This is a genomic window from Rhizobiales bacterium NRL2 (assembly GCA_001664005.1).
GTDB lineage: Bacteria > Pseudomonadota > Alphaproteobacteria > Minwuiales > Minwuiaceae > Minwuia.
In genome coordinates, this window is the sequence record CP016093.1 from 2,057,413 (window position 1) to 2,171,069 (window position 113,657).

The following is a 113,657-nucleotide window of genomic DNA, read 5'->3' on the forward strand; positions in this document are numbered from 1 at the left end:
AGGTCGACGTCGCGGGTCCAGTGCCAGTAGTCCACCAGCCGGAATGGCGTGACCGAATAGACCCGGCCCGCCTTGTTCCGGTAGTAGGTGGTCATGCCCGGATGGGTCCAGATCATCTGTTCATGCTCGGCGTCGACCTTGGCGCACCAGTCCTCCTGGGCCTCCTCGGTCGGCTCCAGAGCCTCGATGTCCTTTTCCATCATCGTCTTCAGGGCCTCGGCAATGTAGTTCGCCTGGCACTCGGCCTGGAAGATGGCGCTGCCGCCATGGCCGAGGCCGGTGTTCGGGCCCTGCATGACGAACAGGTTGGGGAAGTGCGGCACCGTGATGCCGAGATAGGCGCGCGGGTCGTCGTCGGCCCAGTTCTCCTCCAGCTTCCGACCGCCGGCGCCGGTCAGATTGAGCCGGGCCGCCATCAGCGAGACCTTGAAGCCGGTCGCCATGATGACGACGTCGACCTCCCGCAGTCGGCCGTCCCCCGCGACGACGCCGTTCTCCGCGATGCGCTCGACCCGGTCCGCGATCAGCTCGACGTTCGGCTTCTTGATCGCCTGGTACCAGCCATTGTCCAGCAGGATGCGCTTGCCGTAGGGCGGGTAGGTCGGCATGCACTTACCGATCAGGTCGGGGCGGTCCTCCAGTTCCTTCTCGATATGCGCCGCCATCTCCTGGCGGTGGCGTTCGTTGGCGCGGTTCAGCGAGCGGTCCGGATGCTCCCACTCCGGGTCCTTGCGCAGCGTCGGCAGCAGACCGTCACCATAGCGCCACAGCATGGTGAGACGGAACCACGCGGCATAGAAGGGCACGTTCTCCAGCAGCCACTGGGCGCCCTCGCCGATGGGATCATGATAACGCGGAATGGGGCGCGCCCACTGGGCGCTGCGCTGATAGACGTGCAGTTCGGCGACCTCGTCGACGATCGACGGCACCACCTGCATGGACGAGGCGCCGGTGCCGATGACGGCGACCCGCTTGCCCTTCAGATCCAGACCCTCCGGCCACTCCGCGGTGTGGAACAGCGGCCCCTTGAAGCTGTCCAGCCCGTCGATCTCGGGCAGGGTCGGCAGGCTGAGCTGGCCGATGGCGCTGACCAGCGCCTGGGTCTCCAGCGTTTCGGTCGAACCGTCGGGATTGCGCAGTTCGACGCGCCAGAAATGGCCGTCTTCGTCCCATTCGCCTTTCACCACCTCGGTGCGGAAGCTGATTCTGTCCTTGAGACCGAATTCGTCGACCGAACGCTCCAGGTATTCGTGGAGCTGGTCGCGGGTCGAGAAATACCGGTGCCAGCGATAGGGCCGGGCATTGGAAAACGAATAGGCGTGGTTCGGGGTGTCGACGCCGCAGCCGGGATAGATGTTCTCGTACCAGGTGCCGCCGACACGGTCGTTGCGCTCGACGATGCGGAAGGGGACGCCGAGGTCCTTCAGCCGGGAGCCGAGGGCGATGCCGCTGGCGCCGGCGCCGACGATCAGCACCGGCCGCTCGTCGACGGGCGTCGTCTCCTGCGGCCGCTGCCAGGCGTTGTGCTGTGACGCCAGGCCGACCTGCTCGCGCATCATGGGCGCGTACTCGGGCGGGATTCGCTCGCCCAGGCAGGTGTTCATCAACTCGACCATCACTTCGTCGCCGGGGTCGCGCACCGCCGGCTCCAGGCCGGGCCGCGAGAGAATCTCGACCGCGGCGCGGCGCAGTTCGGCGCGCGCTTCCTCGGAGAGGCCGGCGGTTTCGTCGGCGATCAGGCGCACGTCGCGGGCGGGCCGGAACGGCTCCTCCAGCCACTTGCGGTCGCCGGTCATGTGATAGAGGACCATCGGCAGCACGCGATAGTCGGCCTCGGCGAGCGCCACCTCCAGCTTGTCCTTCGGCAGATCGTGAATCTCGATCTTCATTGGCTTGCTCCTCCCCACGGCCAAACTGTCAGCTTCGATGCAATCCGTGAAGCCTACCGATCAGATGTAAATCATACCAATGAGTATCAAGGTGATGCCGGAAACGCAAAAGGGGCCGCGTCGCCGCGGCCCCTTCGCCTGGATTCCGAACTGCCGGCGGAAGCCTACTTGATCTTGGCTTCCTTGAACTCGACGTGCTTGCGCGCGACCGGGTCGTACTTCTTCAGCGACATCTTCTCGGTCAGGTTGCGCGGATTTTTCTTGGTCACGTAGTAGTAGCCCGTGCCGGCGGTGCTCACGAGCTTGATCTTCTGAACAACTGGCTTGGCCATGGCGTGTCTCGTCTCAGTCTGAATTCCGGAGCGCGGAAGATAATCCCGCGGGCGCGGATGTCAATGGAAAGTGGGCCTATTCCTCGACGTCGTCAACGTCGGCCTGGCCGGAAATGCGCCGGCGCACATGACTCCAGCTGACGCCGACGCCCATGATCGTCGCGACCACGACCAGGATGATCCAGATCAGGGCGTCGCGGTTGGTCGGATCCAGCATCTGCTGGTCCACCAGGATCCAGATGATCACGCCGAAGATCGCGGCGATCAGCACGATTCCGAAGATGCCGATGGAGCGGAAGGTCGCGCGCAGGAAGATGACGTAGCCGACGACGAGGATGAGGCCCACCAGCAGCTTGTAGGGCAGGTCGACCTGCAGCTCGTCGAAGGTCCAACTGAGATAGTTGAAGGCGGTCGGGTTGTAGGTCACCAGCACCAGCACGAGGGCAATGAGCCAGCGCTTGAAGAAGCCCGCGAAATCCATCTGCATGTTGTCGTCTTCCCCCTCAGTGCGGCGCCCTCAGGCCGCTTCGACCGCCACCGCCGTGTCGTGGAACAGGCCGCCGCCGACCGGCGCGCCGGGCTCGGCGCTGGTCAGCGCGTTGATACCCAGCCCGTCGACGAAGGCGGCGTTGGGCCAGACCGATTCGACGATGATCACGCCGGAGCGGAGGCCGTCGAAGACCTCCGCATGCAGGCGCACGGTCCCGCGCTCGTTGGAAAGCCTGACGAGTTGCCCGTCCGCGATGCCCAGCTTCCCGGCATCGGCCGCGCCGATCTTCACGGTCGGGCGGTTCTCCCGCTTCTTCGAGGTCGGCGTCTCGGTGAAGGAGGAGTTGAGGAAGTTCCTGGCCGGGCTGGTGCTCATCCGGAAGGGCTTCTCCGGCGTCGCCCGGTCCTCGCGGCCCCAGTAGTCGGGGAAGGCGGGCATGTCGCCGGGCGTGCCGTCCGGTCCGAAACCCTTCGGCGCGCATTCCGACCAGTCGGGGCGGAAGCGGAACCTGCCGTCCGGATGGCCGAACCCGTTCAGATAGTGCGCGGTCTCGAAATCGGGCTGCACGTCGAACCAGCGCTTGCTCCGCAGTTCGTCGATTCCCGGCCAGCCCGAGTTCTTCAGGGTCTCGTCGATGATTTCTTCCGGGCTCATGCCGAAACCCCGATGCTCGGCGCCCAGCCGTTCGGCCAGGGCGCAGATGACGTCGTGGTTGCTGCGGCAGCCTTCGGGCGGCTCGACCGCCTTCGGCCCCAGCAGGATGTGCTGGTGGCCGCCGCCCTGGTAGAGGTCGGTGTGTTCCAGGAACATGGTCGCGGGCAGCACCACGTCGGCGAACTTCGCCGTCTCCGTCAGGAACTGTTCGTGGACGCAGGTGAACAGGTCTTCGCGGGCCAGCCCGGCGTGGACCTTGTTCAGTTCCGGAGCGACCATGGCCGGGTTGGTGTTCTGCGTGAACAGACCCATGATCGGCGGGCCGTCGCCCAGGTCGCGGCGGTCGCCCGTCAGCACCGGGCCGATGCGCGACTGGTCGAGAATGCGCGTGTGCCGCCCCTGGATGTCCAGCCCTTCGATCAGACCCCGGTCCCAGTGGTAGATGGCGCCGTTGTTGTGGAAGGCGCCGCCGCCCTCGTGCCGCCAGGAGCCCAGGACCGCGGGCACGGAAAGCGCGGCGTGCATGTTCACCGAGCCGTTGCGCCCCCGTGTGAAACCGTAGCCCAACCGGAAGAAGGTCCGGGGCGTCTCCCCCACCAGCTTCGCGAAGGCTTCGATCTCCTCGACACCGAGGCCGGTGATCTCCGCTGCCCATTCCGGGGTCTTGTCGGCCAGATGCGCCTCCAGACCCGCCGGATCGTCGGTGTACTTCGCCATGTAGTCGCGGTCGGCATGGCCGTCGCGGAAAGCGATGTGCATCACCGCACAGGCCAGCGCGCCGTCGGTGCCCGGCTTCAGGATCAGGCCCATGTCGGCCTGGTCGATAGTGCCGTTGCGGTAGACGTCGATGGCGACGATCTTCGCCCCGCGTTCCTTGCGCGCCTTGATGGCGTGGGTCATGACGTTGACCTGGGTGTTCACCGGATTGGTGCCCCAGATCACGACGCAGTCGGACTTGGCCATCTCTCGCGGGTCGACGCCGGCCAGCAGGCCGGTGCCGGCGATATAGCCGGTGAAGGCCATGGTCGTGCAGAAGGTGCCATGCATCCGGCTGTAGCCCTTGGCGTGGCGCAGGCGGTTGATGCCGTCGCGCATCACCAGGCCCATGGTCCCGGCGTAGTAATATGGCCAGATCGCCTCGGCGCCGTGTTCGGCCTCGATGGCGAGGAACTTCTCCGCCACCAGGTCCAGCGCCTCGTCCCAGGACGCCTCGCGGAACTGGTCGGACCCCTTGGGTCCGGTGCGGATCATCGGCTTCGTCAGCCGGTCAGGATGGTGGATGCGTTCGGCGTAGCGGGCGACCTTGGCGCAGATCACGCCGTCGGTGTAGCTGTTGTCCTTCGATCCGCGCACGCGGCCGATCCGGTCCGGCGCCAGTACGTCCACCTCCAGCGCACAGGTCGAGGGGCAGTCGTGCGGGCAGGCGGAATAGGCGACGGTGACGGGCGCGTTCATGGCGGACTCCCAGATTCCCAACGGAAGTACACCTAACGTCCGCCCGACGCCGCGGCAAGCGGATCAGGCGTCGGCGCGCTGGGCGAAATAGCGTTCCTGGTTGGTGCGCCGGTCGTCCAGACGCCACGGCTCGTCGGGCCGCCAGTTCATCATGCGCAGGAAATAGCGAGCCAGCCGGCCGTCGGCGACGTCGAGGTCGATGATGTTGAGGCAGGCCGTGTCCTGTTCGAACCGGGCCAGCCCGTGCAGGCCGGCATGGGTGAGCCAGGAGAAGACGACCCGGTTCACGCCGCCATGGGCGACGATCAGCATGGTGCGCCAGTCGTCCTCGATCAGCAGTTCGTGGATGGTCGCAGTCACGCGCTCATAGAAGGCGTCGAACGCCTCGCCCCGGGCGAAGCGCATGCCGGGCTCGTGGGCGCGTTCGAAGGCGTAGACCATTTCGGACAGCGACTCGGAGCGGTTCATCAGCGCGGCGGCGCCGGACCTGATCTCCCGCAGTCCGCCGATGATCTCGAGCTTCGGATCGGGGCGCCCGCCCAGCGCACCTTCCGCCGTCTGCACCGTGCGCAGCAGGCCCGAGCAGACGGCGCGGTCGAAATGAACCTCGCGCAGCGCCTCGCCCATGGCCGCCGCCTGTTCGTGGCCGAGATCGGTCAGCGGCACCTTGTCCGGCTCGGCGACGCGGACGCCGTTCTCGTCGTAGTAGTTCACGTCGCCATGGCGCATCAGATAGACGCGCCGCCGGTCGGCGGCCAGGTCGGTCATGCTCGTCCCCTCCAAGGTCCGGCCGGCATGTTCGCGCCGCCGGATGACAGTTCAGCGACGCCGTCGGCCCCGGTGCTTCTCCCGCGGCGGCCGGCCGCCGGCGGGGCGCTTCCGACCGGGACCCGGCCGGGTCTTCGCCCTGGCGTCCTTCTTCTCGCTCGCCACGATTTCCAGCACCAGCCCGCCGGTCACCGGCACCGCGTCCTGCAGCTTCACGGTCACCGGGTCGCCCAGCCGCCAGAGTCGGCCCGTGCGCCGTCCCACCAGCATGCGCGCCGGTTCGTCGAAATCGTAATAGTCGTCGCCCAGGGTACGCATGGGCACGATGCCGGAGGCGCCGGTCTCGGCCAGGGTGACGAACAGTCCGGCCCGGGTCACGCCCGACACCCGGCCCGCGAACATGCCGCCCACCTGGTCCTTCAGGTAGATCGCCGTGAAGCGGTCCATGGCGTCGCGCTCGGCCAGCATGGCGCGGCGCTCGAACTCGGATGTCTGTTCGGCCAGTTTCTCCACCGTCGCCTTGTCCATGTCGCGCAGGCCGTCATTGCCCGCGCGCATGGCGTCGACCAGGGCACGGTGCACCAGCAGGTCGGCGTAGCGGCGGATCGGCGAGGTGAAGTGAGCGTAGCGCTTCAGCGAGAGGCCGAAATGGCCCATGTTGTCGGTGCTGTAATAGGCCTGCGTCTGGGCTCGCAGCACCGCCTCGTTGACCATGGCTTCCTCGTCGGTGCCCGAGGCCCGGTCCAGCACCTTGTTGAACTGTTTCGGCCGCATCACTTCGCCGATCGTGAAGTCGATCTCCAGGGTCCCGAGGAACTCCTTCAGCGATTTGAGCCGCTCCGGGTCGGGCGGTTCGTGGACGCGATAGACGCAGATCTTCTTGCGTTTCTCCAGCGTTTCGGCGGCGCAGACATTGGCCAGGATCATCATTTCCTCGATGACCTTGTGCGCCTCCAGGCGTTCGCGCGGCCGGATCGCGGCGATGTAGCCGTCCTCGCCGATCTCCGCCTTGCGTTCCGGCAGTTCGATGTGCAGCGGCTGGCGGCGGTCCCTGGCCTTGGCCAGCAGCCGGTAGGCGCCGAAAAGCGGCTTCAGGACGTTGTCCAGCAGCGGTTCGATTTCCGGCCGTGGCGCGCCGTCGATCGCCGCCTGCACATCCTCGTAGGCGATGTTGGCGGCCGAGCGCATCAGCGCGCGCCGGAAGCGGTGGCGAAGCTTCCGGCCCTTGGCGTCGATCACGATCTCGACCGCCAGAACGGGCCGGACCTCGCCGGGCATCAGCGAGCAGAGGTCGGCGGACAGGGTTTCCGGCAGCATGGGCGCGACCCGGTCGGGGAAATAGCAGGAGACGCCGCGTTCCTGAGCCGCCTTGTCGAGGGCGCTGCCGGATCTGACGTAATGGGCCACGTCGGCGATGGCGACGATGATGCGAAAACCGCCTTCGTTCTCCGGGTCGTCATCGGCCGCCGCCCATACTGCGTCGTCGTGGTCGCGCGCGTCAGAGGGATCGATGGTGACCAGCGGCACGTCGCGCAGATCCTCGCGGCCGTGCAGTTCCGTCACCGGCAGTGCTTCCGCCGCCTCGCCCAGAGCCTCCGCGGTGAAGTCCTTCGGGATGCCATGGGTCTGGATCGACATCAGCGAGATGGCGCGGGGATTGTCGAAGGAGCCCAGCACGTCGACGACCTTCGCGTGCCGCGGTCCCAGCGCACGGCCGGGCAGGGCCTCGATCTCCACCAGGTCGCCGGACTGGGCGCCCTTGAGGTCGCCGGCGCGCACGATCATCTCGTCGCGCAGCTTGCGGTCGGCAGGGCGGACGCGGCCCTCGGTACCGACCATCTGCAGCACGCCCAGGATGCGCCGCGGAGTGATCTGCAGCCGCCGGATCGCGCGGGCCTCGTAGCCCTGGCTGTGCCGGGACAGACGGGCAAGGAACTGGTCGCCCGGCTTCGGCGCCGGGCCGCGGACCGTGTCCGGATCCAGCACGATGCGCGGGCTTTCCGCTTCCGATTCCCACTTGGCGGGCCGGCACAGCACGTCGTCGTCCTCGCCGATGGCGGTGACGTCCAGCACCATGACCGGCGGCAGGCGGCCGGGCGGGCGGCCCTTTTCCTGGGTCTCGGCAGTGCGTTCCGCGGCGACTTCCTTGAGCACGCGTTTCAGCCAGATGCGGTCCTGGCCCTTGATGCCGAAGGCGCGCGCCACCTCCCGCTTGCCGGCGGTCCCGCCGGATTCGTCGATGAAATCCCGGATTTCCTTCTTGGTCGGCAGATTGCCGTCGGTCACGCCTACTTCGCTTTCGACTTCGGCTGGGCCTTCTTCGTCGATGTCTTCGCCGTGCGCCCGGCCGTCGTCTTCGATTTCGTGTTCTTCTTGCCCTTGCCGGCCTTCGCCGCACGTTCGGCGATCAACCTCACCGCCTCGTCCATGGTGATGGACTGCGGATCGACGTCCTTCGGGATCGTCGCGTTGACATTGCCGTGCTTTACATAGGGACCGTAGCGGCCGTCGAGAACCTGTACCTCGCCGCCTTCTTCCGGATGCTCGCCGAGGGACTTCAGCGCTTTCGGCTGCGCCCGTCCGCCGCTCTTCTTTTCCGCCAGCACGGTGACGGCGCGGTTGATGCCGACGTCGAGCACCTCGCGCCAGTCGGGCAGATTGGCGTATTTCTTCTCATGTTCGACGAACGGACCGTAGCGGCCGATGCCCGCCGTGATCGGGCTGCCGGTCTCCGGGTGCTCGCCGACATGACGCGGCAGGGCGATCAGCCGGATGGCCAGTTCCAGATCGACGTCGTTCGGCTCCAGCCCCTTGGGCAGGGAGACGCGTTTGGGCTTCTCGCCCGGGGCGCCTTCGCCGAGTTGCAGATAGGGGCCGTAGGGGCCGATCTTGAGCCAGATGGTCTCGCCCGTGGCAGGGTCGACGCCCATCTCCCGGTCGCCTTCCATCTCGGCCTTCTTCTGATCGTCGTCGCCGCCCAGGCGGCGGGTGAACTTGCAGTCCGGATAGTTGGAACAGCCCAGGAACGCGCCGAACTTGCCGAGGCGCAGGCTGAGGCGCCCCTCGGCGCAGTTCGGGCACAGGCGCGGGTCGGAGCCGTCTTCCTTTTCCGGGAACAGCGAGGGCGCCAGGAAATCGTTCAGCGCCTCCAGCACCTCCCCGATCCGCAGTTCCTTCGTCTCGTCGACCGCCGCCGAGAAGTCCTTCCAGAAGCGCCGCAGCACCTCCTTCCAGTCTTCCTTGGCCGCAGAGATGTCGTCCAGTTCCTCCTCCAGCGAGGCGGTGAAGTCGTATTCGACATAACGGCTGAAGAAGTTGATCAGGAATGCGGTGACGACGCGGCCCTTGTCCTGGGGCACGAAGCGCTTCTTCTCCAGGGTGACGTAGTCGCGGTCCTGCAGCACCGAGAGGATCGAGGCATAGGTGGAGGGCCGGCCGATGCCCAGTTCCTCCAGCTTCTTCACCAGCGTCGCTTCGGTGTAGCGCGGCGGCGGCTGGGTGAAGTGCTGGTCCGGCTGCACGTCGCGGCGGTCGAGGCCCTCGCCTTCGGTCAGCTTCGGTAGGCGGCGGTCGTCATCGTCGTCGGAGGTGTCGTCGCGCCCCTCCTCGTAGACCTTCAGGAAGCCCGGAAACTCGACCACCGTGCCGGTGGCGCGGAAGACGATGCCGCCCGCCGCGTCCGGGATGTCCACGCCGGTCTGGGCGAGGCGTGCATCGGCCATCTGGCTGGCCACCGTGCGTTTCCAGATCAGGTCGTAGAGCCTGGACTGCTCGGCGGAGAGATAGCGCTTCATCTGCTCCGGCGTGCGGGTGACGTCGGTCGGGCGGATCGCCTCGTGCGCTTCCTGGGCGTTCTTTGCCTTGGTCGCCCAGTGACGTGGCTTGGAGGGCACGTAGGGCCGGCCGTATTCCTCGCCGATGGTCGCCCGGATGGCGTCGATGGCCTCGGAGGCGAGCTGGACGCCGTCGGTCCGCATATAGGTGATCAGGCCGATGGTCTCGCCGCCGATGTCCACGCCCTCGTAGAGCTTCTGCGCCACCTGCATGGTCTGGCGCGCGCTGAAGCCGAGCTTCCGCGAGGCCTCCATCTGCAGGGTCGAGGTGATGAAGGGCGGCCAGGGCCGGCGGCTGGTCTGGCGGGTCTCGATCTCGCCCACGGTGAAGCTGCCCGCCTCGGCGCGGCGGGCCAGTTCCATCGCTTCCGCCTCGGTCTTGATGTCCAGGCGGTCCAGCTTGCGTCCGTCGACCTGCGTCAGGCGTGCGGTGACATCCTCCCCCGCGGCGGTGCGGAAGACGGCCTTGATCGACCAGTATTCCTGCGGCCTGAACTTTTCGATATCCAGTTCACGCTCGACGATCAGCCGGAGCGCGACGGACTGCACCCGTCCCGCGGAGCGCGCGCCCGGCAGCTTGCGCCAGAGCACCGGGCTCAGCGTGAACCCGACCAGATAGTCCAGCGCCCGGCGCGCCTGCTGGGCGTTGACGAGGTCCATGTCGATCGCCCGGGGGTGCTTCATCGCCTCGGTGATCGCGCCCTTGGTGATCTCGTTGAAGACGACGCGCTCCACCTCGACTGATTTCTTCAGCGCCCGGCGGGACTTCAGCGCCTCCAGCACGTGCCAGGAAATGGCCTCGCCCTCGCGGTCGGGGTCGGTCGCCAGCACCAGCCGGTCCGCATCCTTCACCGCGTCGGCGATGGCCTTCAGGTGTTTGGCCGATTTCGGGTCGGCCTGGTAGGTCATGGAGAAATCTTCCTCCGGCAGGACCGAACCGTCCTTGGAGGGCAGGTCGCGCACATGACCGAAGGATGCCAGGACCGTGTAGTTGGACCCCAGATACTTGTTGATGGTCTTGGCCTTGGCCGGGCTCTCGACGACAACGACGTCCATGGCACCTCAGCGCGTTGGGGGAGGGGACCTTAGGCCCGATCAGTGAGCGGCGAAAATGGGGGCTGGCCCATAGGCTGTCAACGGCCCTCGCGGCCGGGACGTGTTACCCGTCATGATTGAGGGCGTAACGGTTGCCGGCATGACGCTGCACCCGGCCAGCGATCTCCAGCTCCACGATGAGCGCGTTGAAATCGGACGGACCGAGGCCGCTGGCCCGCATCAGCACGTCGGCCTCTGCCGGTTCCGGCGACAGGGCCTCGATCAGGGCGCTGCGCGCCTCGTCGCCCGGATCGAGAGCGAATCCGGCATCCTCCGCCGGGCCCTCGAAGCGCGCCGGCACGGGCTGGAACAGGCTGGTGCGGCCCGAGGCAAGCTCCTCGAGAATGTCGTCGGCGCTTTCCACCAGGCGCGCGCCCTCGCGGATCAGGCGATTGGCGCCGCGGGCCCTGGGGTCCAACGGCGAACCCGGCACGGCGAAGACGTCGCGGCCCTGCTCGCCGGCGTAGCGCGCCGTGATCAGCGTGCCGGAGCGCAATGCCGCCTCCACCACCAGAACGCCCAGCGAGAGCCCGGAGATCACCCGGTTGCGGCGGGGAAAATGCCGCGCCTTGGGTTCCGCGCCCAGGGGCTGTTCGGCCAGGACGACGCCGCGTTCGGCGATTTCCTTCTGCAGGGCTTCGTTCTCCGGCGGATAGAAGATGTCGACGCCTCCGGCGACGACGGCTGCGGTTCCGGTATCGAGGCTGGCGCGATGGGCCTCGGCATCGATGCCGCGGGCGAGGCCGGAGATCACGACATGGCCCTGGGCGCCCAGTTCGCCGACGATGCGGCGGCAGAGCGTGCGGCCGTTGGCGGAGCAGTTGCGGGCGCCGACGACGGCCACCGTCGGCCGTTCCAGCAGCCCGGCGTCACCCAGCACGGAAATCACCGGCGGCGCGCCTTCCGCCTGCGCCAGCCGGGCCGGGTAGTCGGGGTCGCCGGCCATGATCAGCCGTCCGCCGATGCGGCGAAGACCTTCGACTTCCCTTTCCGCCTGCTGGACGGACGCCACCCGCAGCCTGCGGCGGCCATTGCGGCGCGCAATATCGGGCAGCGCCTCCAGCGCCGCCTCGGCGTCGCCGAGCCGCGCCAGCAGGCGCATGAAATTCACGGGGCCGACGTTCTCGCTGCGGATCAGCCGCAGCCGGGCCAGTCGTTCGCCATCGGTGTCCGCCGGTTTCATGGCCGGCAGCATGCACCGGTTGCGCGTCCGGTACAAACGAACAACCCCCGCCGGCGGGCGGCGGGGGCTGCAGGACAGCCGCCGGTCATCGGGGTCAGGCGGCGCGCACACGCTCCAGGAAGCCGTTGATCTCGGCGTTGAGGGCGTTGGCCTGATGCGCGAGATCGCCGGCCGAAGCGAGAACCTGGGCGGCTGCGGAACTGGACTGGCTCGCCGCCTCAGTGACGCCGGAGATGTTGACCGAGACATCCTGCGTGCCAGAAGCGGCCTGCTGCACGTTCTGGGAGATGTCCTGGGTGACTGCGGTCTGCTCTTCCACTGCGGCGGCGATCGTCGAAGCGATGCCGGACAGTTCCTTGACCGCGCCGGTCACCCGGGAGATCGCGGCGGCCGAACTGCCGGTCGCCGCCTGGATGGCCTGGATCTGCTCGGCGATGTCCGTGGTCGCCTTGGCGGTCTGATTGGCGAGCGTCTTGACCTCGGATGCGACGACCGCAAAGCCCTTGCCGGCGTCGCCGGCGCGGGCGGCCTCGATGGTGGCGTTGAGCGCCAGCAGGTTGGTCTGCTCGGCGATTTCCTTGATCAGGGCCACGACCTCGCCGATCTTCTCCGCCGTGTCGGCAAGCTGCTGCACGGTGACGACCGTCTCGTCGGCTTCCCTTTCGGCGGTGCCGGCGCGTGTCGAGGATTCGGACGCCTGGCGGCCGATCTCGCGGATCGAGTTCGACATTTCCTGCGTCGCCGAGGCCACGGTCTGGACGTTCACCGATGCCTGCTCGGAGGCGCTGGCGACGGCGGCGGAGCGGTTGTTGGTTTCGTCCACGGTGGCCGTCATGGCCTGGGCCGCGGCCTGCAACTCGGTGGCGGCGCTGGAGACGGCCTTAACGATGTTGCCCACCGCATGCTCGAATTCGCCCGCGAGTTCCTGCATCGCTGCCCTGCGTTCCGCTTCGGCGCGGGTCTCCGTTTCGCGTTCACGCGACTCCAGTTCGGCCTTCTCGACGGCGTTCCGCTTGAACACCTCGATGGACTTCGCCATCGCCCCGATCTCGTCGCGGCGGTCCAGATAGGGGACCGCGACCCCGGTGTCGCCGGCCGCCAGGGCCTGCATGCGGCGGTTCATGCGCAGGATGGGGTAGGAAACCATGCGCGATATCATGAAGACGATGCCGGCCAGCAGCGCGGCGGCGATCGCGCCGGCGATCACCAGCGCCTCCAGCGCGCCCGACAGGATCTCGGCGTCGGCGCGGCCGAAGTCCCAGACCATGGCGAGGGCGCCGACCACGTCATTGTTCGGGCCGAAGCGGATCGGCGTGACGACGACCTGTTGACCGCCGGCCATCGCGTTGAACGGCTCGCCGGTCTCGGCGGACTGCGTCACCGCGGCCTCGATCGCCGCTTCGTCCGCGGCGGCCAGAGCTTCCGAATTGTATTCGACGATGGCGCCGGCGTCGGCCTTCATGACGCGGATGGCGGCCACGGCCGCACCTTCGCCGGCTGTCAGGGGCTGGTAGGCGTCGCGGATGTGTTCGACCTTGCCGAAGCGTACGGCGCCGCCGACCTGGGCGGCCAGAAGCCGGGTCTGCTCCAGATTGCCGGCCGCGACGAATTCCCGGACGCGCTCGCGCTCCGCGGTGAACTGAAGCGCGATGATGGCGGTGAACCCGGCGACGACGCCGAGCAGCACCACGGCGATGAGCCGCGCCCCTAGGCCGCGGAAGCGGCGGATGTCGCCCTTCCGCTTCGGGGCGGGCGCGGACTGGGTCTGTTCGGTCATGACCGGGTTCTCCGTCGGCTCAGAGAGAGGAGACGTCGACGCCGAACGTCGCCGCGCCGATCACGGCGCCGCTGGCGGGATCGACGATCGGAACGCTGACCTGGCTCTGATAGGTCTGGGTCGACTCGTCCAGCTCGACATCGCTGATGTGAATCGAGTCCGCGCCGGCCAGGAAGGTTTCCTTCCACTTGGCTTCGTCGCCCTGCCAGTAGTCGGAGGTGACGTCGGACTGGCCCACGTTGAGGCCCTTGCCGTCCATGACGAAGATTTCGGTGAACTGGCCGCCTGCGGCTTCCTTGCGGGTCTTCAGATAGCCGGAGAGGTTGTTGGCGAGGACTTCGGAGATCAGTTCGCCACCGCCGCCGTCGACCTCGGCGCGCCACTTCTTGTCGAGATCGTCGATATCGGTCTGGCCCAGTCCGGCAGTCTTCTGGTTCTGCGCGTTGATGGCGGCGACGACCGTGGCGTCGTTGACGATGTTGCGGATCTCGCCCCGGGCGAGCTGTTCCAGCGGGGCGCGGAACTCGTTCGCTGCCGCCGGCAGGACCGCGAGGGCGAGAGCGGCGGCGAGGGCCGTCCGGACGAAGTTGTTCATGGCGTTCCTCCTGGGGGTTGTTCGAAGCCGATCATTTCGAAGTGGTAATGGGAGGAGCTTTCGTTTTGGTTAAACCGGCAAGGACAGTTCGTCTGTATCGCGCCGCCGCCCGGCGATGTGGGGGGGGAAGGTTGCGAACCGGGCGCAACGAAAAATCCCCGCCGGGGGCCCGGCGGGGATTTCCTTGACGCTGCGTTGTCGATGCGGGTCAGGCGGCCTTCGCGTAGCGCTTGCGCACGACGTCGATCATGTGGTCGGCGCTCGAGATCTCGAAGGGATCGCCCTCGACGTCATCTCCCTTGCCGGGCTCCTCGAAGAGTTCGACGATCTCGCCGTCCTCGACCAGCATGGAATAGCGCCAGCTGCGATAGCCGAAGCCGAGATTGTCCTTCTTCACCAGCATGCCGATCTTGGAGGTGAACTCGCCCGAACCGTCGGGCAGCAGGGTCACCTTCTCGATGCCCTGGTGACGGCCCCACTGGAACATCACGAAGGCGTCGTTGACCGACAGGCAGACGATCTCGTCGACGCCCTGCTCGATGAACAGGTCGTGGAGCTCCTCGAAGCGGGGCAGGTGGGTCGAGCTGCAGGTCGGGGTAAAGGCGCCCGGCAGACCGAAGACGATGACCTTGCGGCCCTTGAAGATCTCGTCGGATGTCCGGTCCTGCCAGCGGAACTTGTTCGGCCCCTCGACGGATTCGTCGCGGACGCGGGTCTTGAAGGTTACGGATGGGACGCGCATGAAAAATCTCCTTTGCCCGTGTGTTGTTCGATGATCCCGATTTAGGCGTCGGGGACGGGCACGTCAATACGAATTAGAATGATTTTAATATAAAGATGATCGCCCGGCAGCGTGGCACGGAGGTGGAAGCCTCCGCCGCCGGAGCGGCGAAGGCTTCCTTTCCGGCTCGCGGCGCGGCCGGACGCTACGCAATGTGCGGGCCGCGGGCCGAACCGGTAACAGGGGTGAGCGGACAGCAGGCGGTGGCCCTGCGCCGCGGGGGAGGACCCGGCCGAGGGGGTGGCCGGGTCCTCCGAGGCGCGAGCGCCGCATCCGCTCCATGGGCATGGAAGATGCGGTTCCGCGCCGTTCCCTTGGTGCGTCGGGCGATCCGGCTACCGCGCCCGACTGTCCTCAATCTGGTATCGCTCCGGCACAACGCCAGCAGGATCACGGAAGGGCATCGCGTTGGTCACAACGCGGTCACGGAATACCGCGATCCTCGCCGGAACGGAGATGCCGGCGCGGATGCAATCGGTGGCGCGGGCTGTCCCTTGCCACTGCTCAGGCAAATGGGGCTTCCAACGTTTCTGACAATGCCAAATGGAATTATTCCATCTCTTGAATGACCGATGTCACAGCCCGCCGTGCCTGGGCCGGCGGATCGCCGGTCCCGATCCGTTCAAAGGCGCTCCCGCCGGCCGGCGGTGATCGGTGCGCATCGGCTTGCGCCGTCGGAGCGCTGGCTGTAGGTCCGTCGCAGGGTGGATCCGAGGGAGGCAAGCTGTGAAGGTTCTGGGCGACATTCTTCGTCATCATGCGGCCGAACGAGGCGGCAAGACGGCGCTGAAGTTCGGCGGCCGCGAACACAGCTATGCGGATCTCGATCGATCGACCAACCGGGTCGCCAACGCGCTTCGCGCCGCGGGCCTGGGCAAGGGCGCGCGCATCGCGCTGCTGGCCGCCAATACCGACCGCTTCTTCGAACTTCAGTTCGGCGCCGCCAAGGCAGGCGTCGTTCTGGTGCCGGTCAATTTCCGTCTGGCGCCGCCGGAGGTCGCCTTCGTCGTCAACGACGCAGGGGCCGAGATATTCTTCGTCGATGCCGCCCATGCCGCCCTGGTGCGCCGGATCGCGGGCGACCTGCCGACGGTGAAGCGGATCGTCGCCGTCGACTTTGCCGACGACGAATGGACGGACTATCTGGCCTGGCGCGACCGGGGCGGCGACCATGAATGCGGCGTCGAGGTGCTGGAGACGGACACGGCCTGCCAGATGTACACCTCCGGCACCACGGGGCACCCCAAGGGCGTCGAACTGATGCACTGCAACCTGATGTCCCTGATGCCGGCGGCGACACGGCGCTGGGCCAACTGGAATGCGGATGACGTCAACCTGATCTGCATGCCGCTGTTCCACATTGCCGGCGGCGGCTGGGGCATCGTCGGTCTCTACTCGGGCTGCACCAACATCCTGCACGCCGACGTCGATCCGGGCCTGATCCTGGAGACCATCGAGACCGAACGGGTCTCGATCGTGCTGTTCGTGCCGGCGGTGATCCTGTTCCTGACCCAGCATCCGAAGGTGAAGGACACGGATTTCTCCTCGTTGCGGCTGGTGATCTACGGCGCCTCGCCGATCCCGCTGGACCTGCTGCAGCGCGCCGTCGGCCTGTTCGGCTGCGACTTCGCCCAGGTCTACGGCCTGACCGAGACGTCAGGCGCCATCACCTATCTGCCGCCCGAGGAACACCGTCCGGAGGGCGGCCCGCGCATGAAGTCCTGCGGCAAGGCCCACGAGGCGGTCGAGATCCGCATCGTCGACGACGAGGGCCGGGAGATGCCGGCCGGCGAGGTCGGCGAGATCATCTGCCGTACGCCGCAGAACATGAAGGGCTACTGGAAGCGCCCCGAGGCGACCGCGGCGGTGCTGCGCGAGGGCTGGTTCCGCACCGGCGATGCCGGCTATCTGGACGCGGACGGCTATCTCTACATCCACGACCGCATCAAGGACATGATCGTCTCCGGCGGCGAGAACATCTATCCGGCCGAGGTGGAGAGCGCGCTGTTCGGCCACCCCGCGATCGCTGACATCGCGGTGATCGGCGTGCCCGACGCGAAGTGGGGCGAGGCGGTCAAGGCCGTGGTCGTGCTGAAGGAAGGCGCGCGCCTGACCGAGGACGAGCTGGTCGCCTACGCCCGGGAGCGCATTGCCGGGTACAAGGCCCCGAAGTCGGTGGATTTCGTCGCCGAGCTGCCGCGCAACCCGTCGGGCAAGATCCTGAAGCGGGAACTGCGTGCGCCCTACTGGGAAGGCCGGGACCGGCAGGTGAACTGACTGCCTGCCGGGTGCTGCGAATGACGGTCCGGCGAAGTTCGCGCTTGCGGGCCGCGCCGCTTCCGCGCCAGATCGCGCGATGAACTCGTCGGCCGACAATCTCCGGGGCGCGCTGCTGATGTCGGTCTGCATGGCCGGCTATGGCATCAACGACGCCATGATGAAGCTCGCCTCGGCGGACGTGGGGTTCTTCCAGGCCCTGCTGGTGCGCGGGCTGTTCGCCACGACCATGCTGGCGCTCATCGCCTGGCGGCGCGGCGCCCTGATGGTCTCCGTCCCGCGCGGCGACCGGACGATCCTCGCCTGGCGCATCGTCGGCGAGGTCGGCGGCACCTACTGCTTCCTGCAGGCGCTGTTCAACATGCCCATCGCCAACGCCACGGCGATCCTGCAGTCCATGCCGCTGGCGGTGACGCTGGCGGGGGCGCTGTTCCTGCGGGAGCCGGTGGGCTGGCGGCGCTACAGCGCCATTCTGGTCGGCTTCGCGGGCGTCCTCATCATCGTCCGGCCCGGCTCGGAGGGCTTCAACGCCTATTCGCTCTGGGCGCTGGCCGCGGTCTGCTTCATCGTGCTCAGGGACATCATGACCCGGCGGCTGACGGCGTCGATTCCGTCCGCCTTCGTCGCCCTGCTGACCGCCTTCTTCATCACGCTGATGGGCGCGGTCTTCGCGCCGACGCAGGAATGGCGGCCCATCGGCGGCTACGAGATCGCCCTGCTGGGCGGCGCGGCCTGTTTCCTGATCACCGGCTACACGTCATCGGTGGCGGCGATGCGGGTGGGCGATATCGGCTTCATCTCGCCCTTCCGCTACACCATCCTGATCTGGGCGATCCTCTCCGGCATCGTCGTCTTCGGCCACTGGCCCGACCGCTGGACCCTGATCGGGTCGGCCATTGTCGTGGTCACCGGCATCTATACATTTTACCGCGAACGCCGCCTGGCCGGGCGTTGAGGCGGAAACCGGGGAATCCCGGCATAAGCATGCGCTTATGCGGGGCATTGTAAGCGCCGGGTCGATACCGGACCCCGGGTCCGTGCGCCATTGAAAGGGGGCGGCTGCGACGCCGCGAACCGGAGATGGAGATGTCCGATGAAGGCCATGATCATGCTTGCCCTGACCGCGCCACTTCTGATCGCCTCACCTGTAATGGCGTCCGATCGCCAGGGCGACGACCGTGGCGTCCGCGCCGAATATGGCGACCATGAGCGACGCGAATACCGGCAGCGCGACCGTGAGCACGAAACGCGCGGCGACCGGGACGATGAAGGCCGGAAAAGTCGGGAAGGTCACGACGAAGGATATCGCCGCGGCGAAGCCGAAGCCCGGGCGATCGATGACGATATTGTCCGCCAACTGACGGACGAAGGCTACCGCATCGTGCGGATGGAGCGCGAGCATGGCCGGGTCGAGATAAAGGCGATCCGCGACGGGCGGGTCTACGAGATCGATGTCGATGGCGCGGACGGCCGCGTTCTCCGCGTCCGGGAAGACGACTGATGGCCTCCGAAGCAGGTCAAGCGCCGGACCGCATATGGGATCCCCTGGTCCGTCTCACCCACTGGGGCGTGGCGGCAGCGGTGCTGCTCAACGGTCTGGTGATCGATGAACACGCGCTGGCCCACATCTGGATCGGCTACGTAGCGCTCGGACTGCTGGCGCTGCGGGTCATGTGGGGGGTCGTGGGCACCGCGCCGGCCCGGTTCTCGGCCTTCCCGCCGAGCCTCTCGGCTGCGCTGGGGCACATTGGCGACTTGATGACCGGCCGTCACCGGCGGCATGATTCCCACAATCCGCTTGGGGCCCTGATGGTTTATGCCCTCTGGGGTTCCCTGGCGCTGGTTTCCGTGACCGGCGTGATGATGGAAAGTTCGCCCTTTCCGGCCGCTTCCGACGCTCAGGTGGAGCGTTACGAAACCCACGATGAGGACGGGCACGACGACGAGGGGGAAGAGGTTCTGGAAGAGGTGCACGAGGTCTTCGCCAACCTGCTCCTGCTGCTTGCCGCGCTGCATGTCGGCGGCGTGATCCTTGAGAGCCGTCTGTCCGGGGTGAACCTGGCGCGGCAGATGGTGACGGGCCGGCGGGAGACGCCGCGTTCCCGGCGCGAATGACCGCCAGGCAGAAAGATCCGGGACACGGCGCCGGCGACCGGCGGGCGGCCATCCTGGCCGTCCTGCTGGCCGTCCAGGCGCTCTGTGCTGTCTTCTTCGTCGGCGATGTGATCACCGATTTCGGCCGTGTCGGTCTCGATCTGCACACGGCCTTCGAAGCGCTGGTCGCCCTGATGCTGGTGGCGGGCGTCGTCCTTGGCGGGCTCGAGATGCGCCGCACGCTGGAACGGAACCAGCGCGCCGAAGCCGCGCTGTCGGTGGCATCCGGCGCCTTCGTCGAACTGATCGACAGCTATTTCGCCAGATGGAAACTGACTCCGGCGGAGTCGGATGTGGCGATGCTGGCGTTGAAGGGCTTCGACGTGGCCGAGATCGCCGGCTTCCGCAGCGCCGCGCAGGGTACCGTCCGGGCCCAGCTCGCCCGTGTCTACGCCAAGGCCGGCGTTTCCAACCGCACCCAGCTCGTCGGCCTGTTCGTCGAGGAACTCATGGGCGGCGGGGTCCACAACGCGGTCTGAGCGTCACACCCCGCCAATCAATCGCCGCTGCAGTTCCGGGTCGGGCAGGGCGCAGAGTTCGGCCCGGCCGAAGAGAGCATAGCGGTTGCGCGCGATGCGGCGGTAGAGCCAGTTCTGCGCCGGGCGGGGGAGGACCCTGAAGGCGCCGAGCAGGCGTCCGGCGCCGCCCAGCCGCGCGCCGGCGGCGATCACGGCTTCCAGCGAGGTCCGGACCTGTCCCCGTTCGATGTAGAGCCAGCTTTCGGGGTCGTCCGGGTCGAGGCCCAGTCCGGCCAGAAGCCGACGCCCCAGCGGACTGGCCGCCGTGGCGATACGGAACTCGCCGCGTCTGTCGTGGCGGGCGATCCAGCGTGCGGCGCCGGAGCACAGCGCGCAATCGCCGTCCATGATCAGCAGGTGCTCGGGCAGGTCGCCGCCGTCACCGGTCACGGGCCTCTCCCGCCCTATTCCAGCAGGGTCAGGACATTGCCGGCCGGGTCGCGGAAATGCGCGAGCGTGCCGCCCCATTCCTGCTTTTCCGGCGGGCCCTCGAAGCGCACGCCCCGGCCGCTGAGGGTCTCGTAGGCGGCGCCGATGTTGTCGATGGTCATCGAGATGCCGACGAACCGGCCGACCAGGCCCTTGTCGGCCGCCTTCGCCTCCTCGACGATCAGCTCCGCATTCTCCAGGCCGTAGCCGGCGGCCCGCATCCCGTCGGCCCGCCAGTTGGTCGGCAGGGCCAGCAGGTCGGAATAGAATTCGTGCGCCTTGTCGAAGTCGTCGACGAAGATGCGTACGCCATACAGTTTCATTGTCGGCCTCCCGGGGTTCCGTTTCCCCGCATATGGGCCTCGGGTCTGCGATTGCAGCGGGGCCGGGGGTCGGTCCTCCGCCGCCCCCCGGACGCCGCGCTATTGCAGCATCAGCCTGGGCAGCCAGAGGGTGACCTGCGGGAACAGGATGACGACGCCGAGACCGATCACCTGCAGCGTCACGAACGGGATGATGCCCCGGTAGATCGACTGCATCTTCACCTCAGGCGGCGCCACGCCCTTCATGTAGAACAGCGCGAAGCCGAATGGTGGTGTCAGGAACGATGTCTGCAGATTCACGGCCACCAGGATCGCGAACCAGTAGATCACCTGTTCCTGGATCTGCTGGAAGGGCAGGCCCTCGACGCCCAGATGGCTTGCGAACTCGGGCGAGAAGGCCTGGATGACGGGCGCGAAGACCGGCAGGATGATCAGGGTGATCTCCAGGAAGTCGAAGAAGAAACCCATCAGGAAGACCGAGAACATCAGCAGGAACAGCAGCGGCCATGCGCCCAGGTCGAGGACTTCGATCAGCTCGATGATCAGATCCTCGCCATAGACGTTGCGGAAGATGGTGGAGAACGCCGTCGCGCCGACGAAGATGAAGAAGATCATCGCCGTGGTCAGCCCCGTACGGTGGCAGACTTCCCGCACGACCTCCTTCGTCAGCGTGCGGTTGAAGGCGGCCAGTATCATCGAGCCGAAGGCGCCGATGCCCGCGGCCTCGGTCGGGGTGGCCCAGCCGGCGAAGATCGACCCCAGCACCATGATGATCAGGAAGATCGGCGGCACGAAGCCCTTCAGGATGCCGCCGAAGATGGTGTTGCCCTCCTTGCGGCCCATCATCATCGAATAGGTGAAGATGGCGAGGAAGCCGATCAGCGACCAGTTCACCCAGTCGATGCCCAGTCGCGAGAGGACGTAGACGGCGATCACGATGGCCACGGTGACCGAGAAATAGACGGCGACGTTCCGGAAGTTCGTCGGATCGACGTGAATCATGTCTTCGGGCAGGGGCGGGGCGACGCTCGGGTTAATCGTCGCCCGGGTCATGATGTAGATGAAGTAGAGGCCCGAAAGCACCAGACCCGGCAGCACCGCGCCGATGAACAGGTTGCCGACCGACACCGCCAGCAGGTTGGCCATCAGCACCAGCATGATCGAGGGCGGGATCAGGATGCCCAGCGTCGCGCTGGCGGCGATGGTGCCGGTGGCCAGCGAATGCTGGTAGCCGCGCCGGAGCATGGTCGGCAGCGCCAGCAGGGTCATCATCACGACCGAGGCGCCGATGATGCCGGTGGTCGCGGCCATGATGGTGCCCATGACGGTGATCGAGAGCGCGAGGCCGCCGGGAACGCGGCGCAGCATGATCTGCAGAATGTGCAGCAGGTCGGCGGCGACGCGGCTGCGCTCCAGCATGGTGCCCATGAACACGAAACAGGGGATCGCCACCAGGATCGGGTTCTGCACCGCTCCCGAGGCGCCGTCGCCGCCCCAGATGCGGTTGATGACCTGATAGAAGATGGCGTAGTCCAGCACGCCGATGGCAATGCCCAGCAGGCCGAAGATCAGCGAGATGCCGCCAAGCGCGAAAGCGACCGGCAGGCCCGTGAACAGGGCCATGGCCAGCGCCAGGAACATGTAGCCGCCGATGTAGTCGTAGAGGTGATCGTCAATCAGCCATTCGAAGAATTCCATCGTCAGCGCTCTCCCTCGACCGAAAGGACTTCCGGCCCGTCGTCCAGGGAGACCTTCGGCAGCACGTCGATATCGGTGAAGAAGGGGATGTCCTGTTCGGCGCGGACCCGCGCGTCCGGCGATCCCCAGAGATAGGCCGCGACGCGTATGGTCATGGCGAAGGCGGCGATCAGCATGACGAAGAAGCCGATCGGCATCGCCGACTTGATGACGTAGCGCCAGGGAATCCCGACCATCGATTCCGACCCCTCACCCTGATGGTAGGAAAGGGCCACCATGTCGATGGACTTGGCCAGCATGAAGCACAGGAACGGCATGGCGAACAGGATCAGGCCGATGAATTCGATCCAGCACTGGGTTCGCCGAGAGCCCATTTCGCGGAAGATGTCGACGCGGACATGGGCGTTCATCAGATAGGCGAAGCCGAAACTCAGCATCAGCAGCACGCCGTGGATGTGCCACTGCAGATCCTGCAGGATGAAGGAGACGGAATAGCCGTAGTGGATCGTGATCTCTGCGGACCATTCCTTGATGATGTCGATCTTCCGCGTGATCACGTCGAACATGATGATCATGATCAGCGGCAGGATCAGCCAGCTCGCCCCCTTCCCGATGGAGCGGGAGAAACGGTCGGCCGCGTCGGCGAGTTTGAGCATCTTGTCTGGAGTCCCGTCTTCCTGGGCGTTCGCGGACCCGGATCTGACGCTGCTGGGGCCCGTGCCGTTGGCAAGAATCGACCGGCGCGGGTACTCACGCCGGTCGTTGCAAAACCGGGTGCGGCGGCGGCCGCTGGCGGCCGCCGCCGCGTCACGCCGGACTACTTCAGATAGCCGCGCTCACCCCAGATCTTGTACTCCTCGTGGAAGGCGGTGTAGCTGTCCCAGAGGCGCTTGACGTCCGGATTGGCCGCAAGCTCCTCCTGGAGCACCTCCCCCCAGGCGCCGCGGAGCTGGTCGAGGATCTCCGGCGACCAGTCGACATTCTCCACGCCGTCCTTCTCGTTGGCGATCATCGCCGCGGACTGAAGGGCTTCACCCTCGGCCAGTTCCACGCCGATATTGGCCGTGCAGGCCATCTCGAAGATCGCCTTCTTCTGGTCGTCCAGCTCGTTCCACTTGTCGCGGTTCACCAGGAACTCGTTGGTCGTGGACTGCTGATGCCAGCCGGGGAAGTAGTTGTACTTGGCGATCTGGTAGAAGCCGAGCGTACGGTCGATGGCGGGCATCGAGAACTCGGTGGCGTCGATGGTGCCGAGTTCCAGCGCCGGATAGATATCGCCGCCGGCGAGCTGCTGGGTGGCCACGCCGAACTTCTGCATCACCTTCGCGCCGATGCCGAAGAAGCGCATCTTCAGGCCCTTCAGCTCGTCGAGGCTGGTGATCTTGTTGCGGAACCAGCCGGAGGTCTCCGGCGGGATCATGCCGCAGTAGAAGTATTCGATGTTGTCGCGCCCGTAGAACTCCTTGCCGAGCTCGACACCGCCGCCGTACTGCAGCCAGGCGTTGAACTCCAGCGCGCCCGGGCCGAACGGCCAGGTCGAAAGGAAGGCGAAGACCGAGTTCTTGCCCTGGTTGGCGCCCGGCGTGCCGTAGGCCGCCTCGAACGCGCCCTGGCTGATCGGGTCGTAATAGGCGTAACCGCCGGCCAGCGCGCCGGGCTCGAACACCTTGATGTCGAAATCGCCGGCGGAAGCCTTGTCGACCCAGCCGGTGATCCGCGGCCCGACCGGCCCCAGAACCGCCACGTTCGTGCCGAAGGCGGAATGCAGCTTCCAGCGGACCTTCTTCGCGTCGGCTTCCGATGCCGACATGGCGAGCGTCACGCTCGCCGCAAGCGCTACCGCGCCCAACGTCTTGATGAGATTCATGATCTACCTCCCTTTGCGGACCACCGGTCCCTTTTTCCTCCGGCGTTTCGCCGGGTCCCTGCAGTTGGACGCAGGTAAAGCGGGCGCTTCTTCTGACGCCTCGTTGCGGCCATTTAGCCTCGCCTGCGCGCATGACGCAATGGCCGCAATCAGAAAAGAACAGAGCCGAGGTGTTTTTTTACTGATCGGTATCAAAAACTATACTCATGAGTATTTGCCCTTCGACGGCATGGCGCCGATCGATCGAGGATGACCTCGCGTCAGCCGTCCGGTGCGTTGGAAAAGAGTCAATTCGGCAACGCTTTGGCCCCTTCAGCGGAAAAAGCACATGAAGGCGGCGCAATCCGTTTGACCGGGCGAATCGGTTCTGATTCGATTCGCCGATGACCCTTTCGCCCGCCGGATCGAGACACCTGCTGAAGTTCGCGCCCCCGCTCATCGGCGCGGCCCTGGTGTTCTATTTCGGATTCCACGCCGCCTATGGCGAGCGGGGCCTGGTCGCGCTCAGGAAACTGGAGGCCGAGGCCGGGCATCAGCAGGAAAGACTTGAGGACCTGCAGGCGCGCGAAGAGCGGCTCCGACGCCGGGTGGAACTGATCCGCGGCCCCGAGATTGATGGCGACATCCTGGAGGAGCAGGCGCGGCGCATCCTCGGATGGAGCCGCCCCGACGAGGTTGTCATCCTGCACCCCGGGCCTTCCGCGGCAGGGCGGTAACCGATTCCGGGTTAACGCGGAGTTTCGCCGTGCAGAGGGTGAAAATCTGTGCGTTACTGTCCGCCGTGTCCCGTCGCCAGGTGAGTGGCCCGAACAGGGCCGGGGAGGAAGCATGGCCAAGTCCACCAGCAGCCGTTCCAGCCGGGCGCCCCGCGCGCGCAGCCGCGCCGGCGCCGCCAAGGCGGAGGCCGCGCCGCCGGAGACGAGCAAGGACGAACTGATGTCCTTCTACCGCGAAATGCTGCTGATCCGGCGCTTCGAGGAGAAGGCGGGCCAGATGTACGGCATGGGTCTGATCGGCGGTTTCTGTCACCTCTACATCGGTCAGGAGGCGGTCGTCGTCGGCATCCAGGCGGCGCTGACGCCGGACGACAAGGTGATCACGTCCTACCGCGATCACGGCCACATGCTGGCCTGCGGCATGGAATCGAGCGGGGTGATGGCCGAACTTACCGGCCGCGCCGGGGGCTATTCCAGGGGCAAGGGCGGCTCCATGCACATGTTCAGCCGGGAGAAGAACTTCTACGGCGGACACGGCATCGTCGGCGCCCAGGTGCCGCTCGGCACGGGTCTCGCGATGGCGGAGAAGTACAAGGGAACGGGCGCGCTGAGCGTGACCTATTTCGGCGACGGCTCCGCCAACCAGGGTCAGGTCTACGAGGCCTTCAACATGGCGGCGCTGTGGAAGCTGCCGGTGATCTACGTGATCGAGAACAACCAGTACGCCATGGGCACCTCGGTCGCCCGGTCCTCGGCGCAGGTCGAACTCGCCAAGCGCGGCGAGAGCTTCGGCATCCCGGGGCGGCAGGTCGACGGCATGGATGTGCTGGCCGTCAAGGCCGCCGCCGAGGAGGCGGTCAAGCACGTGCGCGAGGGCAACGGGCCGATCATCCTGGAGATGAAGACCTATCGCTATCGCGGCCATTCCATGTCGGATCCGGCCAAGTACCGCTCCAAGGAGGAAGTGGCCAAGATGCGCCAGGAGAAGGATCCGATCGAACGGGTCCGCGCGCGGCTGCTGGAGGAGTTCGAGGCCGGCGAGGACGAGTTGAAGACGATCGACCGCGAGGTGAAGGGTATCGTCTCCGACGCGGCCGAGTTCGCCCAGCAGAGCCCGGAGCCGGATCCGTCCGAACTCTATACCGACATCCTGCGCGAGGCCTGAGGGGAGAGCCTGAGCGATGCCGATCACAATTACGATGCCCGCCCTTTCGCCGACCATGGAGGAGGGCACGCTGGCCAAGTGGCTGGTCAAGGAGGGTGACGAGGTCGCCCCCGGCGATGTGCTGTGCGAAATCGAGACCGACAAGGCGACCATGGAGGTCGAGGCGGTCGACGAGGGCGCCATCGGCCGGCTGCTGGTCGAGGAAGGCACGGAGGGCGTGAAGGTGAATGCGCCCATCGCCGTGCTGCTGGGCGAGGGCGAGGACAAGTCCGATCTGGAGGGCTACGAGCCCAGGGGCGGGCCGTCGCCCGACCGTGAAGGCGACGCCCATGTCGACGAGGCGCCCGCCACGCCGGCGCCGAAAGCGGAAGCACAGCCGCGCTCCGCGCAGCCGGTTGCGGTCGACGACGAGGAGGAGCCCGAGATCCCGGCAGGGACCGAGATGGTCGAGCAGACCGTCCGCGAGGCGCTGCGCGACGCCATGGCCGAGGAAATGGAGCGCGACGAGACCGTCTTCCTGATGGGCGAGGAGGTGGCCGAGTACCAGGGCGCCTACAAGGTCTCCCAGGGCCTGCTGGACCGCTTCGGGCCGAAGCGGGTGATCGACACGCCGATCACCGAGCACGGCTTCGCCGGCGTCGGCGTCGGCGCGGCGTTCGGCGGGCTGAGGCCCATCGTCGAGTTCATGACCTTCAACTTCGCCATGCAGGCGATCGACCAGATCATCAATTCCGCGGCCAAGACCCTTTACATGTCGGGCGGCCAGATGGGCTGTCCCATCGTCTTCCGCGGCCCCAACGGCGCGGCGGCCCGCGTCGGCGCACAGCACAGCCAGGACTACGGCGCCTGGTACGCGCAGATTCCGGGGCTGAAGGTGGTGTCGCCCTGGTCGGCGGCTGACGCCAAGGGCCTGATGAAGGCGGCGATCCGGGATCCGAACCCGGTGATCTTCCTCGAGAACGAGATTCTCTACGGCCGTACCGGCGAGGTGCCGAAGGACGACGGCTTCGTCCTGCCCATCGGCAAGGCCAAGGTGGTCCGCAAGGGCGCGGACGTGACCCTGGTCGGCTACTCCATCATGATCGAGAAGGCGCTCAAGGCGGCCGAGATTCTGGCGGAACAGGGGATCGACGCGGAGATCGTCGACCTGCGCTCGCTCCGTCCGCTGGACACCGCGACCGTGATCCGGTCGGTGAAGAAGACCAACCGTCTGGTGACGCTGGAGGAGGGCTTCCCGACCTGCGGCATCGGGGCGGAGCTTTCGGCCCGGGTGATGGAGGAGGCTTTCGACTGGCTCGACGCGCCGGTGAAGCGCGTCACCGGCGAGGATGTGCCCATGCCCTACGCGGCGAACCTCGAGAAGCTGGCTCTGCCACAGCCCGAGACCATCGTCGAGGCGGCCCGGGCCGTCTGCTACGCCGACTGAGGGGGGACGCGAGATGCCGATCACCATCACCATGCCTGCGCTGTCGCCCACCATGGAGGAAGGCACGCTGGCCAGCTGGCAGGTCAAGGCGGGCGATACGGTCGCCGCCGGCGACGTGCTCTGCGAGATCGAGACCGACAAGGCGACCATGGAGGTCGAGGCCGTTGACGAGGGCACGATCGGGAAGCTGCTGGTCGAGGCGGGGACCGAGGGCGTGAAGGTCAATGCGCCCATCGCCATCCTGCTGGAAGAGGGCGAGGACGAGAGCGCACTGGAGGGCTACGAGCCCGAGGGCGGGGCCGCGCCCCCGCCGGCGGAAACGGCCGAACCGGAACCGGAAGCGCCGCGGCCGGCGAAACAGCCCGCCGGATCGGTGGCCGACGACGCCCGCGCGCCTGCACCGAAGCCGGCATCCGGCGGCGGCGGGGGACGCATCTTCGCCAGCCCGCTGGCGAAGCGCATGGCGGAGCAGGCCGGGCTCGATCTGGCGGCTATCGAGGGCTCCGGTCCGAAGGGCCGCGTCGTCAAGCGCGACATCGAGGCCGCCGTGAAGGCGGGGACGGGGAAGAAGGCGGCTCCGCAGGCCGCTGCCACCGCCGCGGCAGCGCCGGCGCCGAAGCCGCTGGCCGTGGCCGGCGACTATCCGCCGGCGACGGACGACTACGAGGAGATCAAACTCAATTCGATGCGGAAGACGATCGCGCGCCGCCTCACCGAGTCGAAGCAGACGATCCCGCATTTCTATCTCACGATGGACATCGAACTCGACCGCCTGCTGGCCATGCGGAAGGATCTCAACGGCCGCTCCGACGCCTACAGGATCTCGGTCAACGACTTCATCATCCGTGCTACGGCGCTCGCGCTGCACCGCCACCCGGAGATCAACGCCCAGTTCACCGGCGAGGCGATCCTGCAGCATCGCAAGGTCGACGTCTCGGTCGCCGTGGCGATCGAGGGCGGACTGATCACGCCGGTGATCCGCGATGCCGACCGCAAGGGCCTGGTGGAGATCGCCAACCAGGCCAAGGACCTGGCCGGCCGCGCCCGCGACGGCAAGCTGAAGCCGGAGGAGTACCAGGGCGGCACCTGTACGGTTTCCAACCTGGGCATGTTCGGCATCGACCAGTTCGTGGCCGTCATCAACCCGCCGCAGTCGACCATCCTGGCGGTGGGCTCGGGCAAGCAGAAGCCGGTAGTCAAGGATGGCGCGCTGGCCGTCGCCACCGTCATGACCGCGACGCTGTCATGCGATCACCGCGTCTATGGCGGGGCCGAGGGCGCGCGCTTCCTGGAGACCCTGAAGGGCTTCCTGGAAGACCCGGTCACCATGCTGCTCTGATCCAGGGGGACGACTGAAATGGCGAAGGAATTCGATCTGGTCGTCGTCGGCGGCGGCCCCGGCGGCTATGTCGCCGCGATCCGGGCGGCGCAGCTGAAAATGAACGTGGCGCTGGTCGAGCGGGAGCACCTGGGCGGCATCTGCCTCAACTGGGGCTGCATCCCGACCAAGGCGCTGCTGCGCTCGGCCGAGGTCTACCACCTGATGCAGCACGCCGGGGATTTCGGGTTCAAAATCGACGGCAAGATCGAGATCGACGCCGCGGCGGTGGTCAAGCGCTCGCGCAAGGTGGCGGGCCAGCTCTCCGGCGGCGTCAAGCACCTGCTGAAGAAGAACAAGGTCACCGTCTTCGACGGCCACGGCGCGCTGGGCGGCAAGGGCGTCGTCAAGGTCACGAAGGACGGCAAGGCGGTCGACGAGATCAGGGCGAAGCACATCGTGCTCGCCACCGGGGCGCGGGCGCGGACGCTGCCCGGTCTGGAGCCCGACGGGGACCGCATCTGGACCTACAAGGAGGCAATGGTCCCCGAAAGCCTGCCGAAATCGCTGCTGGTCGTCGGCTCCGGCGCCATCGGCATCGAATTCGCCAGCTTCTACCGCACGCTGGGCGCCGAGGTGACGGTAGTCGAGGTGCTTGACCGTGTTCTCCCCGTGGAGGATGAGGAAATCTCCGCCTTTGCCGAGAAGGCCTTCACCAAACAGGGCATGAAGATCATGACCGGCGCGACGGTGGAGAAGCTGGACAAGACGAAGGACGGCGTCACCGCAACGGTGAAGAAGAAGGACGGCAAGACCGAGAAGATCACGGTCGAGCGCGTCATCCTGGCCGTCGGCATCGTCGGCAATGTCGAGAACATCGGCCTGGAGAACACGAAGGTCGAGGTCGACCGCGCGCACGTGAAGATCGACGGCTACTGCCGCACGGGCGAGCCCGGCGTCTACGCCATCGGCGACCTCTGCGGTCCGCCCTGGCTGGCCCACAAGGCGAGCCATGAGGGCGTCATCTGCGTCGAGAAGATCGCCGGGATGGACGTCCACCCGCTCGAGGTCACCAACATTCCCGGCTGCACCTACTGCCAGCCGCAGGTCGCCAGCGTCGGCCTGACCGAGGCCGCGGCAAAAGCGAAGGGCCACGAGGTCAACGTCGGCCGCTTCCCCTTCATGGGCAACGGCAAGGCCATCGCGCTGGGCGACCCCGAAGGCATGGTCAAGACGGTCTTCGACAGGAAGACCGGCGAGCTGCTCGGCGCGCACATGATCGGCGCGGAAGTGACCGAGCTGATCCAGGGCTACGGCATCGCCAAGACGCTGGAGACGACCGAGGCGGAACTGATGCACACGGTGTTCCCGCATCCGACGCTGTCGGAGATGATGCACGAGTCCGTGCTTGACGCCTATGGTCGGGCCATCCATTTCTGATCCGAGTTCCGTGGAAGTCCTGAGGTCTGCATGACCGACATCGTCAAAGCCGCGCCGCGCCATCCCGAGAAGGCCCACAGGCCCGACCAGCCGGTGTGGAAGAAGAAGCCGGCCTGGATCCGGGTGAAGGCGCCGACGTCGCCCGCCTACCAGGAAACCCGGGCGATCATGCGCGAGCACAAGCTGCACACGGTCTGCGAGGAAGCGGCCTGTCCGAACATCGGCGAGTGCTGGGCCAAGGGCCACGCCACCATGATGATCATGGGCGACACCTGCACCCGCGCCTGCACCTTCTGCAACGTCAAGACGGGCCGGCCCGGCCAGCTCGATCCCTTCGAGCCGGAGAGCGTCGCCCAGTCGGTGAAGAAGCTGGGGCTGAACCATGTCGTGGTGACCTCGGTGGACCGCGACGACCTCGACGACGGCGGCGCCGACCACATGGCGCAGACCATCCTGCGCATCCGCGAGGCCAGCCCCGGCACCACCATCGAGGTGCTGACCCCGGATTTCCAGAAGAAGCCCGGCGCGCTGGAGAAGGTCGTCGAGGCCCGGCCCGACGTCTTCAACCACAATCTGGAGACCGTGCCGCGGCTGTACGGCGAGGTCCGCCCCGGCGCGCGCTATTTCCATTCGCTGCGCATCCTGTCACGGGTGAAGGAGATCGACCCGTCCATGTTCACCAAGTCGGGCATCATGGTCGGCCTGGGCGAGGGACGGGAAGAAGTGCTGCAGGTCATGGACGATCTGCGCTCCGCCGAGGTCGATTTCATGACCATCGGCCAGTACCTGCAGCCCAGCCGCAAGCATCACGCGGTCGACCGCTTCGTCACGCCGGACGAATTCGCGAGCCTGGAGCGGAGCGCCTATGGCAAGGGCTTCCTGATGGTTTCGGCGACGCCGCTGACACGGTCGTCCTATCACGCCGGCGACGATTTCGAGCGGCTGCGCGCAGCGCGGGAACGGCGCCTGAAGGCGGCATCCTGACCGGCTGATGCCGAAACACTCCGAAAATCGCGTGCTGCCCTACACGCCCGAACAGATGTACGCGCTGGTCGCGGACGTGGAGAAGTATCCGCAGTTCCTGCCCTGGTGCGTCGGTGTTCGCATCGTCTCCCATGGCGCCGAACAGATCACCGCCGACCTGCTGATCGGGTTCAAGATGTTCCGCGAACGGTTCCGTTCGAAAGTGGATCTGGAGCCGCAAACCCCGCGCATCGATGTGGCCTATATCGAGGGGCCGATGCGATATCTCGAGAACCACTGGGTCTTCCGCGATCACGAGAAGGGCTGCGAGGTCGACTTCATGGTCGATTTCGAGTTCCGCTCCCGGTTGTTGCGCAGGGCGGTGGAGCCCCTGTTCAACGAAGCCGTGCGGCGCATGGTGACGGCGTTCGAGAGACGCGCCGACGCGCTCTACGGCGAAACGGCGGCACAAAGAAAATGAGCAGCCACCTTTTCAGGTGACTGCTCGACTTTCGGCCCCTGGCCCTTCCCGGGTCTTGTTATTGTACTGACCGATCCCGGTTCACTGTGCCTGTGGGGCCGAATTCAGGCGTTGCAGAGGATGTGCGGTCGCTCGCCGGTCCGCCGCTCAGGGAACCAGACTGGCGAGTTCGGGCTGCGGCGCTTCTGTCGGCGCGATTTCGGTCAGCCCTGAATTGGTTTCGTTCGGTGTCGAAGCGGGCAGGGGCTCCGTCGCCATGGCGGCCATGGCGCCCACCAGTATCGTTGCAATCGCGATCAGGCGTCCTGCAGCACGGTCACTGATCATCTTGCCCTCCTGTCTACTCTACGCGTTGACTCATCGGGTCCGGTTGATCCGGACGTCTACTCCAGACTGTCCTCTACCGCTTCGCCGGTTTCCTCGGCGTCCTGACCGACGCCGCGAATGGTGTTCTCGCAGGCGACCAGCGCGCCGCCAAAAGCGAGGATGGCGATGTAGGCGAGGATGCGTTCGCGGATACTCATCTTGTTGTACTCCGTTCTTCCAGAGCCTTGACCATGTCCCGGCCTTCCTTGGCCGTCCGGCGCGCGGTGCGGGCTTTTCCGTCCGTCTTGAGTGCGCCCCGGACATCGGGATCCCTCACCTCCCCGGGACCCCTGGTGACATCGTCGAGGATGTCTTCGGTGACCACGATCGAAAGCAGCAAGGGCATGTCGGCTCCTTCTTGTCGTTGATGGCGTTGTTGCCATGCCCCTGAACCTAGAAACCGAAGCGAAGCGGATCAAATATTTTCGTATGATCTACTTGCTACATTTCATCCATGTAGGGGAGTCCACTCAAATGGTGATGTCACATGCATTGATGACATGATGGAAAGATGGGTTTTTCAATCATGTATGGAGTATCATGAACCCATGCAGGTAGCGCAGGTGACATAACCTGTGGTAAATAAGCAGTTGGAGTAAGTGACTCATGTGCCTAGGATGTGCGTCCCATCATGTTTGGTTGGAGAGTTGAGTAGCATGGTTGAGGCGCATCCGCCGAAGAGGACCGAGAAGCTCCAGTTGATGCTGGACGATCTCGAGATGGAAGCGATCGACGACTGGCGGTTCCGCAACCGGATGCCGTCGCGGGCGGCCGCCATTCGCGAGTTGATCCGGCGGGGGCTGCTTTCGCCAGCCGATGTGCCCGAGGATCTGAGCGACCGGACATCCACGGATTTCCGTATTGTTGATCCCGACGAAGCCCGGGAGCAGAAGGACTGACCGGCTAGGCCGCGCGTTCCTTGGAGCATGGGACGGTTCTGACCTGTCCTTGACGCATGGCTTCCGATTATCCAGCAATTCCGCGAAGTTGCGTGTTCCGTTGGATGTCACGGTCCGGGCATGCTGTGCGTGCGTGGGGAATATTTCCTGCGGCAGCACTGGCCGGAGCGGTCGTTGGCGTGTTGTAATGACACCCTGCATTGAGGTGAGTCACCACGCAGCGAGGAAGGGCGGTCAGTGATGAGTAGCATATCGAAGACGCATCCGCCGAAGCGAACCGAAAAGCTCCAGCTCATGCTGGACGATCATGAGCTGGGAACCGTCGACGACTGGCGGTTCCGCAACCGGATGCCGACCCGCGCGGCGGCGATCCGTGAGTTGATCCGGCGCGGTCTGGAAGTCAGGGACGAGGAGCTTGGCGAGACGGGCGAGGAAAGAGCCTCGAGCGAGTTCCGCATCGTCGACCCTCAGGAAGCCCGCAGGGCCTGAACCTGCGCCGCCGGCCGGTTTCGGCGGCAATCGGGAAATGCAATGAACGTGGAGCCGTGCGTCCTTCGGGCCGTGCGGCTCAGTCTTGCGCGCGCAGCATGCGGTGCACGAGCCGGAAGGCCTGCGCCACGGTCTCGCGGCGGATGAAGGCGCGCCCGCGGTCGGCGAACAGGTGACGTTCGTGCAGCGTCGTGCCGCCCGTGGCGGCGCAGGCGAAATGCACCAGTCCGACCGGCTTCTCGTCGCTGCCGCCGCCCGGCCCCGCGACGCCGGTCACGGCGATCGCGATTTGCGCGCGGCAGGCCTGCAGCCCGCCCTCGGCCATGGCGACGGCGACCGGCTCCGAAACCGCGCCGTGCCGTTCGATCAGTGCCATCGGCACCCCCGCCAGATCGTGCTTGGCCTCGTTGGAATAGGTCACCAGGCCCCCGGCGACGGCGGCGGACGAGCCCGCGATATCGGTCAGCGCCGCGGCGATCATGCCGCCGGTGCAGCTTTCCACCGTACAGATCATCGCCTCCCGCGCCTTCAGCGCCTCCAGAAGATCGATCGCCGCCTGATGCAGCGCCCCGCTGTCGGTGGTCATGCCCATTGCTCCATCATCCAGTAGCCGCCGCCGAGCAGCAGCGCGGCCAGCATCCCGGCCATCAGGTCGTCCACCATCACGCCCAGCGAACCCTTCAGCCGTCTGTCGGCCCAGCCGATGGGCCCGGGCTTCCAGATGTCGATCACGCGGAACAGCACCAGCCCCGCGAGGCAGCCGGCCCAGCCGGCGTCCGGCAGTGCCAGATAGCCGATCCACAGGCCCGCCGCCTCGTCGATCACGATCTCCTGCGGATCGTCGCGGCGGTCGCGTACGCGCATGTGGCGGCTGGCCGCCCACCAGCCCAGCAGCGAGGCGATCAGGACGCCGGTCAGCAGCGCCGGCTTGCCGCCGAATTCCAGCATCGCCCAGCCGACCGGCGCCGCCGCGATCGAGCCCATGGTGCCGGGCGCCCAGCGGGCGTTGCCGACCCAGAAGAAGGTGGCGACCATGGTCGCGAAGCGGTCGATCATTCGGTGGTTCCGGCGGGGAGCGCCACTGTCGCCGTGGCCTGGGCGGCCATGCCTTCGCTGCGGCCCGTGAAGCCGAGTTTCTCGGTGGTCGTGGCCTTCACGCTGACCCGGTCCGTCGGGATGGCGGCGATGGAGGCGATGCACGCGCGCATCGCCTCGCGGTGCGGCTTCATCTTCGGCGTCTCGCAGACCAGGGTGACGTCCACGGCGACGATCTCGCCGCCCCGCTGCCGCACACGCTCGGCGGCGAAGCGGAGAAACCGGTCGGACGACGCGCCGCGCCACTGCGGATCGCCTGGCGGAAAATGGTCGCCGATATCGCCGTCGGCGATGGCGCCGAGGACGGCGTCGGTGATGGCGTGCAGGCCGACATCGGCGTCGGAATGGCCGGCGAGGCCCCGGTCATGTGGGATCTCGACCCCGCAGACGATCATCGGCCGGCCGGCCGCATAGCGATGCACGTCGAAGCCGTTGCCGGTCCGGTAGACGCGGGAACTGCGCGACGCGGCTGCGCGCCCGGCGAGCAGGCCCCGCGCGCGGGCGAGGTCGTCGGAAGTGGTGATCTTGAAGTTGTCTTCCTCGCCCTGGACGGTGACCACGTCGATGCCGTGCATGCGGGCGACGGCCACGTCGTCGGTCAGGGCCTGGCCGGCCGCCGCCTCGTGGGCGGCGAGGATGGCGTCGAAGCGGAAGCCCTGGGGCGTCTGCGCCCGCACCAGCCCTGCGCGGTCCACATCCGCCGCGATCGCCTCGCCCGAGAGGCGTTTCAGACTGTCGCTGACGGCCAGCGCCGGCAGCGCACCATCGGCGCCGTCCAGTCCGGCCAGCACGGCGTCGATCAGTTTCCGGGAGACGAAAGGGCGCGCGGCATCGTGGATCAGAACCCTTTCGGGGGCGACGGCGCGCAGCGCCTGCAGGCCGAGGCGGACGGAGTCCTGCCGTTCCGCGCCGCCGGTCACCGGGGCCCCCAGTCCGAGGTCGCCTGCCGCCGATTCGTAGAGGGCATGGTCCTCGGCGCCGATGACGACCAGGACGGCGCCGATTTCCGGATGACCCAGAAATGCCTTTACGGTATGCCGCAGCAGCGCGCCCTCGCCGAGCGGCAGGTACTGCTTCGGCAGGGTACCGCCCAGCCTGCGGCCTCTGCCTGCGGCGACGATGAGGGCGGCGCAGTTCATGGCCGGAAGCTACTACAGCGTTTCGCCGCTTCGCCATAGCTCGATGGTCCGCTTGCCATCCGGGCGACAATGCGCCATGTTTGGCTATGAATTAATCAGCGTTCTCAGTTGATCAAATTATGAGCATTGAAATCGGCGACATCCAGTTGGACGGGCAGGTGCTCATGGCTCCGATGTCGGGCATCACAGACCCGCCGTTCCGCCGCGCCGTGAAGCGCTTCGGCGTCGCGCTCGCCTTCTCGGAGATGGTGGCCGGCCGCCAGGCGCTGACCGGCCAGGACCGGGCGCGGCGCATGATGGCGCCGGACGGCGTCGGCCTGCCGGCGGTGCAGATCGCCGGCTGCGATCCCGCGATCATGGCCGAGGCGGCGCGCTTCAACGCCGACCGGGGCGCTGCGGTCATCGACATCAACATGGGTTGCCCGGCGAAGCAGGTGACCGGCGGCTATGCCGGCTCCGCGCTGATGCGCGACCTCGGCAAGGCGGTGGCGATCATCCGCGCCGTGGTGGGCGCGGTGGATGTGCCGGTGACCCTGAAGATGCGGACGGGCTGGGACGACGAGAGCCGCAACGCCCCGGAACTTGCCCGCATCGCCGAGGACATCGGCGTGAAGATGATCACCGTGCATGGCCGCACCCGCTGCCAGTTCTACAAGGGCCGCGCCGACTGGCGCTTCATCGCCCGGGTCAAGGCCGCGGTCTCCGTGCCGGTGATAGCCAATGGCGACGTCCGCACCGCAGCGGATGCGCGGGCGTGTCTGGCTCAGTCCGGGGCCGACGGCGTGATGATCGGCCGCGGCGCCCAGGGCCGGCCGTGGCTGCCGGCGCGGATCGCCGCGGAACTGGACGGCCGCAACTGGATCGCGCCGGGTCTGGCGGAAATCGGCTGCATCGCCATGGACCACTACCGCGACATCGTCGCCGCGGGCGATCCCGAGCACGGCGTGCGCATCGCGCGCAAGCATCTCGGCTGGTACGGCGAGCATCTCGATGACCCGACCGCCTTCCGCCGCGAGGTGATGACCGAGGCGGATCCGGACCGCGTGCTGGCGGCGATCGAATCCCACTTCCGGGAAAGGGCCATGGCTGCATGACCGCGACGCCGAGCCACGAGGCGGTCGTCAACGCCATTGCCGACCCGCTTCTGGTGGTGGACGGGCAGGGCCGGATCCTGTTGGCCAATCCCGCCGCCGAGGAGTTCTTCGGCATCGGTCAGGCCATGCTCCGCCGTCAGACCATCAACGACATCGCGCCCTTCGGCAGCCCGCTCCTGTCGCTGTTCCGCCAGGCGCGGGACGGGATGGGCGCGATTTCCGAATACGGCGTCCTGCTGGGTACGCCACGCTCAGAAGTGAAGACGGTCAATATCCAGCTTTCGCCGATCGTCGAGCAACCCGGCTCCGTCGTGATCCAGATCGAGGAGCGCACCATCGCCTCGAAGATGGACCGCTCCCTGACCCACAGGGGCGCGGCCCGGGCGGTGACCGGCATGGCCGCGGTGCTGGCGCATGAGGTGAAGAACCCGCTCTCCGGCATCAGGGGCGCTGCGCAGCTTCTGGAACAGAACGTCGACGAACCCGATCAGGAACTGACGCGCCTGATCGTCGACGAGGTTCAGCGCATCGTCGCCCTGGTCGACCGGATGGAGGCATTCTCCGACCCGCGGCCGTCCGAGCGCACGGCGGTCAACATCCACGAGGTGCTGGAGCGGGCACGCCGGGTGGCCGAAAACGGCTTCGCGCCGAACGTGCGCTTCGTCGAGAACTACGATCCATCGCTGCCCCTTGTGCTGGGCAACCGCGACCAGCTCATCCAGGTCTTCCTCAATCTGGTGAAGAACGCCGCCGAGGCGGTGCCGAAGAAGAACGGCGAGATCGTGCTGGCGACCGCCTATCGCCACGGTGTTCGTCTGGCCGTGCCCGGCAGCAGCGAGCGGGTGCAGCTGCCGCTGGAGGTGACGATCTCCGACAACGGTCCCGGCGTGCCCGAGGATCTGCGCCAGCACATGTTCGATCCCTTCGTGACCACCAAACCTGCGGGCACTGGCCTCGGGCTCGCGCTGGTGGCGAAGATCATCAACGACCATGGCGGAATCATCGAATTCGACGGCGCCGAGCGTGGCGCCACGTTCCACATCTATCTGCCCGTTGCGCACGGGAAGGCGAAAAAGAAATGACCGCGAGATCGATCCTGATAGCCGACGACGACCGCAGCATCCGCACGGTCCTGGGACAGGCGCTGGGGCGGGCGGGCTACGACGTCCGCACCACCGGCAACGCGGCGACGCTCTGGCGCTGGGTGTCCGACGGAGCGGGGGATCTGGTGATCACCGATGTGGTGATGCCCGACGAGGACGGCCTGGACCTGCTGCCCAGGATCAAGAAGCGCCGGCCCGAGCTGCCCGTCGTCGTGATGAGCGCGCGCAACACCCTGCTCACGGCGGTCAAGGCGACCGAGCGCGGCGCCTATGAGTATCTGCCGAAGCCCTTCGACCTGAAGGAGTTGCTCTCGATCGTCGACCGGGCCCTCAACCAGCCCCGGAAAGGCGAGGTCCCGCCGACGATGGAGGCCGAGGACAGCATGCCCCTGATCGGCCGCTCGCCGGCGATGCAGGAGATCTACCGCGTGATGGCGCGGTTGATGACGACAGACCTGACGGTGATGATCACCGGCGAGAGCGGCACCGGCAAGGAACTGGTGGCGCGGGCGCTGCACGAATACGGCCGCCGCCGCAACGGCCCCTTCGTGCCGGTGAACATGGCCGCGATTCCGCGCGAGCTGATCGAGAGCGAGCTGTTCGGTCACGAGAAGGGCGCCTTCACCGGCGCTTCGCAGCGTAATGTCGGCCGCTTCGAACAGGCCGAGGGCGGTACGCTGTTCCTCGACGAGATTGGCGACATGCCGCTGGAGGCGCAGACTAGGCTGCTGCGCGTCCTGCAGCAGGGCGAGTACACGACCGTCGGCGGCCGCAACTCGATCCGGACCGATGTCCGCATCGTCGCCGCGACCAACCGCGACCTGCGTCAGCAGATCGGCCAGGGACTGTTCCGCGAGGATCTGTTCTATCGCCTCAACGTGGTGCCGATCCGTCTGCCCCCCCTGCGCGAGCGGCGCGAGGACATTCCCGACCTGGTGCGGCATTTCCTCAACCGCACTGCCGAGGAGGGCCTGCCGTCCAAGACCATAGACCGCGCCGCCATGGACCGCCTGGTGGGGCACCGCTGGACGGGCAATGTCCGCGAACTGGAGAATCTGGTCCGCCGCCTGGCCGCGCTTTATTCCGAGGAGGTGATCGGCGTCGAGATCATCGAGCGCGAGCTGGCCGATCCGACGCCGACGCCGGTGGAGGAGGTCAACCCCGCCGGAGAGAGCCTCGGCTCGGCCGTGGAGTATCACCTGTCGAAATACTTCGAGGCCCATGGCGACGACCTGCCGCCGTCGGGCCTCTACGACCGGGTGCTGAAGGAGCTGGAGCGGCCATTGATCTCGCTGTCGCTGGCGGCGACCCGCGGCAACCAGCTCCGCGCGGCCGAGCTGCTGGGCCTGAACCGCAACACGCTCCGCAAGAAGATCCGCGATCTCGACATCCGCGTCATCCGCGGCGCCGGCCTGTCCTAACCGCCGGTGAAGCTGCGCACCAGGCTGGCGGCGACGAGGTTCCAGCCGTCGACGATGACGAAGAAGATCAGCTTGAACGGCAGCGAGATGATGATCGGCGGCAGCATCATCATGCCCATCGACATCAGCACGCTGGCGACGACCATGTCGATCACCAGGAACGGCACGAACAGCAGGAAGCCGATCTCGAAGGCGCGTCTGAGTTCCGAGATCATGAAGGCCGGTATCAGGGCCTGAAGAGGCGTCTGTTCCGGCGTCAGGCCGGAAGTGTCGATATTGCCGATGTCCAGGAACAGGGCGAGATCCTTTTCGCGGACATGGGTCAGCATGAAGGCGCGCACCGGCACGATGGCGCGGTCGAACGCCTCGCGCTCCTCGATCTCCTCGTTCAGCAATGGCTGGATGCCGTCCTCCCAGGCCTGCTCGAAGGTCGGGGCCATGATGAAGGCGGTCAGGAACAGGGCGAGCGAGATGATGACCACGTTCGGCGGCGTGGTCTGTACGCCCAGCGCCGAACGCAGCAGCGAGAGCACGATGACGATGCGGGTGAACGAGGTGACCACGACCAGAATGGCCGGCGCCAGGCTGAGCACCGTCAGCAGCGCGATGAGCTGCAGCACCCGTCCGGTGAAGCTGCCGCCCTCGCCGAGATCGATGTTCAGTTCCTGCGCCAGCGCCATCCCCGGCAGCAGCAGCGCCAGGGCGAGGAGCAGGGGCGGCAGCAGCCGGCGCACGGTCACTGCGGGCTCTCCTCGGCCGGCTTCGTCGCGATGCCGGTTTCGATGACGGTTTCGGAGTTGGGGCCGATCAGGATCAGGTGCTCGCGGTCGTCGCGGCGGACCAGGACCAGGCGGCGGCGGGTGTCGACGGTCTGCACCGCGACGATGCCGAGCCGTCCCGCGCCCCCGCCCGATATGCGCGGGGCGAGTCCGAAGCGGCGCGCCGCCCAGGCGGCGGCGGCGATGAGGCCGACGACGACGGCGAGTCCCGCCACGAACCGGATATATTCGAGGGATTCCATATGCCTGCGCTGGCCTTCTGCCGCTTTCCGTCGGATTCAACGCCCGGGACTTCTGTCCCGCGGGCCGACACAGTTTCGCAGGGCCGTGGTTAACGATCCGATAATGACCAACCTTACCTTTCCTTAACTCTTTCGGCCGACACTGCCGGTCCGTGGCGGAACAGGCTTTCGCCCCTTCGACGGACGGTGACGGCGCCTCATGCTTCTGAAGAACATCCCGATATTCTCGGCCCTGACGCGGCAGATGGACTGGCTGGCGTCGCGGCAGAAGGTGCTGTCGCACAACATCGCCAACGCCGACACGCCGGGCTTCCGCGGACGCGACCTGGAGCGGCTCAGCTTCCGGGAACTGCTGACCCGCCCCGACGATTCGATGCGGGTGGCGAAGACCAACGCCGGACACATCGCGCCCAGCGGCGAGGCGAGCGACGACTACCGCCGCAGCCGGGAGACCGGATACGACACCAATCCGGCCGACAATTCGGTCTCGCTGGAAGACGAGATCATCAAGGTGAACGACACGCGCATGGCCTATGACCTCGCCAGCTCGCTGTACCGCAAGCACGTGCAGATGGTGAAGATGGCCATCGGCGGCCGCGGCGGCTGAGGCCGGGTCACGGCAGGCAACGGGAGATAGGCAATGGATCTCGAGAAATCGATGATAACGGCGGCATCCGGCATGCGGGCCCAGTCGGCGCGCATGCGGCTGATCGCCGAGAACATCGCCAACGCCAATTCCACGTCCAACCGGCCCGGCGAGGATCCCTATCGCCGCAAGGTGCTGACCTTCGCCCAGGCCCTGGATCAGCAGTCCAGCGCCCAGGTGGTGGAGGTGGACAAGGTCAGCCTCGACAAGTCGCCCTTCCGCGAAAAGTACGACCCCGGCAATCCGGCGGCCGACGGGCGCGGCTACGTCAAGCTGCCCAACGTCAACGCGCTTATCGAGATGATCGACATGAAGGAGGCTCAGCGGTCCTACGAGGCCAATCTGACCTCCATCGAATCCGCCAAGCACATGATCTCGCGCACCGTGGATCTGCTGCGTTGAGTGGATGGCTTTCAGTCAGGGAGGTCCAGAAATGGACGTGACGCTGCAGAATGCGGCCATGGCCTATGGCAAGGCCGTCAACCGGGGCGGCGAAACCGGCCCGTCCGATGGCGCCGGCGCAATCGCCGGCGGCGAGTCCGGCTCCTTCGCCTCTATGGTGAAGGCCGCGGGCGAGGGCGCCGCGGGCGCGCTGGAGAGCTCCGAGACCCTCTCGGTGGGCTCGGTCGCCGGCAAGGTGGAACTCACCGACGTCGTGCATGCCGTCAACAACGCGGAGATCGCGCTGCAGACCGTCGTGGCGGTGCGCGACCGCGTCATCGACGCCTATCAGCAGATCATCCGCATGCCGATCTGACGGGGCCGCGCCATGACCCCCGTTGAAGTCGTCGACATCGCCCGTGAGGCGATCTGGGTGCTGCTGAAGGTTGCGGCGCCGGTCATGCTGATCGCGCTGGGCGTCGGCCTCACCGTCTCGCTGTTCCAGGCACTGACCCAGATGCAGGAAATGACCCTGGCCTTCGTGCCGAAGATCATCGCCATCTTCGTCGCGCTGATCGTGCTCTCGCCGTACATGATCGGGGAGCTGACCGGTTTCATGGACCAGATCGCGCTCAGGATCTCGGATACCGCCCCCAACGGCGGCTAGCCGGAACAAGGGAGCCGCCCGTGCTCGCCGACCTGCTACCAGCCCTGATCTTCTCGCTGCTGCTCGTCTTCGCGCGGGTCGGCGCGATGCTCATGGTGTTGCCGGGCTTCGGCGAGGCCTACATCTCGCCGCGCGTGCGTCTGGTGATCGCGCTGGCGCTGTCGGTCGTGGTCCAGCCGGTGGTCGGCGGCGCGCTGCCGGCCATGCCCGCGCAGCCCCTTGACCTGCTGCCGCTGCTGTTCGGCGAGATCGTCATCGGCGTCTTCATCGGCGGCTCGATCCGGCTGCTGGTCTCGGCCCTGCACGTCGCCGGCATCGTCATCTCGTTTCAGTCCAGCCTTGGCTTCGCACAGTTCTTCGACCCGGCCCAGGGCACCCAGGGCGCGCTGCTGGGCAGCTTCCTGACCGTCATGGGCATGACCCTGATCTTCGTCTCCGACCTGCATCACCTGATGCTGATGGCCGTCACCGACAGCTATCAGCTCTTTCCCGCGGCGGTGATGCCGCCGCTGGACGACTTCGCGCAGACCGCGGCCCGCTTCGTCGCCGGCAGCTTCCTGGTCGGCATCCAGATCTCGGCGCCGTTCATCGCCTACGCCCTGGTACTCTACATCGGCATGGGCCTGATCAACCGGCTGATGCCGCAGATGCAGGTCTTCTTCATCGTCATGCCGCTGCAGATCACCTTCGCGCTGATGTTCTTCATGATCACGCTGGGCGCGATGGCGCTCTGGTTCCTCGAGCATTTCGAGGAAGGCGTCGCCATGTTCCTGGCCGGAGGGTAGGGGATGGCCGAAGACCAGGATCCCTCGCAAAAAACCGAGGAACCGACAGACAAGCGAAAACAGGACGCCCTGGACAAGGGGCAGGTCGCCAAGTCTCAGGAAGTCGGTCACTGGTTCATGATGCTGGGCGTCGCCGGCATGCTGATCTTCATGATCGGCCACGCCGGCCAGGCCCTCTTCGGCGGTCTCAGCGCGTTCATCGCCAATCCCGACCAGATCGTCGTCTCGCCGGGCGCCATGCAGGGCCTGCTCGCCACGGTCGCCATGGACATGGCCGTCGCCATCCTGCCGATCATGGGCGTGCTGATGGTGCTGGCCGTGGCGGCGACGCTGATCCAGCATCCCCTGCTGTTCACGCCGTCCAAGCTGAAGCCTGAGCTGTCCAAGATCTCGCCCATCGCCGGCTTCAAGCGCCTGTTCTCGCTCAATTCGGTGATGGAGTTCCTCAAGGGGATCGCCAAGCTGGCGATCGTCGCCGCGGTTGCCTTCGCGCTGATCTGGCCGGACCTGCAGGCCCTGCCGCAGCTCATGGAGATTACCCCGCTCGGCGTCATGGAGTTCGTGCGCGAGGAGGCGCTGACCATGGTCAGCGGCGTGCTGGCGGTCATGACCGTCATCGCCGGGCTCGATTTCGTCTACCAGAAATGGAAGACCAACCGCGACATGCGGATGTCGCGTCAGGACATCAAGGACGAGCAGAAGCAGGCCGAGGGCGACCCCCTGATCAAGCAGCGCATCCGCGCCATCCGGATGGAGCGCGCCAAGCGCCGCATGATGTCGAAAGTGCCGTCGGCCAGCGTCATCATCGCCAACCCGACCCACTTCGCCGTCGCGCTGCACTACGACATGGAGACCATGGCCGCGCCCGAATGCGTCGCCAAGGGCATCGACGCCGTGGCGCTTAAGATCAGGGAGATCGGCGAGGCCAACGGCGTGCCCGTGATCGAGAATCCGCCGCTGGCGCGCGCCCTGCACGCGACCGTCGAACTGGACGAACCGATCCCCGTCGAACACTATCAGGCGGTGGCGGGCGTGATCAGCTACGTCATGCAGATGAAGAACCGCTACAGCGCGGGTGGCGCCTGAACAGCATGACCCAACAGACGGACATCGCCGGCCATCGGCGGACGGCGCAAGGCCCGCACGGCCGGGCGCCGCTGGGTCTGGGCGTCGCCGCCGGCCTCGGCCTGATCGCCATCCTCTCCGCCGCCGCGCTGGCGGGCGTGCCCCAGGTCTCGGGCGCGGTCCTCGGCGTCGGCGGGCTGGCGGGGGTCGGGCTGGTCCTTCTTTCGCTGCTGCGCCGCGGCGCAGGCGCTGAGGCGCCCGAACCCGCGCCCGAAGCAGAGGTCTCCCCGAAGGCGGCGCAGGAGCCGGAAATCGCGGCCGGAACGGCGGCGGCGCTGACCGCGCGCATCGAGGAACTGGAAAGCGCCCAGAGCCACGCCGAACACCTGCTGAGCCGGCTGATCGGCTTCGCCCCGCTCGGCATAGTGCTGAGCGATTCCGCGGGCACGGTGCTGCGCGCCAACGCCAATGCCGGACAGATGGCCGGTCTGAAGGCCGCGCCGGTGGGTGGCCGCTTCGTGGAGCTGTTCGCCGAATCCGATCGCGCCGCGGCGCAGGAGCAGCTCGACCTCATCATCGCCGGCGAACAGCGCCAGAAGCCCGTGGAGCTGAAGCTCGCCGGACCGGCGGAGCGCGTGGCGCTGCTCTATGGCGGCTTCGTCGACGACGACGACCGCGGCGAACGGCTTGCCGCGTTCTACCTGATCGACGCCACCGACCAGCGCAGCCTGGAGGCGCAGTTCGCCCAGGGCCAGAAGATGCAGGCCGTCGGTCAGCTCGCCGGCGGCGTCGCCCACGATTTCAACAACCTGCTGACGGCGATGATCGGCTTCGCGGATCTGCTGCTGATGCGCCATCCGCCGGGCGACCCGTCCTATACCGACATCGTCCACATCAAGCAGAACGCCAACCGCGCCGCCGCGCTCGTCCGTCAGTTGCTGGCCTTCTCCCGCCGTCAGACGCTCAGGCCGAAGATCCTCAACCTCACCGACGTGCTGACCGACATTTCCGACCTGCTGCGCCGGCTGATCGGGGAGCACATCAACCTGCGCATCGTCCACGAGCGCGATCTGGGACTGGTCAAGGCCGACCAGGGCCAGATCGAGCAGGTGGTCACCAACCTGGTGGTCAACGCCCGCGACGCCATGACGGCGGGCGGCACCGTCACCATCGAGACGCGCAATCTCAGCCAGGCCGCGCCCCGCCAGGTCGGCGACGAGACCATGTCCGCCGGCGAATATGTAGAGATCGAGGTGACGGACACCGGCCACGGCATTTCCGAAGAGCACCTGGAGAAGATCTTCGAGCCCTTCTTCACCACAAAGGCCATCGGCCACGGCACCGGCCTGGGCCTCGCCACCGTCTATGGCATCGTCCGCCAGACCGGCGGCTTCGTGGAGGTGGAGAGCCGGCAGGGCGAGGGCACGAGTTTCCGCATCATCCTGCCCCAGGTGCGCGTCGACCCCGCCGCCGGGGAGGGCGCGCTGGCCCGCCGCGCCGCCGTCGACCTGACCGGCAGCGGCACCATCCTGCTGGTCGAGGATGAGGACGCGGTGCGCCTGTTCGCCGCCCGGGCGCTGCGCAACAAGGGCTATACCGTCGTCGAGGCCGAAAGCGGCGAGATCGCGCTGGAGATCATCAAGGAGCGCAACGCCGAGATCGACCTGATGATCTCCGACGTGGTGATGCCGAACATGGACGGCCCGACGCTGATCCGCCACGCCCGCGAACTGCGCGCCGACATCCGCGCCATCTTCATCTCCGGCTATGCCGAAGAAGCCTTCCGCCGCAGCCTGGGCGACGACCTGGGCGATGTCGACTTCCTGCCCAAGCCGTTCAGCCTCAAGCAACTCGCCGCCAAGGTGAAGGAACAGCTCGACCGCTGACTCGAACGCGGCCGTTCGGGTTCGGGTGGCCGTCTACAGCTCCGCGAACGATGTAGCGACGCCGGAAAGCCGCTTGCCTTTGCGGCAGGCGGAGGCAGAGTCGCGGGGATGGGGAGGAAAATCAGAAGAGCGACACATCTTATTCGTCCGCGCGTTTGGGCTCGGACGTGGTGGCGGCTGTATTTGCTGGAATTGCTCGCGCTCATCAACGATAGCGGCATATTGCTCAGCATTATATCAGTGCCTGTATCCCTATTCTTCACGTTTGAATTTTTTGGGATGCGGCAAACGATGATTGAGATTGGTGCAATCGTTGTCGCTGCATTGGCATTTGTGGTCTCTCTGACGGCATTTATGCTGATCTGCGCGATTCGCGCGGCCGTAATGGTCCCAAAAGAAATTTCAAATACTGGACTATGGCATGGGAAAACGTTCGTATTTCACGAACCCCGGCGCATCCTTACGCGGATTGTGAGCCCAGCCGAGGCCGGCCAGCACATATATTTTTCTGTTCCAGAGGCGGTGCCGGGTAGTTTTGTTCAAATGAAAGTCAAATTTGAAAATCGGCACTATAAAGGCTGCATTGCGAGCGCTATTGCACCATTGGTCCTTTCCAATTTGGAAATCGCTGAGGAAGCCACATATGGCGTCACCTTGGACCGGAAAAGACAGGCGATTTTGGTATTTCATGTGCGCGAGGACGCGACACCGACCTCAGCACGTGTATATATCTTGTCGTGGGGAGGCGAGGTTGGCCCAACGTAAAGATATAACGCTTGAAGAAGCCCGGCGCTTGGGCCGGCTCGACCAGTTTGCCAAGGAACACCCGTCTACCGGCGATGCAGATGCCTTCGAGGCGCTGTTTCTTATGGCAGATACCTAAGTTGGCTCCGGATCGGAGTCCGGCCTGATCCGAGGCCGGGCTTGCGCGCGGCCCCGGCGGGCCCCGTCGAATCGCGCTGCCTGTCCCAAGGGAATACATGCGGGTGGTTCCGACCGTGAACGGATGCGGAATATTTCCCGCCTTTCTCTTTGATTCCAGATGCTTGCAGGGTGCTTGCGAAACGAGAACAAAATCGGTACATTGTTCCTGTTTGACGGCATGTCCGGGCCGTGGATGATGGGAGAAGAACAATGTCGCAATCAGCGTTACGCCTTGTCGAGAAGGGAGCTTCCAACATGGCCGACAAATCCAAGGCGCTCGACGCCGCACTGGCCCAGATCGAGCGGGCCTTCGGCAAGGGCTCGGTCATGCGCCTGGGCCAGCGGGAGGCGATGAACGTCAGCGCGATCTCCACCGGTTCGCTGGGCCTGGACATCGCGCTCGGCATCGGCGGCCTGCCCAAGGGCCGCGTCGTCGAGATCTACGGCCCCGAGAGTTCGGGCAAGACCACGCTCACCTTGCACGTCATCGCCGAGGCCCAGAAGCTGGGCGGCACCTGCGCCTTCGTCGACGCCGAGCATGCTCTCGACCCGGCCTATGCCAAGAAGCTGGGCGTCAATATCGACGACCTGATCATCTCCCAGCCCGACACCGGCGAGCAGGCGCTGGAGATCGCCGACACGCTGGTGCGCTCCAGCGCCATCGATGTGGTGGTGATCGATTCGGTCGCCGCCCTGGTGCCCCAGGCGGAGCTGGAAGGCGAGATGGGCGACAGCCATGTCGGCCTGCAGGCGCGGCTGATGAGCCAGGCGCTGCGCAAGCTGACCTCGTCGATCGCGCGCTCCAACTGCATGGTCATCTTCATCAACCAGATCCGCCTGAAGATCGGCGTCATGTTCGGCAGCCCGGAGACCACCTCCGGCGGCAACGCGCTGAAGTTCTACGCCTCCGTCCGCCTCGACATCCGCCGCATCGGCGCGATCAAGAACCGCGACGACGTGGTCGGCAACCAGACCCGGGTGAAGGTGGTCAAGAACAAGGTCGCCCCGCCGTTCAAGGTGGTGGAGTTCGACATCATGTACGGCTCCGGCATCTCCAAGACCGGCGAGCTGCTCGATCACGGGGTCCGGCTGAACATCGTCGACAAGGCCGGCTCCTGGTTCTCCTACGGCGAACAGCGCATCGGCCAGGGCCGGGAGGCGGCCAAGCAGTTCCTGGCCGAGAATCCGGACGTCGCCGAAGCCATCGAGGCGGAGATCCGGCACAATGCCGGGCTGCTGTCGGACGCAATGACCACGGGGCCGGAGGGCGACGAGGACGACGGCGACGCGGCGCTCGCCGCCGGGGAGTGAGCGCTCAGAGCAGCTCGTTCTCCATCTTCGCGGCCTGGATGCGCAGGACGCGGATCTCGCCGTTCTGCATCAGCTTCAGCCGCGTCTGCCAGTGCTCGACGATGTTCACGAGTTCCTGCAGCATGCGGGCCTGTTCCTGATACTGCGCAATGCGCTCGACCGTGGCCTGCCAGCGTCCGAAGGCGGCGGAGGCCCGGTCGATGCAGCGCTCGGTGGCGTCCTCGACCGCGAAGACGCGCAGGCCGGATTCGGTCAGCCGCCGGGTTTCGTCGCGCTCGATGAGCAGCGTCGGCTTCTGGGGCTCCAGGCGGGAGATCATCTCCTGCTCGACCGATTCGATGTCGGCGTTGTCGGCGGCGACATAGTGGGTGAAGATTGCCTGGCCGCCGCGGCGCAGCGTGCGCTCCAGCTTGCGGTAGATGCCGTGGCGGTTGGCGACGCCATGCAGCAGCAGCCGCGAGACGACCACATGGTAGCGCGCGCTGGACAACTCCACGTTGTCCAGGTCCACCGGCCCGGTCTTGACCTTCTCGAACAGCTTCTCGTCGCGCAGGATCTCCTGGCAGACCGAGAGGTTCTGACGGTCGGGCTCCAGCACGCTGAGCTGGAAGCCGCGAGGGCCGGCAAGGGCCACGGCCGGACCGCCGGTCTCGGCGCCGAGCAGCAGCACCACCGCGCCCGGGCCGATGTCCAGCGGCGCCGGCAGGGCGGCGAGGGGGTCGGGGGCCAGCGGCAGGGTGCGGGCGTCGCCGAACAGCAGGTGCGTGGTGTCCACCGCGGGCGAGAACCGGCAGGTGCGCGTATAGCGGGGCTCAGCGGCGCGTTGGGTCACGCGCTTTTCGGACGGCTTCTCGGAGAGGTCATAGCCCTCCCACCACGCCTTCAGTCTCGTCCGGAATGCGGCTTTCGGCATCGCGCTGGCTGTTCGGTCTCGGTCAGTACTTGATTACCAGCGGAACCTAGAGGCCATGGCGCTAAATAAGGGTTAAGCCGGCTGGCGGGCGGGCGAGGGCGCGCGCGCTTGACACCCATGCGCGGCGGGACCAGATTACAGCGCTTGTTCAACAGTGTTTTTGTCGAAAAAACAAGACGTTAGAAAGAGGTGACCGTGCCGGGCGGCAACGAAATTCGCAAAGCCTTCGTCGATTTCTTCAAGGCGAACGGGCACGAGCATGTGGCGTCTTCGCCCCTGGTGCCGCATCAGGATCCGACCCTGATGTTCACCAATGCGGGCATGGTGCAGTTCAAGAACGTCTTCACCGGCCAGGAGAAGCGCGACTACAACCGGGCCGTGACCTCGCAGAAATGCGTCCGCGCCGGCGGCAAGCACAACGACCTGGACAATGTCGGCTACACGGCGCGGCATCATACGTTCTTCGAGATGCTGGGGAATTTCTCCTTCGGCGACTATTTCAAGGACCTGGCGATCGATCTGGCCTGGAAGCTGGTGACCGAGGAGTTCGGCCTGGCGAAGGATCGTCTGCTGGTCACCGTCTACGCCGACGACGATCAGGCCGCCGATCTCTGGCGCAGGATCGCGGGGCTGCCCGACGAAAGGATCATTCGCATCGCGACGTCGGACAATTTCTGGTCGATGGGCGATACCGGGCCGTGCGGACCGTGTTCGGAGATCTTCTTCGACCACGGCGAGGGCGTGCCCGGCGGGCCGCCCGGCAGTGCGGACGAGGATGGCGACCGCTTCATCGAGATCTGGAACCTGGTCTTCATGCAGTTCGACCAGCGGAGCGACGGCGAGCGGATCGACCTGCCGCGCCCCTCGATCGACACCGGCATGGGGCTGGAGCGCGTGACCGCGACGCTGAACGGCACACACGACAACTACGCCACCGATCTGCTGCGCAACCTGATCGAGCAGTCGGCGCATTTCTCGAACACGGAGCCCGACGGCGGGGGTGCGGTCCATCACCGGGTCATTGCCGATCATCTGCGCGCCAGCGCCTTCCTGATCGCCGACGGCGTGCTGCCCTCCAACGAGGGGCGCGGCTACGTGCTGCGCCGGATCATGCGCCGAGGCATGCGCCATGCCCACATGCTGGGCTGCCAGGATCCGCACATGTACCGCCTGGTGCCGGAACTGGTGCGCATGATGGGCGCCACCTTCGGCGAGCTCGTCCGCGCCGAGGCGCTGATCACCGAGACGCTGAAACTGGAGGAGGGGCGCTTCAAGCAGACCCTCGACCGCGGCCTCAAGCTGCTGGAGGAGGAGACGGCGAAGCTGGGCGGGAAACAGGCGCTCTCCGGCGAGGTCGCCTTCCGCCTCTACGACACCTTCGGCTTCCCCCTCGATCTGACCCAGGACATCCTGCGCAACCAGGGACGCGGCGTGGACACCGAAGGCTTCCGGTCCGCCATGGAGCGTCAGCGCGCCGAGGCGCGGCGGAGCTGGGCGGGCTCCGGCGAACAGGCCACCGAGGCGATCTGGTTCGACATCCGGGAGAAGGTCGGGGCCAGCGAGTTCCTGGGCTACACCTCCGACGTGGGCGAGGCGCAGGTCCAGGCGCTGGTCGCCGGCGGCGAGCCGGTCGAACGCGCCGGCGACGGCGACGACGTCATGGTGGTGCTGAACCAGACGCCCTTCTACGGCGAATCCGGCGGCCAGATGGGTGATTCCGGCGAGATCCGCCTGGCCGGCGGCGGCGTGATCCGCGTCTCCGATACCCAGAAGCGGGTCGGCGACGTGCATGTCCATGTCGGCCGTGTCGAGGGCGGCGAGGTCCGTGTCGGCGATACGGTGACCGCCGCGATCGACCGGGAGCGGCGGGACCGCCTGCGCGCCAACCATTCGGCCACCCATCTGCTGCACAAGGCGCTCCGGCGCCGGCTGGGCGATCATGTGGTGCAGAAGGGTTCGCTGGTGGCGCCGGACCGGCTGCGCTTCGACATCTCCCATCCCAAGCCGATGACCGAGGCGGAGCGGGCCGACGTCGAGGTCGAGGTCAACCGCATGATCCGCGGCAATGGCGAGGTCGTGACGCGGCTGATGGCCCCGGACGAGGCGGTCGAGGCGGGCGCGCTGGCGCTGTTCGGCGAGAAATACGGTGACGAGGTCCGCGTCGTCTCCATGGGCGGCGGCGATGCGCCGGAATTCTCGACCGAGCTCTGCGGCGGCACGCATGTCCGCCGCACCGGCGATATCGGCGCCTTCCATATCGTCGGCGAAGGGGCGGTTGCCGCGGGCGTGCGGCGCATCGAGGCGATGACCGGGCAGGCGGCGCTCGACTGGCTCGGCGGGCAGGAGCAGACGCTCCGCACCATCGCCGGGGCGCTGAAGACCACGCCGCAGGACGCGCCGGCACGCGTCGCCCAGCTTGTCGAGGAGCGGCGCAGGCTGGAGCGCGAGCTCGTCGAAGCGCGCCGCAAGGCGGCGCTCGGCGGCGGCGGTCAGGCCGGCCCTGCGGCAAGGGAGATCAACGGCATCCGCTTCGTCGGCCAGGTCGCCGAGGGCGTGCCGGCGAAGGATCTGAAGGGCATGGTCGATGCGATGAAGGCGGGCGGCTCCGGCGTCTATGCCGTGGTCGGCGTCAATGACGGCAAGGCCGCTCTGGTCGTGGGCGTCACGGAGGATCTGACCGACCGGGCCGACGCCGTGGCCCTGGTGCGCGCCGGCGTCGGCGCCATCGGCGGCAAGGGCGGCGGCGGCCGCCCCGACATGGCCCAGGGAGGCGGACCCGACGGGTCGCAGGCCGCCCAGGCCCTGTCGGCCGTCGAGGCGGCGCTGGCGGGCTGACGCGCATGGGCCGAAGGGGCGACGCCAAGTTCACCGCCCGGCGGCGCGCCTTCGAGATTGTCGAGGAAGCCGCGCCCGGCGACCAGCCCAGCCAGGCGTTCGACTGGTTCCTGATCGGCCTGATCGCGCTCAACATCGCCGCAGTGGTGCTGGAGACGGTGCCGTCGATCCACGACGACTTCGCGGCCGGGTTCCACGTCTTCGAGATCGTCTCCGTGGTGATTTTCACCGTCGAGTACGTCCTGCGCATCTGGGTCGCGCCGGAACACGCATCCTTCCGCCAGTATGGCCCGGTTGGCAGCCGTCTGCGTTATGCCGTCAGCTTCTTTGCGCTGATCGATCTGCTGGCGATCCTGCCGTTCTATCTCGCCTTCCTGCTGGGCCTCGATCTGCGGGTGTTGCGGGTGCTGCGGCTTCTCCGCTTCCTGAAGCTGATGCGCTACTCGGCGGCGATGATGACAATGCAGCGTGTCGTCTACGACGAAAGGCGCGCCCTCGTGGCCGCGCTGCTGATCATGCTCGGTCTGCTGATCGTCGCCTCGACGGGCATGTACTACGCGGAGCGCCATGCCCAGCCGGAGCGTTTCGGCTCGATCCCGGCGGCGATGTGGTGGGGTCTGGCGACGCTGACTACCGTTGGCTATGGCGACATCGTGCCGGTGACCCTGGTGGGCAAGATGATCGGCGGCATCGTCATGCTGCTGGGGCTGGGCATGTTCGCGCTGCCCATCGGTATTCTGGCGACAGGCTTCACCCAGGAGGTCAAGCGCCGCGAGTTCGTGGTTACCCGCTCCATGGTGGAGCGCATAGCCCTGTTCGAGAAGCTGCCGCCCAGCGAGACGGCCCGTCTCACGCGGCAGATGCGGGCCATCCGCTACGATGTCGGGGCGGTCATCGTGCGGCGGGGCGAGCCGGTCGAGAGTCTCTATTTCCTCGCCGTCGGCGACGTCGATCTGGAGATCGGCAAGCGCGACTTCCACCTGGAGGACGGTGATTTCTTCGGCGAGACGGCGACGTCGAAGCGCGTCGAGGACGATCTCATGGCCATCGCCTCGTCCCAGTGCCTGGTCATGGCGCTGGACCTGCGCGACCTCAATCCGCTGATCAACCGCCATCCCCATCTTGGCGCGCGCCTGGCCGAGGTGGCGGAGGAGCGGATGGGCACGCCGCTGGCCGACGCGGACCACGGCGCCGCCTGAGGCCTATCTGCCGGGCACCAGCCGCAGCACGCCGATGGCGCCGGGCTCGATATCCTCGGGCCGCATCGACATCGGGATGTAGTCGACGCGCCGCCAGCGGTCGACGAAGCCGCTGTAATGACCGGACAACACATTGCCCGACTGCCCGGTCGAGTGGATGTAGAGGGAGCGATCGAGGTCGTCGAGATCGTAGATCGCCCGCATCGACGCCGCGCTGTTGGTGGTGAACGGATCGCGCTCCCGGCGCATCGTGGAATGGGCGACGTTGACGGTGAAGCTGTCGCCGCCCACGGGCGTGCGGATATCGAAGATGTCGCGCAGCACCGGCACGTGGGTGAAGGGGTTGTGGTCGCTCAACGCCTCGTGGATCGGGCCCCAGACCCAGTTCTGGCGGTCGGCCCCGAAACGCTGCTCCAGATCGGCCAGGGCGAGGTCCAGCGACCGGCTCAGCATGTCGGCGCAGGTCTCGCGTCCATCGGTCGCCACATCGTCGCACCATATGCTCATGCCGTCCGCGTCGGTCAGGACGCGGCGCATGAACAGCACGCGCGGCGCCCACAACTCCTCGAAGGCGCCCCGGCCCTCGTCGATCAGGACCTGGCGGACGAACTGGCGGTACCAGGCGCTGAAGACCGTCGGCTCGATCCGGTCGGCCGACATGTCGCCGTTCCATATCTTCAGGTCCGCGACCACGGCCCGGGCGCGCTCGCCGGCGGGCTGGAAGGCCAGCATCAGGGGAAGGAACTCCCGCGCCATCAGGGAGACCTGATCGGCCTGGATCGTCTTGAAGCTTTCGACCGAATGGGCGTTCCGGGCGGTCAGCAGATCGGTGATCCGCTGGGCGCGGTAGGGCGGCGCCCATTCATTGGTCAGAAAATAGGGATAATCGTCGCCGACGATCCGGTTGTTGGCGGTGACCACGAAGCCGCTCTCCGGATTGACGGTCGAGGGCAGGTGCCGGTGGGGCACATAGCCCAGGCGCTGGCCCTCCGCCTCCCAGCCGCGCACCGGCAGCATGCCCTGCCATGGCGAGCGGTCGGCGCGGATCGGGACCTTGCCGGCGGCGACGAAACCGATGTTTCCCTCGACGTCGGCGATGACGATGTTCTGCTGGGCGCCGTCGAAGTCGCGCATGATTTCCTGCAGTTCCGTCACCGTCCGGGCGTCGGCGGCGCGCAGACCGGCGCGGGCGGTCATCTCGTTCGCTTCCAGCACGTGCCAGCGGAGGGCTACAACATGGTCTTCGGGCGCGAATTCGCGCACCCGGCCCGTGGCTTCGTTCAGCACGGGACCGTTGCGGGTCTCGCGCACGGTGATGGTGCGGTCAGCCGAATCCTTGACGCGGATCACTTCCTCGCGGGTCTCGAAGTCGGCCCAGCCGGCTTCGGTGCGGTACTGGGCCGGGTTGTCGGGGTTGATCTGCTCGATCACCAGATCCTGCGTGTCCGGACCGGTATTGGTGAAGCCCCAGGCGAGATGGCGGTTGCGGCCGAGCACCACGAAGGGCAGTCCCGGCAGCGTCGCGCCCATGGCGGCCGTCTCGCCGTCGTCCCAGTGCGCGAAGTACCAGACCGACGGCGTCTGCAGACCCAGATGCGGGTCGTTGGCCAGCAGCGGCTTGCCGGTGGCGCTGCGGCTGCCGTCGACCACCCAGTTGTTGGAACCCAGGCCGTCGTGACGGCGGAAGGGCTGCGCGGCGGCGATCATCGGCCCGATTCCCGGCAGGGCGTCCAGAGCCGCCCGGTCGGGCAGGGCCACGGGCCCGTCGGCCGGATAGGGCGGCCAGATCTGGCGCATCCGCTCGGGGCCGAGCAGTTCGGCGACCTGGGCGCGTGTGGCCTCGCTGGTCCAGTTGCCGGACAGGTCCAGCGCCATCATCTTCAGCCAGACGAGCGAGTCGGCGGGCTTCCACGGTTCGGGCTCGATGCCGAGGATCAGGAACTCGGGCGGCAGCAGGCCGTCATCGTTCTCAAGGAAGGCGTTCACGCCGTCGGCGTAACGCTGCAGCAGGCGCCGGGTGCGGGCATCGAGATTCGGGACGGTCGCTTCCGCGGCGCGGTAGAAGCCCAGGGTCCGCAGGAAGATATCGGTCTGCAGCGTCTGCTCGCCGGCGAACTCGGACAGGCGGCCCTGACCGATCCGGCGCTGCAGTTCCAGCTGCCAGAGCCGGTCCTGGGCGTGGACGAAGCCGAGAGCGAAAACCGTATCCTCGCGGCTGCCGGCATAGATGTGCGGCACGGCGAAGCGGTCGCGCACGATGCGGACATCGTTCTCCAGAGCGGGAAGCGCCACTTCGCCGTCGACCTGCGGCAAGGTCATGCGGCCGACCACGAACAGGCCGATGACCGCGATCGCCACGAACACCACCAGGGTGCCCGATATGCGCCAGATCCATTTCATCGCGCGCGGCGTCCCGGCGGGCAGTTATCATGCATCCCGAAAGCATCGCGCGAAACGTGATTCGCCACAACAGCCAAGGCCCCGGCCAGCCTTGGCTTTGCGCCCCGCCGCGCGCCGGTGTAGGAAAGACGAAAGCAATTTCCGAACAGGGGAGCAGGCAGGCGATGGCAAAGCGTGCGGCATTCATCGGACTGGGCGTCATGGGTTTTCCGATGGCGGGGTATCTCCAGCAGAAGGGTTACGACACCTGTGTCTACAACCGCACCGCGGCCAAGGCCGGGGAGTGGAAGTCCAAACACGGGGGCCGCAGCGCGGCGACCCCACGGGAAGCGGCCGAAGGCGCGGATTTCGTCATGGCCTGTGTCGGCAATGATGACGACCTTCGCGGCGTCGTGCTGGGCGCCGACGGCGCCTTTGCAGGGATGAAGGAAGGCGCCATCTTCGTCGATCACACCACGGCCTCGGCGGATGTCGCCCGCGAGCTTGCCGCCAAGGGCGCGGAGATGGGGCTGGGCTTCGTCGACGCACCGGTCTCGGGCGGTCAGGCCGGGGCGGAAAACGGCGTACTGACCGTGATGTGCGGCGGCGATCAGGCGCATTTCGACGCCGCGAAGCCGGCCATCGACTGCTACGCCCGGGCCTGCGAACGGCTGGGTGGCGTCGGCGCTGGCCAGCTGACCAAGATGGTCAACCAGATCTGCATCGCCGGGCTGGTCCAGGGCCTGTCGGAGGCGCTGCACTTCGCCCAGAAGGCCGGGCTCGACGGCCGCGCGGTGATCGACGTGATCTCCAAGGGCGCCGCCCAGTCCTGGCAGATGGAAAACCGCTACGAGACCATGCTGGACGACAAGTTCGATTTCGGCTTCGCCGTGGACTGGATGCGCAAGGACCTGGGCCTCTGCCTGGAGGAAGGCAAAAGGATCGGTGCGAGCCTGCCTGTGGCCGGTCTGGTCGACCAGTTCTACGGCGACGTCCAGTCCATGGGCGGCGGCCGCTGGGATACCTCCAGCCTGATCCGGCGTCTGCGGCAGCTCCAGAAATCCTATGGCTGACAGGGATGCGCAGGGGGAGGAGGAGACCGGCGCTCCGGCCCCTTCGCCTGCCGAAGCCGCGGAACGGGCCGTCCGTGAGGCGCGCGGCCGCCGGTCCATGGGCCCGTGGACCTGGGCCGTGCTGCTTGTCCTCGTGCTCGTCATCTTCACCACGCTGCTGGTCCGCTGGCCGGCTTGACGGGCCGAAGCCCGCTCTCTAAGTCCCGGTGAACCCGCCAACCGGAGAAATCCCGCATGTCCGACGCGCCCCGCGCCCTGCCCGAGACGATCGACGCGACCGTCGAGTTGCTGTCCCAGGGCGATTATGTCGCCGACCGCAGTCTGGCGACCGTGGCCTTCCTGTCGCTGCGCATGGGCCGCCCGATCTTCCTGGAAGGCGAGGCCGGCGTCGGCAAGACCGAGATCGCCAAGGTCCTGGCGCACAGCCTGGGCCGGAAGCTGGTCCGGCTGCAGTGCTATGAGGGACTGGATACGGCTTCGGCTGTCTATGAATGGAACTACGCCCGCCAGATGCTGGAGATCCGCCTGGCCGAGGCAGCGGGCGAGACCGACCGCGAGAAGCTGGCGAAGGGTATCTTCACCGAGGAGTTCCTGATCCGCCGGCCGCTGCTGCAGGCGCTGGAAAGCGAGAACGGCGCCGCCCCGGTACTGCTGATCGACGAACTGGACCGCACCGACGAACCCTTCGAGGCCTATCTGCTGGAGGTGCTGTCCGACTACCAGATCACGATCCCCGAGATCGGCACCATCAAGGCCGCCGAGCCGCCGATCGTCGTCATCACCTCCAACCGCACCCGGGAGATCCATGACGCGCTGAAGCGGCGCTGCCTTTATCACTGGGTCGACTATCCCTCTGCCGAGCGCGAACTCGAGATTCTCGCCCGCAAGGCCCCCGGCGCGCCGGAGCGGCTGACGCGGGAGATCGTCGGCTTCATCCAGGAGCTCAGGAAGATGGACCTGTTCAAGGTTCCGGGCGTGGCCGAAACCATCGACTGGACCAAGGCGCTGAGTGAACTCGATGTCATCGCCCTCGATCCCGACACGGTGAACAACACCCTTGGCGTGATCCTGAAATATCAGGATGACATTGCGAAGATGCAGGGCAGCGAGGCGGCGAGGATCCTGCGCCAGGTCCAGGCCGAGGCGGCCGCGCTGGGATGAGTCCCGACACCCCGCCCGCCGCCGGCGACGGCGGCCCGGAGAGGGATGGCGGAAGCACCGGCGGCGGCCGCTTCGCCGAGAACATCATGTACTTCGCGCGCGCGCTCAGGGCCGCCGGCCTGCCGGTGGGCCCGGGCCAGATGCTGGACGCGATCCGCGCGGTCGAGACGGCCGGCCTGCGGCGGCGCGACGACTTCTACTGGACCCTGCACGCGATCTTCGTGAAGCGCCGCGACCAGAAGGAGCTGTTCGACCAGGCGTTCCAGATCTTCTGGCGCAATCCGGAGCTGCTGGAAAAGATGATGTCGCTGCTGATGCCCGTGGTGCATCCAGACATCGAGGAGACGCCGGCGGAGAAGAAGAAGGCGATGCGCCGCGTCGCCGAGGCGCTGGCGCGCGCGCAGGAAGACCAGCCGGTCGGCGAGAAGAAGGAACTCGAAGTCGACATGTCGCTGACCGTTTCCGACGAGGAACGGTTGCAGGCCAAGGACTTCGAGGACATGACGGCCGAGGAGCTGGAACGGGCGCGCAAGGCGATCCAGCGCATGCGCCTGCCGCTGGCCGACATCAAGACGCGGCGTTTCGCGCCCAAGGCCCATGGCCGCCGTGTCGACATGCGCCGGTCCTTCCGCTCGACGCTGAAGTCCGGCGGCGACATCGTGAAGCTGGAACACCGCGCCCGCGTCCGGCGCCATCCACCGCTGGTCATCCTCTGCGACATCTCCGGCTCCATGGAACGTTATTCGCGGATGATGCTGCACTTCATGCACGCGGTGACCAACGACCGGGACCGGGTCCACAGCTTCGTCTTCGGCACGCGGCTGACCAACATCAGCCGCCATCTCAGGCACCGCGACATCGACCTGGCGCTCGAGCGGATCGGCGATCAGGTGCGGGACTGGTCCGGCGGCACCCGTATCGGGGCGACCCTGGCCGAGTTCAACCAGTACTGGTCCAGGCGGGTGCTGGGGCAGGGCGCGGTGGTCCTGCTGATCACTGACGGCCTGGACCGGGACGCCGGCGAGGGGCTGGAGAAGGAGATGGAGCGGCTTCACAAGTCGTGCCGTCGGCTGATCTGGCTGAACCCGCTCCTGCGCTATGACGGCTTCAAGCCAAGGGCGCGCGGCATCCGGGCGATCCTGCCTCATGTTGACGAATTTCTGCCGGTCCACAATCTTCAGAGTCTCGGCGACCTGACGGCCGCCCTGAGCGATCTCGGCCGGCGCCGCAATGCGGGCGCCGGCATCATGGCAGAGGCGGAGGCGGAGGCGCAGACATGAACCAGGAACGCAGCGATATCCTGCAGACGGCGGCGGACTGGCAGGACGCCGGCCGCAAGGTGGCCCTGGCCACGGTGGTCTCGACCTGGGGTTCCGCGCCGCGCCCGGCCGGCAGCCAGCTTGCCGTCTCGGACAGCGGCGACTTCATCGGCTCCGTCTCGGGCGGCTGCGTCGAGGGCGCGGTGGTGGCCGAGGCGCAGCAGATCATGCAGTCGGGCGCGCCGAAGCTGCTGGAGTTCGGCGTGTCCAATGACGAGGCCTGGGAAGTGGGCCTTGCCTGCGGCGGCCGCATCTCCGTCTTCGTGGAGAAGCTGAGCTAGATGGACCGCGACATCCTCAGGGAATTGCTGGCGGACCGCGATGCCAAGCGGTCCGTGGTTCTGGCGACCGTGCTCGAGAGCGGCGCCCAGCGCCTGATCCGGCCGGGTGGAGACGATCCGCTTCAGGCCGAGGCCGAGGCTGCGATCCGCGCCGACAAGCCGGCGACGGTGGAAACCGACGACGGGCAGGTGTTCCTCAACGTCTTCAACCCGCCGCTGCGCATGATCATCGTCGGCGCAGTCCACATTGCGCAGTTCCTGGCGCCCATGGCGCAGATGACCGGCTATGCCGTCACCATCATCGACCCCCGTCAGGCCTGGGCGACGCCGGAGCGTTTTCCCGATATCCGAATCGTCGACGAATGGCCCGACGACGCCATGGCCGAGCTGACGCCTGATCACCGCACCGCGATCGTCACGCTGACCCACGATCCGAAGCTGGACGACCCGGCGCTGCAGGCGGCGCTGAAGTCGGAAGCATTCTATGTCGGTTCGCTGGGCTCCACGCGGACCCACGCCAAGCGCGTGCAGCGCATGGAGAGCGCCGGCTATTCCGAGGCCGAGATCGGCCGTATCCATGCGCCCGTCGGCCTCGACATCGGCGCCAAGTCGCCGGCGGAGATCGCCGTCTCCGTCATGGCCCAGGTGACGGCGGCGCTCCGGGGCGCGGCGTGAGGTTCGGCCGGCTACCACTCGATGAGGCGGAAGGGGCGCTCCTCGCCCACTCGGTCACGGTGGACGGCCGCCGCCTGAAGAAGGGACATCGGCTGACCCGCCAGGACATCGCCGGGCTGGCGCAGGCCGGGTATCCGGACATACTCGCCGCGCGTCTTGAAGCGGGCGACGTGAGCGAGGACGAGGCGGCCGGACGCATCGCCGAGGCCGCCTGCGGGGATGGTGCAGCTGTCAACGCACCGTTCACGGGCCGCTGCAATATCTACGCGGAAGTATCTGGTATCGTTTGCATCGATCCGGAAATCGTCGCGTCGATCAATTCGATCGACGAGTCGATCACCATTGCCACGCTCCGGCCCTACGAGGCCGTCGAGAAGGGGCAGATGCTGGCGACGGTCAAGATCATTCCTTTCGCGGTCGAGGCGCATCTGCTCGCTGCCGCGACCGAGCGGGCGACCGGCGCGGTGCGGGTCGCACCCTTCCAGGCGCGGCGCGTCGGCGTGATCTCGACCAGGCTGCCGGAAACCAAGGCGAGCGTCATCGACAAGGGCGTGGAACTGATGCGCCGGCGTCTCGAACGGACCGGCGGCGAGGTCGCCGAGGCGGTCACCATCGACCATCATGAGGATGCGGTGGCGGAGGCGGTGGCGAAACAGGCGGCGGCCGGTCTCGCGCCCATCGTGATCTTTTCCGCGTCCGCGATCACCGACCGCCGCGACGTGGTGCCGGCGGGGATCGTCGCCGCCGGCGGCGGGATCGACCATTACGGCATGCCGGTCGATCCGGGCAACCTGATGCTGATGGCGCGGATCGGGGATGCGCCGGTAATCGGCGCGCCGGGCTGCGCCCGAAGCCCGAAGGAAAACGGGTTCGACTGGGTAATCAACCGTCTGGCCGCCGGTCTTGAAGTCGGGCCGGGCGAGATCATGGCCATGGGGGTCGGCGGTCTGCTGGTCGACACGGGTCAGCGCGGGGCGCCCCGGGAGAAGCGCGCCTCGACCGCCCCGCGCATGCCGAAGGTGGCCGCCATCCTGCTCGCCGCCGGCCAGTCGCGGCGCATGGGGGCGGTGAACAAGCTGCTGGCGACGGTCGCGGGCAAGCCGCTGGTCCGCCACGCCTGGGACGCCATCGCCGCCAGCAAGGCGTCTCCTGTCATCGTTGTGACAGGCCACGAGGGTGAGCGCGTCCGCGAGGCGCTGGGTGACGCACCCGAGGCCATCTTCGTGGAGAACCCGGACTATGCGGAGGGACTCAGCACTTCGCTGAACGCTGGTCTGCTTGCCGCGCCGGAAGACTGCGAGGCCGTTGTCGTCTGTCTTGGCGACATGCCGCGGGTGAGGGAGGGACTGATCGACCGGCTGATCAGCGCCTACAACCCGGTCGAGGGGCGCGCCATCTGCGTGCCCACGCGGGACGGCAAGCGGGGCAATCCCGTGCTGTTCGACCGGCAGTTCTTCGCCGAAGTGCGGGACATTGCCGGCGACGTGGGCGCCAAACATCTGATCGGCCGGCACGAGGACATGGTCGCCGAGGTCGCGGTGGATGACGACGCCATCTTTCTGGACGTGGATACGCCAGAAGCGCTGGAGAAACTGGCTTGAGCGAACTGGAGCAGACGGAACTGCTGAAGCTGGCCGCGCGGGCCAGCGGGGCCGGACGGCTGGAGAACCCGGACGGGTCGGCGGAGATCCGCAACCCCTTCTGCGGCGATCGCCTGAAGCTGGACGTGCGCCTGGAGGACGGCAAGGTGGTCGAGATCGGCTACGAAATCCGGGCCTGTCTGGTCTGCCAGGCCTCCGCCTCAATCGTCGGCGAGCACATGCCGGGCCGGCGCGTCGAGGAGATCGCGAGTGTCGCGGCCGAAGTCGAGAAATTTCTCAAGGATGTCGGCGAAGCGCCTGAACTTTTTGCGCTTTTCGAGCCCATGAAGCCCCATCTCAACCGCCATGTCTGCATCCTGATGCCCTTTCAGGGCGTGGCCGAGGCCGCCGAAGACACGGGCTGATTGCACATTCGCCGCGCCCCGGTAGACTTGCCCCCGAGGGTTCAGCCGGGGGGAGTTTCATGATCAGGGCCGTTTTCTTCGTACTCATCTTGGCCGCGAGTGCCGGCGTGACTCAGGCGCGTGAGGTTTCCATCGGCGCGTTCGAGGGCGTCTGGCGCGGCAGCGCGGTTTCCGAGAGCGATATCAGCACGCATTTCCGCGTCACCGCGCGCGATATGGACGTGGAAATCCGCGGCGAGAGCGGCGGCGGTTTCTCGGTGCGCTGGGCCACGATCCTGCGTCAGAAGGGCGTTCCGGACGCCCCGGTCGAAGTTCTGAAGGAGGCCCGGGTCAGCTTCGTGCCCGATCCCGACCGCACCAAGGTCTGGCGTTCGGCGCGCGGCGGCGATCCGATGAGCGGGGAAGGCTACTACTGGGCCCGGCTGGAGGAGCAGACGCTGACCGTTTACGGCCTGGGGGTGGCGGCGGACGGCACGGCTGAGCTGCAGGTCTACCGCCGCACGCTCACCGATCTCGGCATGGAGCTGGAGTTCATCCGTACCGTCGACGGGGAGCCGGTGCGTACGGCCCGCGGCAAGCTGATCAAGTTCGCGAAGTAGCACGCGGCGCGGCAGCCGTGTTCGAACTGCTCGCGGTCGTCGACTTCTCCGCTGCCGCGAGCCCGGGTCCGAAGCGGCCCACGAAGGATCGCTGCTGGGCCGCGATCGCTGTCCGGGGACGCCGGTTCGATCCGGTCTACTGCCGCACCCGGCAGGATCTGCTGGAACTGCTGTACGGGGCACTGGAGAAGGCCGCTGGACCGGCTCTGATCGCCTGGGATTTTCCCTTCGGCTATCCGGTCGGCAGCGGGCTGGGCGGCGGCCGAACAGCGGCGGAATTGCTCTTCGGGCTGGTCGAGGACGGACCGAAGGACGCCAACAACCGCTTCGACGTGGCGGACCGGCTCAATCGCCGGATGGGCAACCCGCCCGGCCCGTTCTGGGGGCGGCCTCGAACGCAGGCGGCGGAAACGGTGTACGAGACACGCCCGTCATTCGGCCATCATGCCTTTGCGGAGTGGCGTCTGGTAGAGCGCCAGGTTCGGGAGGCCGGACACAAGTCCATCCAGAGCGTCTGGAAACTCGCCTATGCCGGCTCAGTGGGCAGCCAGGCCGTCATGGGACTTGCCCTGATCGAACGACTGAACCGCAGCCTCGATCCGGCGCGGCGCACGCTCTACTGGCCGTTCGAGACGGGCTGGAACGCCGATCTCGATGGCGTGGTGCATGTCGAGTGCTGGCCCACTCTGTTTCCGTTCGAGGACCAGCCTTACGCCATCCGCGACGCGCGGCAGGTGGCCGCGACCCGCGATGGTCTGCTGGGTGCGCAGAACGAGGGATATCTTGTCGACATGCTCGCTGCGCCTGCGTCGCTGACGGCGGCGGAACGGGAAGCGGTCACGACCGAGGAGGGCTGGATCCTGGGCTTTCCGTCTCGCTGATCCGCCGTTCGAGCTCGGCGAGGCAGGCCTCCCGGTCGGCTGTGAAGTCCCCCGCGATCCACCAGTCCTCGACAGCCTTCAGCAATTCGCCGACCGGCGGGCCGGCTTTGATGCGGCGCGCCGTTGCGTGGCGTCCGCTGAGGGGGAACTTCGGCGGGCGCCAGTTCCGAGCGGTCTCCCCCGCCTCCGGCGTGACCGCCCCGCCCCGGGCGTGCGCCAGTGCGAGCCGGTCCGCTGCGGCCTCTCCGCCCGAACGATAGACGACCCTGCGGATCGCCGCGGCGTCGGTGCCGGCGTCCTCGGGCAGGGGGGCCACGGCATTCACGACGCGTCCGGCCTCGCGGCGCGAAAGCTTCCACCGTCTCGTGACATCCCCGGCGGTGTCGGCGTCGGCCTCCGGCAGCAATGCCGCAAGCCTGAGTTCCGCGTCGCACGCGCCAGGCAGCGCGTCGGAGACGGAGAGGTCGCGGCATTCGGGCAGCAAACGGGCCAGGATGCCACTTTTTTCCATCCCGTGCAGCGTCTCGGCCGCCCAGGGCCCGGCCAGCAGTCGCTTCGTCTCGTGCCAGACACGCTCGGCCGACAGCCGTTCGAGCCCCTCCGCCAGCGCGGCGCAGGCCTCGAGGCCCGGCGGGTCGAGGTCGAGTCCGATCTGGGCGTGAAAGCGGAAGAAGCGCAGGATTCTCAGATAGTCCTCGCGGATGCGGGTCGCCGCATCGCCGACGAAACGCAGCCGGCGCGCGCGCGCATCGTCGAGGCCCCGGCCGGTCGGGTCGTACAATTGTCCAGCGTGGTCGGCATAAAGAGCATTGACGGTGAAGTCCCGCCGCGCGGCGTCCTCGGCCCAGTCGGTCGTGAACCCCACGACTGCCCGGCGGCCGTCGGTCTCGACGTCGCGCCGCAGGGTCGTGACCTCGACGCCCTGACCCTCCAGCGCGGCTGTCACCGTGCCGTGCTCGACGCCGGTGGGCACCGCCTTGATGCCGGCCTGCTGCAGCGCCTCGATCACGCGCTCCGGCAACAGGGTGGTGGCGATGTCGATGTCGCCGGTCGGCCGGCCCAGAACCCAGTCGCGGACGCAGCCGCCGACATAGCGCGCCTCGCCGCCGGCAGCCTCGAGAGCCGCCAGCACGCGTCCCACGGCCCGATTCCCGCGCCAGGGCGGCGGGGCAGGGGGCGCCCCCCGGGTCATTCGGCGGGCCGGGTTTCCGCCGGCTTGATGACGCCGTCCTCGTAGCGGGGCGGGATGTATTCGCCGCCCGGTTCGCTGCCCATCATGAAGGCGAGCACTGCCATGGTGATCACGCTCAACGCCAGGCCGCTGGCTGTCAGCCAGAGCCAGGGGACCATGGTGAGCCCCTTGTTTTCCCGGCGTTTCGCGATCAGCCAGTAGATGCCATAGAGCACGAAAGGCAGCAGGAACGGCACGACGTGGATGATGAAGCGGCGCATGATCAGCCTTCGTCCGACAGACGCTCGTAGAGGTTCATCAGCATGCCGGCCGTCGCTCCCCAGATGTAGTAGTCGCCATAGGGCATCGCCCACCACCTTCTCGGATTGCCATTGAACCAGCCCGTATGACGATGATGGTTGGCGCTGTCGAGGAGAAAGGCCAGCGGCGTCTCGAAGACCTCGGCGACTTCGTGGGGGTCGGGCGTCGGATCGAAATCCGGGGCCACGATGCCGACGACAGGCGTGACGGCGAAATTGGTGACGGTGCGGTAGACGTCGAGGCGGCCGAGGATTTCCACACGGTCGCGCACGATGCCGACCTCCTCCTCGGTTTCCCTCAGCGCCGTGTCCTCCGGCGATTCGTCATGGGGCTCCATGCGCCCGCCGGGAAAGCTGATCTGGCCGGCATGGGCGCGCAGATGCGCCGTGCGGCGCGTCAGCAGCACCGTCGGTCCCTCCGGACGGTCGACGATCGGCACCAGGACGGCGGCGGGCCGGAGGCTGATGCCGCCTGGCGGCGTATCGGACGTCAGGTCGTAGTCCGAATGGCCCCAGGCCGGTGCGGCCGGCCGGAGGATGCGGCTGCGGATGTCGTCGGGTTTCATGGCGTTCAGTCCAGCGGCCTCCCGTCGCTGCGGCCGATGACATGGAAGCGGCCCGCGCTCATCACCCCCTGGACGGCGACGCCGTCGATCTCGCGCTCCTCGGCGATGTCGACCAGGTCGTAGAAGACGCTGCGGGCCAGGATCCCTTCCAGCCGGTCGCGGACCAGGACAAGGGGAGTCGGCTCGCCGGTCTCTGGGTCCACGGGAACCCTGAGCGGATGAGCCTCGTCCAGCGGCGCCACATCGCCGGTATGGGTGCGGAAGACCAGCGTCTGATCGTCGCCCTCGCCCTCGCGGTACATCTCGCTGACATAGAGCGGCGCGACATCGACTTCGATCGCCAGCCGTTCGGCCGGCGTGACGAGGTAGTGGCGGCCGTCGTCGTCCTTGCGCAGCACCGTCGAGAACAATCTGACCAGCGCCGGCCGCAGGATCGGATCGCCCTCATGGTACCAGGTGCCGTCGGCGGCGATGCGGATATCGATCTCGCCGACATTGGCCGGATCCCAGAGATGCACCGGCGGATAGGATTTCCGCGCTTCCGCGTCCAGGGTTTCCGCCAGCTGGTCGATCCTCAGATGGTTCTTGTCGGGACTCACGCCATTCACTCTCGGCTTCCTTCCGGCACATCGCCGTAAATTGATCCTGCTCACGGGGAATCGTCTCGCAACCCGCGTCATGCTCAATATAATCATCCTCATGCAAAACGTCAGCGAAGCGGGCGAGGACCTCGCCCAGGAAGTGGAAGCGCTGGGCGAGAAGGCCCACCGCATCCGCGACGCGATCGGGCAGGTCATCTTCGGGCAGCATTCGGTGATCGATGAGACGTTGGTGACCCTGCTGTCGGGCGGTCATGTGCTTTTCATCGGGGTGCCGGGCCTGGCGAAGACCAAGCTGGTGGTGACGCTCGGGGCCGTGCTGTCGCTCGACAGCCGGCGCGTGCAGTTCACGCCCGACGTCATGCCGGCCGACATCCTGGGTTCCGAGGTGCTGGAGGAATCCGACGCCGGACGGCGCTCCTTCCGCTTCATCCAGGGGCCGGTCTTCTGCCAGTTGCTGATGGCCGACGAAATCAACCGCGCCAGCCCGCGTACCCAGTCCGCGCTGCTGCAGGCGATGCAGGAATACCATGTCTCCGTCGCCGGCGAGCGTCATGAGCTGCCCCGGCCGTTCCACGTGCTGGCGACCCAGAACCCGCTGGAGCAGGAAGGTACCTATCCGCTGCCGGAGGCGCAGCTCGACCGCTTCTTCATGCAGATCAACGTGCCCTATCCGGACATCGAGGCCGAGCGCCGGATGCTGCTTTCGACGACCGGCGCCGAGGAAGTCTCGCCAGGCGCGGTGATGACCGCCGACGAACTGATGAAGGCGCAGCGGCTGGTCCGGCGCCTGCCGGTCGGCGACAGCGTGGTCGAAGCGATCCTGACGCTGGTGCGGTCCGGCCGGCCCGAGGAGAGCGGCGACGAGGAGATCCGCCGTCACGTAGCCTGGGGACCGGGGCCGCGCGCTTCGCAGGCGCTGATGCTGGGCGTGCGCGCCCGCGCATTGCTGGAGGGCCGCTACGCGCCGTCCGTGGATGATGTCGCCGCGCTGGCGCCGCCGATCCTGCGGCACCGCATGGCCGTCAATTTCGCCGCGCGTGCCGACGGCGTCACCGTCGAGCAGATCGTCGCGCGGCTCGTGAGCCGGCTCTAGCCGCCGATGGCCCTGGCTCCCCCGCCGGCCCGGATCGATCAGCGACTGAGAAAGCGCGCCGACCGGCTCGCCGGCGCGATGGCGCCGCTGCTGGTCGAGGCCGAACGCGTGGCGCAGACCGTCAGCCAGGGCGTGCACGGTCGCCGGCGGGTCGGCGAGGGTGAGAGTTTCTGGCAGTTCCGCCGCTACCAGCAGGGCGATCCGGCCTCGTGGATCGACTGGCGTCAGTCGGCCAAGCGCGTGCCGACCTATGTGCGCCAGAACGAGTGGGAGGCGGCGCAGGCCGTCTGGCTGTGGCGCGACGGTTCCGAATCCATGGATTTCCGCTCGCATCTGGGCCAGACCACGAAACTCCGGCGCGCCACCCTGCTGACGCTGGCGCTGGCCTCTCTGCTGCTGCGCGGCGGCGAGCGCGTGGCCTTTCTCGGCATGGACCGCCCACCCGGGTCCTCGCGTGCGCTGCTGGAGGATTACGCACTGGCGATCGAGAAGGGGCTGGTGGAGGATCACTCCAGCCTGCCGCCGTCGGCCAATCTGCCGCGCTATGCCCAGGTGGTGCTGATTGGTGACTTTCTGACGCCGCTGGACGAGGTCTCCGTCTTCCTGCGGCGGTTCTCCGCAGTTGGCGTGGGCGGTCACCTTCTCCAGATAATGGATCCGGCGGAACATCGGCTGCCCTATGACGGACGGGTGGTGTTCGAAAGCCCGGAAGGCGAGGGCGAAGTGCTGATCGGCCGGACCGAAACGATTCACGAGGAATACGCCGTGCGTGTCGACCGGCGGCAGGCCGATCTGCGCCAGATCGCGCGCAGCGCCGGCTGGACGTTCGACACCCACCACACCGACCAGCCCGCCCAGGCGGCCTTGCTCTCGCTCTACCAGGCGATTTCCGGGGCCAGCCAGTGAACGCCCTGTTGTCCGCCTTTGCCTTCGGCCAGCCCTGGATCCTGCTGGGGCTGCTCTCGTTGCCGGTCATCTGGTGGCTGCTGAGGGCGACGCCGCCGGCGCCGCAGCGGATCAGCTTTCCGCCCGCGCGGCTGATCTTCGAAATGGCCCGGCGCGAGGAGACCCCGGCGCGGACGCCTTGGTGGCTGCTGCTGCTCAGATTGCTGATCGCCGCGCTGATCGTCGCCGGACTGGCCCGGCCCGTCCTCAATCCCGGCGCCGAGTTCGCATCATCGGGGCCGGTGGTGCTGATCGTCGACGACGGCTGGGCGGCGGCGCAGAGCTGGCGCGCACGGGTGCAGACCATGGCCGACATCGCCAACCGCGCCCGGCGGCAGGAACGCCCGGTCATTCTGCTCAGGACGACGCCCGATCCGGATGCGGTGGCGCCGCGCGCGGCATTCATGTCGGCCACCGAGGCGCAGGGAATCATCCAGGGCATGGAGCCCAGATCCTGGCGGCCGGATCACGCCGCCGCCGCGGCGGCGCTGGAAGGGCTGTCGCTGGAGGGCGCGGCCAATCTCTACTGGCTGTCCAACGGCCTTGAAGGAGCCGACGCCCGGGCGCTGATCGAAACCGCCCGCCGTATCGGCACCCTCACCGTCATCGAGCGGCCGGCGGGGGAGAGCGTGACGCTCGTGCGCTCGGTCGAGGGCGCGGGGGCGCAGGTGGAGGTGCGGCTGGAGCGCGACATCGACTCGACCGCGGAGACGGCGATGGTCCGTATGGTCGCCGAGGACGGCCGCATCCTGCTGCGCCGCCCTGTCGCCTTCGAGCCCGGCGCGCGCCAGACCTCGTTGACCGAGACGCTGCCCGTGGAGGCGCTGAACCAGATCGCCCGGGTCGAGATCGAAGGCCGCCAGAGCGCCGGGTCCGTGGCGCTGCTGGGCGACGGCCTGAAACGCTACCGCGCCGGTCTGGCGGGCACGCGCGAGCCGGAACGCGCTCAGCCGCTGCTTTCGGATCTCTACTACCTGGAGCGCGCACTGGCGCCCTTCGCCGAGATTCGCGAAGGCGAGATCGCGCGCCTGCTCGACGAGCCGCTGTCGATGCTGGTGCTGGCCGATGTGGGGCAACTGGTGGAACTCGACCGGCTGAGGGTGGCGGACTGGATCGAGAAGGGCGGAGTGCTGGTGCGTTTCGCCGGCCCGCGGCTGGCCGAACAGTCCGACGACCTGCTGCCGGTGGCGATCCGCCAGGGCGGGCGCAATCTGCAGGGCGCGATGAGCTGGTCGGAGCCGGCGAAGCTGGCCCCATTCCCCGAAAGCAGCCCCTTCCGCGGCCTGCCGGTCCCCAACGATGTCTCGGTCCGCCGCCAGGTGCTGGCGGAGCCGACGGTGGATCTGCCGGACAAGACCTGGGCGCGGCTGGAGGACGGCACGCCGCTTGTGACCGCGGAGCCCCGGGGCAAGGGCTGGCTGATCCTGGTTCACACGTCGGCCAATACGGCCTGGTCGAATCTTTCGCTGTCGGGGCTGTTCGTCGAGATGCTGCGCCGCATGAGCGCCCTGTCGACGGGCATCGACGTCGAGGCCGAGGACAGGATGCTGGCGCCGCAGACCGTGCTCGACGGCTTCGGACGCGGGATCCGGCCCGGTCCGACGGTCCGGCCGCTCAACCAGGCCGCGGCGGCGGAGACCCCCATCGGCCCGCGTCATCCGCCGGGCCTCTACGGGGAAGACGCCGCAGCGCTGGCCTTCAACGTGGGCGACCGGGCCGCGCAGCCGGCGCGCCTGGGTGATCTGCCCGCCGGCGTTCTGCGCGGGGAGATCGGCGGCGATCCGGAGCGCGATCTCGGACCCTGGCTGCTGGCGCTCGCCCTGGCCCTGCTGCTTGCCGACTTCGTCATCGCGCTCTGGCTGCGCGGCCATCATCGATTCTCGCGCCGGAGCGCGACGGCCTCGGCGCTGCTCTGCGCCGCGCTGATGGCCGGCCTCGTGCTGGCGCCCGGCACCGGGCGCGCGCAACAGGCGGGAGAGGTCGACCGCTCGGTGGTCGAGGACGCGCTGGACATGCGCCTGGCCTATGTCGTCACCGGCGACGACAGGGTCGACCGGATGTCGGCCGCCGGCATGTTCGGCCTGAACGAGATCCTGCGCGCCCGCACCTCGGTGGAGCCCGTGGAGGCGGCGGCCCTGAACATCGAGCGCGACGAACTGATCTTCTACCCCGTGATCTACTGGCCGATGACCGAGAGCCAGCCGGCGCTCAGCGACCGGGCGGTGCAGAAGCTCGACAGCTACCTGCGCACGGGCGGCCTGGTGCTGTTCGATACCCGCGACGACGGCAGTCCGATCGGCCGGGGCAGCGACGCGGGGCCGGGCACCATGCGGCTTCGGCAACTGCTTTCGCGCATCGATGTCGGTCCGCTGCAGAGCGTTGACGAAGATCACGTGCTGGGCCGCTCATTCTACCTGATGGACGTCTTTCCCGGCCGGTATTCCGGCGGGCGCGTCTGGGTGGAGAATCTCGAATCCTCGGCCAATGACGGCGTCTCGCCGCTGGTGATCGGCGGCGCCGACTGGGCCGCGGCCTGGGCGATGGACGATTCCGGCCGACCGGTCGCGATGCTGCACGGCGGCGGCAATCAGCGGGAAATGTCGTTCCGTTTCGGCGTCAATCTGGTGATGTACGCGCTGACCGGCAACTACAAGGCCGACCAGGTTCACTTGCCGGCCATCCTCGAGAGGCTGGGCCAGTAGATGTTCATGAATGGCAGCCGACTGGTGTTCGAACCCCTCGTGCCGGAGGCGCTGCTGTTCGTCATGGCCGGGTTCGGCGCGGCGCTGGTGCTGTTCGCGCTGTTCCGGCGCGCGCCCGGCGGGTTGCTGCGCCTCGCACTGATGGGCGTGCTTCTCGCCTTCCTGGCGGGACCGACACTGGTGAAGGAGGAGCGGCGCTATCACGACGACGTGGCGGTGGTGGTGATCGACCGCTCCATCAGTCAGGAGACCGGCGACCGGACGGCGCAGACCGATCGCGCAAGGGCGGCGGTCGAGGCTGCGGCCAGCGGACTCGACGGCCTGGAACTGCGCATTGTCGAGGCCGGCCCGCGCGCCGGCGGGCCGCCGGACGGCACCATGCTTGTGGACGCCGCGCGCCGCGCCATGGAGGGCGTACCCGGCGACCGGCTGGCTGGTGTCGTCATGATCACCGACGGTCAGGTCCACGACCTGCCCGCGGAGGGCGCCGCGGACCTTTTCGGCGCGCCGCTGCATGTATTGCTCACCGGCGAGGAAGACGAACTGGATCGGCGCATCGAGATCGCCTCCGCCCCGGCCTTCGCCATCGTGGGCCAGCAGGCCACGGCGGCGATCGTGGTGCATGACGGCTCCGGCGCCTCGCAGTTCGCCCGGGTCGCGATCCGCCGCGACGGGGAGCCGCTGGAAACCCGTCTGGCGCCGGTGGGGCGGGAGACCGAAATCGAACTCCCCGTCGGCCATGGCGGGCGCAACATCTTTGAGTTCGTCGTCGACGCGGGCGAGGGCGAACTGACCCTGGAAAACAACCGCGCCGCGATCGCGGTGAACGGCGTGCGCGACCGGCTCCGCGTGCTGCTGGTCTCGGGCGAACCCTATAACGGCGAACGGACCTGGCGGAACCTGCTGAAGGCCGACCCGGCGGTCGACCTGGTGCATTTCACCATCCTGCGCCCGCCGCAGAAGCAGGATTCGACGCCGATCCACGAGCTGGCGCTGATCGCCTTCCCGATCCGCGAACTGTTCGAGGTCAAGATCAACGAATTCGACCTGATCATCTTCGACCGCTTCTGGCGCCGGGGCGTGCTGCATTTCGCCTATCTCAACAACATCGTCCACTATGTCCGCAATGGCGGGGCGCTGCTCGACGCGGCCGGGCCGTCCTTCGCCGGGCCGGCCAGTCTCTACCGCACGCCCCTGTCCAAGGTGCTGCCCGGCGCGCCGACGGGCGAGGTTACCGTGACGGGCTTCCGGCCCGAGGTCTCGGAAATCGGCCTGCGGCATCCGGTGACCGCCGACCTGCGCGGCCCCCTGGGCGATCGCGACTGGGGCCGCTGGTTCCGTCTGGTGGACACGGAGGCCGCCGGGGCCGACGTGCTGATGACCGGACCGGGCGACAGGCCGCTGCTGGTGCTCGACCGGGTGGGCGAGGGGCGCGTCGCCCAGGTGCTGTCCGACCAGGCCTGGCTCTGGGCCCGCGGCTACGAGGGCGGCGGGCCACAGGCGGAAATGCTGCGCCGGGTCGCCCACTGGCTGATGAAGGAACCGGCGCTGGAGGAAGAAAGCGTCACCGCCGAGATCGAGGGCCGGCAACTGACCGTGAAACGCCGCTCCCTGACGCCGGGCCCGAAGACGGTGACCGTGACCGGGCCGGACGGCCGCGCGCGCCGGCTGCAATTGCAGGAGGGCAACAACGGCCAGAGCTTCGCCCGCATGGATCTGGACGTCGCCGGGCTCTACCGCGTGCGCGACGGCGATCTGCAGTCGGTCGCCGTCCTCGGCAATCTCAATCCGCTGGAATTCGCCGATCTGATCTCGACGCCGGAGAAGCTGTCGCCGCACGCGGCCGCCTCGGGCGGGGCGATGATCCGGCTCGCCGATACTCCGGAACCGTCCCTGCGCCGCGTCGAACCGGGCGATCGGGCCGCCGGCCGAGGCTGGTACGGTCTGGTCGAGAACGAGGCCTATGATGTGACCGGGATCAGCCGTGCGCCCGCCGCGCCGCCTTGGGTGCTGGTCATCCTGATGCTGGGCCTTGCCCTGCTCGCCTGGCGCCGCGAGAGCCGCTGAGCACACCAGGAGAGGGGATCGCATGGACGTGACAATTCTCGGCAGCGGCTCGCCGATGCCGCATCCGGATCGCGCCGGCCCGGCGACGCTGGTGCGTGCCCGCGACAGGAATTTCCTGTTCGATTGCGGCCGCGGTGTGTTGATGCGGACCGCGGCCGTCGACGTGGGCGCGGCGGCGCTTGCCGGGCTGTTCATTACCCACATGCACAGCGATCATACGACGGACTTCAACGACGTGATCACGACGCGCTGGATCATGAGCCCGGGCCCGAATCCGCTCGCCGTGTACGGGCCGGGCGGAATGGCCGCTTTCGCTCGCGCGACGCTGGCGGCGCTGGAGACGGATATCGGCTACCGCATCGCCCATCACGACGACCTGACCGATCCGCCACGGCTCGATGTTCACGAGCTGGAAGCGGGGCTCGTGCTCGACACCGATGGCGTTCGCATCACCTGTGCGCCCACCGATCACAGCCCGGTCCATCCGACCCTGGGCTACCGCATCGAGGCGGAGGGCCTCGTCGTCGCCATCGCCGGAGACACGGTGCCGTGCGCCGGACTGGACGAGATCTGCCGGGACGCGGACATCTATGTCCAGACCGCGATCCGCCGCGACGTGGTCGAACGTGCGCGGATGCAGCGGATGCGTGATGTTCTGGACTATCACTCCGATGTCCGCCAGGCCGGCGAGACCGCCCGGCGCTGCGGTGTGAAGACACTGGTGCTGAACCATCTCGTGCCGCCACCGTCGCCGGAGCAGGAAGCCGACTGGAAGGCCATCGCCGCCGAGGTCTTCGACGGCGAGATTCTCGTCGCCCGGGATCTGATGCGGATCGGAGGCTGAGCCGCCGCCGGCACTATTCTCCGCCGTCGGGCCCGTAGAAGATCACCCAGGTCGCGAAGTCGTCCGAGAAATCCTCGAAGCGGTGCTCGGCGCCGGCGGGGGCGAAAAGGGCGTCGCCCGGGCCGAAGGGCACGCGTTCGCCATTCATGAAGAACGTGCCCGAGCCGCTGGCGACGATGTAGAGCTCGTCCTGTTCGTGCGGCGTCTGCGGGTCGCGGCCCTTCGGCGCGTAGTAGCGGAGCGTCATGGAGCCGTGCTCCATGAGCAGCGATGACGCGCGGCCCGCCGGAATGGGCGCGGCCTTCGCTTCCTCGACCGTGGCGCGGATCTTCATGGCTCGATCCTATCCGGCGGTGGCGTTGGCCATGACGCCGCCGTCGATGACGAAGGTCTGGCCCGTGGTCCAGGAGCCGGCGGGCGCGGCGAGATAGACGGCGATGCCGGCGATGTCCTCGGGCTCGCCGAGGCGGTTGAGCGGCGTGCCCTTGATCCGCCGCGACGCCCGGTCCTCGTCCGACCACAGCGCTTTTGCGAAGTCGGTCTTCACCAGGCCCGGCGCGATGCAGTTGAAGCGGATGTTGTCCTTGCTGAACTCCGAGGCGAGGTTGCGCACCAGTTGCATGTCCGCAGCCTTCGAGATCGCGTAGGCGCCCAGCGCCGCGCTGCCCTTCAGACCGCCGATGGAGGAGACGATGATGAAGGCGCCGTCCTTGCGGGCCTGCATTTCCGGCACGACCATCTGCGCCAGCCAGAGATTCGACTGCACGTTGCAGGTCATGATCTTGTCGAAGGCCTCGTCGGGAATGTCGAGGTTGGAGCCCATGAAGGGGTTCACCGCGGCATTGCAGATCATGATGTCGATCTGCCCGTAGGCGGCCTTCGACTGCTCGACCAGCTTCCCGAGATCGTCGCGGTGGGTGATGTTGCAGGCGATCGCCGTCGCCTCGCCGCCATCGGCCGTGATCTCGTCGACCACGGCCTGGCAGGCGTCCAGCTTGCGGCTGGCGACGACGACCTTGGCGCCGTGGGCGGCCAGGGCCTGGCAGATCGCCTTGCCGATGCCCTTGGACCCGCCGGTGACGACCGCGGTCTTGCCGCTCAGGTCGAAGAGGTGCCGCATCGCGTCAGCGTCCCGGCATGGCCGGGCGCTTGGTGCAGCGGTTCAGCCAGTCCGGAATGTTCGGATATGCCGACATGTCGAACTTCGAGAGCTTCGCCCAGAGCAGCACGCCGGCGACGTTCAGATCGGCGACGGTGAATTCGTTGCCCACCAGATAGTCGTGATCCGCCAGGTGGTTGTTGAGCACGGTCAGCGGCCATTCGAGGTCCTTCTTCGACTGCTCGACCACCTTCGGGTCGCGCTGGTCCTCGGGCAGCATCGCGGCGTGGAACAGGTAGTTCAGGATCGGCTTCTCGACGTCGGTCATGACCCAGAAGCTCCACTCCAGAACCCGGGCCTCGCCCTGCAAGTCCTTCGGCATCAGCTTGCCGTGCTTCTTGGCCAGATAGATGTTGATGGCGCAGCTTTCGCCCAGGGCGAAATCGCCGTCCTCGATCGCCGGGACATGGCCGGCGCGGTTGATCGAGAGATATTCCGGCTTCCGCGTGACGCCGGAGCGGAAATCCATCGTGTCCTGCTCGTAATCGAGGCCCAGTTCGTTGGCCATCCAGACCGTGCGCAGGGCGCGGGACTGGTTCGGTCCGTGGATCTTCAGCTTGCTCACCGTGTTTCCTCCCCATCGGTCAGGCTTGCGACGGGCGGCATTTGATCCGCCTTCGGCACGGCAGTCAATCGCCGCCGCCGGCGCAGATCCGCCCACTGCATCAGGGCGATGGAACCCAGCACCAGCAGGCCGCCCAGCGCCTGCAACAGGCCCAGCAACTCGCCGAACAGCGCCCACGCCTCGACGATCGAGGTCACCGGCTGGATATTGGTGAACATGCCCGCCTTGAGCGCCCCGATGCGGCTGATGGCGTAGAGATACATCGGCATGGCCGAGCCCTGCAGCAGGGCGACGCCGAACAGTCCGCCCCAGCCGCCCGGCGTTTCGGGCAGGCGGACCTCGGCGAGGGTCAGGCCGATCAGGGCCATCACGACCAGCGACACCCAGCCGAAATGGAACGTCATGACGAAGACGTTGACCCGTCCGAAATGCCGCGCGACGAGGACCGCGTTGATGGCGGTCGCGACGGCCGCCACCAGCGAGAAGGCGACGCCCCGCCAGTCCGCGTCGCCGGCCGAGGCGCCCAGCATCATCGCCAGGCCGACGAAGGCCAGGACGATGCAGAACAGCTTGAGCGGGCTCGACGGTTCGATGCGGAAGACGGTGACGATCACCGCGATGAGGATGGGGAAGGTGAAGAAGAGCAGCGCCGCCAGGCCGACGGAGATGAACTCGACCGCCCCGATATTGCCGTAGGTCATGGCGGTCATCAGAACGCCGTTCAGCAGCGCCAGCGGAAACAGGCCGGGCGGCAGGCGGAAGGTGCGCCGCGTGACCAGCAGGCCGATGGCGATGGCCGTGATCATCATCGAGGTGCGCGTGGCCGCCACCACGATGCCGCTCGCGCCGCCATCATAGGCGAAACGCGCCACGGCCACGGCGCTGCCCAGGAACACGCCTGCCAGCAGCGCCAGCAGGAGGCCGGCGATCTGAGTCCTGTCCGCTTCCACGATTCCTCCCCGGCCGTCAGGGTGGCGCGACCGCGGGCGGCGGCGCAACCGCTATCGGCGGGAGGGTGGGCCGTGGATTCCGGCGGTCGGCACCGGCACGGGGCATTTCCCCTACCGTCCGGCCGGTGACCCGGGTGTAGAATCGCGTCACGGCCGTCCTGCCGGCGGCCGCCGGTTGGTTCCAGATCAGGTGGCCCCGTTCGTTCATGATGCTCTCCCCGCGCCTAGGCCATACAGGACCGGTGACAGCTGCCGGAAATCCGGTTCCGGCCGGACGGCCGCCGCCGCTGGGCGTCCGGGCCGGGCAAGTGACGCCATGAGGGTCGTGGCCTGGAACTGCGCCATGGCGCTCGAGCGGAAATGGCCGGCTCTGGATGCGCTGGCCCCCGACATCGCCGTCATCAGCGAATGCGCCCGTCCCGAACGCCTGCGCGCCGCCGGCATGGACCTGCCGCCCCGCCGTATCGCCTGGACGGGGCCGAACGAGGTCAAGGGTCTGGCCGTGATCGCGCGCGCGCCGTTCCGCGTGCGCCGTCTGCCCGTGCACGATCCGGCCCTGCCGCACGTCATGCCGGTGGAGGTCCGGGGCGCCGGGCTCCGTTTCACCGTGCTCGCCGTCTGGGCCCAGAACGCGTCCGGGGGGTTCCGGCGCCGGGCCGAGCCGGGCCCCTTCAACCGCGCGCTGGACCGCTATGGCTGGCTGGCGGGGCAGGGGCCGCTGATCGCGGCCGGCGACTTCAACAACCACGAACGCTGGGACCGGCCGGGCCATGCCATCAACTTCGCCGAGAACGTCGCGCGCTGCCGGCGGCTGGGCCTGGTCAGCGCCTATCATCTGGCCCGCGGCGAGCCCTTCGGCGCCGAGAGCGAGCCGACCCATTACTGGCGCGACCGGCGCGAGGACGGGCCGACCTATCACATCGACTACCTGTTCTTCAGCGCCCGCTGGCGGCCGCGGCTGCGCCGTTTCGGGGTCGGGCCTTTCGCCGATTTCTGCGCCGCCGGACTCTCCGATCACGCGCCGCTGGCGGCGGATTTCGACCTCGGCCGGGGCGCCCGGTCGGGGGCGAAACCGGCACCGTCTTGGCTATTGCCAGTGCGCGGGCGATCCGCTAGAAACCCGTCTCCGCTGAACGGGGCCACTGGCGCCGTTTGAGAGTGTGGGCGCATAGCTCAGTTGGTAGAGCAGCTGACTCTTAATCAGCGGGCCGTAGGTTCGAGTCCTACTGCGCCCACCAATTCTCCCGATGATTCCGACAGGTCGGCGGCCGCGGTCAGGCCGCGGTGGCGCCGCGGCGCAGGCCGACCATCATGTTCCAGAGGTCGTTGACTGCGACCGGCTTGGACAGGCGGGGCGCCTCGCGCAGCGCCGGGTGGCCGTCGGGGTCGGCCCTGTAGCCGCTGACCACGGCATAGGGAATGTCGCGGCGGCAAAGCTCGTGCGCCACGGGCGCCACGCTGGTCTCCCCGAGTACCTCGTCCAGCAGGGCGGCCTCCGGACGGTCCCGTTCGATCGCCCCGATCGCCCGCCCCACGGTCGCGACAGGACCGAGGACGGTGCAGCCGAAGCCCTCCAGCATGTTGCGCAGGTCGAGCGCGATCAGGGCCTCGTCCTCGACCACCAGCACCCGCCATCCGTTCAGCATCGTTTCCTCGTCCCGCATCTCCGTTATCCGCATTCTTCTTCTTCGTTCCTGTCCGGCGCTCAAGCGCGCTGCAGCGTGAATTCGCAGAGCAGCCCGTCGGACCCGCGTCCTACATGTAATGAGCCGCCCAGGTCGTATTCAACCAGCTGCCGGATCAGCCCGTCATCGAAGGCGCGGCTGCGTTCCAGGGCGCTGGTCGGGCCGCCGACCTCCCGCCAGGTCACCCGGATGACGTCGTCGTCCTCCAGGATCCAGCGCAGGTCGACGTGGCCGCCGCCGTCCTCGTGCAGCGCGCCGTCCCGGGCGGCGGAGGCGATGAATTCGTGCAGCACCATCATCAGTGTCACCGCCTTCTTCGGCGTGATATCGACATTCGGCCCCTTCGGCTGCAGGCGCTCCGCGTCGGTCTCGGCGGCGGCCTGCCTGACCACGTCCATCATGCCGGCGGGGGTCGTGCTGCGGTCCAGCAGCAGTTCGTGGCCCCGCGCCAGGGCGGCCAGGCGGCCCTCGAACTCGTCCCAGAAGTCCTGCAGCGTGTCGGCGCGCGCCTTGGTCTGCAGCGCCAGGCCCTGGACGACCGCCATCCAGTTGCGGACCCGGTGGTCGAGTTCCTCCATCAGCAGGCGCTGATGGGTCTCGGCGCGCTGCTGCTCGGTGACGTCGACAATGCCGAGAAGGATCAGATCCACGCTGTCGAGCCGCCGGCCGTTCAGCAGCATGATGCGCTGTCCGATGGATTCGAACTCGTGCTCGACCAGGTGGTTCTCGAAGCGGCTCTCGCGCGACAGGGTTCCGGTCAGCAACCGCCGCAGTTCGGGGATGTTCCACTGGCCGTTGCCGAGGTCGTAGATCAGTCGCCCCCCGGTTTCCGCTGGCGCCACCTGAAAGGTCTCGTAGAAGGCGGCGTTGGCGGATTCCACCCGCAGGCTCGAATCCAGCACCAGCAGGGGCACCGGCACCGTCTCGACGATGCTTTCGGCGTAGGTGCGCGCGGCCTGGACCTCGGTGATGTCGCTGAAGCTGACGACGACGCCGTCGATGCGGTCGTCGCCGGTGCGGTAGGGTGAGATGCGGCGCTGGAACCAGCGTTTGTCGGGGCCCGGGACTTCCCTTTCCCGCCGGCCCAGATCCCGCAGCACCGCGCGGCAATCGGCTTCGAAGCCGGGGTCGTCGAAATGCTGGACCAGCTCGGTTATCGCCCGGCCCTGATCGGAGGACCGGATGCCGAACAGATCCTCCATGCCGGGCGAGAACCAGCGGACAGCGAGTTCGGTATCGAGAAACAGCGTCTGCACGTCGGTGCTGTGCAACAGGTTGTCGAGATCGCTGGTGCGTTCCTGCAGGGCCTCGACCTTGGAGCGAAGCTGGGTGTTGACCGCGTTGAGCTCCTCGTTGAGCGACTGCAGTTCCTCCTTCGAGGTTTCGAGCTCCTCGTTGGTGGCGCGCAGCTCCTCGTTCATCGACATGATTTCTTCGTTGTAGGACTTCAGATCCTCCTGAGACCGGCTGGCCTCGGCGGAGCAGGCGTCCAGTTCCCGCTGCAGCAGCCGGATCTCTTCCTCCAGTTCCCGTTCGCGGGCGTCGGACCGCGCCGTTTCCGGGCCGGGGGCCGCCCTGGCTTCCGATCTTTCGACGAAACTCACCAGCCAGCGGTTCTCGACCCCCTGCGCCGACAGCGGCGCGACTTCGATGTGGATCGGCGTCGTGCCTTCGGACGTCGAGGCCTGGGCCGGCTCGACATGGACGGCGCCGCTTTCCCTGGCCTGGTCGACGGCGCTGCGCAGGCGCGTCGACATCCCGTCGCGCAGCAGCATGACCAGGTTGCGGCTGGGTTCGCCTGCCTGCGGCTTGAGATAGCGTTCGACGTCGCCGTGGAAGTAGAGCACCTCGTAGTCCTGATCGATCAGCACCGACGGCGGCGCGTGGCGGTCGGCCAGCGCCTTCAGCGTCAGCTGCGTCGCGCGCGATGCTGCGCCCGGCCGTGTTCTGGCGGCGGGCGTTGCGCCGCGGCCGCCACCCTGATTCCCGGCCACGGGAAACTGCACGTCGCCGGCGTGCGCGGGTTCGGTCCGCGCATACAGCCGCCATTCCTTGTCGATCGCCTCGAACAGGCCAGTCTCGCCGGAAATGGATTCGACGTTGCCCAGGAACAGGTATCCGCCGGGGCGCAGCGAGAAATGGAACAGACGGATGAGCCGGCGCTGGAACTCGGGACGCAGGTAGATCAGCACGTTGCGGCAGACCACCAGGTCCATCCTGGCGAATGGCGGATCCTGCAACAGGTTCTGGGCGGCGAAGACCACGCTTTCGCGCAGTTCGGGGCGCACCCGCACGGTGTCGCCCTCGCGATGGAAATACCTGTGGAGGCGCTGCTCGCTCAACGCCTGCACGGCGGCGGCCGGGTAGACGCCCTGGCGCGCGCGCGCCACCGCGGCCTCGGAGATGTCGGTGGCGAAGACCTCGACCCGGCCGTGGCGGCCCTGGGCTTCCATCTCCTCGCGAAGCAGGATCGCCAGCGAATAGGCTTCCTCGCCCGAGGCGCAGCCGGCGACCCAGGCGCGCACCACGTCCCCCTGATCCGACTGAATGATCGGGCGGACCGCCCGTTCCAGCAGCACGTCCCAGGCCGGCGGGTCGCGGAAGAAGCCCGTCACCGAAATCAGCAGGTCGTCGGCGAGGGCGCGGACCTCCTCCGGGTCGCCGTCGAGCCGGGCCACGTAGTCCTCGAACGCGCCGCCGCTCAACTGGACCCGGCGTTCGATTCGCCGTTGCAGGGTTCCGTTCTTGTAGGGCGTGAAATCCAGCCCGGTCTCCGACCGAATGGCGTTGATGACCGCGCTCAACTGCCGTTGGCCGCCGGACGAAAGGTCATCGGATTCGTCGCCGGTCGCGCTGTGGTCGCGCAGGGCGATATCGCCCCGGCCCCCGTGGCCGTTGGCGGCGTAGCGGACGATCAGACCGGCCATCTCCGCCGGGGAGCGGATCGCGTCGACCAGACCGGTCTGGATCGCGTTCTGCGGCATCTCCGGGAACTCGGCCGTCTCCGGCGTCTGCGCCAGCACGAGGCCGTTCTGCTCCCGCACGGCGGCGAGGCCCGCCGAGCCGTTGGCGCCGGTGCCGGACAGGACCGCGGCGATGGTCCGCGCGCCCACGTCCTGCGCCAGGGCGGTGAAGATGTCGTCGACCGGATGGTGCGCCGCACCGGCGGCCCGGTCCTTCGGCAGCAGGCGTCCGTCGCGCACATCCAGGGTCTGACCGGGCAGCAGGACGTGGACATGCCCGGCCCGGATCGCCGTGTCCCCGGTGATCGACTGCACCGGCAGCCGCGTCGCCGACTGCAGGATTTCCGCCATCATGCTTTCGTGGTCGGGCGAGAGATGGGGGATGACCAGAAAGGCGATATCCGCCGTCCCGTCTTCGCCGAGCTTCTCGTCGAGCGCCTTGAAAAACGCCTGATAGGCCGCGAGGGCCCCGGCGGAACCGCCAAGGGCGACCACGGCGAAACTGTCGCCTGCCTTTTCGTTCATCTCCCTGCCCGGATGTCGCGACGCCGCAGCGCCGGGACGCGGAGGCGAAAAATGTCATGGAGGTGCGCCGTAGCACTGAGGTATCGGGCTCCGGCAGTCGTATCCCCTCCGAAATCACCTTCGCGTTTTTGGACCGGTGAGGCAAGGTCGGGCCGGCGAAGCCGTGTCAGGACAGGTAGTCGGTCTCCCGGTCCCAGAAGCGCATTGCGCGGCATTTCTCGATGAAGGCGCGGGCGTCGCCGGCGTCGGCGACCTTCACGCAGCCGCTGTCCAACTCCGGCCCGATCGCAGCCTCGAGCACAGGCTGGGCCTGCTCGCCATAGGCGATGAACTTGGCGTGGGCGAAGGCGTCGCTGACGAAGTCGACCGTTGGCTTGTCCTGCTTCACCTGCCCGGCGGTGTTGGACGGCATGACCACGGCGACGGCGTCGAAGACCACCGACGGTCCGCCGTCGATCTTCTCGTCCGCCGCCAGCGCCGTGCCGTCGGAGAGCTTCGCGCCGGCGATGTGCGGCGCGACGATGGCGACCTTCGTCCCCTCAGCCTCGGCCGCGGAGCGGATCGCGGACACGATGTCCGCGTCGGCGCCGTCGGAGATGTAGAGGCCGAGCCGGCGCCCGGCGAAACTGGCCGGACCGTTCTTCAGGATCGACAGCGCATCGGAGGGCGGCAGGTCCGGGACCGGCTCGCGGGCCGGCTTCATCTTCTCGGGCAGGCCGTCCATGCCCAGGCCGGCGGCGACCTGTTTCGCCAGGGTGTCGTCGATGTTCTGCAGATGACCGACCATGCGCGCGCGGATGTCGGCGCGTTCGCACTTGGAGAGTTCGAAGGTGAGCGCGTCGGCGATATGGCGTTGCTCGACCCCGGTCTGGCTGACGTAGAACTGGCGCGCCTGGCTGTAATGGTCGGCGAAGGTCTCGGAGCGGACGCGCGCCTTCGGGCCGCCCACATTCTCGGGATAGCTCTCGAAGCCCTTGTTCGGATTCTCCCGCGGCCCGCTCTCATCGTCCCAGCTGTTGGGTTCGTAGTTGGCGCGGCCGGTCGGGTTGCGCATCGCCATGTGGCCGTCCTGCTGGTAGTGGCGGACCGGGCATTTCGGCGCGTTGATCGGCAGGTGGGTGAAATTGGTGCTGCCCAGCCGCTTCAACTGGGTGTCGAGATAGGAGAAGTTGCGACCCTGCAGCAGGGGATCGTTGGTGAAGTCGATGCCCGGCACGATGTTCTGGGTGCAGTAGGCGACCTGCTCCGTCTCGGCGAAGAAGTTCTCGACATTGTTGTCGAGGACCATGCGGCCGATGGTGCGGACAGGCACCTGCTCCTCGGGGATGATCTTCGTCGGATCGAGAACGTCGAACTCGAAGCGTTCGGCGAAATCCTCGTCGAAGACCTGGACGCCAAGCTCCCATTCGGGATAGTCGCCGGCGTCGATCGCGTCCCACATGTCGCGGCGGTGGAAGTCCGGATCCATGCCGTTGATCTTCAGCGCCTCGTTCCAGACCACGGACTGAAGCCCCAGCTTCGGCTTCCAGTGGAACTTGACGAAGTGCGATTCCCCCTCGGCGTTCACCAGCCGGAAGGTATGCACGCCGAAGCCCTCCATGAAGCGGAAGGAGCGGGGGATGGTGCGGTCCGACATGATCCACATGACCATGTGCATCGATTCCGGGCTGAGCGAGATGAAGTCCCAGAAATTGTCGTGCGCCGTCTGGGCCTGCGGAAAACCCCTATCCGGTTCGGGCTTGGCGGCGTGGATCAGGTCGGGGAACTTGATGGCGTCCTGAATGAAGAAGACGGGGATGTTGTTGCCCACCAGATCCCAGTTGCCTTCTTTCGTGTAGAACTTGGTGGCGAAGCCGCGCACGTCGCGGGCGAGATCGGGTGAGCCCTTGCTGCCGGCGACGGTGGAGAACCGCACGAAGACCGGCGTCTTCTCGCCCTTGCGCTGGAACAGGTCGGCCTTCGACAGTTCGGGGATCGGGTCGGTCAGTTCGAAATGACCGTGCACGCCATAGCCCCGGGCGTGGACGACGCGCTCGGGAATGCGCTCGTGGTCGAAGTGGAAGATCTTCTCGCGGGCAACCTGGTCTTCCATCAGCGAGGGGCCGCGTTCGCCCGCCTTGAGCCAGTTCTGATCGTCTGAAACGGGGGCGCCCTGGGCGGTGGTCATCTGTTCGCCCTTTGCCTTCTGGTGGGTCTCGCCGCCCTTGCCCCTGGGGAGTTCCTTCATGACGCTGTTCCTTGTACCGATCGGTTGGTCCGCCCCATCGTTGAGGTGTGGGGTCGTTGCTTTGCGGTAGGTGAGCAGCCGGGAATCGTTTCAAAGAGGGTCAATCGGACGCACGCCGGGGCCCCGGACGGCTCAGCCGAAGCGGGCGAGAAGCCGCACGATCCGGCGGGTCCGGTCCGAAAACAGCTTCGGCGTGTAGTAGCTGCCGGCGAGGCGTTTCGTGACTTCGCCCATTGTGGGGTAGGGGGCGACGAAACCGGCGAGATCGGCAACCTTCATCCGCTTCTTCACCGCCAGCGCCCAGATGCCGATCAGGTCGCCGGCGCCAGGCCCGACGATGCCGGCGCCGATGACGCGCCCCTTGTGCACGATTGCCTTCGCCAGCCCTTCGGTGCGGCGCTCGGCCCGGGCGCGGTCGTTGTCGGCCAGGGGCCAGCGCAGAACGTCGATGTCGCCGTGCCTGCTCCGGGCGGCCTCCTGCTGCAGGCCGACCCAGGCGAGTTCCGGGTCGGTATAGGTGGTCCAGGGGATGATCGCCGGGTCGTCCTTCACCGGCAGGCGGAACAGCGCATTGCGGATCACGAGACCCGCATGATGGCCGGCGACGTGGGTGAACTGCAGCCCGCCGGCGGCGTCGCCCACGGCGTAGACCCGCCGGTTGGTGGTCTTCAGCCCGCGATCCACGACGAGTCCCCGGGTGCCGTGCTCGATCCCCGCCTTCTCCAGGTCCAGCCGCTCCAGGTTCGCCCGGCGGCCGGCGGCCACCAGCAGATGGCTGCCCTCGATCCGTTCCTCGCCGTCCGCGCCCTCGAGCACCACGGCCGGTCCTGCCTCCACGCGCGCGATCTTCACGCCCTCGCGGATGTCGACGCCGCTCTCGCGCACCGCGTCCGCTGCGATGGCCGTCAGTTCCGGATCGTCGCGCCCCAGTACCCGCGCGGCCTCCAGCACGGTGACCCGCGCGCCCAGTTCGGCATGGGCCTGGGCCAGTTCCATGCCGATGGGCCCGCCGCCGATGACGATCAGGTGGCCGGGCAGGACGCGGTTGTCGAAGATGGTCTCGTTGGTGAGATAGCCGGCTTCCTCCAGACCGGGAATCGGCGGCGCCACGGGGCGGGAGCCGGTGGCGATGACGAAACGCCGCGCGCGCACCAGCACGCCCCCGGCCTCGACCTCCCGCGGCGAGACGAAGCGGGCCCAGTCGCGGATCACCTGCACGCCCAGACCCTCGAACCGCTCCTGGCTGTCATGGGGCGCAATGGCGTCGATGACGGACCGTACATGGTCGTTGACCCTGTCGAAGCGGACCTCCGGTGCCCCATAGTGGACGCCGAAGTCGCCTGCCCGCCGCCAGACGGCGGCGTGGTGCGCGGCGGCCAGCAGCGATTTCGAGGGCACGCAGCCATAGTTCAGGCAATCGCCGCCCATGCGCCCGCCCTCGATCAGCACCGTCGGCGCGCCCATCTGGACCGCGCCGGCGGCCACGCTCAGACCGCCGGATCCGGCGCCGATGACGCAGATGTCGGTGTCGATGCGTTCGGGCATGGGCTCTCTCCTCGGGGGCGGTTCCCGTCAGGCTATCGCATGCGTGCGGCGCGCGACGCTCACCGCGGTTGACTTGGCCGTGACCGGCTCATATACAGCGCCTCTCGCAACCCCTGCCGGTCGCCCGGCGGGCCGCAATTCATGTTTCAGGAGAGCCAGTCGTGAAGCGTACCTTCCAGCCGAGCAATCTCGTGCGCAAGCGCCGTCATGGCTTCCGCGCCCGCAAGGCGACGGTTGGCGGTCTGCGCATCCTGCAGCGCCGCCGCGCCAAGGGGCGGAAGCGGCTGTCAGCCTGATTTCAGCCCGGTGACGATCGGCCGGTTGAAAAAGCGGGCCGATTTCCTGAGGCTCAGCCGATCCAGGGTCCGGACCGCGGCGAAGGGCCTGGTGCTCCAGGCGGCGCCCATGCCCGCCGCGCCGACCCCGCTGGACGAAAGAGGCAGACCGGACATGCGCGTCGGCTTTACCGCATCGAAAAAGGTGGGAAACGCCGTGCGGCGCAACCGGGCCAAGCGCCGCCTCCGTGCGCTTGCCGAGGATGTGCTGCGTCAGCGCGCCGAGCCCGGCCATGATTACGTCCTGATCGCCCGCGCCGCGACCGTCGAGCGCGATCACGCCGCCCTCGCCGACGACCTGCGCTTCTCGCTGAAACGTATCGGCCTGCTGCGCCAGGGGGCGGACGCATGATCGCCCGTGTCCTGGTTCTGTTGCTCAAGGCGCCTGTCCACTTCTACCGCTACGTGATTTCGCCCTGGCTGGGACCGAACTGCCGTTTCCAGCCGACGTGCTCGGCCTATGCGCTGGAAGCGCTGAAGCGGCACGGACCGTTGATCGGACCACTGCTGGCGCTGCGCCGGCTGGGCCGCTGCCATCCCCTGGGCGGCCACGGGTACGACCCGGTGCCCGACGGGATCAGGTTCTGGCCGCGGCGGGACGCGAAGTCCGCCGACGCGCCCGACAACTGCTGAAGGACCGCGTTTCGATGTCCGAACAACGCAATCTCATCCTCGCCATCGTCATCTCGATGCTCATCCTGCTGGGCTCGCAGTACTTCTTCTCCTCCGATGTGCCGCGCCCGGACGGCGGCGACACCGGGCAGCAGCAGACGGCCAGCGATTCCATGACGCCGCAGCCCGGCGCCCAGACGCCGCAGGGCGCGCCTGCGCCGGGCGGGAGCGACCTGCCGCGGGTCGCGCCGCAGCAGAGCCGCGCCGCCGCACTGGCCGACGCCGCGCGGGTCCGTATCGACACGCCGAGGGTGGACGGCTCGATCCGCGTCCGGGGCGCGCGCATCGACGATCTCAGACTGAAGAACTATCACAAGACGGTCGACCCGACCTCGCCCGAGATTGAACTGCTGAACCCGCGCAACGCGCCCAGGCCCTACTACGTCGAGTTTGGCTGGGTCGCCGCCGCCGGCGGCGACGTGGCGCTGCCGGACCAGGACACGGTCTGGCAGGCTGATGGAGACTTGCTGACCCCGGGCAGCCCGGTCACCCTGAGCTGGAGCAATGACGCCGGCCTGATGTTCGAGCGGCGCATCGAGGTCGACGAGAACTACCTGTTCACGGTCAGCCAGACCGTGCGCAATACCGGCGATCAGGCGGTCACCCTCTATCCGTATGGACTGATCAGCCGGCACGGCACGCCGGAGACGGAGGATTTCTATATCCTCCATGAGGGTCCCCTCGGCGTCTTCGGCGAGGAACTCACCGAACTCGACTACGAGGACCTGCAGGACGAGCCCTCCGGCGTCATCAAGCGCAATTCGACCGGCGGCTGGCTCGGCATCACCGACAAGTACTGGCTGACGGCGCTGGTTCCGGACCAGAAGGCCGCCTTTGAAGGTGCCTTCCGCCACCGTGTCGACCAGGGCGTCGACAAGTACCAGGCGGACTATCTCGCTGCGCCCGTGACGATAGCGCCGGGCGGCAGGGCCACGATGACCGACCGCCTGTTCGCCGGCGCCAAGGAAGTGGACGTCATCGACGCCTATGAAGAGCGCTACACCATCCAGCTCTTCGACCGCACGATCGACTGGGGCTGGTTCTACTTCCTGACCAAGCCGATCTTCTATGCTATCGATTTCTTCTACAATCTGCTGGGCAACTTCGGCCTCGCGATCATCGCGCTGACCTTCTGCATCAAGTTCCTGTTCCTGCCGCTGGCGTGGAAGTCCTACGTCTCCATGAGCAAGATGAAGGCGCTGCAGCCGGAAATGGTGAAGCTGCGCGAACGCCTTGGCGACGACAAGGTGCGCATGCAGCAGGAGATGATGGCCCTCTACAAGAAGGAAAAGGTCAATCCCGTCTCCGGCTGTCTGCCGATCCTGCTCCAGATCCCGGTCTTCTTCGCCCTCTACAAGGTGTTGTTCGTGACCATCGAGATGCGTCACGCGCCGTTCTACGGCTGGATCGAGGACCTGTCGGCGCGCGACCCGACGAACGCCTTCGAGCTGTTCGGGCTCATCTCCTGGGGTGCGCCGGACTTCCTGCATCTCGGCATCTGGCCGCTGCTGATGGGCATTTCCATGTACGCCCAGCAGAAGATCAACCCGCAGCCGCCGGACCCGATGCAGGCGCGTATCATGATGATGCTGCCGATCATCTTCACCTTCTTCCTCGCCAGTTTCCCGGCGGGTCTGGTGATCTACTGGACGGTGAACAACTGCCTGTCGATCGCCCAGCAGTGGTTCATCATGCGCCGGGTCAACAACCGCCGCGCCGCGGCCGCGAAACCTGGTGAATGACGAGACGCCCGACCCGGAGGCGGGCCGGCTGCTCTTCGCCGCCGAATGCCGCTTCGTCATCAGCGTGGCGTGGCTGGAGCAGCTGCCGCCGGCGGACCTGCCCGAAGTGGCCTTCATCGGCCGCTCAAACGTGGGAAAGTCCAGCCTTGTCAACGCGCTGACGGGCCGCAAGGCGCTGGCCAAGACCTCCAACACGCCGGGCCGGACGCAGCAGCTCAACTTCTTCGACCTGGACGGCCGGCTGATGCTTGTCGACCTGCCGGGCTATGGCTTCGCCAAGGCGCCGAAGGGGGCGGTGGAGGCCTGGACACGGCTGATCCGCGCCTATCTGAGGGGACGGCCGAACCTGTTGCGGGTCTGCCTGCTGATCGATTCGCGTCACGGCATCAAGAAGCCGGACGAGGAATTCATGGACATGCTCGACAAGGCGGCCGTGGTCTACCAGGTGGTGCTGACGAAGACCGACAAGCTGAAATCCGGTGCGCTCGCGAAGGTATCGGCGGATACGGAGGCGCGGCTGAAACGCCGCGTCGCCGCCTTTCCCCGGCAGCTTGCCACCAGCGCCGAGAAGGGCGATGGCATCGCCGAGCTTCGGGCCGAACTCGCCATGCTGGCAAGTGCGGGCGGCACGGGGCTATAAACCCAGCAATGACGAATCGGGCGGGGAGGACAGGAACGTTGAACGAGGAACTGCTCAGGAAGGCCGCCACCCTGCAGGAAGCGCTGCCCTATCTGCGCCGGTTCGCCGGCGAGGTCTTCGTCATCAAGTATGGCGGCCACGCGATGGGCGACGACACCCTGGCAAAGGCCTTCGCCGAGAACATCGTGCTGCTGAAGCAGGTGGGCATCCATCCGGTGATCGTGCACGGCGGCGGGCCGCAGATCGGCCGCATGCTGGAGCGGCTGAAGATCCACAGCCAGTTCGTCGATGGCCTGAGGGTCACCGACCGGGAAACCGTCGACATCGTCGAGATGGTCCTGTCGGGCTCCATCAACAAGCAGATCGTCTCCGCCATCCAGCTGGCCGGCGGCATGGCGATCGGCCTCTCCGGCAAGGACGGCGCGCTGATCCAGGCGCGCAAGCTGACCCGGTCCAAGGCCGATCCCGATTCCAACATCGAGCGCATCCTCGACCTCGGCTTCGTCGGCGAACCGCGCCACATCAATCCCGACATCTTCAACGCCATTGATCTGGACGCGGTGATCCCGGTGATCGCGCCGATCGGCGTCGGCAAGAATGGCGAGACCTTCAACATCAATGCCGATTCGGCGGCCGGCGCCATCGCCTCGGCGCTCGGCGCGGCCAAGCTGATCATGCTCACCGACGTGGCCGGCGTGCTGGACAAGGACGGTCAGCTTCTGCCGGTCCTGACGCCCCGGGACGTGCTGGTCCTGCGTGGCGAGGGGGTGATCACCGGTGGCATGATCCCGAAGATCGAGACCTGCCTCGACGCGGTACGCAACGGCGTCGGCGCTGCCACCATCCTGGACGGGCGGGTCGAGAACGTGATCCTGCTGGAGACCTTCACCGAGCACGGCGTCGGCACGATGATCAGCCGCGACGATCCGGCGGACGGGGAAGGCGGCTGATGCTGCTCGAAGGCTCCTGTCACTGCAAGGCGGTCCGCTTCCGCGTGGAGTCCCGCCATCCCTATCCCTTCAATCTCTGCTATTGCAGCATCTGCCGGAAGACCAGCGGGGGCGGCGGCTATGCCGTCAATCTGGGCGCCGACTACGCGAGCATGGAGATCGAGGGGCGTGAGAACATCCGCGTCTATCGCGCCCGCATGGAAGACGAGCGGACCGGCGAGGTCACGGCCTCCAACGCCGAGCGCAGCTTCTGCGGCGAGTGCGGCACCCATCTCTGGCTCTGGGACAGCCGCTGGCCGAATCTGGTGCATCCGCTGGCGGGCGTGATCGACACCGATCTGCCCGTGCCGCCCGAGCGCACGCATCTGATGATGGACTTCAAGCCCGACTGGGTGCTGTTCCGCCCCGGCGAGCACGACCACGTCCATGGCCACTATCCGGAAGAGTCCCTCGAGGACTGGCACAAGCGGTTGGGGCTGGAGGATTAGCTCACGCCGTATTGCGTGAGAGGAGATCGGTTATCAGTTTGTTGAGGCTCAGGCCGCGCGCGGCCGCCTGATTGGCCAGTTTCCTGTGAAGCGCCGGGTCGACGCGAACCACGAAACGTCCGGAAACAGGCTTCTCCGGAGATTCGCCGCGCTGTTCGCAGAACTGGAGATAGTCGTCGACGCTGCCGCGGAAGGCTTCGTGCAATTCGTTGACGGTCGTGCCTTCGAAAGCGATCACATCACGCAGTCCCAGCACTTCACCATGGAACACGTCGTCGACGTCGTCGAACTCGACCTTCGCCTCATATCCCTTGTACTTCATCATGGTTCGATACCCGCCTCGCTGAAAAAGCGCCTGAGTGAACGGATGGCGCCGCGCCTTGTCGTGGGCTGGGGATGGGGGCGATGGAACACCGCCCGTATGCCGTTCAGATGGAACCGCACCCTCGAACCCCGTCCTTCGGTCACTTCACCTCCGCAAGCCCGGACCAGAGCTTCCACCGATGACCAGCGGATATCGGGTTTCGCCGGTTCCTCGAAAATGGCTGCCAGCGTCTTGCGGTTCGCACCGTTCATTCCTGCAATTTATCACTCTTGTAGGAATTTGGTATCAAAAAATGATATCACAAGACTACGGCTTCGCCTTGTCGCCGGCCGGCTTCTCCGTGGCGTCCAGGGCGTCGGCCAGACGCTGCGCTGCGGAGCCGGGCCGAAGCGGCTTCTGCTGGCTCTCGTGCGGCGCCCAGCCGGTCAGCCAGATGATCTCGAAGGTCGCCGGCACCCGGCCGTCCGCCAGCCCGAAACGGTCGGCGTAGATCTCCATCGCCCGGAGGAGGGTCGCCCGGCGCAGCGGTTTGCGGCGTCGTTCGCGAACAACGTTCTGCTCACCCATTCCGCGCAGGTCGGCGAGCAGCTTCAGCGGATGGCCGTAGGTCACGGTGATGGTGTCCATGTCCGCCACCGGCAGCGCCAGGCCGGCGCGCTGCAGCAGGCCGCCCGAATCACGAATGTCGGCGAAGGGGGAGACGCGGGGGCTGACGCCACCCTCGATTTCCGATTCCGCTTCCATCAGCGCATGGCGCAGCTCGTGCAGCGTGCCGCCGCCGAACAGCGCCGCGAGCAACAGCCCGTCGGGCTTCAGCGCGCCTCGGAGCTGGATCAGCGCGCCGGGCAGATCGTTGGTCCAATGCAGCGAGAGCGGGCTGAGGATCAGGTCGAAGCTTCCGGGCGCGAAAGGCAGCCATTCCTCGTCGGCGGCGACCGCTGGCCGCGGCCGGGCGAAGGCCGCGGCGAGGTCCATGGTCACGGCTTCGGCGATTTTCCTGTCCGGTCCCACCAGTCCTTCCGGCAAGCGGGCGCGGCCGCCGACGACCAGCGCCCGCCGGAAACTGCGCTGCACGTCGCCGAGCCGGTCGGCCATGCGTTCGGCGACATCGCGGAACAGGAAGTCGTGATCCGCGAACCCGGCCGCCGCGCGTGCGCGGTTCCGGGCATGCAGTCGCCGCTCGAAGATCTCGATCTCGGAAGCCATGCGGCGGATATGGCAGGTTCCGGCGGTCCTTGCCATACTCGGCGGGCGATGAAACTCCTCCGACCAGCCGCGCGCCTCGCGCTCGACGTCCTGCTGCCGCCGCAGTGCTTCGCCTGCGGGGCGGAGGTCGCCGATCCGGCCAGGCTCTGCGCCCGCTGCTTCGGCGAGAGCGACTTCATCACCGAGCCGATGTGCGCCTGCTGCGGCCTGCCCTTCGATTTCGAGACCGAGCCCGGCCGCATCTGCGCGCTCTGCGCGGCGCAGCCACCGATCTTCGACCGGGCCCGGTCGGCCGTGCGCTATGACGAGCCCCTCCGCCAGACGGTGCTCGGCTTCAAGCATGGTGACCGCACCGACATGGCCGCAGGGCTGGCGACGCTGCTCTGGCGGGCCGGAAGGCCCCTGCTGGCGGACGCGGATGGCGTCGTGCCCGTGCCGCTGCACCGCCGGCGGCTCTGGCGGCGACGCTATAACCAGGCGGCGTTGCTCTCCCGGGAACTGGCGAACCGTGCAGGCATCGGGTTCCTGCCCGATCTGCTGGAGCGCCGGCGTCCCACGCGCAGCCAGGGCGGACTCAGCGCCACCGCCCGGCGGCGGAACGTGCGTGGCGCCTTCCGGGTGACCGACGGTGCGGCCGCACGCATCCGCGACGCCCGGCTGGTGCTGGTCGACGACGTCTATACCACCGGGGCGACGGTGGAAGCCTGCGCCCGCGTGCTCAGGCGCGCCGGGGCGGCGTCGGTCGACGTGCTGACGGTGGCGCGCGTTGTCCGGGCCGGACAGACGCACTAGGTTAAACAGGTCTCAACAAGGACGGGAACGGCGAAGACCATGTCCAGGGTCGTGATGTATACGACGGGGCTCTGCCCCTACTGCTACCGCGCGAAGAAGCTGTTCGACGACAAGGGTGTCGCCTACGAGGAGATCGACATCATGTTCACGCCGGGCAAGCGCGACGAGATGATCAAGCGCTCGGGCCGGCGGACAGTGCCGCAGGTCTTCGTCGGCGATACCCATGTCGGCGGCTATGACGACCTTGCCGCGATGGAGGCGGCGGGCAGTCTTGATCCGTTGCTGAAGGAAGCGCCGGCGCCATGACTTCGGTCAGGGCCGCCTGCATTCAGCCGAACACGGGTACGGACTGGGAAGCCAATCTGGCCGCCAACCGGCCACGGATCGAGGATGCGGCGAAGGACGGCGCGATCTTCGTCCAGACGCCCGAGGTGACGAACTTCATCTTCCGCCGCCGACGCGACACCATGGAGGCAGCGTGTCTGGAGGAGGACGATCCCTCGCTCGCCGCCTATCGCGACCTCGCCGCAAAGCTGGGCATCTGGCTCAACATCGGTTCGCTGGCGCTGAAGACGGCGGGCGACGATCGGCTGGTCAACCGGTCCTTCCTGATTGCGCCCGACGGCGCCATCGCCAACCGCTACGAAAAGATTCACATGTTCGACGTGGATCTGCCGTCCGGCGAGTCGTTCAAGGAATCGAAGGCCTACAGGCCGGGCACATCGGTCAACGTGGTCGATCTGCCATTCGGCCGTCTCGGCATGACGATCTGCTACGACATGCGCTTTCCGCACCTATACCGCGATCTGGCCAAGGCCGGCGCCGATATCCTCACCATGCCCTCGGCCTTCACCGCGGAGACAGGCAAGGCGCACTGGCACGTGCTGCTGCGCGCCCGGGCGATCGAGAACGGCTGTTTCGTGATCGCGGCGGCGCAGACGGGCGAGCATGACGGCGGGCGGCAGACCTATGGCCACTCGCTGATCGTGGCGCCCTGGGGCGAGGTGCTGGCGGACGGCGGAGAAGAACCCGGCTGGGTCGCGGCCGATCTCGACATGGAGAAGATCGAGAAGGCGCGCCGGGCGGTGCCGTCGCTTTCCAATGACAGGCCCTATGATCTTGGCCGGGCGGCCGCGACGCAGGCGGCGGAGTAGCGGCTTGCCAAACGGCCCACGGACCGTAACATCCGGATTTGCCGGTCCCGCCCAAAAACGGGGCCGTTTTGCTGTTGCCGCAGAAGCCGTCGGGGAGGGCGTTCGAGAATGACCAAGTTCGGTGTCGCGCAGGCGGTCCGCCGCGTCGAGGATATCCGCTTCATCACGGGAACCGGCGAATATGCCGACGACATCCGGCTCGAGGGCCAGCTTTTCGCCGTCGTGGTCCGTTCGCCCTACGCCCATGCGAAGATCCTGTCGGTCGACGCCGACGATGCGAAGACACTGCCCGGCGTGGTCGACATCGTCACCGGGCAGGAACTGCAGGACGCCGGTGTCGGCGGTCTTCCGAGCCTCTGGCCGGTCAAGAACAAGGACGGCTCCAAGCGCGCCGAACCGCCGCACTTCGCCCTGGCGCACGACAAGGTCCGCCATGTGGGCGACGGCGTCGCCTTCGTCGTGGCGGAGAGCCTGGCGCAGGCGCGTGAGGCGGCCGAAGCGGTGATGGTCGACTACGAGCCGCTGGACGCCGTCGCCGACGCGCGCAAGGCGAAGGAACCGGACGCGCCGCTGCTGCATGACAGCGCGCCGGGCAATCTGGTCTTCGACTTCGAGAACGGCGACGAGGCCGGCACGAAGTCCGCATTCGACAAGGCCGCGAAAGTGGTCCGGATCGAACTGATCAATCAGCGCGTCGTCGCCAATTCCATGGAGGCGCGCACCTCGATCGCCGACTACGACGCCGAGGCCGACAAGATCACGCTCTACACCTCGACCCAGGGCGGCTGGGGCATCAAGCGCCAGCTCGCCGGCTGCCTGGGGCTCGAAGACAGCCAGGTCCGCGTGGTCACGCCGGACGTGGGCGGCGGTTTCGGCATGAAGCTGTTCTTCTATCCCGAACACATCCTGTCGGCCTATGCCGCGCGCAAGCTGAAGAAGCCTGTGCGCTGGATCTCCGACCGGCAGGAAGCGTTCCTGACCGACACCCAGGGCCGTGACCACTGGTCCTGGGCCGAGATGGCGATCGACGAGAATGCGAAATTCCTGGGGCTCAGGGTGCATACCACCGCCAATCTGGGCGCCTATCTTTCCACCATGTCGTGCCTGATCCCGACGGCGGCGCACGCCAAGGTGCTGGCCGGCGTCTACGACATCCCGGTGATGTACTTCGACGTCCACGGCGTCATGACCAATACCACGCCTGTCGACGCCTATCGCGGCGCGGGCCGGCCGGAGGCGATCTACCTGATCGAGCGGCTGGTCAACCGGGTCGCCATGGAGACCGGCCTGGATCAGGACGAGGTGCGCCGGCGCAATTTCATCCGGCCGGAACAGATGCCCTACAAGACCTCGACCGGCGAGACCTATGATTCGGGCGAGTTCGGGCGGCTGATGGAACGCGCGCTGGAGGAGGCCGACTGGCAGGGCTTTGCCGCCCGCAAGGCGGAGAGCGCGAAGGCCGGCCTGAAGCGCGGCCGCGGCCTCTGCTACTACATCGAGGCCACCGCCGGCATGCCCGAGGAATCGGCGGCCATCCGCTTCGATGAGGATGGCACGGTATCCGTCTTCGTGGGCACCCAGTCGAACGGCCAGGGCCACGAGACGGCCTTCACCCAGCTCATCTGCGACCGCCTGGGCATCGACGCGGAGAAGGTGAAGATCGTCATGGGCGACACCGACGCCATCCCCACGGGCGGCGGCACGGGCGGCTCCCGCTCGCTGGTCTCCACGGGCACGGCGATCCACGCCATGTCCGACGCGGTGATCGAGAAGGGCAAGGCGGCCGCGGCCCGGCATTTCGAGACCAGCGCCGTCGATATCGAGTTCGGCGACGGCAGCTTCTCGGTCGCCGGCACGGACCGCCGCATCGACATCCTCACCCTGGCCGATGAAGCCAGGAAGATGGCGCTGGCCGGCGAGATCGAGGCGCTCGATACGCGAGAGACCGCGAAATTCAATCCGGTGACCTATCCCAATGGCTGCCATGTCTGCGAAGTCGAGGTCGATCCGGACACCGGCGTCACCCGCATCGACCGCTGGACCGTGGTCGACGATTTCGGCAACGTCGTGAACCCGTTGTTCGTCGAAAGTCAGGTCCATGGCGGCATTGCCCAGGGCGTCGGCCAGGCGATGCTGGAACACGGCTATTTCGACGAGGACGGGCAGTTGCTGGCGGGGTCCTTCATGGACTACGCCATGCCCCGCGCCTACGACCTGCCCAACTTCGACTTCCACCGCGAGGAAGTGCCCTGTAAGTCGAACATGCTTGGCACCAAGGGCTGCGGCGAAGCGGGTTGCCTTGCCGGCCCGCCGGCGCTGATCAATGCCATCATCGACGCGCTGTCGGATCTCGGCGTGACCCAGATCGACATGCCGGCGACGCCGCAGGCGGTCTGGCGCGCCATCCAGGCCGCGAAATAGAGGGGGCGGCCTTGGCGGAGGGGGCGGATCCGGAACCGGCCGGCGACGATGAGAAGCCCCGGCCCGATCCACTCGGCCGCCGCCGGCTGGGCATGATGTTCTTTCTGGGCGTGGTGCTCTTTCTCGTCGCACACGGCGCGTTGCGCCGATGCGCCTGGTTCGAATCGGCTGGCGGCTAGGCCATGGAGGCCTTCGTGCCAGCGCTGGTCACGTTCTTCGTCGTGGTCGATCCGATCGGCATTGCGCCCATCTTCGCGACGCTGACCGAAGGCGCCTCGCGCCGCCACAAGACGATCATGGCGGTCAAGGCGACCGTCGTCGCCGCCTGCATCCTGTTCGGCTTCGCCTATGGCGGTGCGTTCCTGCTGGGGGCCATGGGGATCACACTGGAAGCCTTCCGCGCCGCCGGCGGCATCCTGCTGTTCCTGATCGCGCTGGAAATGGTGTTCGAGAAGCGCAGTGAGCGGCGCGAGAAGCGCACGCACGACATGGTGGAACACCGCGGGAGCGTCGAAGAGGATATCTCCGTCTTTCCCATGGCCATTCCGATGATGGCTGGGCCCGGCGCCATCGCGACGATCATGCTCTACATGAAGGAAGCAGGGGACGCCTTCGCCGACCAGATCGCGGTGCTGGGCGCGGCTTCGGCGGTGCTGCTGATCTGCCTGGCGATCTTTCTCGCGGTCGGGCCTGTCCTGCGGTTGCTGGGCGATACGGTCGCCCAGACCATCGGCCGCATCCTGGGCGTCATCCTGGCGGCGCTGGCGGTCCAGCTCGTGTTCGACGCTGTCGCCAACACCTTCGGCGTTGCGCCGATGTAGCTGCAGCCCGTGACGCGCGCCACAGCGGCGGCGCGTCCGATCGGGCTATGATCCGAGTTCAGTCGGCCGAACCTGGAGTGCGGAGGTCATGGAGCTGGGCATCGACGCCATTCTCGTCATCGCCGCGCTGGCCGGGGGCGGCCTGCTCTGCGGGGTCGCGGTCATGCGGCGGCGGGCGGCGCGGGAGCGGCGGCTGCAGCGCGAAATGCGCTCGCCGGAGCATCAGTTCCGCCAGATCATCGAGCATTTCAACAGGCTGGATCAGTCGCTCGCCGCCGACAGCGTGCCCGGCGGACGGGACAGACGGAGCTGACCGGAAGACGCCGCCCCCCCGTCAGCGGGCGTCGTGGAAGATCACGCCCAGCGTGCGGCGGTGGCCCGAGCGCAGCGTCGAGACGCCATGGCGCATGGTGACCCGGGAATAGCCGTTCTTCGAGGGCACGGGCCGCTGGTTGACCGCGAACAGCACGGCGTCGCCCTGCCTGAGCGAGATCACCTCCGCCCGGTTCTGCTTGCGCGCCTGGGTTTCCGTCAGCACGAACTCGCCGCCCTCGAATTCGGCCGGATCGGTGAGCAGCACCGCCATCTGAACGGGAAAATGCATCTCGCCATAGAGATCCTGGTGCAGGCGGTTGTAATCGCCGGGGCCGTAACTCAGCACCAGCGGTGTCGGCCGCGTCTGTCCCGCCGCGTGGCACTGTTCGACGTAGTCCGCATGCGCTGCCGGGAAGCGGGATTCCCAGCCGAGCCGTTCGGCCCAGAGATTGGCCAGCGGGGCGAGTTCGGGATAGACGCTTTCCCTGAGACGCTGGACAGGGACGGGCAGGGGATAGCGGAAGTACTTGTACTCGCCCTCGCCGAAGGAATGGCGGCGCATGACCACGCGGCTGCGATAGAGCCCGTCGTCGGCATAGCCGCCAGCGATCGCCGCGCAGGTCCGGGGGTCCAGCATTTCCGGGGCGACGGCGAAGCCGCGATCGTCGATCTGCCTGCGGATCGCTTCCCAGTCCCGGCTCATGCCGTCCGCCTCCGGGCGAAGCGCAGCAGCCGGCCGTCGACGCAGGCCAGGCCGGCGAAGATCAGGGCCAGCCCGCCGAGAGCGGTGGGCGCCAGGCTTTCGTCCAGGAAGACCACGCCCAGGAAGATGGCGCTGGGCGGGATCAGGAAGGTCGTCAAAAGCAGATTCGTCGCGCCCGCCGTCGCCAGGATGCGGAAATAGAGGATATAGGCGATGCCGGTGCCGGCGACGCCCAGCGCCACCCAGGCGGCGAGCGGCGCGAGGGAGGGCAGGGCCGCTGGCGCGCCCTCGGCGAGAAGCGCCACGGGCAACATGATCGCCGTCGACATGGTGAGCATGCCGGCCGCGGCGACCGGCGGCGCGAAACGGCTCAGCCGCCGCCCGAACGCGCCCGCGAACGCGTAGGAGACGGCGGCGCCCACGACCGCGAGTTGCCCCAGAAGGCCGTCGCTCAGCCCCGTCAGCGCCTCCGGCCCGATCAGCAGGGCCACGCCGGCGAGGCCGAAGATGACGCCCGCGGCCTTTCCCGGCGTCGCCCGTTCGTCGGCCAGAAGCAGATGCGCGACCAGGATGGCGAAGATCGGCGTGGTCGCGTTCAGGATCGAGGCCAGACCCGAGGTGATGTGCTGCTGGCCCCAGAAGATCAGGCAGAAGGGGATGGCGTTGTTCAGCAGGCCCATGAGCGCCAGATCGCGCCAGTCGTGCCAGCCCTGCGGCCGCCTGGCGCCAATCGCCAGCACCACGAGCCACAGCACCGCCGCGCCCATGGCGACGCGCCCCAGCACCAGTGTCAGGGGGCCGACCTCTCTCAGGGCGATCTCGACGAAGAAGAATGTCGAGCCCCAGATGAGCGACAGCCCGGCGAGCAGTCCCCATTCCGTCGCGCCCATCGATCTCACCGCCATTGCGTCCCCGCGTTCTTCGTGCCGTTGCGGCCCCTGACATAGCGCGGGCATCGGAACTTCGCCTCCCGGAATTTGCGCCGGTTGCCGGGGCCGTTGGTTGGCCTAGACTGCGCGACGGGGAGGACGCGACCATGGATTTCAACATACCCGACGACATCCGCGACTATCTGGCGGTGCTGGACGACTTCATCGAGAAGGAGATCAAGCCGCTGGAGGAGGAGAACATCCGGTTCTTCGACCACCGCCGCGAATACGAGCGGACGGACTGGGAAAACGGCGGCCGGCCGAAGGAGGAGTGGGAAGAGCTGCTGGCGGAGATGAAGCGCCGCGCCGACAGGGCCGGCCATCTGCGCTGGGCCCTGCCGAAGGACGTCGGCGGCTCCGGCGGCTCCAATCTCGGCATGGCGATCATCCGCGAGCACCTGGCTCACAAGGGGCTGGGGCTGCACAACGATCTGCAGAACGAAAGCTCGATCGTCGGCAACTTCCCCGTGGTCCACATCTTCCGGGCCGTCGGCACGCCCGAACAAAGGGAAGAGTTCATCGAGGACATGATCACGGGCCGCAAGCGCGTCGCCTTCGGCGTCACCGAGCCCAATCACGGCTCCGACGCGACCTTCATGGAGACGGAAGCGAAGCGCGACGGCGGCGACTGGGTGATCAACGGGACCAAGCGCTGGAACTCCGGCATGTCGAACGCGTCGCACGACGTCGTCTTCGCCCGGACCTCCGGCCAGCCCGGCGAGCCCATGGGCATCACCGCCTTCATCGTCCCCTGCGAGACGCCGGGCGTCGACGTCGCCTACATGCACTGGACCTTCAACATGCCCTCCGACCACGCGGAGGTGCACTTCCGCGACGTGCGCGTGCCCGACAGCGCGATCCTGCACGAGGAGGGGCGCGGCCTGGAGTGCATGCAGGCATTCTTCCACGAGAACCGTATCCGCCAGGCCGCCTCCAGCCTCGGCGCCGGGCAGTACTGCGTCGACGAGGCGGTGAAATGGGCCAACAAGCGCGTCACCTGGGGCCAGCCGCTGTCGCGCAACCAGGCCATCCAGTGGCCGCTGGCCGAACTCAACACCGAGGCGGAGATGCTGCGCGGGCTGGTCTACAAGTCGGCCTGGCATCTGGACCAGCAGGACCACATGGCGGTGACCCACTGGGTGGCCATGGCCAACTACCGCGCCAACCGCTTCGTCTGCGAGGCCGCCGACCGGGCGATGCAGGTGCATGGCGGCATGGGCTATACACGCTACAAGCCCTTCGAGCATATCTACCGCCACCATCGCCGCTACCGCATCACCGAAGGCACCGAGGAGATCCAGATCCGCAAGGTCGCCTCGGACCTGTTCAAGAAGTTCAGGGAGTAGATTCGGCTCCAGGTGTCATCCCCGTTCGAGCGTAGCGAGACGCGGGGATCGGGTGAGGCAAAACTCGGGCGTCCCTTGGCCCCGATGCCCGCGTCCCTTCGGGAGCGGGCATGACAGGAGCTCGAGTACCGCTACCCCGCTAGCCCGAGCTTTTCCGCCAGCCCGATGCGTTGCAGCTTGCCGGTGGCGCCCTTCGGGATTTCCTCCAGGATCAGCACCTTGCGCGGTACCTTGAAGTCCGCCAGACGCTTCGCGGCGAAGTCGCGGATGGCGCGTTCGTCCGCCTCCTGGCCCTCGCGGAGGACGACGGCGGCTGCAACCTCCTCGCCCAGCTTCGCGTGCGGCATGGCGAAGGTGACGGCCTGGGCCACCGCCGGGTGGTCCATCAGCACCTCGTCGACCTCGCGCGGCGAGATCTTCTCGCCGCCGCGGTTGATGATCTCCTTCAGCCGGCCGGTGATGGTCAGATAGCCTTCCGTGTCGAGCACGCCCTGGTCGCCGGTGCGGAACCAGCCATTGGTGAAGTTCTCGGCATTGGCCTTGGGGTTGTTTTCGTAGCCGGCAGTGACGTTCGGTCCCTTGATCACCACCTCGCCGGTCGCGCCGTGCCCCAGCAGATTGCCGTCCGGGTCCATGATGCCGACCTCCGGCCCGGCGGCGACGCCCACGGTGCCCGGCTTGCGCGCGGCGGGCGGCAGCGGGTTGGAGGCCATCTGGTGGGCCGCCTCGGTCATGCCGTAGCTTTCGATGACGGGGCAGCCGAAGGTCGCTTCCAGCTCCGCCATCACCTGCGGCGGCAGGGAGGAGGACGACGAGCGGATCAGCCGGAAGGGGTGCGCCTCGATGACCTCCGCATTGCGGCCGGCGCGGCCCAGGATCGCCTGGTGCATGGTCGGCACGGCGGTGTACCAGCTGGGCTTCGCCGTCTCGACCCAGTTGAAGAAGCGGAGCGCGTTGAAGCCTGGGCTGCACCAGACGCTGCCGCCCGCGGCGACCGAGGACAGCACCGCCGCGATCAGGCCGTGGATGTGGAACAGCGGCATGATGTTGAGGCAGCGGTCCTCGGCCTTCAGCGCGATGGCGTTGGCGATGTGGCGGGCGCTGGCGACGACGTTGCGCTGGCTGAGCGGCACGATCTTGGGCCGGGAGGTGGTGCCCGACGTGTGCAGCACGAGCGCCACGTCGTCCGGTCCCGCCGGCCCGGGATTCGCGGGCGTGCCTTCGATCCCGCCGGCCAGGTGGAACAGCCCGGCCGCTTCGTTGCGCCGCGGCGACAGGCGCAGGACCGGGATGTTCCGCTTCTCCGCCACGCCCAGCGCATCGCCGTCATAGTCGTCGGGCACGACCAGCGCTTTCGCGTTCAGGTCGGAGAGGTAGAAGTCGTACTCGTCCGCCCGGTAGGCTGGGTTGAGCGGCGCTGTGGTCGCGCCGCAGGCGATCGTGAGGAACGCCGTCGCCATCTCCGGCCCGTTCGGCAGCACGATCGCCACCCGGTCGCCGCGGCCGATGCCGAACCCGTTCAGGGTGGCCACGACCTCGTCGGCGAAGGCGCCGAGAGCCTCGTGGGTCATGTCGGGCCGGTTCTCGCCGCCGATGGCGGGGGCGGCGGCGTTGCCGGTCTCCAGCAGGGCGCGGACGGTGTCGGTCATGTCGGGCGGCCTCCCTCGGTGTTGCATGCAACACCTAGCCCAGAGGCGCGCCCCGGTCCATCCACCGCTGCAGCCTGTCGACATCCGCCCCGTGCAGCGCGAAGCGGCCGCGCCGCCAGGCGATGTCCTCCGCAGTGCGGGCGAATTCCTCCTCCAGCATCCACTTCGCCTCGCGGGCGCGCAGGCCGCCGCCGAAATCCTCGCCCAGGTCCGATTCGCGGTGAGTCCCGCCCAGAACGTCGGGCGTCAGCGGGCCGTGGCGGGCGACCAGTCCGCGGATGAAGGCGGCGTCGATATGGCTGTAGTTCGCCGCGACTTTGTTGGCGAAGACGCCGTAGTTCTCCTCGATCGTGCCGTCGATCAGCCCGGCCGTGCGGGGCGACGATCCGACCCCGTGCTCGGCGAAGACGTCGCCCAGCCGCGCGAGAAGACTGTCGTCCTGGCGCAGGTGCTGTATGCAGGAGAGTTCGGCCGGATCGTCGATGACGTTTGCGCAGATCACGTCGTCCTGCGTCAGCTCGAGGCCGAAATGTATCTCGAACGTGCCTCCCAGTTGTCCGAAGGCCGCCTGGACCGACGATTCGCCCACCTCGCGCTCCAGCAGCAGTGTCTCCTGGTCGAGCGGCAGGACGAGCATGGGCACATTGTCCTTACAGGAGAGGCTGTAGGCGAAATCCTCGCGGTAGCGGCGGCGGACGATCATCCTTACCCGTGGGTCGAAGGTTCCGCCCTTGTCCTGCTGATCGTCGGTCAGATTGTAGCTGGCGCTGATCGCGCCTTCCCGAGCCAGAACACCGCCACGGCTGGTGAAGTCGCGGGCGAGCGCCACGGTCAGACGCGGAGCGTCGACGAAATGGACGCGCTCCATCTTCACTCGCGGAATGGCCTGGCGCACTTCGTCGATGAGCGGACGGCCGGCCTGATGCGCCTGAAGATCGATGGTCTCGCCGAACTTGCCGGCCTCATGGCCATAGTAGAGGCCAAAGAACCGCTTCCTGACCGCCCCCAGCGTCACCAGCCGCACGGGCCGCACGAGATGTGGCGCCAAGCGGCGGATGTCGTCCAGGATTTCTGCGTCGGAGCGTTCGCCCTTCGCCGCCGGGCGGTCGGGATAGAGCAGGTCCCGGCACGACGGCAGACCTTGACCGGTGACGATGTCGCGGTCGGCGGCCCAGACGCCGCCCAGCCCCATCAGGGCGACGCGGCGCGCGATCCAGGCGGCGAAGACGCCGCGGAAGCCTATGGCGAAGAGGTGCTCCGCCAAGGGTCCGCGCCGTTCAGGCCCCGAGGACCGGGAACGAGCGGATGAAGTCCCGGACGCGCGGCTGGATCTCGGTGCGGAAGCGGTTGCCGTTGAATACGCCGTAATGGCCGACATCCGGCTGGACGTAGTCGAGTTGCTTGCGCTCGGGAATGTTGACGCAGAGGTCGTGGGCGGCCTGGGTCTGGCCGATGCCGGAAATGTCGTCGTTCTCGCCCTCGACCGTGAACAGGCCCGTTTTGGTGATCTTCGAGGGATCCACCTTGCGGCCCCGCCAGGTCATGTTGCCGTTGGGCAGGTCGAACTTCTGGAACACCGATTCGATCGTCTGCAGGTAGAACTCCGCGGTCATGTCGAGCACGGAGAGATACTCGTCGTAGAACTTGCGGTGTGCCGCAGTCGTGTCGCCGTCGCCCTTGATCAGGCCGTCGAACAGCCGCTTGTGGGCGTCGATGTGACGGTCGAGGTTCATGGTCATGAAGCCCGTGAGCTGCAGGAAGCCCGGGTAGACAGACCGCATGAAGCCCGGATGAGGCATCGGCACCGACATGACGACATGGTTCTTGAACCACTCCAGCGGCCGGGAGGTCGCCAGTTCGTTGGGCACCGTCGGGCTCTTCCGCGGATCGATCGGGCTGCCCATGATGGTCAGCGTCGCCGGTGTGCAGGGATCGCGGTCCTCCGACATCAGCGCCGTCGCAGCGAGCACCGCAGGCCCCGGCTGACAGACCGCCATCACATGGGTGTTCGGGCCCAGGACGTGCAGGAAATCCATCACGTAGTCGATGTAGTCCTCGAGGTCGAACTTGCCTTCGGAAACCGGCACCTGACGGGCGTCCCGCCAGTCGGTGATGAAGACCTCGTGCTCCGGCAGCATGGCCCGGACCGTGCCGCGCAGCAGCGTGGCGAAATGGCCCGACAGTGGCGCGACGATCAGCACCCTGGGCATGTCGGCCAGCTTGGCCGGGATCTCGGATCGGTCCTTCTTGAAGTATTTGAGCTGCCCGAAGGGCTTGCGCATCACGATCTGCTCGCTCACGCCGACCCGCGTCCCGTTGACCATGACCTCGTCGATCTCGAAGGCCGGTTTGCCGTAGCGGCGCGTGATGCTCTCGAAGACGTCCGCGGCGGCGGCGGCGGCGCGGCCCTGCACGGTGAAGGCCGCCGGATTCATCGGATTGCGGAGCGCGGCCTGCGTGAACTGGGCAGCCGTCCTGAACGGCGCGATCGCCGCGTGGTTCATTTCGTAGAGCTGATAGAGCACTTTGAGCCTGTTCCTTCCGTTCCGGATTCAGGATTCTGAATCCTGAGGAATTGCTATTGCACCGCACAACACCCGGTAGTTGTCAATCTTGTTACAGGCCGCGAATTGTGCACTGCCAAACTGAATCTGCTCTTAACAGCGCCGCTTGCAAGGCGTTGCGTGACGCATGCGCGGTATGTCGATGCCCTCTGTTGCAGCGCGGAATGACGCGCCCGTGAGTGGTGCCGGCGCCGGAACCGGCTACCATTGCGTCGGTCCCATTCGTGAACGGAGCTCATGACATGCTTGCTCGCAGAACCGTGTTGAAAGGCGCCGCGTCCCTGCCGCTGGCCGCCATCCTCGCCGATCCTCTCCTGTCGCGCGCCGCTGCGGCGACGCTCAGCGAAACCGCGTTGACCACGCATGACGGCCGCACCGTCGCCGGGTTCGTCGCCATGCCGGAGCAGACTCCGGCGCCGGCGATGCTGCTGATCCACGAATGGTGGGGCCTGAACGACCAGATCAAGGCCATGGCCGGGGAGTTCGCGAAGATGGGCTATGTCGCCGTCGCCGCCGATCTCTACGACGGCAAGGTGGCGACCGATCCGGGGAACGCGCGCGCCTACATGCAGCAGGTCGATGCCGCGCAGGCGACCGACACGCTGGCCAGCTGGATCGACTGGATGAAGGCTCATGAATCCGTCAACGGGAAGGTGGGCACGGTCGGATGGTGCTTCGGCGGCGGCTGGTCGCTGAACGCCTCCATCGCCCGGCCGGTGGACGCGACGGTGGTCTACTACGGGAATGTCGCCCGCGAGGCCGAGGCGCTGAAGCAACTCAGGGGGCCGGTGCTGGGGCACTTCGCCGAGCACGACGAGTGGATCAACCACGACATGGTGAGAAAGTTCGAGGCCGAGATGGCTCTCGCCGGGAAGGAGGTCACCAGCTACTGGTACGACGCTCAGCACGGCTTCGCGAACCCCACCACGGCCCGCTACGACGCACAGGACGCGATGCTTGCCTGGGCCCGGACCCAGGATTTCCTGCTCGCCAATCTCGGCTAGAGCTTCGCGATGAAGCTGTTCCAGTATCCGTCCGCCTTCGGCCTGACCAGCCCCAGCCCGTTCTGCGTCAAGGCCGAGGTTCTTCTGCGCATGGCCGGCCTCGAATATCAGGATGTCCGCGTCAACGATCCGCGCAAGGGGCCGAAGGGCAAGCTGCCGACGATCGAGGTGGATGGCCGGATGATCGGTGATTCCGAGCTCATCCGCCACGAGATCGAGAAGCGGACCGGGTTCGACTTCGACGCCGGTCTCGATGAGCGCGAGCGGGCCGTGGCTCACGCTTTCGCGCGCATGGTGGAGGAGCGGCTCTACTGGGTCATCGTCTACAGCCGCTGGATGGATGACGACGCGTTCCGCCGCATCCGGAAGAGTTTCTTCGCCGGGTTGCCGCCCGTGATCCGGTCGATCGTGCCGGTCGTGGCGCGTCGTCAGGTCCGCGGCTACCTGCACGGCCAGGGCCTCGGTCGGCACAGCCGCGCGGAGGTCATGGAATTCGGCGCGCGCGACGTGGCTGCGCTGGCCAGCCAGCTCGGCGGGCGCGATTTCATGATGGGCGAGCGCCCGACCTCCCTGGACGCAACGGCCTGGGCGCATCTGCAGAACATCGCCGTGCCTGAGCACGAATCCAGTCCGCTCCGTCAGGCGGTGCGGGAGAACGAGCGGCTGATGGCCTATGTCGAACGTGGCCGGGCACTGTGGTTCCCGGAGACCGGGCCGGACGGCTGAGTGCGGCCAAACGGCACTGTCCGAACGAAAAAGGGCTCCGGCACGCCGGAGCCCTTTGAAATCGTTCCGTCGCCGGTCCGGATCAGGTGGCGGCTTCCTCCACCGCCTCCGCGTCGGTTTCCGCCGGCAGGGTCAGGTCGGCCGCCGCGCCGCGCTCGGCGCGGGCCTTCTTGATCTCCCGCTTCAGCCGCCGGGCGTGCAGCGACAGGTCCGCGTCGGACTGCTTCAGGATATAGTTGTCGATGCCCTCGTTGTGCTCGACCGAGCGCAGGGCATGGGTCGAGATCTTGAGGGTGACGGTCCGGCCCAGCGCGTCGGAGCCGAGCTTCACGCGCCGCACGCTCGGCAGGAAGCGCCGTTTGGTCTTGATGTTGGAGTGGCTGACATTGTGGCCGGACATCACGCCCTTGCCGGTCAGCTCGCACCGCCGAGCCATGTCTAGTCTCCCGTTCTGATCGAAATAAAGGGACGGTCGCCCGTCCCGCAATACCGAGCGGCGGTGTTTAGCGAAGCCGCCGCGGGCGGTCAAGTCTCCGAATGGCCGAGGAACAGCGCGCGCAGCGCGTCCGCGGCCGCGCCGGGCGTCGCTTCGCCGCTCATCACCCGCGCTTCCCAGTCCGGCAGGGCCGCCGCCACGCGCCGGTCGCGTGTCAGCGCGTACACCAGCCCGTCCGTCAGCTCCTGCCACATCCAGGCCTTGGCCTGTTCGGCCCGCTGCTGTTCGAGTGCGCCGGCTTCCGTCATTGCCTCGCGGTATTTCGTGATGTCGCGCCAGATTTCGTCGATGCCCTCGCCCTTCAGCGCGGAGGCCAGCCGCACCCTGGCGCGCCAGTGCGGCGTCTTGGGACGGATCAGGCCGAGCGCGCCGCGGTATTCCGTCGCCGCCCGTTTGGCAGCGGCCAGCAGATCGCCGTCGGCCTTGTTGATGACGATCAGGTCGGCCAGTTCCATGACGCCGCGCTTGATGCCCTGCAATTCGTCGCCGCCGCCCGGCGAGAGCAGCAGCATGAACAGGTCGACCATCTCGGCCACGGTGGTTTCGGACTGGCCGACGCCGACGGTTTCCACCAGCACGACGTCATAGCCGGCGGCCTCGACCAGAAGCATGGTCTCGCGGGTGCGCCGAGCCACGCCGCCCAGCGTGCCGCCAGAGGGCGAGGGCCGGATGAAGGCGTTCGGGTCGCGTGCCAGATGCTCCATTCGCGTCTTGTCGCCCAGGATGGAGCCGCCTGTGCGTTTCGACGACGGATCGACGGCCAGAACGGCGACCCGGTGGCCGGCGGCGGTCAGATGCTGGCCGAAGGCTTCGATGAAGGTCGACTTGCCGACCCCCGGCGTGCCGGAAATGCCCAGCCGGACGGCGCCGCCGGCCCGGCCGACCAGCTTCTCCAGAAGCTCCTGCGCCTGCGTGCGGTGATCGGCCCGGCTCGATTCGACCAGCGTGATGGCGCGGGCCAGGGCGCGGCGATTGCCGTCGGCGATGCGGTCGGCCATCTGCTCCAGATCGGGGGCGCTCATGACTTCGCTCCGGCGAAGGGCAGGGGCGCGGCCGTCTCGTCCAGCGGCCAGCGGGCGCGCGGCGCAGTTGCCAGCGGATCGGTGAGACCGAGGCGGAACCGCTCCACGCCCGCCCAGGCGACCATGGCGCCATTGTCGGTGCAGAGCTTCGGCGGCGGCGCCTTCATCTCGATGTCGCCGACGCGCGCCGTCTCCCGCAAGCGACCCCGCAGATACCGGTTCGCGGCGACGCCGCCGGCCAGCACGAAGGCGTTCGGCGCCACACCCTGCTCGCGGCAGCGGCCGAGCGCCCGCCCGACACGATCGGCCAGCACGTCGCCGATGGCAGCCTGGAAGCTGGCGCAGAGATCGGCCAGATCCTGCGGCGCGGGGCGGGGGCCCAGCTTCTCCGCCGTCTGGCGGACAGCCGTCTTCAGTCCGGAGAAGGAAAAATCCAGTTCGGGCCTCCCCATCATCGGCCGGGGCAGGCCGAAGCGCGCCGGATCGCCTTCTGCCGCGCAGCGCTCCACAGCCGGACCGCCGGGGAAGCCCAGGCCCAGCAGCTTGGCGGTCTTGTCGAAGGCCTCGCCCACAGCGTCGTCGATGGTCGCGCCCAGCCGGCGGTAGTGGCCGACGCCCTCGACCAGCAGGATCTGGCAATGCCCGCCGGACACCAGCAGCAGAAGATAGGGAAATCCCACCGGATCGGTCATGCGCACGGTGAGCGCGTGGGCTTCCAGATGATTGACCGCGATCAGCGGCTTGTTGGCGGCCAGCGCCATGGCCTTGGCGGTGGTGAAGCCGACGATGACGCCGCCGATCAACCCAGGTCCGGCCGTCGCTGCGATGGCGTCGACGCCGGCCAGCCCCATCCCGGCCTCGGACAGTGCGGCGGCGATCACGCCGTCCAGCTTCTCGACATGGGCGCGGGCGGCGATTTCCGGTACCACGCCGGCGAAGGGCGCGTGCTCATCGATCTGGGAGAAGACCACGTTGGACAGGATCGTTCCGTCGTCGCGCACCACGGCGGCGGCGGTCTCGTCGCAGCTTGTCTCGATGCCCAGTATCGTTGTCACCTGACGGCCCTTGACGCTGGCAATAGCGGAAGCGGGGAGGTAACACCGCCAACCATGAACGGACAAGCAAGTATGAAGATCGGTACCCGCGGCAGCCCGTTGGCGCTGTGGCAGGCCAACGAGGTCAAGCGGCGTCTCCATCAGGCGCATCCGGATCTGCCGGACGAGGCGGTGGAGGTGGTCGTCATCACCACCACCGGCGACCGCATCCGCGACCGGGCGCTCGCGTCCATCGGCGGCAAGGGCCTGTTCACCAAGGAGATCGAGGAGGCGCTCGCCGCCGGCGAGATCGACATGGCGGTGCATTCCATGAAGGACATGCCGACAGTCCTGCCGGACGGCATGGAGATCTGCTGCCTGCTGCCGCGCGAGGATCCCCGCGATGCCTTCATCTGCAATGTGGCCGAGGGTATCGCCGGTCTGCCTCACGGCGCGGTCGTGGGCACCGCGAGCCTCCGCCGCCAGGCGCAGGTGCTTCACCGCCGCCCGGACCTGAAGGTGATCACCTTCCGCGGCAATGTGGCGACCCGGCTGGAGAAGCTGGACCGGGGCGAGGTCGCCGCGACGTTCCTCGCCAATGCCGGGCTGATCCGGCTGCAGCGGACCGAGCGCATCACCGCCCTCATCGAGCCCGAAGAGATGCTGCCAGCGGTCGCCCAGGGCGCAGTCGGCGTCGAGATCCGCAGCGATGACGAAGCGACGCGGGCGCGGCTGGCCGCGCTGCACGATAGCGAGACCGAGTACGCGGTGACCGCCGAACGCGCCATGCTCGCCGCGCTGGACGGCTCCTGCCGCACCCCCATTGCCGGGCTCGGCCTGCGTCAGGCGGATGGCGAACTCTGGCTGCGCGCCGAAATCGTCATGCCGGACGGCAGCGACCGCCGGGCGACCGAGCGGCGCGGGCCCGTGTCCGACGCCTTTTGCATGGGCGACGACGCCGGAAAGCAACTGAAACGGGACGCCGGGCCGGCCTTTCTCGCGGAGATCTTTTGAGAATCCTTCTCACCCGGCCGCGCCTCGACGCGGTGGATACGGCCCGGGCGCTCGAGGCCCGCGGCCACCAGGTTCTGATCGAGCCGGTGCTCGATATCGTGCTGGAGGCGCCGGAGGGGCTGGACCTGCAGGACGTGCAGGCCCTGCTGGCCACCAGCCGCAATGGCGTCCGGGCCCTTGCGGCGGCCACCTCGCGTCGCGACCTACCACTCATGGCAGTGGGACGGAGCACGGCGGCGCTGGCGCGCGAATGCGGCTTTCCAGACGTGCGGGATGCCGACGGGGATGTCGATGACCTCACCCGCCTCGCAGTGGCCGAACTGGATCCCGCCGCGGGTCCGCTCCTGCACGCCGCAGGCGCCGAAACCGCCGGCGATCTCAAGGGGACGCTGGCGGAATCGGGGTTCCAGGTTCGGCGGGAAGTGCTGTACCGCGCGGTGGCGAACGACCGGATTTCCGCGGATGCGGCGGCGGCGCTGACCGCCCGGCGGATTGACGCGGTGCTGTTTTTCTCCCCGCGGTCGGCGGAAGCCTTTGCTAGGGTGCTGGACAATATGGGACTGACCTCGGCGGCGGAGAGTCTTGTGGCCTTCTGCATCAGCCCCCGTGCGGCGGAGATGGCGCGGCGGCTGCCCTATCGGGAGGTTGTATCCGCCCCCCGCCCGAATCAGGATGCCTTGCTGTCCTGCGTGGACGGTCACGCCGCCAGCGAACGACACAGGTGAGTAGATGACCAGCGACGACAAGAAGAAGTCCGATCAGGGCTCCGAAGCCGCGGCGGACGGACCCGCCGGATCCGACAAGCAGACCGGGACCGAGACGGCGGCCGGCGCTGGCCGGGAAACTCCGGCCGAGGTCCGGGCCGCCGGCATGGAAGGCGCAGCCGTCTCCGTGCCCGACAGCGAACAGCGTGACGAGGACGCGGCGAAGACGGCGGCCGACGAGGAGCCCGCCGCCGATCGGTCGGAGGAAACGGAGACCGTGGTGGCGCCGCCGCCACGCTCGGACGGCCTGGCCCGGATTCTGGCCGTTCTGGCCCTCATCGGCGTCGGCGGCGTCTACGCGCTGACGCATGTCCAGCAGGTCCCGAGCGGCAGCGCCCAGCGCCTCGCCCAGCTGGAACAGCGGGTCACGGAACTGGCCGAGGCCGGCCCGGCGGCGCCGGAACAGGCGCCTGATCCGCGGGTTGCCACACTGCAGTCCGATCTCGCCGTCTTGCAGGAGCGCGTGACCGGTCTCGCCGGTGAACTCGAGGCGGCGCAGGCGGCAGGGGCGTCGGAGGATGCAGCGCAGCCCGCCGCCGAACTGGCCGCGCGGCTCGGCGCACTGGAGGACCGGCTCGGCGAACTGGGAACGCTGGAGGAGCGTCTGTCGGCGCTGGAAGACCGTCCGGCCGGCCCCGAGAGCCAGGGTCAGCCGCTTTCGGTCACCGTCGGCGACGGCGGCGGCCAGCAGGTGCGCGAACAGGTGGCGGCGCTGGAGACCCGGCTGGACGATCTGAACACCGAGCTGGCTGCGCTGCAGGCGCGCCAGGACGAGTTGCGCAACAGTCAGGCGGGACTTTCCGAAGACCTCGACAGCCGCATCCAGGCGGTCCGGTCGGACCTGACCGGCGCGCTGGAGCGGGAGACAGGCGACGTCATGGCGCGCCTGAACGACATTGCGGCGCAGGCCGAGGCGGCCGGCGAGGCCCGACAGGGCGAACTGGCACGCAATGCGGCCCTGGTGCTCGCCATGGGCCGCCTGCGCGACGCCGCCGCCGGCGAGCGTCCGTTCCCCGGTGCATGGGAAAGCGTCACGGCGCTGGGCGTCGACCCGGCGGCCTATCCGGCGGTCGCCGAGGCGGCTGCGGGCGGTGTGCCTGCGCAGTCCAGCCTGCAGGAGCGGTTCCCGGATGTGGCCAGCCGCGCCGTCGTCGCCGCCACCACGGGCGAGGACGACAGCCTGATCGGCGGCGCGCTCCGGCGCGTCGGCAACGTGGTCCGGGTGCGCCGTACGGGCGAACTGGAAGGGGACAGCGTCGAGGCCGTGGTCGCCCGCGCCGAGGCCCGGGTCCGCGAAGGCGACCTGCGCGCCGCGGTCACGGAACTTGAGGCGCTCGACGGCGAGGCCGCCGAGGCCGTGGCCCTCTGGAAAGCCGAGGCGGAGCGGCGGATCGCCCTGGAAGCGGCGATCGACGGCCTGCAGACGGCGGTCTATCAGAACCTCTCGAAGGACGGCTGATCCATGATCCGCCTGATCCTTCTGTTCCTCGTCGTCGTCGCTCTGGCGGCAGTGGCCGCGTGGCTGGCCGACAATCCCGGCCGCGTTTCGATGCAATGGGGCGGCTGGCAGATCGATACTTCGGTCCCGGTGATCGTCGGCGCGCTGGCGATCCTGATCGGCGTCATCCTGCTGATCTACCGCCTGATCGGCTGGCTGCTCGCCGGACCGGGGCGTATCCGCGGCTTCCTGCGCGGCAACCGCAGCGAGAAGGGCTACCGGGCGCTGACCGAGGGCATGGCCGCGATCGCCTCCGGCGACTGGCGGCGCGCCACGAAATCCGCCGAACAGGCCGACCGCTATCTCGCCAATCCGCCCATGGCGCTGCTGCTGAAGGCGCAGGCGGCGCAGCTCGCCGGCGACGACCGGCAGGCCGAATCCCATTTCCGGGCCATGCTGGAAACGCCGGAAACCGAGCTTGTTGCCCTGCGCGGGCTGCTGATCCAGGCCGGGCGCGCCGGCGATCACGACCGCGCACTGGAGCTTGCCGCCCGCGCTCACCGGCTCAGGCCCGACGCCGGCTGGGCCGTGCGGGCGCTGTTCGATCTGCAGTCCGCCGCCCGCGACTGGCGCGGGGCTCAGGTCACGCTCGCCGACGGCGTGCGCACGGCGGTCTACGAGAAGGAGGCCGCACGGCGTCTGCACGCGGTGATCGATACCGCCCTGGCGATGGAGAAGGAGGAGGCTGGCGATCTGAAATCCGCGCTCTCCTACGCCCAGAACGCCCTGAAGGAGGATCCGAATCACGTGCCTGCCGTGGTCGTCGAGGGCCGCCTCCAGGCCGCCGCCGGCCGGGAACGCCGGGCCACGCGCCATCTGGGGGAGGGCTGGTCCAGGCTGCAGCACCCCGATATCGCCCGGGCGATCATGGATCTTCACCCGGATGAGGATGCGGAAGCGCGGCTGAAACGGTTCGAGAAGATCACCGCCGCGGACGTGGACCACGCCGAGACCCAGCTCACCCTGGGACGTCTGGCGCTGGACGCCGACCGGGTCGACCTCGCACGCGACTACGCCTACGCGGCGCTGGACCGGGCGCCGGTGGTCGACCAGCGCTTCTGCCGTCTGATGGTGGATGTCGCCGAACGCAGCGAAGGCGGCGCGGAGAAGGCGCGCGAATGGCTGGGCCGGCTGGCCGACGCCCCGCCGCCCGGCCGCTGGCAATGCAGCGCCTGCAACGCCATCGCCCCCGCCTGGAAGCCGCTCTGCCCGTCCTGCGGTCATTTCGACGGGTTGGAATGGCGCGCCGCCGAGCCGCTGCGGGACGCGGTGCTTCTGGTGGAACGCGAGCACGAACCGACGAAGATCGAAGCCGAGATCGAGGAAGCCGTGACGGAGGAAGATGCCCCGCCCACGCGAAACCGGGGTTCCGGCGGCTGACTCCTTGGCATAGTCTGCGCGCCGTCATCCATTCAGGGGAGGAAATCGAGATGATCGGAGTGGTTGCCACCATCAAGACGAAGCCGGGCGCCGGCGCGGATTTCGAGGCCACCGCCAAACGGCTGGTCGAGGCGGTCAACGCCAACGAGCCGGGCTGCCTGTTCTATCGCCTGTTCCGTACCGAGAACGAGAACGAGTACAGGTTCCTCGAGGCCTACAAGGACATGGACGCCGTGCAGGCGCACCGCGCCTCCGACCATTTCCGCACCATCGGCAAGGAGATGGGCGCGTTCATGGACGGCCCGCCGGACGTCACCCGCATGGAAGGCGCCGAGTAGGACGAAGACACTTGCGCGGTCTCGTCTGCCGCGACTGGCGGCCCTTCGAGGAACTCGAACTCGCCGACGACCTGCCCGAGCCGGAGCCCCGGCCCGATCAGGTCGTCATCGGCGTGCGCGCCGTCGGCATGTCCTTCGCCACCAACCTGGTGGTCTCGGGC

The 113,657-nt window shown here is 67.6% G+C and carries 112 protein-coding genes and 1 tRNA gene (2 of these 113 only partly in view); 65 read left to right on the plus strand and 48 right to left on the minus strand.

From position 1 onward, the window contains the following. The 11 genes from TEF_09540 to TEF_09590 all read right to left on the minus strand — a co-directional run. Positions 1-1,889: the 5' portion of a monooxygenase gene (locus TEF_09540; protein ANK81011.1), read on the minus strand. It extends 49 nt beyond the left edge of the window; only the first 1,889 of its 1,938 coding nucleotides appear in the window; its start codon is at positions 1,887-1,889; the stop codon falls past the left edge of the window. A 164-nt stretch (positions 1,890-2,053) separates the two neighbouring features. Further along, complete coding sequence (locus TEF_09545; protein ANK81012.1) at positions 2,054-2,221, minus strand: 50S ribosomal protein L33; 168 nt, start codon at positions 2,219-2,221, stop codon at positions 2,054-2,056. 76 nt (positions 2,222-2,297) lie between these two features. Continuing rightward, complete coding sequence (locus tag TEF_09550) at positions 2,298-2,708, minus strand: hypothetical protein (protein ANK81013.1); 411 nt, start codon at positions 2,706-2,708, stop codon at positions 2,298-2,300. A 30-nt stretch (positions 2,709-2,738) separates the two neighbouring features. Beyond that, entirely contained in the window at positions 2,739-4,820 is a 2,082-nt protein-coding gene (locus tag TEF_09555) for a dehydrogenase (GenBank protein ID ANK81014.1), read from the minus strand. 63 nt (positions 4,821-4,883) lie between these two features. Further along, a complete protein-coding gene (locus TEF_09560; protein ID ANK81015.1) occupies positions 4,884-5,588 on the minus strand; it encodes a hypothetical protein in 705 nt (234 codons plus the stop codon). 51 nt (positions 5,589-5,639) lie between these two features. After that, positions 5,640-7,874, minus strand: a complete 2,235-nt coding sequence (locus tag TEF_09565) for a ribonuclease R (protein ANK81016.1) — start codon at positions 7,872-7,874, stop codon at positions 5,640-5,642. A gap of 2 nt (positions 7,875-7,876) precedes the next feature. Then, positions 7,877-10,477, minus strand: a complete 2,601-nt coding sequence (locus TEF_09570) for a DNA topoisomerase I (protein ANK81017.1) — start codon at positions 10,475-10,477, stop codon at positions 7,877-7,879. A gap of 103 nt (positions 10,478-10,580) precedes the next feature. Beyond that, the gene (locus tag TEF_09575; GenBank protein ANK81018.1) at positions 10,581-11,711 is read right to left on the minus strand and encodes a DNA protecting protein DprA; all 1,131 of its coding nucleotides are present in this window, start codon (positions 11,709-11,711) and stop codon (positions 10,581-10,583) included. 82 nt (positions 11,712-11,793) lie between these two features. After that, the gene (locus tag TEF_09580) at positions 11,794-13,428 is read right to left on the minus strand and encodes a hypothetical protein (GenBank protein ANK83393.1); all 1,635 of its coding nucleotides are present in this window, start codon (positions 13,426-13,428) and stop codon (positions 11,794-11,796) included. 67 nt (positions 13,429-13,495) lie between these two features. Beyond that, the gene (locus TEF_09585; GenBank protein ID ANK81019.1) at positions 13,496-14,071 is read right to left on the minus strand and encodes a hypothetical protein; all 576 of its coding nucleotides are present in this window, start codon (positions 14,069-14,071) and stop codon (positions 13,496-13,498) included. Positions 14,072-14,279: 208 nt separating this feature from the next. Continuing rightward, complete coding sequence (locus TEF_09590) at positions 14,280-14,813, minus strand: peroxiredoxin (protein ID ANK81020.1); 534 nt, start codon at positions 14,811-14,813, stop codon at positions 14,280-14,282. Between the two features lie 747 nt (positions 14,814-15,560). On the opposite strand from TEF_09590, the gene TEF_09595 reads away from it, so the two are divergent. Both TEF_09595 and TEF_09600 read left to right on the plus strand, forming a co-directional pair. Then, the gene (locus TEF_09595) at positions 15,561-17,129 is read left to right on the plus strand and encodes an acyl-CoA synthetase (protein ID ANK83394.1); all 1,569 of its coding nucleotides are present in this window, start codon (positions 15,561-15,563) and stop codon (positions 17,127-17,129) included. 79 nt (positions 17,130-17,208) lie between these two features. Next, positions 17,209-18,084 (plus strand): hypothetical protein, encoded by an 876-nt coding sequence (locus tag TEF_09600; protein ID ANK81021.1) that lies wholly within the window; start codon positions 17,209-17,211, stop codon positions 18,082-18,084. 186 nt (positions 18,085-18,270) lie between these two features. Here the strand turns inward: TEF_09600 and TEF_09605 are convergent, their stop codons facing one another. Beyond that, positions 18,271-18,531 carry a hypothetical protein gene (locus TEF_09605; protein ANK81022.1) on the minus strand — a complete coding sequence of 87 codons (261 nt, stop codon included), beginning with the start codon at positions 18,529-18,531 and terminating at the stop codon, positions 18,271-18,273. A gap of 98 nt (positions 18,532-18,629) precedes the next feature. Here TEF_09605 and TEF_09610 point away from each other — a divergent pair, with 98 nt between their 5' ends. Then, a complete protein-coding gene (locus TEF_09610; protein ANK81023.1) occupies positions 18,630-19,244 on the plus strand; it encodes a hypothetical protein in 615 nt (204 codons plus the stop codon). Further along, positions 19,241-19,762, plus strand: a complete 522-nt coding sequence (locus TEF_09615) for a hypothetical protein (GenBank protein ANK81024.1) — start codon at positions 19,241-19,243, stop codon at positions 19,760-19,762. Before TEF_09610 ends, TEF_09615 begins: the two co-directional genes overlap by 4 nt. A 3-nt stretch (positions 19,763-19,765) precedes the next feature. Here TEF_09615 and TEF_09620 read toward each other — a convergent pair whose 3' ends face one another. The 5 genes from TEF_09620 to TEF_09640 form a co-directional block, all read right to left on the minus strand. Continuing rightward, entirely contained in the window at positions 19,766-20,149 is a 384-nt protein-coding gene (locus TEF_09620) for a thiol-disulfide oxidoreductase (protein ANK83395.1), read from the minus strand. A gap of 56 nt (positions 20,150-20,205) precedes the next feature. Further along, positions 20,206-20,553, minus strand: a complete 348-nt coding sequence (locus TEF_09625) for a glyoxalase (protein ID ANK81025.1) — start codon at positions 20,551-20,553, stop codon at positions 20,206-20,208. Positions 20,554-20,652: 99 nt separating this feature from the next. Continuing rightward, positions 20,653-22,251 carry a C4-dicarboxylate ABC transporter gene (locus TEF_09630; GenBank protein ANK81026.1) on the minus strand — a complete coding sequence of 533 codons (1,599 nt, stop codon included), beginning with the start codon at positions 22,249-22,251 and terminating at the stop codon, positions 20,653-20,655. Between the two features lie 2 nt (positions 22,252-22,253). Continuing rightward, a complete protein-coding gene (locus tag TEF_09635) occupies positions 22,254-22,907 on the minus strand; it encodes a hypothetical protein (GenBank protein ANK81027.1) in 654 nt (217 codons plus the stop codon). Between the two features lie 161 nt (positions 22,908-23,068). Continuing rightward, the gene (locus TEF_09640; protein ID ANK81028.1) at positions 23,069-24,118 is read right to left on the minus strand and encodes a C4-dicarboxylate ABC transporter; all 1,050 of its coding nucleotides are present in this window, start codon (positions 24,116-24,118) and stop codon (positions 23,069-23,071) included. Positions 24,119-24,501: 383 nt separating this feature from the next. Between TEF_09640 and TEF_09645 the strand changes: the two genes are divergently transcribed. From TEF_09645 to TEF_09675, 7 genes are all read left to right on the plus strand, one after another. Continuing rightward, positions 24,502-24,834, plus strand: a complete 333-nt coding sequence (locus TEF_09645) for a hypothetical protein (GenBank protein ANK81029.1) — start codon at positions 24,502-24,504, stop codon at positions 24,832-24,834. Positions 24,835-24,946: 112 nt separating this feature from the next. Beyond that, a complete protein-coding gene (locus tag TEF_09650) occupies positions 24,947-25,999 on the plus strand; it encodes a pyruvate dehydrogenase (acetyl-transferring) E1 component subunit alpha (protein ID ANK81030.1) in 1,053 nt (350 codons plus the stop codon). A 16-nt stretch (positions 26,000-26,015) separates the two neighbouring features. Then, positions 26,016-27,425 (plus strand): pyruvate dehydrogenase complex E1 component subunit beta, encoded by a 1,410-nt coding sequence (locus TEF_09655; GenBank protein ANK81031.1) that lies wholly within the window; start codon positions 26,016-26,018, stop codon positions 27,423-27,425. 13 nt (positions 27,426-27,438) lie between these two features. Next, positions 27,439-28,764 (plus strand): pyruvate dehydrogenase complex dihydrolipoamide acetyltransferase, encoded by a 1,326-nt coding sequence (locus TEF_09660; GenBank protein ID ANK81032.1) that lies wholly within the window; start codon positions 27,439-27,441, stop codon positions 28,762-28,764. A gap of 18 nt (positions 28,765-28,782) precedes the next feature. Next, the gene (locus TEF_09665; protein ANK81033.1) at positions 28,783-30,183 is read left to right on the plus strand and encodes a dihydrolipoyl dehydrogenase; all 1,401 of its coding nucleotides are present in this window, start codon (positions 28,783-28,785) and stop codon (positions 30,181-30,183) included. Between the two features lie 30 nt (positions 30,184-30,213). Further along, on the plus strand, positions 30,214-31,167 hold the full coding sequence (locus TEF_09670; protein ANK81034.1) for a lipoyl synthase: 954 nt from the start codon (positions 30,214-30,216) through the stop codon (positions 31,165-31,167). A 7-nt stretch (positions 31,168-31,174) separates the two neighbouring features. Next, positions 31,175-31,627 carry a ubiquinone-binding protein gene (locus TEF_09675; GenBank protein ID ANK81035.1) on the plus strand — a complete coding sequence of 151 codons (453 nt, stop codon included), beginning with the start codon at positions 31,175-31,177 and terminating at the stop codon, positions 31,625-31,627. Between the two features lie 147 nt (positions 31,628-31,774). On the opposite strand, the gene TEF_09680 is transcribed toward TEF_09675, so the two are convergent. Then, complete coding sequence (locus tag TEF_09680; GenBank protein ID ANK81036.1) at positions 31,775-31,954, minus strand: hypothetical protein; 180 nt, start codon at positions 31,952-31,954, stop codon at positions 31,775-31,777. Positions 31,955-32,147: 193 nt separating this feature from the next. After that, positions 32,148-32,339, minus strand: a complete 192-nt coding sequence (locus TEF_09685) for a hypothetical protein (protein ID ANK81037.1) — start codon at positions 32,337-32,339, stop codon at positions 32,148-32,150. Between the two features lie 355 nt (positions 32,340-32,694). Between TEF_09685 and TEF_09690 the strand changes: the two genes are divergently transcribed. Then, positions 32,695-32,892, plus strand: coding sequence for a hypothetical protein (locus TEF_09690; GenBank protein ID ANK83396.1), 198 nt, complete (start codon positions 32,695-32,697; stop codon positions 32,890-32,892). Positions 32,893-33,186: 294 nt separating this feature from the next. Next, on the plus strand, positions 33,187-33,381 hold the full coding sequence (locus tag TEF_09695) for a hypothetical protein (protein ID ANK81038.1): 195 nt from the start codon (positions 33,187-33,189) through the stop codon (positions 33,379-33,381). A gap of 79 nt (positions 33,382-33,460) precedes the next feature. Here the strand turns inward: TEF_09695 and TEF_09700 are convergent, their stop codons facing one another. The 3 genes from TEF_09700 to ispDF are packed head-to-tail and all read right to left on the minus strand — an operon-like array spanning position 33,461 to position 35,615. Beyond that, entirely contained in the window at positions 33,461-33,967 is a 507-nt protein-coding gene (locus TEF_09700; GenBank protein ID ANK83397.1) for a damage-inducible protein CinA, read from the minus strand. Continuing rightward, complete coding sequence (locus TEF_09705) at positions 33,964-34,437, minus strand: hypothetical protein (GenBank protein ID ANK81039.1); 474 nt, start codon at positions 34,435-34,437, stop codon at positions 33,964-33,966. The genes TEF_09700 and TEF_09705 overlap by 4 nt, the downstream gene beginning before the upstream one ends. Further along, on the minus strand, positions 34,434-35,615 hold the full coding sequence (ispDF, locus tag TEF_09710) for a bifunctional 2-C-methyl-D-erythritol 4-phosphate cytidylyltransferase/2-C-methyl-D-erythritol 2,4-cyclodiphosphate synthase (protein ID ANK81040.1): 1,182 nt from the start codon (positions 35,613-35,615) through the stop codon (positions 34,434-34,436). The genes TEF_09705 and ispDF overlap by 4 nt, the downstream gene beginning before the upstream one ends. A 119-nt stretch (positions 35,616-35,734) precedes the next feature. On the opposite strand from ispDF, the gene TEF_09715 reads away from it, so the two are divergent. From TEF_09715 to TEF_09725, 3 genes are read left to right on the plus strand one after another with little or no spacing between them, the layout of a single operon-like run. Continuing rightward, complete coding sequence (locus tag TEF_09715; protein ID ANK81041.1) at positions 35,735-36,709, plus strand: tRNA dihydrouridine synthase DusB; 975 nt, start codon at positions 35,735-35,737, stop codon at positions 36,707-36,709. Continuing rightward, positions 36,706-37,791, plus strand: a complete 1,086-nt coding sequence (locus tag TEF_09720) for a two-component sensor histidine kinase (GenBank protein ID ANK81042.1) — start codon at positions 36,706-36,708, stop codon at positions 37,789-37,791. The genes TEF_09715 and TEF_09720 overlap by 4 nt, the downstream gene beginning before the upstream one ends. Beyond that, positions 37,788-39,233 carry a nitrogen regulation protein NR(I) gene (locus TEF_09725; GenBank protein ID ANK81043.1) on the plus strand — a complete coding sequence of 482 codons (1,446 nt, stop codon included), beginning with the start codon at positions 37,788-37,790 and terminating at the stop codon, positions 39,231-39,233. Before TEF_09720 ends, TEF_09725 begins: the two co-directional genes overlap by 4 nt. Here the strand turns inward: TEF_09725 and TEF_09730 are convergent. Together TEF_09730 and TEF_09735 are read right to left on the minus strand one after the other, a co-directional pair. Continuing rightward, on the minus strand, positions 39,230-39,973 hold the full coding sequence (locus TEF_09730) for a flagellar biosynthetic protein FliP (GenBank protein ID ANK81044.1): 744 nt from the start codon (positions 39,971-39,973) through the stop codon (positions 39,230-39,232). The two genes, TEF_09725 and TEF_09730, sit on opposite strands and share 4 nt — an antisense overlap. Then, positions 39,970-40,254 (minus strand): hypothetical protein, encoded by a 285-nt coding sequence (locus TEF_09735; GenBank protein ID ANK81045.1) that lies wholly within the window; start codon positions 40,252-40,254, stop codon positions 39,970-39,972. Before TEF_09735 ends, TEF_09730 begins: the two co-directional genes overlap by 4 nt. Positions 40,255-40,453: 199 nt before the next feature. On the opposite strand from TEF_09735, the gene TEF_09740 reads away from it, so the two are divergent. The 8 genes from TEF_09740 to TEF_09775 all read left to right on the plus strand — a co-directional run bounded on the left by TEF_09740 (position 40,454) and on the right by TEF_09775 (position 47,919). Next, the gene (locus tag TEF_09740; protein ID ANK81046.1) at positions 40,454-40,861 is read left to right on the plus strand and encodes a flagellar basal-body rod protein FlgB; all 408 of its coding nucleotides are present in this window, start codon (positions 40,454-40,456) and stop codon (positions 40,859-40,861) included. A 33-nt stretch (positions 40,862-40,894) separates the two neighbouring features. Continuing rightward, complete coding sequence (locus tag TEF_09745) at positions 40,895-41,302, plus strand: flagellar basal body rod protein FlgC (protein ANK81047.1); 408 nt, start codon at positions 40,895-40,897, stop codon at positions 41,300-41,302. A 31-nt stretch (positions 41,303-41,333) separates the two neighbouring features. Continuing rightward, positions 41,334-41,657, plus strand: coding sequence for a hypothetical protein (locus TEF_09750; protein ANK81048.1), 324 nt, complete (start codon positions 41,334-41,336; stop codon positions 41,655-41,657). 12 nt (positions 41,658-41,669) lie between these two features. Beyond that, positions 41,670-41,948, plus strand: a complete 279-nt coding sequence (locus TEF_09755; GenBank protein ANK81049.1) for a flagellar biosynthetic protein FliQ — start codon at positions 41,670-41,672, stop codon at positions 41,946-41,948. 20 nt (positions 41,949-41,968) lie between these two features. Then, positions 41,969-42,733 (plus strand): flagellar biosynthetic protein FliR, encoded by a 765-nt coding sequence (locus TEF_09760; GenBank protein ANK81050.1) that lies wholly within the window; start codon positions 41,969-41,971, stop codon positions 42,731-42,733. 3 nt (positions 42,734-42,736) lie between these two features. Next, on the plus strand, positions 42,737-43,819 hold the full coding sequence (locus tag TEF_09765) for a flagellar biosynthesis protein FlhB (protein ANK81051.1): 1,083 nt from the start codon (positions 42,737-42,739) through the stop codon (positions 43,817-43,819). A 137-nt stretch (positions 43,820-43,956) separates the two neighbouring features. Next, positions 43,957-45,684, plus strand: coding sequence for a hypothetical protein (locus TEF_09770; GenBank protein ANK83398.1), 1,728 nt, complete (start codon positions 43,957-43,959; stop codon positions 45,682-45,684). A 1,134-nt stretch (positions 45,685-46,818) separates the two neighbouring features. Continuing rightward, positions 46,819-47,919 carry a recombinase RecA gene (locus TEF_09775; protein ID ANK81052.1) on the plus strand — a complete coding sequence of 367 codons (1,101 nt, stop codon included), beginning with the start codon at positions 46,819-46,821 and terminating at the stop codon, positions 47,917-47,919. A gap of 4 nt (positions 47,920-47,923) precedes the next feature. On the opposite strand, the gene TEF_09780 is transcribed toward TEF_09775, so the two are convergent. Further along, entirely contained in the window at positions 47,924-48,832 is a 909-nt protein-coding gene (locus TEF_09780) for a hypothetical protein (GenBank protein ANK81053.1), read from the minus strand. 195 nt (positions 48,833-49,027) lie between these two features. Here TEF_09780 and TEF_09785 point away from each other — a divergent pair, with 195 nt between their 5' ends. Further along, a complete protein-coding gene (locus TEF_09785; protein ANK83399.1) occupies positions 49,028-51,667 on the plus strand; it encodes an alanine--tRNA ligase in 2,640 nt (879 codons plus the stop codon). A gap of 5 nt (positions 51,668-51,672) precedes the next feature. Continuing rightward, positions 51,673-52,866, plus strand: a complete 1,194-nt coding sequence (locus TEF_09790; protein ANK81054.1) for a hypothetical protein — start codon at positions 51,673-51,675, stop codon at positions 52,864-52,866. A gap of 3 nt (positions 52,867-52,869) precedes the next feature. Here TEF_09790 and TEF_09795 read toward each other — a convergent pair whose 3' ends face one another. Then, positions 52,870-55,266 carry a hypothetical protein gene (locus TEF_09795; protein ANK81055.1) on the minus strand — a complete coding sequence of 799 codons (2,397 nt, stop codon included), beginning with the start codon at positions 55,264-55,266 and terminating at the stop codon, positions 52,870-52,872. Positions 55,267-55,430: 164 nt separating this feature from the next. Here TEF_09795 and TEF_09800 point away from each other — a divergent pair, with 164 nt between their 5' ends. The 10 genes from TEF_09800 (at position 55,431) to TEF_09845 (ending at position 63,239) form a co-directional block, all read left to right on the plus strand. Beyond that, a complete protein-coding gene (locus TEF_09800; protein ANK81056.1) occupies positions 55,431-56,318 on the plus strand; it encodes an oxidoreductase in 888 nt (295 codons plus the stop codon). Then, the gene (locus TEF_09805) at positions 56,311-56,496 is read left to right on the plus strand and encodes a hypothetical protein (GenBank protein ID ANK81057.1); all 186 of its coding nucleotides are present in this window, start codon (positions 56,311-56,313) and stop codon (positions 56,494-56,496) included. The genes TEF_09800 and TEF_09805 overlap by 8 nt, the downstream gene beginning before the upstream one ends. Positions 56,497-56,552: 56 nt before the next feature. Further along, positions 56,553-57,479, plus strand: coding sequence for an ATPase (locus TEF_09810; GenBank protein ID ANK81058.1), 927 nt, complete (start codon positions 56,553-56,555; stop codon positions 57,477-57,479). Between the two features lie 86 nt (positions 57,480-57,565). Next, positions 57,566-58,759, plus strand: coding sequence for a VWA domain-containing protein (locus TEF_09815; protein ID ANK83400.1), 1,194 nt, complete (start codon positions 57,566-57,568; stop codon positions 58,757-58,759). Further along, positions 58,756-59,079 (plus strand): hypothetical protein, encoded by a 324-nt coding sequence (locus TEF_09820; protein ANK81059.1) that lies wholly within the window; start codon positions 58,756-58,758, stop codon positions 59,077-59,079. Before TEF_09815 ends, TEF_09820 begins: the two co-directional genes overlap by 4 nt. Next, the gene (locus tag TEF_09825; protein ID ANK81060.1) at positions 59,080-59,754 is read left to right on the plus strand and encodes a hypothetical protein; all 675 of its coding nucleotides are present in this window, start codon (positions 59,080-59,082) and stop codon (positions 59,752-59,754) included. Beyond that, positions 59,751-61,355: a 4-diphosphocytidyl-2C-methyl-D-erythritol kinase gene (locus TEF_09830; protein ANK81061.1), complete on the plus strand. Its 1,605-nt coding sequence runs from the start codon at positions 59,751-59,753 to the stop codon at positions 61,353-61,355. Before TEF_09825 ends, TEF_09830 begins: the two co-directional genes overlap by 4 nt. Next, on the plus strand, positions 61,352-61,759 hold the full coding sequence (locus TEF_09835; protein ANK81062.1) for a hypothetical protein: 408 nt from the start codon (positions 61,352-61,354) through the stop codon (positions 61,757-61,759). Before TEF_09830 ends, TEF_09835 begins: the two co-directional genes overlap by 4 nt. Before the next feature lie 59 nt (positions 61,760-61,818). Further along, positions 61,819-62,358, plus strand: coding sequence for a hypothetical protein (locus TEF_09840; protein ANK81063.1), 540 nt, complete (start codon positions 61,819-61,821; stop codon positions 62,356-62,358). 17 nt (positions 62,359-62,375) lie between these two features. Then, the gene (locus TEF_09845) at positions 62,376-63,239 is read left to right on the plus strand and encodes a hypothetical protein (protein ANK81064.1); all 864 of its coding nucleotides are present in this window, start codon (positions 62,376-62,378) and stop codon (positions 63,237-63,239) included. Here TEF_09845 and TEF_09850 read toward each other — a convergent pair. Genes TEF_09850 through TEF_09865 form a run of 4 tightly spaced genes read right to left on the minus strand, consistent with a single transcriptional unit; the run spans position 63,196 to position 65,874 of the window. Beyond that, positions 63,196-64,431, minus strand: coding sequence for a hypothetical protein (locus TEF_09850; protein ANK81065.1), 1,236 nt, complete (start codon positions 64,429-64,431; stop codon positions 63,196-63,198). The two genes, TEF_09845 and TEF_09850, sit on opposite strands and share 44 nt — an antisense overlap. Further along, entirely contained in the window at positions 64,428-64,691 is a 264-nt protein-coding gene (locus TEF_09855; GenBank protein ANK81066.1) for a hypothetical protein, read from the minus strand. The genes TEF_09850 and TEF_09855 overlap by 4 nt, the downstream gene beginning before the upstream one ends. 2 nt (positions 64,692-64,693) lie before the next feature. Next, complete coding sequence (locus TEF_09860) at positions 64,694-65,296, minus strand: hypothetical protein (protein ANK81067.1); 603 nt, start codon at positions 65,294-65,296, stop codon at positions 64,694-64,696. 5 nt (positions 65,297-65,301) lie between these two features. Continuing rightward, positions 65,302-65,874, minus strand: a complete 573-nt coding sequence (locus tag TEF_09865) for a hypothetical protein (GenBank protein ID ANK83401.1) — start codon at positions 65,872-65,874, stop codon at positions 65,302-65,304. A 121-nt stretch (positions 65,875-65,995) separates the two neighbouring features. Here TEF_09865 and TEF_09870 point away from each other — a divergent pair, with 121 nt between their 5' ends. From TEF_09870 to TEF_09890, 5 genes are read left to right on the plus strand one after another with little or no spacing between them, the layout of a single operon-like run. Continuing rightward, positions 65,996-66,991: an AAA family ATPase gene (locus TEF_09870; protein ID ANK83402.1), complete on the plus strand. Its 996-nt coding sequence runs from the start codon at positions 65,996-65,998 to the stop codon at positions 66,989-66,991. 6 nt (positions 66,992-66,997) lie between these two features. Further along, entirely contained in the window at positions 66,998-67,897 is a 900-nt protein-coding gene (locus TEF_09875; protein ID ANK81068.1) for a hypothetical protein, read from the plus strand. After that, entirely contained in the window at positions 67,894-70,638 is a 2,745-nt protein-coding gene (locus tag TEF_09880; GenBank protein ID ANK81069.1) for a hypothetical protein, read from the plus strand. The genes TEF_09875 and TEF_09880 overlap by 4 nt, the downstream gene beginning before the upstream one ends. Positions 70,639-70,644: 6 nt before the next feature. Further along, the gene (locus tag TEF_09885; protein ANK83403.1) at positions 70,645-72,705 is read left to right on the plus strand and encodes a hypothetical protein; all 2,061 of its coding nucleotides are present in this window, start codon (positions 70,645-70,647) and stop codon (positions 72,703-72,705) included. A 22-nt stretch (positions 72,706-72,727) separates the two neighbouring features. Then, positions 72,728-73,549: a ribonuclease Z gene (locus TEF_09890; GenBank protein ANK81070.1), complete on the plus strand. Its 822-nt coding sequence runs from the start codon at positions 72,728-72,730 to the stop codon at positions 73,547-73,549. Between the two features lie 13 nt (positions 73,550-73,562). Here the strand turns inward: TEF_09890 and TEF_09895 are convergent, their stop codons facing one another. From TEF_09895 to TEF_09910, 4 genes are read right to left on the minus strand one after another with little or no spacing between them, the layout of a single operon-like run. Beyond that, a complete protein-coding gene (locus tag TEF_09895; protein ID ANK83404.1) occupies positions 73,563-73,841 on the minus strand; it encodes a cupin in 279 nt (92 codons plus the stop codon). Between the two features lie 51 nt (positions 73,842-73,892). Beyond that, on the minus strand, positions 73,893-74,669 hold the full coding sequence (locus TEF_09900) for a short-chain dehydrogenase (GenBank protein ANK81071.1): 777 nt from the start codon (positions 74,667-74,669) through the stop codon (positions 73,893-73,895). A gap of 4 nt (positions 74,670-74,673) precedes the next feature. Continuing rightward, positions 74,674-75,216: a hypothetical protein gene (locus TEF_09905; GenBank protein ID ANK83405.1), complete on the minus strand. Its 543-nt coding sequence runs from the start codon at positions 75,214-75,216 to the stop codon at positions 74,674-74,676. A 53-nt stretch (positions 75,217-75,269) separates the two neighbouring features. After that, positions 75,270-76,271 (minus strand): hypothetical protein, encoded by a 1,002-nt coding sequence (locus tag TEF_09910; protein ID ANK81072.1) that lies wholly within the window; start codon positions 76,269-76,271, stop codon positions 75,270-75,272. A 295-nt stretch (positions 76,272-76,566) separates the two neighbouring features. Here TEF_09910 and TEF_09915 point away from each other — a divergent pair, with 295 nt between their 5' ends. Together TEF_09915 and TEF_09920 are read left to right on the plus strand one after the other, a co-directional pair. Continuing rightward, positions 76,567-77,379 (plus strand): hypothetical protein, encoded by an 813-nt coding sequence (locus TEF_09915; protein ID ANK81073.1) that lies wholly within the window; start codon positions 76,567-76,569, stop codon positions 77,377-77,379. A gap of 6 nt (positions 77,380-77,385) precedes the next feature. Next, positions 77,386-77,461 (plus strand) — tRNA-Lys (locus TEF_09920). Between the two features lie 36 nt (positions 77,462-77,497). Here TEF_09920 and TEF_09925 read toward each other — a convergent pair. The 4 genes from TEF_09925 to TEF_09940 form a co-directional block, all read right to left on the minus strand. Then, the gene (locus TEF_09925; protein ANK81074.1) at positions 77,498-77,887 is read right to left on the minus strand and encodes a hypothetical protein; all 390 of its coding nucleotides are present in this window, start codon (positions 77,885-77,887) and stop codon (positions 77,498-77,500) included. Positions 77,888-77,928: 41 nt separating this feature from the next. Beyond that, positions 77,929-81,396: a hypothetical protein gene (locus TEF_09930; protein ID ANK81075.1), complete on the minus strand. Its 3,468-nt coding sequence runs from the start codon at positions 81,394-81,396 to the stop codon at positions 77,929-77,931. Between the two features lie 166 nt (positions 81,397-81,562). After that, positions 81,563-83,623: a catalase HPII gene (locus TEF_09935; protein ANK81076.1), complete on the minus strand. Its 2,061-nt coding sequence runs from the start codon at positions 83,621-83,623 to the stop codon at positions 81,563-81,565. 132 nt (positions 83,624-83,755) lie between these two features. Beyond that, entirely contained in the window at positions 83,756-85,168 is a 1,413-nt protein-coding gene (locus TEF_09940; protein ANK81077.1) for a dihydrolipoamide dehydrogenase, read from the minus strand. Positions 85,169-85,329: 161 nt separating this feature from the next. On the opposite strand from TEF_09940, the gene TEF_09945 reads away from it, so the two are divergent. Genes TEF_09945 through TEF_09975 form a run of 7 tightly spaced genes read left to right on the plus strand, consistent with a single transcriptional unit; the run spans position 85,330 to position 89,995 of the window. Next, positions 85,330-85,464, plus strand: a complete 135-nt coding sequence (locus tag TEF_09945; GenBank protein ANK81078.1) for a 50S ribosomal protein L34 — start codon at positions 85,330-85,332, stop codon at positions 85,462-85,464. A 10-nt stretch (positions 85,465-85,474) separates the two neighbouring features. Beyond that, positions 85,475-85,855 (plus strand): ribonuclease P protein component, encoded by a 381-nt coding sequence (locus TEF_09950; protein ID ANK81079.1) that lies wholly within the window; start codon positions 85,475-85,477, stop codon positions 85,853-85,855. Beyond that, a complete protein-coding gene (locus TEF_09955; protein ID ANK81080.1) occupies positions 85,852-86,136 on the plus strand; it encodes a membrane protein insertion efficiency factor YidD in 285 nt (94 codons plus the stop codon). The genes TEF_09950 and TEF_09955 overlap by 4 nt, the downstream gene beginning before the upstream one ends. Positions 86,137-86,150: 14 nt before the next feature. Then, on the plus strand, positions 86,151-87,917 hold the full coding sequence (locus tag TEF_09960) for a membrane protein insertase YidC (GenBank protein ANK81081.1): 1,767 nt from the start codon (positions 86,151-86,153) through the stop codon (positions 87,915-87,917). Next, positions 87,907-88,557: a YihA family ribosome biogenesis GTP-binding protein gene (locus TEF_09965; protein ANK81082.1), complete on the plus strand. Its 651-nt coding sequence runs from the start codon at positions 87,907-87,909 to the stop codon at positions 88,555-88,557. The genes TEF_09960 and TEF_09965 overlap by 11 nt, the downstream gene beginning before the upstream one ends. An 8-nt stretch (positions 88,558-88,565) precedes the next feature. After that, positions 88,566-89,507: an acetylglutamate kinase gene (locus tag TEF_09970; protein ANK81083.1), complete on the plus strand. Its 942-nt coding sequence runs from the start codon at positions 88,566-88,568 to the stop codon at positions 89,505-89,507. Further along, on the plus strand, positions 89,507-89,995 hold the full coding sequence (locus TEF_09975; GenBank protein ID ANK81084.1) for an alanine acetyltransferase: 489 nt from the start codon (positions 89,507-89,509) through the stop codon (positions 89,993-89,995). Before TEF_09970 ends, TEF_09975 begins: the two co-directional genes overlap by 1 nt. Position 89,996: 1 nt before the next feature. Here TEF_09975 and TEF_09980 read toward each other — a convergent pair whose 3' ends face one another. Both TEF_09980 and TEF_09985 read right to left on the minus strand, forming a co-directional pair. Then, entirely contained in the window at positions 89,997-90,317 is a 321-nt protein-coding gene (locus tag TEF_09980) for an antitoxin HicB (GenBank protein ID ANK83406.1), read from the minus strand. Between the two features lie 309 nt (positions 90,318-90,626). Beyond that, the gene (locus tag TEF_09985; GenBank protein ID ANK81085.1) at positions 90,627-91,526 is read right to left on the minus strand and encodes an SAM-dependent methyltransferase; all 900 of its coding nucleotides are present in this window, start codon (positions 91,524-91,526) and stop codon (positions 90,627-90,629) included. Between the two features lie 48 nt (positions 91,527-91,574). On the opposite strand from TEF_09985, the gene TEF_09990 reads away from it, so the two are divergent. From TEF_09990 to TEF_10015, 6 genes are all read left to right on the plus strand, one after another. After that, positions 91,575-92,318: an amidophosphoribosyltransferase gene (locus TEF_09990; protein ANK81086.1), complete on the plus strand. Its 744-nt coding sequence runs from the start codon at positions 91,575-91,577 to the stop codon at positions 92,316-92,318. A 39-nt stretch (positions 92,319-92,357) separates the two neighbouring features. Further along, positions 92,358-92,624 (plus strand): glutaredoxin 3, encoded by a 267-nt coding sequence (locus tag TEF_09995; GenBank protein ANK81087.1) that lies wholly within the window; start codon positions 92,358-92,360, stop codon positions 92,622-92,624. Next, a complete protein-coding gene (locus TEF_10000) occupies positions 92,621-93,472 on the plus strand; it encodes an amidohydrolase (protein ANK81088.1) in 852 nt (283 codons plus the stop codon). The genes TEF_09995 and TEF_10000 overlap by 4 nt, the downstream gene beginning before the upstream one ends. A 108-nt stretch (positions 93,473-93,580) precedes the next feature. Beyond that, a complete protein-coding gene (locus tag TEF_10005; GenBank protein ID ANK81089.1) occupies positions 93,581-95,893 on the plus strand; it encodes a carbon monoxide dehydrogenase in 2,313 nt (770 codons plus the stop codon). Positions 95,894-96,075: 182 nt separating this feature from the next. Then, entirely contained in the window at positions 96,076-96,714 is a 639-nt protein-coding gene (locus TEF_10010) for a MarC family transcriptional regulator (protein ID ANK81090.1), read from the plus strand. Between the two features lie 88 nt (positions 96,715-96,802). Continuing rightward, the gene (locus tag TEF_10015; GenBank protein ANK81091.1) at positions 96,803-97,027 is read left to right on the plus strand and encodes a hypothetical protein; all 225 of its coding nucleotides are present in this window, start codon (positions 96,803-96,805) and stop codon (positions 97,025-97,027) included. A 21-nt stretch (positions 97,028-97,048) separates the two neighbouring features. Here TEF_10015 and TEF_10020 read toward each other — a convergent pair whose 3' ends face one another. Beyond that, positions 97,049-97,732, minus strand: coding sequence for a proline hydroxylase (locus TEF_10020; protein ID ANK81092.1), 684 nt, complete (start codon positions 97,730-97,732; stop codon positions 97,049-97,051). Then, positions 97,729-98,637: an ABC transporter permease gene (locus tag TEF_10025; protein ANK81093.1), complete on the minus strand. Its 909-nt coding sequence runs from the start codon at positions 98,635-98,637 to the stop codon at positions 97,729-97,731. Before TEF_10025 ends, TEF_10020 begins: the two co-directional genes overlap by 4 nt. Before the next feature lie 131 nt (positions 98,638-98,768). Here TEF_10025 and TEF_10030 point away from each other — a divergent pair, with 131 nt between their 5' ends. Continuing rightward, the gene (locus TEF_10030) at positions 98,769-100,007 is read left to right on the plus strand and encodes an acyl-CoA dehydrogenase (protein ANK81094.1); all 1,239 of its coding nucleotides are present in this window, start codon (positions 98,769-98,771) and stop codon (positions 100,005-100,007) included. 131 nt (positions 100,008-100,138) lie between these two features. Here the strand turns inward: TEF_10030 and TEF_10035 are convergent, their stop codons facing one another. The 3 genes from TEF_10035 to TEF_10045 are packed head-to-tail and all read right to left on the minus strand — an operon-like array spanning position 100,139 to position 104,181. Then, on the minus strand, positions 100,139-101,656 hold the full coding sequence (locus TEF_10035; protein ID ANK81095.1) for an AMP-dependent synthetase: 1,518 nt from the start codon (positions 101,654-101,656) through the stop codon (positions 100,139-100,141). Between the two features lie 34 nt (positions 101,657-101,690). Then, positions 101,691-102,920, minus strand: coding sequence for a hypothetical protein (locus TEF_10040; GenBank protein ANK81096.1), 1,230 nt, complete (start codon positions 102,918-102,920; stop codon positions 101,691-101,693). Positions 102,921-102,933: 13 nt separating this feature from the next. Then, entirely contained in the window at positions 102,934-104,181 is a 1,248-nt protein-coding gene (locus TEF_10045) for an esterase (protein ID ANK81097.1), read from the minus strand. 281 nt (positions 104,182-104,462) lie between these two features. Here TEF_10045 and TEF_10050 point away from each other — a divergent pair, with 281 nt between their 5' ends. Then, a complete protein-coding gene (locus tag TEF_10050) occupies positions 104,463-105,224 on the plus strand; it encodes a dienelactone hydrolase (protein ANK81098.1) in 762 nt (253 codons plus the stop codon). 9 nt (positions 105,225-105,233) lie between these two features. Further along, positions 105,234-105,950, plus strand: coding sequence for a hypothetical protein (locus tag TEF_10055; protein ANK81099.1), 717 nt, complete (start codon positions 105,234-105,236; stop codon positions 105,948-105,950). 82 nt (positions 105,951-106,032) lie between these two features. Here the strand turns inward: TEF_10055 and TEF_10060 are convergent, their stop codons facing one another. From TEF_10060 to TEF_10070, 3 genes are all read right to left on the minus strand, one after another. After that, a complete protein-coding gene (locus tag TEF_10060; protein ANK81100.1) occupies positions 106,033-106,386 on the minus strand; it encodes a 50S ribosomal protein L28 in 354 nt (117 codons plus the stop codon). An 89-nt stretch (positions 106,387-106,475) separates the two neighbouring features. Then, positions 106,476-107,468, minus strand: a complete 993-nt coding sequence (locus TEF_10065) for an ATPase/protein kinase (GenBank protein ANK81101.1) — start codon at positions 107,466-107,468, stop codon at positions 106,476-106,478. Continuing rightward, the gene (locus TEF_10070) at positions 107,465-108,523 is read right to left on the minus strand and encodes a tRNA N6-adenosine(37)-threonylcarbamoyltransferase complex transferase subunit TsaD (GenBank protein ID ANK81102.1); all 1,059 of its coding nucleotides are present in this window, start codon (positions 108,521-108,523) and stop codon (positions 107,465-107,467) included. The genes TEF_10065 and TEF_10070 overlap by 4 nt, the downstream gene beginning before the upstream one ends. A gap of 54 nt (positions 108,524-108,577) precedes the next feature. Between TEF_10070 and TEF_10075 the strand changes: the two genes are divergently transcribed. The 6 genes in view from TEF_10075 to TEF_10100 are tightly spaced (at most 50 nt apart) and all read left to right on the plus strand, a layout consistent with a single transcriptional unit that may run on beyond the window. Then, on the plus strand, positions 108,578-109,516 hold the full coding sequence (locus tag TEF_10075) for a hydroxymethylbilane synthase (protein ANK81103.1): 939 nt from the start codon (positions 108,578-108,580) through the stop codon (positions 109,514-109,516). Then, positions 109,513-110,241 carry a hypothetical protein gene (locus TEF_10080; protein ID ANK81104.1) on the plus strand — a complete coding sequence of 243 codons (729 nt, stop codon included), beginning with the start codon at positions 109,513-109,515 and terminating at the stop codon, positions 110,239-110,241. The genes TEF_10075 and TEF_10080 overlap by 4 nt, the downstream gene beginning before the upstream one ends. A 4-nt stretch (positions 110,242-110,245) precedes the next feature. Beyond that, positions 110,246-111,739, plus strand: coding sequence for a hypothetical protein (locus tag TEF_10085; protein ID ANK81105.1), 1,494 nt, complete (start codon positions 110,246-110,248; stop codon positions 111,737-111,739). A 3-nt stretch (positions 111,740-111,742) separates the two neighbouring features. Then, the gene (locus tag TEF_10090) at positions 111,743-113,158 is read left to right on the plus strand and encodes a hypothetical protein (GenBank protein ID ANK81106.1); all 1,416 of its coding nucleotides are present in this window, start codon (positions 111,743-111,745) and stop codon (positions 113,156-113,158) included. Positions 113,159-113,208: 50 nt separating this feature from the next. Then, positions 113,209-113,496, plus strand: coding sequence for an antibiotic biosynthesis monooxygenase (locus TEF_10095; GenBank protein ID ANK81107.1), 288 nt, complete (start codon positions 113,209-113,211; stop codon positions 113,494-113,496). An 11-nt stretch (positions 113,497-113,507) separates the two neighbouring features. After that, positions 113,508-113,657, plus strand: the 5' portion of a protein-coding gene (locus TEF_10100; GenBank protein ANK81108.1) for a hypothetical protein. 852 nt of this gene lie beyond the right edge of the window; the window shows 150 of its 1,002 coding nt (coding positions 1-150); its start codon is at positions 113,508-113,510; the stop codon falls past the right edge of the window.

Bases quoted from the DNA above. Each gene is read 5' to 3' on its own strand.
- TEF_09755 (ANK81049.1), top strand. From the start codon at position 41,670: ATGACCCCCGTTGAAGTCGTCGACATCGCCCGTGAGGCGATCTGGGTG.
- TEF_10085 (ANK81105.1), top strand. From the start codon at position 110,246: ATGACCAGCGACGACAAGAAGAAGTCCGATCAGGGCTCCGAAGCCGCG.
- TEF_09555 (ANK81014.1), bottom strand. From the start codon at position 4,820: ATGAACGCGCCCGTCACCGTCGCCTATTCCGCCTGCCCGCACGACTGC.
- TEF_09675 (ANK81035.1), top strand. From the start codon at position 31,175: ATGCCGAAACACTCCGAAAATCGCGTGCTGCCCTACACGCCCGAACAG.
- TEF_09655 (ANK81031.1), top strand. From the start codon at position 26,016: ATGCCGATCACAATTACGATGCCCGCCCTTTCGCCGACCATGGAGGAG.
- TEF_09670 (ANK81034.1), top strand. From the start codon at position 30,214: ATGACCGACATCGTCAAAGCCGCGCCGCGCCATCCCGAGAAGGCCCAC.
- TEF_09725 (ANK81043.1), top strand. From the start codon at position 37,788: ATGACCGCGAGATCGATCCTGATAGCCGACGACGACCGCAGCATCCGC.
- TEF_09840 (ANK81063.1), top strand. From the start codon at position 61,819: ATGATCAGGGCCGTTTTCTTCGTACTCATCTTGGCCGCGAGTGCCGGC.
- TEF_09640 (ANK81028.1), bottom strand. From the start codon at position 24,118: ATGAATCTCATCAAGACGTTGGGCGCGGTAGCGCTTGCGGCGAGCGTG.
- TEF_10010 (ANK81090.1), top strand. From the start codon at position 96,076: ATGGAGGCCTTCGTGCCAGCGCTGGTCACGTTCTTCGTCGTGGTCGAT.
- TEF_09995 (ANK81087.1), top strand. From the start codon at position 92,358: ATGTCCAGGGTCGTGATGTATACGACGGGGCTCTGCCCCTACTGCTAC.
- TEF_09765 (ANK81051.1), top strand. From the start codon at position 42,737: ATGGCCGAAGACCAGGATCCCTCGCAAAAAACCGAGGAACCGACAGAC.
- TEF_09715 (ANK81041.1), top strand. From the start codon at position 35,735: ATGAGCATTGAAATCGGCGACATCCAGTTGGACGGGCAGGTGCTCATG.
- TEF_09735 (ANK81045.1), bottom strand. From the start codon at position 40,254: ATGGAATCCCTCGAATATATCCGGTTCGTGGCGGGACTCGCCGTCGTC.
- TEF_09815 (ANK83400.1), top strand. From the start codon at position 57,566: ATGTACTTCGCGCGCGCGCTCAGGGCCGCCGGCCTGCCGGTGGGCCCG.
- TEF_09700 (ANK83397.1), bottom strand. From the start codon at position 33,967: ATGACCACCGACAGCGGGGCGCTGCATCAGGCGGCGATCGATCTTCTG.
- TEF_09630 (ANK81026.1), bottom strand. From the start codon at position 22,251: ATGGAATTCTTCGAATGGCTGATTGACGATCACCTCTACGACTACATC.
- TEF_09635 (ANK81027.1), bottom strand. From the start codon at position 22,907: ATGCTCAAACTCGCCGACGCGGCCGACCGTTTCTCCCGCTCCATCGGG.
- TEF_09590 (ANK81020.1), bottom strand. From the start codon at position 14,813: ATGCGCGTCCCATCCGTAACCTTCAAGACCCGCGTCCGCGACGAATCC.
- TEF_09720 (ANK81042.1), top strand. From the start codon at position 36,706: ATGACCGCGACGCCGAGCCACGAGGCGGTCGTCAACGCCATTGCCGAC.
- TEF_10035 (ANK81095.1), bottom strand. From the start codon at position 101,656: ATGACCGACACCGTCCGCGCCCTGCTGGAGACCGGCAACGCCGCCGCC.
- TEF_09875 (ANK81068.1), top strand. From the start codon at position 66,998: ATGGCCCTGGCTCCCCCGCCGGCCCGGATCGATCAGCGACTGAGAAAG.
- TEF_10050 (ANK81098.1), top strand. From the start codon at position 104,463: ATGCTTGCTCGCAGAACCGTGTTGAAAGGCGCCGCGTCCCTGCCGCTG.
- TEF_09585 (ANK81019.1), bottom strand. From the start codon at position 14,071: ATGAACAACTTCGTCCGGACGGCCCTCGCCGCCGCTCTCGCCCTCGCG.
- TEF_09800 (ANK81056.1), top strand. From the start codon at position 55,431: ATGGCAAAGCGTGCGGCATTCATCGGACTGGGCGTCATGGGTTTTCCG.
- TEF_10090 (ANK81106.1), top strand. From the start codon at position 111,743: ATGATCCGCCTGATCCTTCTGTTCCTCGTCGTCGTCGCTCTGGCGGCA.
- TEF_09610 (ANK81023.1), top strand. From the start codon at position 18,630: ATGGCCTCCGAAGCAGGTCAAGCGCCGGACCGCATATGGGATCCCCTG.
- TEF_09685 (ANK81037.1), bottom strand. From the start codon at position 32,339: ATGCCCTTGCTGCTTTCGATCGTGGTCACCGAAGACATCCTCGACGAT.
- TEF_09795 (ANK81055.1), bottom strand. From the start codon at position 55,266: ATGAAATGGATCTGGCGCATATCGGGCACCCTGGTGGTGTTCGTGGCG.
- TEF_09925 (ANK81074.1), bottom strand. From the start codon at position 77,887: ATGCGGGACGAGGAAACGATGCTGAACGGATGGCGGGTGCTGGTGGTC.
- TEF_10020 (ANK81092.1), bottom strand. From the start codon at position 97,732: ATGAGCCGGGACTGGGAAGCGATCCGCAGGCAGATCGACGATCGCGGC.
- TEF_09615 (ANK81024.1), top strand. From the start codon at position 19,241: ATGACCGCCAGGCAGAAAGATCCGGGACACGGCGCCGGCGACCGGCGG.
- TEF_09980 (ANK83406.1), bottom strand. From the start codon at position 90,317: ATGAAGTACAAGGGATATGAGGCGAAGGTCGAGTTCGACGACGTCGAC.
- TEF_09975 (ANK81084.1), top strand. From the start codon at position 89,507: ATGCTGCTCGAAGGCTCCTGTCACTGCAAGGCGGTCCGCTTCCGCGTG.
- TEF_09680 (ANK81036.1), bottom strand. From the start codon at position 31,954: ATGATCAGTGACCGTGCTGCAGGACGCCTGATCGCGATTGCAACGATA.
- TEF_09955 (ANK81080.1), top strand. From the start codon at position 85,852: ATGATCGCCCGTGTCCTGGTTCTGTTGCTCAAGGCGCCTGTCCACTTC.
- TEF_09820 (ANK81059.1), top strand. From the start codon at position 58,756: ATGAACCAGGAACGCAGCGATATCCTGCAGACGGCGGCGGACTGGCAG.
- TEF_09870 (ANK83402.1), top strand. From the start codon at position 65,996: ATGCAAAACGTCAGCGAAGCGGGCGAGGACCTCGCCCAGGAAGTGGAA.
- TEF_09810 (ANK81058.1), top strand. From the start codon at position 56,553: ATGTCCGACGCGCCCCGCGCCCTGCCCGAGACGATCGACGCGACCGTC.
- TEF_10075 (ANK81103.1), top strand. From the start codon at position 108,578: ATGAACGGACAAGCAAGTATGAAGATCGGTACCCGCGGCAGCCCGTTG.
- TEF_09970 (ANK81083.1), top strand. From the start codon at position 88,566: ATGACGAATCGGGCGGGGAGGACAGGAACGTTGAACGAGGAACTGCTC.
- TEF_09990 (ANK81086.1), top strand. From the start codon at position 91,575: ATGAAACTCCTCCGACCAGCCGCGCGCCTCGCGCTCGACGTCCTGCTG.
- TEF_09620 (ANK83395.1), bottom strand. From the start codon at position 20,149: ATGGACGGCGATTGCGCGCTGTGCTCCGGCGCCGCACGCTGGATCGCC.
- TEF_09660 (ANK81032.1), top strand. From the start codon at position 27,439: ATGCCGATCACCATCACCATGCCTGCGCTGTCGCCCACCATGGAGGAA.
- TEF_09560 (ANK81015.1), bottom strand. From the start codon at position 5,588: ATGACCGACCTGGCCGCCGACCGGCGGCGCGTCTATCTGATGCGCCAT.
- TEF_09650 (ANK81030.1), top strand. From the start codon at position 24,947: ATGGCCAAGTCCACCAGCAGCCGTTCCAGCCGGGCGCCCCGCGCGCGC.
- TEF_09935 (ANK81076.1), bottom strand. From the start codon at position 83,623: ATGAAGGAACTCCCCAGGGGCAAGGGCGGCGAGACCCACCAGAAGGCA.
- TEF_10030 (ANK81094.1), top strand. From the start codon at position 98,769: ATGGATTTCAACATACCCGACGACATCCGCGACTATCTGGCGGTGCTG.
- TEF_10065 (ANK81101.1), bottom strand. From the start codon at position 107,468: ATGAGCGCCCCCGATCTGGAGCAGATGGCCGACCGCATCGCCGACGGC.
- TEF_09900 (ANK81071.1), bottom strand. From the start codon at position 74,669: ATGCGGCACCTCTTCGACCTGAGCGGCAAGACCGCGGTCGTCACCGGC.
- TEF_09550 (ANK81013.1), bottom strand. From the start codon at position 2,708: ATGCAGATGGATTTCGCGGGCTTCTTCAAGCGCTGGCTCATTGCCCTC.
- TEF_10095 (ANK81107.1), top strand. From the start codon at position 113,209: ATGATCGGAGTGGTTGCCACCATCAAGACGAAGCCGGGCGCCGGCGCG.
- TEF_09645 (ANK81029.1), top strand. From the start codon at position 24,502: ATGACCCTTTCGCCCGCCGGATCGAGACACCTGCTGAAGTTCGCGCCC.
- TEF_09940 (ANK81077.1), bottom strand. From the start codon at position 85,168: ATGCCCGAACGCATCGACACCGACATCTGCGTCATCGGCGCCGGATCC.
- TEF_09600 (ANK81021.1), top strand. From the start codon at position 17,209: ATGAACTCGTCGGCCGACAATCTCCGGGGCGCGCTGCTGATGTCGGTC.
- TEF_09960 (ANK81081.1), top strand. From the start codon at position 86,151: ATGTCCGAACAACGCAATCTCATCCTCGCCATCGTCATCTCGATGCTC.
- TEF_09885 (ANK83403.1), top strand. From the start codon at position 70,645: ATGAATGGCAGCCGACTGGTGTTCGAACCCCTCGTGCCGGAGGCGCTG.
- TEF_10000 (ANK81088.1), top strand. From the start codon at position 92,621: ATGACTTCGGTCAGGGCCGCCTGCATTCAGCCGAACACGGGTACGGAC.
- ispDF (ANK81040.1), bottom strand. From the start codon at position 35,615: ATGAACTGCGCCGCCCTCATCGTCGCCGCAGGCAGAGGCCGCAGGCTG.
- TEF_10060 (ANK81100.1), bottom strand. From the start codon at position 106,386: ATGGCTCGGCGGTGCGAGCTGACCGGCAAGGGCGTGATGTCCGGCCAC.
- TEF_09665 (ANK81033.1), top strand. From the start codon at position 28,783: ATGGCGAAGGAATTCGATCTGGTCGTCGTCGGCGGCGGCCCCGGCGGC.
- TEF_09705 (ANK81039.1), bottom strand. From the start codon at position 34,437: ATGATCGACCGCTTCGCGACCATGGTCGCCACCTTCTTCTGGGTCGGC.
- TEF_09780 (ANK81053.1), bottom strand. From the start codon at position 48,832: ATGCCGAAAGCCGCATTCCGGACGAGACTGAAGGCGTGGTGGGAGGGC.
- TEF_10055 (ANK81099.1), top strand. From the start codon at position 105,234: ATGAAGCTGTTCCAGTATCCGTCCGCCTTCGGCCTGACCAGCCCCAGC.
- TEF_09855 (ANK81066.1), bottom strand. From the start codon at position 64,691: ATGCGCCGCTTCATCATCCACGTCGTGCCGTTCCTGCTGCCTTTCGTG.
- TEF_09985 (ANK81085.1), bottom strand. From the start codon at position 91,526: ATGGCTTCCGAGATCGAGATCTTCGAGCGGCGACTGCATGCCCGGAAC.
- TEF_09575 (ANK81018.1), bottom strand. From the start codon at position 11,711: ATGCTGCCGGCCATGAAACCGGCGGACACCGATGGCGAACGACTGGCC.
- TEF_09915 (ANK81073.1), top strand. From the start codon at position 76,567: ATGGCGCTCGAGCGGAAATGGCCGGCTCTGGATGCGCTGGCCCCCGAC.
- TEF_09750 (ANK81048.1), top strand. From the start codon at position 41,334: ATGGACGTGACGCTGCAGAATGCGGCCATGGCCTATGGCAAGGCCGTC.
- TEF_09605 (ANK81022.1), bottom strand. From the start codon at position 18,531: ATGCTCGCGCTCCATCCGCACGATGCGGTAGCCTTCGTCCGTCAGTTG.
- TEF_10005 (ANK81089.1), top strand. From the start codon at position 93,581: ATGACCAAGTTCGGTGTCGCGCAGGCGGTCCGCCGCGTCGAGGATATC.
- TEF_09775 (ANK81052.1), top strand. From the start codon at position 46,819: ATGTCGCAATCAGCGTTACGCCTTGTCGAGAAGGGAGCTTCCAACATG.
- TEF_09890 (ANK81070.1), top strand. From the start codon at position 72,728: ATGGACGTGACAATTCTCGGCAGCGGCTCGCCGATGCCGCATCCGGAT.
- TEF_09690 (ANK83396.1), top strand. From the start codon at position 32,695: ATGCTGGACGATCTCGAGATGGAAGCGATCGACGACTGGCGGTTCCGC.
- TEF_09745 (ANK81047.1), top strand. From the start codon at position 40,895: ATGGATCTCGAGAAATCGATGATAACGGCGGCATCCGGCATGCGGGCC.
- TEF_09545 (ANK81012.1), bottom strand. From the start codon at position 2,221: ATGGCCAAGCCAGTTGTTCAGAAGATCAAGCTCGTGAGCACCGCCGGC.
- TEF_09625 (ANK81025.1), bottom strand. From the start codon at position 20,553: ATGAAACTGTATGGCGTACGCATCTTCGTCGACGACTTCGACAAGGCG.
- TEF_09930 (ANK81075.1), bottom strand. From the start codon at position 81,396: ATGAACGAAAAGGCAGGCGACAGTTTCGCCGTGGTCGCCCTTGGCGGT.
- TEF_09740 (ANK81046.1), top strand. From the start codon at position 40,454: ATGCTTCTGAAGAACATCCCGATATTCTCGGCCCTGACGCGGCAGATG.
- TEF_09805 (ANK81057.1), top strand. From the start codon at position 56,311: ATGGCTGACAGGGATGCGCAGGGGGAGGAGGAGACCGGCGCTCCGGCC.
- TEF_09695 (ANK81038.1), top strand. From the start codon at position 33,187: ATGCTGGACGATCATGAGCTGGGAACCGTCGACGACTGGCGGTTCCGC.
- TEF_09860 (ANK81067.1), bottom strand. From the start codon at position 65,296: ATGAAACCCGACGACATCCGCAGCCGCATCCTCCGGCCGGCCGCACCG.
- TEF_09850 (ANK81065.1), bottom strand. From the start codon at position 64,431: ATGACCCGGGGGGCGCCCCCTGCCCCGCCGCCCTGGCGCGGGAATCGG.
- TEF_10025 (ANK81093.1), bottom strand. From the start codon at position 98,637: ATGGCGGTGAGATCGATGGGCGCGACGGAATGGGGACTGCTCGCCGGG.
- TEF_10015 (ANK81091.1), top strand. From the start codon at position 96,803: ATGGAGCTGGGCATCGACGCCATTCTCGTCATCGCCGCGCTGGCCGGG.
- TEF_09825 (ANK81060.1), top strand. From the start codon at position 59,080: ATGGACCGCGACATCCTCAGGGAATTGCTGGCGGACCGCGATGCCAAG.
- TEF_09905 (ANK83405.1), bottom strand. From the start codon at position 75,216: ATGGCCAACGAACTGGGCCTCGATTACGAGCAGGACACGATGGATTTC.
- TEF_09570 (ANK81017.1), bottom strand. From the start codon at position 10,477: ATGGACGTCGTTGTCGTCGAGAGCCCGGCCAAGGCCAAGACCATCAAC.
- TEF_09790 (ANK81054.1), top strand. From the start codon at position 51,673: ATGGGCCGAAGGGGCGACGCCAAGTTCACCGCCCGGCGGCGCGCCTTC.